Source organism: Bradyrhizobium sp. LTSP849 (genome assembly GCF_000938255.1).
Taxonomy (GTDB): domain Bacteria; phylum Pseudomonadota; class Alphaproteobacteria; order Rhizobiales; family Xanthobacteraceae; genus Bradyrhizobium.
Genome location: NZ_JYMR01000017.1, coordinates 112,527 through 201,267, shown reverse-complemented (window position 1 = coordinate 201,267; position 88,741 = coordinate 112,527). Strand labels below are relative to the sequence as shown.

General features: G+C 63.8%; 90 protein-coding genes (1 of these 90 running past the window's edge). 42 read left to right on the top strand and 48 right to left on the bottom strand.

Annotation, left to right across the window (positions count from 1 at the left end; genetic code table 11):
- Window positions 1-93: 93 nt before the first annotated feature.
- Window positions 94-1,422, bottom strand: a complete 1,329-nt coding sequence (locus UB31_RS13440; protein WP_045010194.1) for an IS1182-like element ISBrsp9 family transposase — start codon at window positions 1,420-1,422, stop codon at window positions 94-96.
- A 347-nt stretch (window positions 1,423-1,769) separates the two neighbouring features.
- Between UB31_RS13440 and minC the strand changes: the two genes are divergently transcribed.
- From minC to UB31_RS13420, 4 genes are all read left to right on the top strand, one after another.
- On the top strand, window positions 1,770-2,468 hold the full coding sequence (gene minC / locus UB31_RS13435; RefSeq protein ID WP_045000155.1) for a septum site-determining protein MinC: 699 nt from the start codon (window positions 1,770-1,772) through the stop codon (window positions 2,466-2,468).
- 22 nt (window positions 2,469-2,490) lie between these two features.
- Entirely contained in the window at window positions 2,491-3,306 is an 816-nt protein-coding gene (minD, locus tag UB31_RS13430; protein ID WP_045000154.1) for a septum site-determining protein MinD, read from the top strand.
- Window positions 3,303-3,584 carry a cell division topological specificity factor MinE gene (gene minE, locus UB31_RS13425; RefSeq protein ID WP_045000152.1) on the top strand — a complete coding sequence of 94 codons (282 nt, stop codon included), beginning with the start codon at window positions 3,303-3,305 and terminating at the stop codon, window positions 3,582-3,584. The genes minD and minE overlap by 4 nt, the downstream gene beginning before the upstream one ends.
- Before the next feature lie 176 nt (window positions 3,585-3,760).
- A complete protein-coding gene (locus tag UB31_RS13420; protein WP_045000150.1) occupies window positions 3,761-3,946 on the top strand; it encodes a hypothetical protein in 186 nt (61 codons plus the stop codon).
- A 19-nt stretch (window positions 3,947-3,965) separates the two neighbouring features.
- Here UB31_RS13420 and UB31_RS13415 read toward each other — a convergent pair whose 3' ends face one another.
- The 4 genes from UB31_RS13415 to UB31_RS13400 all read right to left on the bottom strand — a co-directional run bounded on the left by UB31_RS13415 (window position 3,966) and on the right by UB31_RS13400 (window position 6,340).
- Complete coding sequence (locus UB31_RS13415; protein WP_045011167.1) at window positions 3,966-4,214, bottom strand: hypothetical protein; 249 nt, start codon at window positions 4,212-4,214, stop codon at window positions 3,966-3,968.
- 99 nt (window positions 4,215-4,313) lie between these two features.
- The gene (locus tag UB31_RS13410) at window positions 4,314-4,700 is read right to left on the bottom strand and encodes a hypothetical protein (RefSeq protein ID WP_045011166.1); all 387 of its coding nucleotides are present in this window, start codon (window positions 4,698-4,700) and stop codon (window positions 4,314-4,316) included.
- Between the two features lie 72 nt (window positions 4,701-4,772).
- Window positions 4,773-5,009 (bottom strand): DUF6894 family protein, encoded by a 237-nt coding sequence (locus UB31_RS13405; protein ID WP_045000145.1) that lies wholly within the window; start codon window positions 5,007-5,009, stop codon window positions 4,773-4,775.
- Between the two features lie 380 nt (window positions 5,010-5,389).
- A complete protein-coding gene (locus tag UB31_RS13400; RefSeq protein WP_045011165.1) occupies window positions 5,390-6,340 on the bottom strand; it encodes a hypothetical protein in 951 nt (316 codons plus the stop codon).
- A gap of 326 nt (window positions 6,341-6,666) precedes the next feature.
- Between UB31_RS13400 and UB31_RS13395 the strand changes: the two genes are divergently transcribed.
- Together UB31_RS13395 and UB31_RS13390 are read left to right on the top strand one after the other, a co-directional pair.
- Entirely contained in the window at window positions 6,667-7,263 is a 597-nt protein-coding gene (locus UB31_RS13395) for a L,D-transpeptidase (RefSeq protein ID WP_197090813.1), read from the top strand.
- A gap of 118 nt (window positions 7,264-7,381) precedes the next feature.
- Window positions 7,382-7,594, top strand: coding sequence for a hypothetical protein (locus UB31_RS13390; RefSeq protein WP_156162720.1), 213 nt, complete (start codon window positions 7,382-7,384; stop codon window positions 7,592-7,594).
- On the opposite strand, the gene UB31_RS13385 is transcribed toward UB31_RS13390, so the two are convergent.
- Both UB31_RS13385 and UB31_RS13380 read right to left on the bottom strand, forming a co-directional pair.
- Window positions 7,591-8,025 (bottom strand): COG4315 family predicted lipoprotein, encoded by a 435-nt coding sequence (locus UB31_RS13385; RefSeq protein ID WP_045000137.1) that lies wholly within the window; start codon window positions 8,023-8,025, stop codon window positions 7,591-7,593. The two genes, UB31_RS13390 and UB31_RS13385, sit on opposite strands and share 4 nt — an antisense overlap.
- A 119-nt stretch (window positions 8,026-8,144) precedes the next feature.
- Window positions 8,145-8,609, bottom strand: a complete 465-nt coding sequence (locus tag UB31_RS13380) for a MarR family winged helix-turn-helix transcriptional regulator (RefSeq protein WP_045011163.1) — start codon at window positions 8,607-8,609, stop codon at window positions 8,145-8,147.
- 104 nt (window positions 8,610-8,713) lie between these two features.
- On the opposite strand from UB31_RS13380, the gene UB31_RS13375 reads away from it, so the two are divergent.
- From UB31_RS13375 to UB31_RS13365, 3 genes are all read left to right on the top strand, one after another.
- Complete coding sequence (locus UB31_RS13375; RefSeq protein WP_045011162.1) at window positions 8,714-10,636, top strand: FAD-binding monooxygenase; 1,923 nt, start codon at window positions 8,714-8,716, stop codon at window positions 10,634-10,636.
- A 140-nt stretch (window positions 10,637-10,776) separates the two neighbouring features.
- A complete protein-coding gene (locus tag UB31_RS13370) occupies window positions 10,777-11,748 on the top strand; it encodes an SH3 domain-containing protein (protein WP_045011184.1) in 972 nt (323 codons plus the stop codon).
- Between the two features lie 163 nt (window positions 11,749-11,911).
- Complete coding sequence (locus UB31_RS13365; RefSeq protein ID WP_045011183.1) at window positions 11,912-12,190, top strand: hypothetical protein; 279 nt, start codon at window positions 11,912-11,914, stop codon at window positions 12,188-12,190.
- 15 nt (window positions 12,191-12,205) lie between these two features.
- Here the strand turns inward: UB31_RS13365 and UB31_RS13360 are convergent, their stop codons facing one another.
- Complete coding sequence (locus UB31_RS13360; RefSeq protein ID WP_045011182.1) at window positions 12,206-12,469, bottom strand: DUF3551 domain-containing protein; 264 nt, start codon at window positions 12,467-12,469, stop codon at window positions 12,206-12,208.
- Window positions 12,470-12,585: 116 nt separating this feature from the next.
- On the opposite strand from UB31_RS13360, the gene UB31_RS13355 reads away from it, so the two are divergent.
- Complete coding sequence (locus tag UB31_RS13355) at window positions 12,586-12,792, top strand: hypothetical protein (RefSeq protein WP_045001076.1); 207 nt, start codon at window positions 12,586-12,588, stop codon at window positions 12,790-12,792.
- Between the two features lie 74 nt (window positions 12,793-12,866).
- Complete coding sequence (locus UB31_RS13350) at window positions 12,867-13,184, top strand: hypothetical protein (RefSeq protein ID WP_156175329.1); 318 nt, start codon at window positions 12,867-12,869, stop codon at window positions 13,182-13,184.
- A gap of 18 nt (window positions 13,185-13,202) precedes the next feature.
- On the opposite strand, the gene UB31_RS13345 is transcribed toward UB31_RS13350, so the two are convergent.
- Both UB31_RS13345 and UB31_RS13340 read right to left on the bottom strand, forming a co-directional pair.
- A complete protein-coding gene (locus tag UB31_RS13345) occupies window positions 13,203-13,772 on the bottom strand; it encodes a TetR/AcrR family transcriptional regulator (RefSeq protein ID WP_045011161.1) in 570 nt (189 codons plus the stop codon).
- Window positions 13,772-14,116, bottom strand: a complete 345-nt coding sequence (locus UB31_RS13340) for a DMT family transporter (RefSeq protein ID WP_045011160.1) — start codon at window positions 14,114-14,116, stop codon at window positions 13,772-13,774. The genes UB31_RS13345 and UB31_RS13340 overlap by 1 nt, the downstream gene beginning before the upstream one ends.
- A 176-nt stretch (window positions 14,117-14,292) precedes the next feature.
- Here UB31_RS13340 and UB31_RS13335 point away from each other — a divergent pair, with 176 nt between their 5' ends.
- Both UB31_RS13335 and pdxY read left to right on the top strand, forming a co-directional pair.
- Window positions 14,293-14,934, top strand: coding sequence for an FMN-binding negative transcriptional regulator (locus tag UB31_RS13335; protein ID WP_045011159.1), 642 nt, complete (start codon window positions 14,293-14,295; stop codon window positions 14,932-14,934).
- Window positions 14,935-15,068: 134 nt separating this feature from the next.
- Window positions 15,069-15,881 carry a pyridoxal kinase gene (gene pdxY / locus UB31_RS13330; protein WP_045011158.1) on the top strand — a complete coding sequence of 271 codons (813 nt, stop codon included), beginning with the start codon at window positions 15,069-15,071 and terminating at the stop codon, window positions 15,879-15,881.
- A gap of 8 nt (window positions 15,882-15,889) precedes the next feature.
- Here the strand turns inward: pdxY and UB31_RS13325 are convergent, their stop codons facing one another.
- Entirely contained in the window at window positions 15,890-17,188 is a 1,299-nt protein-coding gene (locus UB31_RS13325) for a M15 family metallopeptidase domain-containing protein (RefSeq protein WP_045011157.1), read from the bottom strand.
- A gap of 312 nt (window positions 17,189-17,500) precedes the next feature.
- Between UB31_RS13325 and UB31_RS13320 the strand changes: the two genes are divergently transcribed.
- Both UB31_RS13320 and UB31_RS13315 read left to right on the top strand, forming a co-directional pair.
- Window positions 17,501-17,665, top strand: coding sequence for a Flp family type IVb pilin (locus UB31_RS13320; RefSeq protein WP_045001074.1), 165 nt, complete (start codon window positions 17,501-17,503; stop codon window positions 17,663-17,665).
- Between the two features lie 182 nt (window positions 17,666-17,847).
- Window positions 17,848-18,102, top strand: a complete 255-nt coding sequence (locus UB31_RS13315; RefSeq protein ID WP_045011180.1) for a hypothetical protein — start codon at window positions 17,848-17,850, stop codon at window positions 18,100-18,102.
- Between the two features lie 474 nt (window positions 18,103-18,576).
- Here the strand turns inward: UB31_RS13315 and UB31_RS13305 are convergent, their stop codons facing one another.
- On the bottom strand, window positions 18,577-19,164 hold the full coding sequence (locus UB31_RS13305) for a bifunctional transcriptional activator/DNA repair enzyme AdaA (RefSeq protein ID WP_197090812.1): 588 nt from the start codon (window positions 19,162-19,164) through the stop codon (window positions 18,577-18,579).
- 111 nt (window positions 19,165-19,275) lie between these two features.
- Here UB31_RS13305 and UB31_RS13300 point away from each other — a divergent pair, with 111 nt between their 5' ends.
- Window positions 19,276-19,692, top strand: coding sequence for a nuclear transport factor 2 family protein (locus UB31_RS13300; protein ID WP_045011155.1), 417 nt, complete (start codon window positions 19,276-19,278; stop codon window positions 19,690-19,692).
- Between the two features lie 88 nt (window positions 19,693-19,780).
- The gene (locus UB31_RS13295) at window positions 19,781-20,701 is read left to right on the top strand and encodes a DMT family transporter (RefSeq protein ID WP_045011154.1); all 921 of its coding nucleotides are present in this window, start codon (window positions 19,781-19,783) and stop codon (window positions 20,699-20,701) included.
- Between the two features lie 15 nt (window positions 20,702-20,716).
- Here the strand turns inward: UB31_RS13295 and UB31_RS13290 are convergent, their stop codons facing one another.
- From UB31_RS13290 to UB31_RS13280, 3 genes are all read right to left on the bottom strand, one after another.
- On the bottom strand, window positions 20,717-20,959 hold the full coding sequence (locus UB31_RS13290) for a hypothetical protein (RefSeq protein ID WP_045011153.1): 243 nt from the start codon (window positions 20,957-20,959) through the stop codon (window positions 20,717-20,719).
- Window positions 20,960-21,239: 280 nt separating this feature from the next.
- Window positions 21,240-21,590 (bottom strand): zinc ribbon domain-containing protein YjdM, encoded by a 351-nt coding sequence (locus UB31_RS13285; RefSeq protein WP_045001069.1) that lies wholly within the window; start codon window positions 21,588-21,590, stop codon window positions 21,240-21,242.
- Between the two features lie 109 nt (window positions 21,591-21,699).
- Window positions 21,700-22,539: a PhzF family phenazine biosynthesis protein gene (locus tag UB31_RS13280; protein WP_045011152.1), complete on the bottom strand. Its 840-nt coding sequence runs from the start codon at window positions 22,537-22,539 to the stop codon at window positions 21,700-21,702.
- Between the two features lie 118 nt (window positions 22,540-22,657).
- Between UB31_RS13280 and UB31_RS13275 the strand changes: the two genes are divergently transcribed.
- Both UB31_RS13275 and UB31_RS40430 read left to right on the top strand, forming a co-directional pair.
- Window positions 22,658-23,503: an FkbM family methyltransferase gene (locus UB31_RS13275; RefSeq protein WP_045011151.1), complete on the top strand. Its 846-nt coding sequence runs from the start codon at window positions 22,658-22,660 to the stop codon at window positions 23,501-23,503.
- 211 nt (window positions 23,504-23,714) lie between these two features.
- On the top strand, window positions 23,715-23,996 hold the full coding sequence (locus UB31_RS40430) for a hypothetical protein (protein ID WP_082078516.1): 282 nt from the start codon (window positions 23,715-23,717) through the stop codon (window positions 23,994-23,996).
- A gap of 80 nt (window positions 23,997-24,076) precedes the next feature.
- Here UB31_RS40430 and UB31_RS13270 read toward each other — a convergent pair whose 3' ends face one another.
- Both UB31_RS13270 and UB31_RS13265 read right to left on the bottom strand, forming a co-directional pair.
- A complete protein-coding gene (locus tag UB31_RS13270) occupies window positions 24,077-25,645 on the bottom strand; it encodes an IS1182 family transposase (protein ID WP_045011150.1) in 1,569 nt (522 codons plus the stop codon).
- A gap of 125 nt (window positions 25,646-25,770) precedes the next feature.
- Entirely contained in the window at window positions 25,771-26,568 is a 798-nt protein-coding gene (locus tag UB31_RS13265; protein ID WP_045011149.1) for a transglycosylase SLT domain-containing protein, read from the bottom strand.
- A 281-nt stretch (window positions 26,569-26,849) separates the two neighbouring features.
- On the opposite strand from UB31_RS13265, the gene UB31_RS13260 reads away from it, so the two are divergent.
- From UB31_RS13260 to UB31_RS13245, 3 genes are all read left to right on the top strand, one after another.
- On the top strand, window positions 26,850-27,908 hold the full coding sequence (locus UB31_RS13260; RefSeq protein ID WP_082078514.1) for an acyl-CoA desaturase: 1,059 nt from the start codon (window positions 26,850-26,852) through the stop codon (window positions 27,906-27,908).
- Window positions 27,909-28,174: 266 nt separating this feature from the next.
- Window positions 28,175-28,729, top strand: a complete 555-nt coding sequence (locus tag UB31_RS13250; RefSeq protein WP_045011147.1) for a hypothetical protein — start codon at window positions 28,175-28,177, stop codon at window positions 28,727-28,729.
- A gap of 21 nt (window positions 28,730-28,750) precedes the next feature.
- Complete coding sequence (locus UB31_RS13245) at window positions 28,751-28,945, top strand: hypothetical protein (protein WP_045011146.1); 195 nt, start codon at window positions 28,751-28,753, stop codon at window positions 28,943-28,945.
- 104 nt (window positions 28,946-29,049) lie between these two features.
- Here the strand turns inward: UB31_RS13245 and UB31_RS13240 are convergent, their stop codons facing one another.
- The 7 genes from UB31_RS13240 to UB31_RS13205 all read right to left on the bottom strand — a co-directional run bounded on the left by UB31_RS13240 (window position 29,050) and on the right by UB31_RS13205 (window position 37,571).
- Complete coding sequence (locus tag UB31_RS13240; RefSeq protein ID WP_245305984.1) at window positions 29,050-30,069, bottom strand: hypothetical protein; 1,020 nt, start codon at window positions 30,067-30,069, stop codon at window positions 29,050-29,052.
- 262 nt (window positions 30,070-30,331) lie between these two features.
- On the bottom strand, window positions 30,332-30,841 hold the full coding sequence (locus tag UB31_RS13235; RefSeq protein ID WP_045011145.1) for a ParB N-terminal domain-containing protein: 510 nt from the start codon (window positions 30,839-30,841) through the stop codon (window positions 30,332-30,334).
- Between the two features lie 129 nt (window positions 30,842-30,970).
- Window positions 30,971-31,918 (bottom strand): DUF4238 domain-containing protein, encoded by a 948-nt coding sequence (locus UB31_RS13230; protein WP_045011144.1) that lies wholly within the window; start codon window positions 31,916-31,918, stop codon window positions 30,971-30,973.
- Window positions 31,919-32,031: 113 nt separating this feature from the next.
- Window positions 32,032-32,403: a hypothetical protein gene (locus UB31_RS13225; RefSeq protein ID WP_045011143.1), complete on the bottom strand. Its 372-nt coding sequence runs from the start codon at window positions 32,401-32,403 to the stop codon at window positions 32,032-32,034.
- A gap of 21 nt (window positions 32,404-32,424) precedes the next feature.
- Entirely contained in the window at window positions 32,425-32,703 is a 279-nt protein-coding gene (locus tag UB31_RS13220) for a hypothetical protein (protein ID WP_050044774.1), read from the bottom strand.
- Window positions 32,704-33,040: 337 nt separating this feature from the next.
- Window positions 33,041-33,649 (bottom strand): DUF6338 family protein, encoded by a 609-nt coding sequence (locus UB31_RS39885; protein WP_050044773.1) that lies wholly within the window; start codon window positions 33,647-33,649, stop codon window positions 33,041-33,043.
- A 157-nt stretch (window positions 33,650-33,806) separates the two neighbouring features.
- Window positions 33,807-37,571 (bottom strand): vitamin B12-dependent ribonucleotide reductase, encoded by a 3,765-nt coding sequence (locus tag UB31_RS13205; RefSeq protein WP_045011140.1) that lies wholly within the window; start codon window positions 37,569-37,571, stop codon window positions 33,807-33,809.
- Between the two features lie 760 nt (window positions 37,572-38,331).
- On the opposite strand from UB31_RS13205, the gene UB31_RS13200 reads away from it, so the two are divergent.
- Window positions 38,332-39,228, top strand: a complete 897-nt coding sequence (locus UB31_RS13200; RefSeq protein ID WP_045011139.1) for a DMT family transporter — start codon at window positions 38,332-38,334, stop codon at window positions 39,226-39,228.
- Here UB31_RS13200 and UB31_RS13195 read toward each other — a convergent pair.
- Window positions 39,225-41,480 carry a CHASE3 domain-containing protein gene (locus UB31_RS13195; protein ID WP_045011138.1) on the bottom strand — a complete coding sequence of 752 codons (2,256 nt, stop codon included), beginning with the start codon at window positions 41,478-41,480 and terminating at the stop codon, window positions 39,225-39,227. The two genes, UB31_RS13200 and UB31_RS13195, sit on opposite strands and share 4 nt — an antisense overlap.
- Entirely contained in the window at window positions 41,477-41,899 is a 423-nt protein-coding gene (locus UB31_RS13190; RefSeq protein WP_045000092.1) for a response regulator, read from the bottom strand. The genes UB31_RS13195 and UB31_RS13190 overlap by 4 nt, the downstream gene beginning before the upstream one ends.
- A gap of 348 nt (window positions 41,900-42,247) precedes the next feature.
- On the opposite strand from UB31_RS13190, the gene UB31_RS13185 reads away from it, so the two are divergent.
- Together UB31_RS13185 and UB31_RS13180 are read left to right on the top strand one after the other, a co-directional pair.
- Entirely contained in the window at window positions 42,248-42,499 is a 252-nt protein-coding gene (locus tag UB31_RS13185; protein WP_045011137.1) for a hypothetical protein, read from the top strand.
- A 99-nt stretch (window positions 42,500-42,598) separates the two neighbouring features.
- Entirely contained in the window at window positions 42,599-43,738 is a 1,140-nt protein-coding gene (locus tag UB31_RS13180; protein ID WP_156175323.1) for a helix-turn-helix transcriptional regulator, read from the top strand.
- A gap of 297 nt (window positions 43,739-44,035) precedes the next feature.
- On the opposite strand, the gene UB31_RS13175 is transcribed toward UB31_RS13180, so the two are convergent.
- Entirely contained in the window at window positions 44,036-44,614 is a 579-nt protein-coding gene (locus UB31_RS13175; RefSeq protein WP_045011135.1) for a BA14K family protein, read from the bottom strand.
- 251 nt (window positions 44,615-44,865) lie between these two features.
- On the opposite strand from UB31_RS13175, the gene UB31_RS13170 reads away from it, so the two are divergent.
- A complete protein-coding gene (locus tag UB31_RS13170) occupies window positions 44,866-45,276 on the top strand; it encodes an NADH:ubiquinone oxidoreductase subunit NDUFA12 (RefSeq protein ID WP_045011134.1) in 411 nt (136 codons plus the stop codon).
- Between the two features lie 166 nt (window positions 45,277-45,442).
- On the opposite strand, the gene UB31_RS13165 is transcribed toward UB31_RS13170, so the two are convergent.
- Entirely contained in the window at window positions 45,443-45,865 is a 423-nt protein-coding gene (locus UB31_RS13165) for a MarR family winged helix-turn-helix transcriptional regulator (RefSeq protein ID WP_045011133.1), read from the bottom strand.
- Between the two features lie 97 nt (window positions 45,866-45,962).
- On the opposite strand from UB31_RS13165, the gene UB31_RS13160 reads away from it, so the two are divergent.
- Window positions 45,963-46,364, top strand: a complete 402-nt coding sequence (locus UB31_RS13160) for a VOC family protein (RefSeq protein ID WP_045000083.1) — start codon at window positions 45,963-45,965, stop codon at window positions 46,362-46,364.
- Between the two features lie 442 nt (window positions 46,365-46,806).
- Here the strand turns inward: UB31_RS13160 and UB31_RS13155 are convergent, their stop codons facing one another.
- Window positions 46,807-47,493, bottom strand: coding sequence for a DJ-1/PfpI family protein (locus UB31_RS13155; RefSeq protein WP_045000082.1), 687 nt, complete (start codon window positions 47,491-47,493; stop codon window positions 46,807-46,809).
- A gap of 91 nt (window positions 47,494-47,584) precedes the next feature.
- On the opposite strand from UB31_RS13155, the gene UB31_RS13150 reads away from it, so the two are divergent.
- Window positions 47,585-48,526 (top strand): GlxA family transcriptional regulator, encoded by a 942-nt coding sequence (locus UB31_RS13150; RefSeq protein ID WP_045011175.1) that lies wholly within the window; start codon window positions 47,585-47,587, stop codon window positions 48,524-48,526.
- A 114-nt stretch (window positions 48,527-48,640) separates the two neighbouring features.
- Window positions 48,641-49,414, top strand: coding sequence for a hypothetical protein (locus tag UB31_RS40425; RefSeq protein WP_245305983.1), 774 nt, complete (start codon window positions 48,641-48,643; stop codon window positions 49,412-49,414).
- A 98-nt stretch (window positions 49,415-49,512) separates the two neighbouring features.
- On the opposite strand, the gene UB31_RS13145 is transcribed toward UB31_RS40425, so the two are convergent.
- Window positions 49,513-50,529: a hypothetical protein gene (locus UB31_RS13145; protein ID WP_045011132.1), complete on the bottom strand. Its 1,017-nt coding sequence runs from the start codon at window positions 50,527-50,529 to the stop codon at window positions 49,513-49,515.
- A gap of 119 nt (window positions 50,530-50,648) precedes the next feature.
- Window positions 50,649-51,596 carry a LipP1 family hormone-sensitive lipase gene (gene lipP1, locus UB31_RS13140; protein WP_045011131.1) on the bottom strand — a complete coding sequence of 316 codons (948 nt, stop codon included), beginning with the start codon at window positions 51,594-51,596 and terminating at the stop codon, window positions 50,649-50,651.
- Window positions 51,597-51,805: 209 nt separating this feature from the next.
- Here lipP1 and UB31_RS13135 point away from each other — a divergent pair, with 209 nt between their 5' ends.
- Complete coding sequence (locus tag UB31_RS13135; protein ID WP_045011130.1) at window positions 51,806-52,873, top strand: DUF2155 domain-containing protein; 1,068 nt, start codon at window positions 51,806-51,808, stop codon at window positions 52,871-52,873.
- A gap of 9 nt (window positions 52,874-52,882) precedes the next feature.
- Here UB31_RS13135 and aat read toward each other — a convergent pair whose 3' ends face one another.
- From aat to UB31_RS13085, 10 genes are all read right to left on the bottom strand, one after another.
- Window positions 52,883-53,563, bottom strand: coding sequence for a leucyl/phenylalanyl-tRNA--protein transferase (gene aat, locus UB31_RS13130; RefSeq protein WP_045001061.1), 681 nt, complete (start codon window positions 53,561-53,563; stop codon window positions 52,883-52,885).
- A 60-nt stretch (window positions 53,564-53,623) separates the two neighbouring features.
- Window positions 53,624-54,727, bottom strand: coding sequence for a sensor histidine kinase (locus UB31_RS13125; protein ID WP_045011129.1), 1,104 nt, complete (start codon window positions 54,725-54,727; stop codon window positions 53,624-53,626).
- On the bottom strand, window positions 54,724-55,164 hold the full coding sequence (locus UB31_RS13120; RefSeq protein ID WP_045000073.1) for a response regulator: 441 nt from the start codon (window positions 55,162-55,164) through the stop codon (window positions 54,724-54,726). Before UB31_RS13120 ends, UB31_RS13125 begins: the two co-directional genes overlap by 4 nt.
- Window positions 55,161-56,678 (bottom strand): sensor histidine kinase, encoded by a 1,518-nt coding sequence (locus UB31_RS13115; protein WP_045011128.1) that lies wholly within the window; start codon window positions 56,676-56,678, stop codon window positions 55,161-55,163. The genes UB31_RS13120 and UB31_RS13115 overlap by 4 nt, the downstream gene beginning before the upstream one ends.
- A 110-nt stretch (window positions 56,679-56,788) precedes the next feature.
- A complete protein-coding gene (accC, locus tag UB31_RS13110) occupies window positions 56,789-58,147 on the bottom strand; it encodes an acetyl-CoA carboxylase biotin carboxylase subunit (RefSeq protein WP_045000069.1) in 1,359 nt (452 codons plus the stop codon).
- A 76-nt stretch (window positions 58,148-58,223) separates the two neighbouring features.
- On the bottom strand, window positions 58,224-58,715 hold the full coding sequence (gene accB / locus UB31_RS13105) for an acetyl-CoA carboxylase biotin carboxyl carrier protein (RefSeq protein WP_045000067.1): 492 nt from the start codon (window positions 58,713-58,715) through the stop codon (window positions 58,224-58,226).
- A gap of 38 nt (window positions 58,716-58,753) precedes the next feature.
- A complete protein-coding gene (gene aroQ / locus UB31_RS13100; protein ID WP_045011127.1) occupies window positions 58,754-59,221 on the bottom strand; it encodes a type II 3-dehydroquinate dehydratase in 468 nt (155 codons plus the stop codon).
- A gap of 249 nt (window positions 59,222-59,470) precedes the next feature.
- Entirely contained in the window at window positions 59,471-60,235 is a 765-nt protein-coding gene (locus tag UB31_RS13095) for a DUF1236 domain-containing protein (RefSeq protein ID WP_045011126.1), read from the bottom strand.
- 239 nt (window positions 60,236-60,474) lie between these two features.
- Window positions 60,475-61,242: a DsbA family protein gene (locus UB31_RS13090; protein WP_045000063.1), complete on the bottom strand. Its 768-nt coding sequence runs from the start codon at window positions 61,240-61,242 to the stop codon at window positions 60,475-60,477.
- Between the two features lie 102 nt (window positions 61,243-61,344).
- Window positions 61,345-62,751 carry a M48 family metalloprotease gene (locus UB31_RS13085; RefSeq protein ID WP_045011125.1) on the bottom strand — a complete coding sequence of 469 codons (1,407 nt, stop codon included), beginning with the start codon at window positions 62,749-62,751 and terminating at the stop codon, window positions 61,345-61,347.
- 168 nt (window positions 62,752-62,919) lie between these two features.
- On the opposite strand from UB31_RS13085, the gene UB31_RS13080 reads away from it, so the two are divergent.
- The 3 genes from UB31_RS13080 to UB31_RS13070 all read left to right on the top strand — a co-directional run bounded on the left by UB31_RS13080 (window position 62,920) and on the right by UB31_RS13070 (window position 66,168).
- Complete coding sequence (locus UB31_RS13080) at window positions 62,920-64,107, top strand: pyridoxal phosphate-dependent aminotransferase (protein WP_045011124.1); 1,188 nt, start codon at window positions 62,920-62,922, stop codon at window positions 64,105-64,107.
- A 90-nt stretch (window positions 64,108-64,197) separates the two neighbouring features.
- A complete protein-coding gene (locus UB31_RS13075) occupies window positions 64,198-64,749 on the top strand; it encodes a biotin transporter BioY (RefSeq protein ID WP_045011123.1) in 552 nt (183 codons plus the stop codon).
- An 84-nt stretch (window positions 64,750-64,833) separates the two neighbouring features.
- Entirely contained in the window at window positions 64,834-66,168 is a 1,335-nt protein-coding gene (locus UB31_RS13070; protein ID WP_045011122.1) for a dicarboxylate/amino acid:cation symporter, read from the top strand.
- A gap of 14 nt (window positions 66,169-66,182) precedes the next feature.
- On the opposite strand, the gene UB31_RS13065 is transcribed toward UB31_RS13070, so the two are convergent.
- Complete coding sequence (locus UB31_RS13065; RefSeq protein ID WP_045011121.1) at window positions 66,183-67,061, bottom strand: SDR family oxidoreductase; 879 nt, start codon at window positions 67,059-67,061, stop codon at window positions 66,183-66,185.
- Window positions 67,062-67,163: 102 nt separating this feature from the next.
- Between UB31_RS13065 and UB31_RS13060 the strand changes: the two genes are divergently transcribed.
- Together UB31_RS13060 and UB31_RS13055 are read left to right on the top strand one after the other, a co-directional pair.
- Complete coding sequence (locus tag UB31_RS13060) at window positions 67,164-67,997, top strand: helix-turn-helix transcriptional regulator (RefSeq protein WP_045011120.1); 834 nt, start codon at window positions 67,164-67,166, stop codon at window positions 67,995-67,997.
- A 76-nt stretch (window positions 67,998-68,073) separates the two neighbouring features.
- Window positions 68,074-70,143: a tetratricopeptide repeat protein gene (locus UB31_RS13055; protein WP_245305982.1), complete on the top strand. Its 2,070-nt coding sequence runs from the start codon at window positions 68,074-68,076 to the stop codon at window positions 70,141-70,143.
- On the opposite strand, the gene UB31_RS13050 is transcribed toward UB31_RS13055, so the two are convergent.
- From UB31_RS13050 to UB31_RS13040, 3 genes are read right to left on the bottom strand one after another with little or no spacing between them, the layout of a single operon-like run.
- Window positions 70,140-71,372, bottom strand: coding sequence for an NAD(P)/FAD-dependent oxidoreductase (locus tag UB31_RS13050; RefSeq protein WP_045000051.1), 1,233 nt, complete (start codon window positions 71,370-71,372; stop codon window positions 70,140-70,142). The genes UB31_RS13055 and UB31_RS13050 overlap by 4 nt on opposite strands.
- A gap of 14 nt (window positions 71,373-71,386) precedes the next feature.
- A complete protein-coding gene (locus tag UB31_RS13045; protein ID WP_045011118.1) occupies window positions 71,387-72,613 on the bottom strand; it encodes an MFS transporter in 1,227 nt (408 codons plus the stop codon).
- 50 nt (window positions 72,614-72,663) lie between these two features.
- Complete coding sequence (locus UB31_RS13040; protein ID WP_045011117.1) at window positions 72,664-74,160, bottom strand: amidase; 1,497 nt, start codon at window positions 74,158-74,160, stop codon at window positions 72,664-72,666.
- 209 nt (window positions 74,161-74,369) lie between these two features.
- On the opposite strand from UB31_RS13040, the gene UB31_RS13035 reads away from it, so the two are divergent.
- Window positions 74,370-75,050: a helix-turn-helix domain-containing protein gene (locus UB31_RS13035; RefSeq protein ID WP_045011116.1), complete on the top strand. Its 681-nt coding sequence runs from the start codon at window positions 74,370-74,372 to the stop codon at window positions 75,048-75,050.
- A gap of 168 nt (window positions 75,051-75,218) precedes the next feature.
- On the opposite strand, the gene UB31_RS13030 is transcribed toward UB31_RS13035, so the two are convergent.
- The gene (locus UB31_RS13030; protein WP_045011115.1) at window positions 75,219-78,257 is read right to left on the bottom strand and encodes an Rne/Rng family ribonuclease; all 3,039 of its coding nucleotides are present in this window, start codon (window positions 78,255-78,257) and stop codon (window positions 75,219-75,221) included.
- Window positions 78,258-78,963: 706 nt separating this feature from the next.
- On the opposite strand from UB31_RS13030, the gene UB31_RS13025 reads away from it, so the two are divergent.
- The 6 genes from UB31_RS13025 (at window position 78,964) to UB31_RS13000 (ending at window position 87,016) form a co-directional block, all read left to right on the top strand.
- Entirely contained in the window at window positions 78,964-80,265 is a 1,302-nt protein-coding gene (locus UB31_RS13025) for an N-acetylmuramoyl-L-alanine amidase (RefSeq protein WP_045011114.1), read from the top strand.
- A gap of 245 nt (window positions 80,266-80,510) precedes the next feature.
- Window positions 80,511-83,018, top strand: a complete 2,508-nt coding sequence (locus UB31_RS13020) for a penicillin-binding protein 1A (protein WP_045000044.1) — start codon at window positions 80,511-80,513, stop codon at window positions 83,016-83,018.
- Between the two features lie 109 nt (window positions 83,019-83,127).
- Window positions 83,128-84,259, top strand: a protein-coding gene (gene prfB / locus UB31_RS13015; protein ID WP_156175321.1) for a peptide chain release factor 2 whose coding sequence is annotated in 2 segments (ribosomal slippage) — window positions 83,128-83,196 and window positions 83,198-84,259 — 1,131 coding nt in all. Because the reading frame shifts where the segments join, the coding sequence is not laid out codon by codon here.
- Window positions 84,259-85,140 carry an NAD(P)-dependent oxidoreductase gene (locus tag UB31_RS13010; protein ID WP_045011112.1) on the top strand — a complete coding sequence of 294 codons (882 nt, stop codon included), beginning with the start codon at window positions 84,259-84,261 and terminating at the stop codon, window positions 85,138-85,140. The genes prfB and UB31_RS13010 overlap by 1 nt, the downstream gene beginning before the upstream one ends.
- Before the next feature lie 15 nt (window positions 85,141-85,155).
- Entirely contained in the window at window positions 85,156-86,031 is an 876-nt protein-coding gene (locus UB31_RS13005; RefSeq protein WP_045011111.1) for a DMT family transporter, read from the top strand.
- Window positions 86,032-86,110: 79 nt separating this feature from the next.
- Window positions 86,111-87,016, top strand: coding sequence for a DMT family transporter (locus UB31_RS13000; protein ID WP_045011110.1), 906 nt, complete (start codon window positions 86,111-86,113; stop codon window positions 87,014-87,016).
- Window positions 87,017-87,036: 20 nt separating this feature from the next.
- Here UB31_RS13000 and UB31_RS41410 read toward each other — a convergent pair whose 3' ends face one another.
- Both UB31_RS41410 and UB31_RS12995 read right to left on the bottom strand, forming a co-directional pair.
- A complete protein-coding gene (locus tag UB31_RS41410; RefSeq protein WP_156162713.1) occupies window positions 87,037-87,561 on the bottom strand; it encodes a hypothetical protein in 525 nt (174 codons plus the stop codon).
- Between the two features lie 65 nt (window positions 87,562-87,626).
- Window positions 87,627-88,741, bottom strand: the 3' portion of a protein-coding gene (locus UB31_RS12995; RefSeq protein WP_045011109.1) for an O-antigen ligase family protein. It continues 145 nt past the right edge of the window; only the last 1,115 of its 1,260 coding nucleotides appear in the window; the start codon falls outside the window, past its right edge; the stop codon is at window positions 87,627-87,629.

Here is an 88,741-nt window from a genome sequence, read left to right as displayed (position 1 = left end):
CCTGAGAGCTTGTGACGCTTTTACTTGTTCGGAACGGAGTGGAGTTTCTTGTCGCGGTAAATGGCGGGTCTGAGTTCGTCGATGAGCTCTCGTTTATGCGCTGCGGAGGCGGTTGCCTTGCAGGATGTTGTTGGTGAGGGCGTACCAGAGCACGACGGCGCGGACCTTTTCGATCCCGCGCACGGTCAATTGCCGTAGGTTCCAGTTGCGCCAGCGGGCATGGATGCACTCGCATATCGAACGGGGCTTGTACCGGGCCTTGCCCTCTTTGCTCGCCATCCGCGCACGCCAAGCCAGTACCCCCGCGCCGTCGCCGCGTCGCGGCAGGTAGGGGTCGGTGCCGTGCTTGGATTGAGTGGGCGGGCAAAAAACCTCTATGCCCTCGGCATGCGCCCACTCGATGTCTTCCGCACTGCCAAAGCCGCCATCGACGAGATGGTCTTTGGGCAGGCCGCCAGGGCGCGTGCGCTGCCGCTCCAGCATGGGCCGCATCAGCCCGCGGTCGGACCCCGTGTTGCATACCTTAACGTCAGTGACGAACTGCTCGCCGGCCGCACTCGTCACCTGCACGTTGTAGGCTGGGCGGAAGCCGCCATCCGCCATCTTCATGACCCGTGCATCGGCGTCCGTCGTCGACGCGCGCGGCTCCTTCGGCGTCTTGCCATTGCCTTGCTTGCTCTCGCGTTCCTTGCGCTGCTGCTTGATCTCGGCAAGCGCCGCCTGCGCCGCTTTCACGCGCGCGCTGCGTTCCTCCGCGGCTCGCTCCTTGGCTGCCCGGGCGCGCTGATTGCTGGCGTCAGAGCGCACGTCGACTTCGCGCTTGAGGTCTTCCACCACCGTCTCAGCCAGGGCCAGATGCCGCTCGAGTGTCGCCTCGCGCCGGAACGAGGCGGCTCCCGCGCTGGCCCGGACCCGCACCCCGTCCTGCGCCAGTGTCGCCAGATTGACGAGACCAGCCTTCGCCAGCGCCGCCAGATGCTCGCTGAGCAGCCGGTCCAGCAGGTCGGCGCAACCGACCCGGAAGTCCGCCAGCATGTGATAGTTCACCGACACCCCGCCGCACAGCCAACGATAGGCATCGTGGCTCTCGCACAGTCGCTCCAATGCTCGCGCGCTGCCGACGCCCTCGCTGGTGGCTGAGAGCCACAGCGCCAGCAAAAGCCGCGGCGAGGTCGCGGGGTGACCGGGGCGGTCGCCCCTGGCCTTGATCCGGTTCTCCAGCTCACTCAGATCAAGCTCTTCGACATAAGACCAGATCAGGCGCACCGGATGGTCTTCCCCGATCAGGCTCTCGATATCCACCGCTCGCAACGCGATCTGGTCGCGCTGTGGCTCACGCAGCCGTGGCGCGCCGAGCGGCGCCGCGTCGGCTTCAGGCTTCGATTGCGCCGGCAGATCACCGAACAATTCATCGGCAGCCATCTTCGCCTCCCGCCAATCCATCATCGCCAGAGAATCACATGCCACCGGCATTCGGACAGATTTACCTGGCACGCTGCCAAAAAATCACACGCTCTGAGGTGGCCGCCCCTTCGGCGGCCCTCGAAGGGCGACGGCCCGACTCTCGCAGCGTGGCCGTTTCATCCTTCGAGGCTCCCCCTGGGGCGCTTTGCGCGCCCAACGGCTCGCGCCTCAGGATGACGGAGTAGGGGCGTCCCAGCCCCCAGCCGAGCCGCCCAACCCACGTAACCCAACGGAGAAATTAACCGTCCATTAACCATGTCGGTCGCATCGTTAACCATTCAATAACAGGGAACGAGTCGGCCGCCATGGAGGCCCTAGCAAAACCTCAACGCCAAATGGTGCGCCTGCGCGGGCGCTCCTACGTGGCCTTTGTGTTCGTGCCGACGGTTCCGATCCAGGACTGGCTCCAGGAGATCGACGCCACCATCGCGCGCTCGCCGGGCTTCTTCGCCGGCCGTCCCGTGGTGGTCGACCTCGCCTCGGTCGATCTCAGCCAGTCCGGTATCAATCATCTGCTTATCAGCCTTCAGGACCGCAACATCCGCGTGCTCGGTATCGAGGGCGTGGAGGAGGCGCGACTGACGCCGTCGATGCCGCCGCTGCTCTCGGGCGGGCGGAGTTGCGTGATCGAGCCGAGCGCACCGAAGAAGGTTGAGACGAAAGTCGAGACCAAGCCGACCTCATTGCTGCTCGAAAGCCCGGTTCGCTCAGGCCAGACCATCATCTTCCCGGAAGGCGACGTCACCATTCTCGGCTCGGTCGGCTCCGGCGCCGAGGTCGTCGCCGGTGGCTCGATTCACATCTACGGCGCGCTGCGCGGCCGCGCCATGGCGGGCGTGAACGGTCACGCGAGCGCACGTATCTATTGTCAGAAGATCGAGGCCGAACTGCTTGCAATCGATGGGTTTTATCAGACCGCCGACGATATCGACGACGCCTTGCGCGGCCGGCCTGCCCAGGCCTGGCTCGAAGGCAGCACCATGCGAATTACAGCGCTGAACTGACCAGTTAAGGAGGATATTTTCAATGGCCAAGGTTCTGGTCGTCACATCAGGCAAGGGCGGCGTCGGCAAGACCACGACGACCGCCGCGCTGGGAGCAGCACTCGCGCAACGCGGCGACAAGGTCGTCGTCGTCGATTTCGACGTAGGCTTGCGCAACCTCGACCTCGTGATGGGTGCCGAGCGCCGCGTCGTGTTCGACCTCATCAACGTGGTGCAGGGCGTCGCAAAGCTGCCGCAGGCGCTGATCCGCGACAAGCGGCTGGAGAACCTGTGGCTGTTGCCGGCCTCGCAAACCCGCGACAAGGACGCACTGACCGAGGAGGGCGTGGGCAAGGTCATCGACGACCTGCGCAGCCGCTTCGACTGGGTGATCTGCGACAGTCCGGCCGGCATCGAGCGCGGCGCGTCGATGGCGATGCGTTTTGCCGATGAAGCCGTGATCGTCACCAATCCGGAAGTCTCATCGGTGCGCGATTCCGACCGCATCATCGGCATGCTCGATTCCAAGACGGTGCGGGCCGAGAAGGGCGAGCGCGTCGAGAAGCACATTCTCATCACCCGCTACGATCCCTCGCGTGCCGCGCGCGGCGAGATGCTGACCATCGAGGACATCCTCGAAATCCTCGCGACACCCTTGCTCGGCATCATCCCCGAAAGCCAGGACGTGCTGCGCGCCTCGAACGTCGGCACGCCGGTGACGCTGTCGAACGCGGATGGCGCGCCCGCACGGGCCTATATCGACGCGGCGCGGCGGCTGTGCGGCGAGACCGTCGCCATGCAGGTGCCGACTGAGCGCAAGGGATTCATGGATCGTCTGCTGCGACGGAGGGCTGCATGAGCATGGGTCTGCTCCGGCTTCTCCGCGGCAACAAGGCCTCTGCTCCGGTCGCTCGCGAACGGCTGCAGATCCTGCTTGCCCATGAACGCGGACTGCGCGGCCAGCCCGATCTGCTCGGTGTGCTGCGTGAGGAAATTCTCGCCGTCGTGTCCAGGCACGTCACGCTGGACCCGACCAAGGTCATCGTGCGGCTCGAGCGCGGTGACGAGGTGTCGACCCTCGAGGTCGACATCGAAGTTCCCAACGATTTCGAGCGCAAACGCGCGGCGGTCGGGTAGGGGTCCCGGCCGAAGACTCCCATTTGGGGTGGGTGAAAAAAGGCGGTCCGCTGGGCATAGCGGGCCGCCTTTGTCGTATGCGCATGTGATCGGAACGAGACGCGCGCCTCAATCGTTGTCGGAAACCCGCGGGACGCGAGCGCTGCACCGCGGCTTGGTCAAACGGGAGAGCGCCTATGATGTCCGAGGTCCAGGTTCACACCGTCGCGCGGCAGATGCTCGAGAAGCACGGCTTTGCTGCGATCGCGAAGGCCGCCGAACAGGCCCAGGCCTGCGAAAGCCGCGGCGAGGCGGAGGACGCGAATGAGTGGCGCCACATCGCCGACGCCATGAAGATCATCCGCGGCCCGCACCAGAGCTGATTGCAGGAAACGGAGGCGCTCAGCGCTCCTCGTGATCGGTTCCCTGAGCGGGCGTGCGATGCTGCGTCTGCGGCTGTTCGCGCTCGCCGGTTTCCTTGCAAGGGAGTTGCTCCCACGATCCGTCCGGCGTCTGCTGGTAGGCGCTACAGGATGACGCCGTCGATTTGTCCTCGCCCTTCTGGGCGTCGGAATTTTTTGCGAGCGCCGGCAGAGCCAGCATCGTGCCGGCTGCGAGCGCGGCGGCGAAAACGGCATGAACTATCCGCATGGGGTTCTCCGGTTTGAAGACACCCGCATGCTGGCGAGAAATGTGACAATTATTGGCCGGAGCGGAAGTTCTGTTGCGGCGTGCCTAATGCCGCACCGGCTAGCCCTTGTTCCGGATCAGGCCGGCAAGCTTCGACTTCTGCGCTTCGCACCAGCCGGGCATACCGAGACGGCGCTGATCGAGATCGGTCGCTTGCGTCGCCACCGCGACCTCGGCCATCAGGTCGTCGTCCTGCTTCTCGCCCATCTTGCCGCCGGTATGCATATAGGCGATCGCCTTGCGGACCTTCTCGGTGGTGTCGTCGGGCAACTGCATCTGCTGCGCCTTCTGCACCAGATCCTGATAGGCCACGTCCGTGTTCGGGCATTCGACCTTGGCGGCAAAAGCCTGCAAGACCAATGTCACATAGGTCGACCTTGGATGGTCGGCGGCTTGAGTTGGCGCGGCGATCAGCAACAATCCGGCAATCACGAAACCGTAGCGCATTCCTTGGACCTCCCAAATTTTCGGGAAGGCTAGCGCCCGGAGCGTGACTGCGCAATGGGGACGACCGACGGCCTAGCCGGATCGTTGCCAGGCCGGCACGGGATCGAGCGGCGTGCGATAGAGCTCGTTGTGATCGCGATCGGTGACGCGTACCGCGCAACCCTTCTGATGAAGCTCCGGCTTCACCTGCGACAGCTCGTTCGCCAATTGATCGGCGCGATCGGAGGCGACCTCGATGTCCTCGAGGATAATGCCGCCCTGGTTCTTGAACTCTTCACCAACCACAAGATCGAAATAGTAGTAAGGCATCCGAATTCCCCGGTGTGACGACCCAAGTCTTCAGCGCAAGTCTCGAATAGAAGTCTTCAGCACATGTCGGATGATATCACTGAGTCGATTATTACTGAATGAAGTGGCCGCGCAAACTCTGTGCTTAAGGCGCAAAAATCGTGTGCAGCACAAGAGTGCATTAAGATTTTATTAAATATGTAAGCGTGATCATTAGGCATGGAATTGCAACAGAACCGGGCTCCGGGAACCGGCAGTTGCAAGAGAAGGCCGGCGGCATAGATCCCGACGGCCTTTGTCTCTTTGCGCGCAGCAACGCATCACCGTAGTCGCACGGACTCAACGCATCACACCGACTCAGGACAGCCTGCGCCGCGAGTGCGATGGTGCTGTTGCGATCGCTAGTGCACCGGCATCGGCGGACGCACGACAGGTCCGTCATCATCGGCAACGGTTTGTGTGGCGGCTGCCGGCGACGGCGGGACAGCGACAGCCTGTGACGGCAGTGGCGGTGGTGCGATCTGTGTGGGCGCATATGTCTGCGTATACGCCGGCGTGGTGATCGGCTTCGGCTTGCGCACAGGCGCAACCGGTGGCCGCGGCGGTAGCGCGGCGACTCGCGCGCGTGGATCGATCGGCTTCGCATCAGCCACCGGTTTCGGCGTGGGTGTCTTCACCATCTCGCGCGCCATCTGCTCCTGCGCGGTCTTCAATTCGGCGATGTTGGCCTTGAGCTGGGCGATCTGCTGCGCCATCGCAGCGACATCGCGCGTCATCGATTGCAGCGATGGCGTTGCATCGGATTGTGTTGCAGCGGGCGCGGCTGCGGCATCCTGCACCACGGCCGGTGTTGCGGGTTGGTCGGTGGTCTGATCTGTCGTCGCTTCCGGCGCGGCTTGCGCGGTGGCGACGGGCGCTGTCGGCGACATCGATGGCACCAGCGACATCAACGATGGTGTCCATTCGGCGAGCATTTGCCTTGCCGTATCGCCGTGGCTCTCCCAGGCGATGGTTGCCGCGGCACTTCCTCCGGCAAACAGCATTGTGATGAACGCGCCACGAAACCATTTGCCGACCGCAGATCGTTTTTCCCGGCCGGGCATATCGTTGGCGGCGACGCGGATCGCCGTGTCAACGGACGGCGCCGTCGTCGCCGGAGCTTCGGGAGCGCGATCGATCCTCGGCTCCGGGCGGTTCATGATCTCCGGCGCCAAGGTCGGCGCATCGTTGTGGGTGCGCGAGACCCGCACCACGTCGGGCGAAATCTGGACGGCATCGTGCGGATCGTTGTCTTTCATCGTGTCCTTCACGATCTCATCGACGATTTGCCTGCTGTTCAGCGTCGCGAGCATCGCAGCTCCTTGTAAGGCCATGATCGTCCGCATTGGCGCGAGCCGATTGGTTGAGGAGAGCCCATCCCGAGCCCCAGGGCTCACGAGTCCAGCCGGGTTTGACCAAAGCAAGGCAAGGGGGTGAAGACATCGCGACGCTCTTTCGCCGTTTGTGGTGACGGAACCCGGGCAGCCGAACACGGCCACGTGTTCCGGGCTGCCATGTTTTCAGCACGATTTGGGCAGCATCTGGCGGAGCTGGGGGCGCTATCCGCTATCGGGGGCCGGCGGTGCCAAAACTCTCAATCGCTATTTTCGCTATTGCCTTGCTTCCGCTCGGCGGATGCATGCAGGCGACGCTTTCGCCGTCGACCGACGCGAGCATGACGCCGCGCGACCGGCAATTGCTGGCGCATACGCCTTACGCCCAGGCGAACGTGCCCGAGCAATATCTCCGCCACGTCGTCGACTATCCGCGCAAGGAGCAGCCGGGCACGATCCTGGTCGATACCGATGCGCGCTATCTCTATTACGTGCTGCCGGAGGGCAAGGCGATCCGCTACGGCGTCGCAGTCGGCGAGGAAGCCATGGCGTTTTCCGGCGTGGCGCGCGTCGGCCGTTTGGCGGAATGGCCCGACTGGGTTCCGACAGCAGAAATCCAGGCGCGGCTCGGACCGTATCCAGCGCGCGTCGCCGGTGGCCCTGCCAATCCGCTGGGCGCGCGCGGCATCTATCTCTACACCGGCAACAAGGACACGCTCTATCGCATCCACGGCACCAACCAGCCGGAATATATCGGGCAGGCGATCTCGTCGGGCTGCATCCGGATGCGCAACGAGGACGTGATCGATCTGTTTGATCGGGTGAAGCTCAACGCGACGGTCGTGGTGCTTCCGCCCGGGCAGAGCGCGCAGGTCGAGACGGGGACGGGCTGGCGCGGGTAGGGGGAGAGCGCCGGCGGAATCGGCCAGCCGATTTTGGAACCGCGAAAGGTGAAGTGCTTCACACGCGTTTTGCTGCAGATGCGCTATGCCTCAATGGCTCGTTGCCATTGGAGGCACCATGCAGAAATTTCTTTATCAATTGAACGAGACGGACCGCCGGATTGTACGGAAATGGCGGTTGGTGACCCTCGGCTTCTATGGGTCGATTCTGGCCGGAATGGTCGTGTACATGGCGCTGAACTGGAACGCGGAGGTGAATTACGCCTCGGTCGATTCCACGGCCCACGCGAAGCTCGTAGGCACTGACGGACGCGCGCCGTTCCGGCCTTAATCTTCAGGCCGAGCGACGCGCCATTGCAGTGTGGTGGCGATGCCGTTGGCTTCGCCCGGCGCCTTGTCGGCCACTGACGTGTAGAGCGGGCGATAGCGGAAGGCCCACATCTTGCTGCCGTCCTTGCGCGTAATCGGCGTGAAATCGCCGATCGCCTGGGCATCCGCGGGAGCAGCCAGCGGAATCCAGGCCTCCGCGCATTTGCCGTCACAGCTCGATGTCTTGCCGCTGGTGTCGCGCTCGTAGAAATAGAGCGTCATGCCCTTGAGGTCGACCAGCTTGGAACCCTGTTTGGTCAGAACGGCACGTGCCGGCGAAGTCATGGCGTCGGGCTTCGGCGCAGGAGCGGCTTCGCCGCCGCCGTGCCCGTTCGCAAGCGCAGGAACGGTCGAGAGCGCAACCGCTGCGGCAACAATAACGAACCTGAACATCCGAAACTCCAAACCGGCAAAGTTAATCGCGCGTTAAGCGCCGAATTGGGTCGAAGGTAGCAGCCGAAGGTTAGCTCCAGGTTTCATCGCACTGCGACAATTGCGGACCCGAATACCACCTAAGCCTGCATATCGCGCAACGGCGCGCGGCTGAGCTCATTGCCGGCGGCGATAGTCTTGTGCAGCAGCCGCATCAGCTCCTCGCCTTCCTTCGCGCTGAGCCCACGCAGCATGATGCGTTGCGCGGAGTCGACAGCTGGCGTGATCTTGCGCAACGTGCGTTTGCCTTCGTCGGTGATCTCGAGCTCGCGAGCGCGGCGGTCGCGGCTGGAGGCGCGGCGCTCCGCAAGGCCCTTCTGCACCAGGCGATCGATTACGCCGGTGATGGTGGTGCGGTCATAGGCAATCAGTCCGGCCAGCGTCACCTGGTCGAGTCCAGGATTGGCTTTGATGGTCGCAAGCGCCGCATATTGTACCGGCGTGAGGTCGAAGCCGGCATCGCCGACCTCGGCCAGAAACACCGCGACCGCGATCTGCTGGAACCGGCGCGCCAGGTGCCCGGGCATGTCGTTGTTGTCTCTCACCAGATTCTCCTCAGCCAGCGGGGCCGCGTCCGATCATTGACAAGTATACTGATAGTCAGCATACTGAGCAATATCCAAATAGAACATCGGCGGGAGAGGTGCTCATGCAATTCCATCTGAATGGATTCCTGCCGGGCGACCCTGAAATCGCCGATCCCGCCGAGCGCATTCTGGCCTCGGGTGCGTCAGGACCAGTGCCTGACGAGGTCGATGTTCTCATCGTCGGCTGCGGGCCCGCGGGCCTGACGCTCGCCGCCCAGCTGGCGCAATTCCCTGACATCAAGACCTGCATCGTGGAGCAGAAGCCGGGCCGGCTCTCGGTCGGCCAGGCCGACGGCGTCGCCTGCCGCACCATGGAGATGTTCCACGCCTACGGCTTTAGCGAGCGCGTGCTGAAGGAAGCCTATTGGGTCAACGAGACGACGTTCTGGAAGCCGGACGAGCGGTCACCGGAGAAGATCGTCCGTAGCGGAAGGGTGCAGGACGTCGAGGACGGACTGTCGGAATTCCCGCACGTCATCCTCAACCAGGCGCGTATCCATGACGGCTTTCTCGATGTCATGCGGAAGTCGCCCGCCAAGCTCGAGCCCCATTACAGCCGGCGTCTGCTCGACCTCGAGGTCGATCGAATGGCTGGTCCCGCCGATCACGCAGTGACCGTGCGTCTCGAACGCGTCGATGCCGCAAACGAGGGCAAGGTCGAGACCATCAAGGCGCGCTATGTCGTCGGTTGCGACGGCGCGCGCAGCACGGTGCGCAAATCGATCGGTCGCGAGCTGCACGGCGATTCCGCCAACCATGCCTGGGGCGTGATGGACGTGCTGGCGGTGACCGATTTTCCGGACATCCGCTTCAAGGCGCTGATCCAGTCGGCGAAGGACGGCAGCCTGCTCATCATCCCGCGCGAGGGCGGCTACATGGTCCGCCTCTATGTCGAGCTCGCTAAGCTCGATGTCGGCGAACGCGTCGCCAATCGCAACATCACCGCCGATGACGTGATCGCGAAGGCGCAGCGGATCCTTGCTCCCCACAAGCTCGAGGTGAAGGAGATCGCCTGGTGGTCGGTCTATGAGATCGGCCAGCGCCTGACCGACAAGTTCGACGACGTGCCGGACGCCGAGATAGATGCGCGCCTGCCGCGCATCTTCATCGCCGGTGATGCCTGCCATACCCACAGCCCGAAGGCGGGGCAGGGCATGAACGTCTCGATGCAGGACGCGTTCAATCTCGGCTGGAAGCTCGCCAAGGTCATCCGCAAGCAATGCGCACCTCACCTGCTGCATTCCTATTCGGCAGAGCGCCAGGCGGTCGCGAGTGAGCTGATCGACTTCGATCGCGAATGGGCCGGAATTCTGGCCTCCGCGGCCAAGGCGGGCGGTGCCGATGCGGCGAGGACGCAGGATTATTTTGTGAGGCACGGCCGCTACACCGCGGGCACGGCGACGCATTACCGCCCATCGATGCTGACTGGTGCGACATCCCATCAGCATCTCGCGCAAGGTCTCACCATCGGTACGCGCTTTCACTCTGCGCCGGTGATCCGGCTTGCGGACGCAAAGCCCGTCCACCTCGGCCACGCCGCGCAGGCGGACGGCCGTTTCCGCATCTACGCGTTTTCTCCCGCTGAGAATCCCGCAGCGTCGAACTCGGCCATTCGTGCTTTGTGCAATTTCCTCACCGAAGCGCGGGAATCCCCGGTGCGGAGATATACGCCTGTTGGAGCCGACATCGACAGCGTAATCGATCTGCGCGCGGTGTTCCAGCAGGATCATCGCGAGCTTGCGCTCGAGGCGATGCCCGCGCTGCTGCTGCCGCGCAAGGGGCGTTACGGCCTGATCGATTACGAGAAGATCTACTGCCCTGATCTCAAGAGCGGCCGCGACGTCTTCGCCATGCGCGGCATCGATCGGAAGGCCGGCTGCATGGTCGTGGTGCGGCCGGATCAGTATGTCGCGCAGGTGCTGCCGCTTAATGATTTCGCTGCGCTCGCAGCGTATTTCGACGCCTTCATGTTGCAGGTGAACTGAGGCGTGCTCCTCTGATGAATGGCGGATGAATATCGAACTCCGCGCGCGGCGTGCCTCTCAATCTTTTGGCTGATGCGACATTTGCGCGCGGAACGCTTTATTCCGTTCGCGCGTTCCGCCTCTCAGAGGAGGACTTCGCCATGAGACTCAGAACCGCTTTGGTTGCCGCATTGCTGCTCGCTCCGACGGCCGCGCTGGCCGCGCCGGGCATCGTCACCGTCTCGACCGGCCTGCGCGCCGGTCCGGGATCGGGCTTTCCCCTGGTCGATCGCGTCCCCGAAGGGGCCCGCGTCAACATCCATGGTTGCCTGCGCGGCAATGCCTGGTGCGACGTGAGCTTCTCCGACGATCGCGGCTGGGTGTCGTCGCAATATCTCGAATATCTCTACCGCAATCACTACGTCTATCTCCCAGACTATGTCGACGAGGTCGACGTGCCCGTCGTTCCTTTCGTGCTGAGTTCATACTGGTCGAGCTACTACGAGGCGCGGCCCTGGTATCGCCGTCACGCCTACTGGAACAACTACTGGAGCTCGCATGAGCGTATCGCGACGCGAATGACGCTCGATCCGCACGCCGCCCGCATCGGCCGCGCGGCGACACGTGACGCGACCGTCGCGTTGGGCCGCAACGATGCCAAGAGCGATGCCAAGCGCAACACCGCGATCTCCGGACGTGACGCTGCGACGGCACGGCATGACGCCACCATCGCCAAGGGCGACGCCGCGATTGCGGCCGACCGCACGCGTGGCGGACGAAGCGACCGCTTCGTGAATGAGCGGTCCAATGTGCAGACCCGTAGCCCGCACGATGCGCAGGCGCGGATGATGCATGATCATGCGGCGAGCCACGCAGCGGTGCGTGCCCAGCCGATGGTGCGGCCGCATGAAGCGCCGCGCGTATCGGCCGCGCCAGCGGCTCGGCCCGCGATGCCGCATATGGCTCAGCCGAACGTCAGCCATGGATCACCGATGAACGCCCATGCGCAGATGCCGGCGCCGCGCGCCGCTGCACCTGTCATGCCGCATGCTGGCGGCGGTGCGCCACACGTGAATGCGGCCCCGCATGGCGGCGCGCCCGCTGGCGGCCCCGGTGGCCACCAGAAGCACTAGCGATCCCGAAAAGCCCGGCCTTTGTGCCGGGCTTTTTGTTGAGCCGGGCGCAAGGCGCCGACAATTTGAACCAGTTTTTCGCGGGCAGATTTCATCGATCGTAATATGTCTATCGAAAGCTGTAAGCATCCACTCGGGGCAGGCGGGGCACGGGAGGATAATGATGAGACAAGGTCAGGCGGAGACGCGCCGCCAAAATGTCGCGAAGAAGTCGATGACCAAAGAGGCCAAGCAACTGTCCGGCTTGATCGCCGGCCTGCGCAAATCGCTCGATAGCATCCACAAGGAGCGGGCGAGTACCAAGCTCTCAGGCGCCGAGATGGGCCTGCTCGACGAGCGCCGCAACAATCTGTTGCTGACCATTGCCGCCCTGGACGACCGTCTGTCGGCCGTGCAGGGGCTGATCGATCTCGGCCGTCCACACGTCATCCGCGTCCACTGAGCGGATCGCAGGGCGCTATCGGTTCCGTCGCGGCGGCGATGGGCCCAAGCCCGGCTGGCGGTTCTGCACCACATAGGGATTGGCATAGCACTGGGCGGCTTGCCCGGAGGCGGTTGCCGTGCACTGAGCCATCGACGTGAAGCTGCAATCGATCGTGTTGCCGTCGATGGTGTAGACCTCGATGCAGACCGGATAGCGCGGATCGTAGGTCTGCGCGGCCGCAGGCACAGCGGAGAACAAGCCCGCCGCAAGCAAAATCGCGTTCATGTTGGTGCGCATGATCAACCTCCGCCGCTCGGCTGGAACCGGTGTCGGCACAATGCTGCCGCGGACGGCACCAAATTGCCACGCTCCCGGCGAATTGCCGCCAAAGCCCGCTGCCACGACGAGAGCCGGTGCAGGGTAACGCATGGGGATGCGCATTGGCCTATAAAATGGTCGCAGAACGCGACAATGAGAAATACAGTTTTGCCCGTGAGAGCCGGTTGCTCATCGTGGCGAAAGCAAAGGTTTGGGCGAGCGAGGGGTGGCGGGTCGTCATCACCGATCAGGACGGCAAGGCCTACGCGCCGCCCGAATTCGATCAGTTGCTGGCGGCGTGATCGCAAGACGGGGCTAGGGGACGACTTTGATATCGCTATTTCGACCGGGGCGCGAAGTCATCGCGCCTCTGACGATTCTTGTGGCCGCCGCCGCGCTGACGGCGACGGTCGCCTCCGCGCAAAATCTCGACGCCGGCAAATCAGCCGAAAAGCTGTTCGCCGACGGTTGCACGACCTGCCATCGCAGTCCGCGCGGACTTGCGAAGGGGCGTTTCAGCCTCACGCTCTCCTGGTTCCTGCAGGACCATTACGCGTCCGGTTCCGACACCGCGAAGGCGCTTGCCGCCTATCTGGAAACGGTTGATGTGCCGCCCCCACGGGCCGCCGCGAAGCCGGGGGCAAAGCCATCCCGATCCGCGCCGCGTCCGCCCAAGCCGGCGCAGGCACAGTAACTGCCATTCCGGGTTGGGCTACCCGCGCCGATGGGTCTGCGCGATCAGCCGGTCGTGCACGGCGCGGAGGTCGGCGCTCATGCGGGTCTGTCCTGTCGTGATGTAGGACAGCCATGCGCCATCGGCGGCGAGGCGCACGATCTGGAGCTCTGGCGCCCCATCGGTCGTGCGATGGCGCTTCAGGCGCGCTTTCATCCAGTCGTTCCAGAGTTGGCGCAGCGACGGGTCGGTGACGACGACCATGCTCAGCGCCGCCCAAGGCGTGGCGAAGCCAAAGGCCTTGCCCGTGAACACGGCGTTCACATAGGCGCGCGTAAAACTGCCGCGCGGCTTCTGATCCGCCTCGATGGCGGCGTCTATCTCGGCATCGACGCGGGCGAGCAGATCGGCGAACAGGCCCTCGATCAATGCCTGCTTGCTTCCAAAATGATGAAACAGCCCGCCCTTGGTGACGCCGGCGGCAGCCGCCACCGCCTGCACCGTGACGCCGGACACGCCATGGTCCATGGCGATCGCCGCGGCGCGGTCGAGCAGGGCGCGGCGGACCTGTTCGGGCTGCTTGGTGCGGGTGTAGGCGTTTGCCGGCATCAGTGCACCGTGGTCCCCGAGAACAGGTTGATGACCACGACCCCCGATACGATCAGCGCGATGCCGACGAAGGCTGCGGCGTCCAGCATCTGGCGGAACAGCACGAAGGAGACGGTCGCGGTCAGGATGATGCCGACCCCGCCCCAGATCGCGTACGCAATGCTCAACGGGATGACCCGGATCGCCACCGACAGCGCGTAGAACGAGGCGACGTAGAACAGCACCATCGCCAGCGTCGGCCAGGGCCGCGTGAACTGCGCGGACTGCTGAAGAAAGGCGGACGCCGTGACCTCTAGGACGATGGCAAGGGCGAGCGCTGCATAGGCATTGAATGCGGTGGTCATGGCAAACTCGAATGTAGGCGCGGGAAAGATACCGCGCGGTAGGTATGTTTAACAGGCAGATCGTGGCTTTTCGGTGGGCTGGCCATGCCTAGGGAGCATACTACTCAGACGTGACGAACCCGCGACGAATCGTTAGCCTCTCCGCGTCCTCTCTTCCAGAGATCGAGTGCCACGCCATGCATGTCCTTCGGCCCCAGTTTCGCATCGAGGAGCAGCGCGCGCTGGAGTTTGCGGGCCGGCGCGGCTTCGGCATGATCGTCGCGGCGGATGCGACGGGCCCGCGCGCCTCGCATGTGCCGTTCGTATTGGCCGAGCGCGACGGACGAACGATCGTGCAGATCCATTTCACCGCCAGGAACCCGCTGGTCGAGCTTGCCGACGGCACGCGCCGATTCCTGCTGATCGTCGCCGGCGACGATGCCTACATCTCCAACGACTGGTATTCCTCGCCCGACAACGTCTCGACCTGGCTCTACGAGGCCGTGAACCTGTCGGGCGTGGCGCATCTGCGGGGGCAGGCCGAGAACCGCGGCCATGGTGATGCGCTGCTTGCGGTCGCGGAGGCGCGGCTGCCGAAGCAACCCTGGGATCTCCAGCAGATGGAGGCAGCCAAGCGCGAGAGCATGCTGGCGGCCATACGTGTGATCGATCTCGTGGTCGATCAGGTCGAGGGGCAGGCCAAGCTCAACCAGCACAAGAGCGATGCGGACCATGTCGCGATCGCCGACCGACTGGCGCGGTCGGAGGAGACCGGGCACCGGCGGCTGGCGCGGACGATGCGGGCTCTGCGGCCGGGGCTTGATTATGATTTGCCATAGGCCCGTAGCCCGGATGGAGCGAAGCGTAATCCGGGAATCATGCCGTGGGCGCGAGTCCCGGATTACGCTGCGCTCCATCCGGGCTACGATTGCGATGCTTGCGTCGCGCTACGATTGACCTTACGGACCTCTGCATGCTCGTCATCTCCATTCAAAGCCAGGTGGTCCACGGCCATGTCGGCAACAGCGCGGCCGTCCATGCCATGCAGGCGGAGGGCGTGAACGTTGCGGCGGTGCCGACGACGCTGCTGTCGAACCATCCGCGCTATCCGACCTTGCGCGGGCGCGTGCTCGAGGCCGAGCTGGTCGCCGATCTCCTTAAAGGCGTCGAGGAGCGCGATCTCGTCGATGACGCCGCCGTGCTCGTCACCGGCTATCTCGGCTCGCCCGATAACGCGGCCGTCGTCGCCGATTTCGTTGAGAGGGCGCTGACGCGGAATTCGAAGCTGATTTATCTTTGTGATCCCGTGATCGGCGACGACGGCCGCGTCTATGTCGCCGACGGCATTTTGGACGTGGTGCGGCACCGGCTGTTGCCGGCCGCAAATCTGATCACGCCGAACCAGTTCGAGTTGGAGCTGCTCTCCGGCGTCACGATCGCGGATACCGAGGCTCTGCGCGCCGCAGCCGCTGCGATTGCAGGCCAGCGGCGTATCGACATCGTCGCCACGGGCTGCGTGCTCACAGATACGCCCGAGGGGCAGGTGGAGACGATTTTGTGCGCGGACGGGCAATTGTCGCGCTTTGCGACGCCGCTTCTGCCGATCCGTCCCTATGGCACCGGGGATCTCCTGACCGGGTTGGTCGCGGCGCATCTGGCCAAGGGCACAGCGATCGAGGCAGCCGTGCGGCTTGCGGTCGAGACCGTCTTTGCCGTGCTGGTTCGCACGCAGGAGGCAGGATCGGTCGAGATGCGTCTCGTGCCACTGCCGGCGTCAGGCACATAAGACCTGGATTAGGTCGCCCGCTTCGCGGTGGTTTGCGCCGACTTCTGCGGCCTTGCTGGGCTCTTCTGCTCGCGTGCCGCCTGTGCCTTTGGCGGCTTTACGCTTGCCACAGCGCGCACCTTCTTCGGCTTCGCGTTGGTAGCTTCCTTGCGGTCGGTCGCAACGCCACGCTTCGAAATATATTCCAGTCCGTCGATCGGTCCGACATGCGGCGGATCGCGGCCGAGATAGGGCCTGCCAATGCCGAGCCCCTTGCCGTTGGCGTCGACCCATTTCCACAGCACTTCCGTCGAGACCCAGCGCTGCGCGCGATTGTCGCCCTTGGTGCTGACGATATCGGCCGCCATGCCGTGACCGTAGCCGCCGCGAAGACTGCCGCCATGATAGGAGCGGTTGGAGGCCGCCTTCAGGCCGCTCGCAATCTCCTGGCGATAGTCATCACGGAACGCGCTGGTGATTCCCGGCGAGAGGCCGGCGGCTTCGGCAGCGAGCAGCGTGCGAAACAGCTTCTGTTTGAAGCTCTTGTCCATGCCGCCGATGACATAGTCCATCAACGCCATTTTGGTGTGCTCGGCCGCCTTCGGATCCTTCCAGCCAAAATCCTCGTCGACGAGCTTTGTGAAGCTGCGCATCACCGTGACCATCTTGCCCTTACGCTTGATGGTAACGGCGCGGCGGTCCTCGACCTTGATCGAGTCTTCCTTGGGCGTGCGCTGATAGAGCGCCCAGAGATAGCGGTCGATGCAGGCATCCATGACAAAGCATTCGTCGAGCACGGCGACGGTGTCGGCGGACGGCGAGGCCTTGCTCTCGGCCACAGGCCCGCTCGCGATCGCCGCAGGCGACAGCGTCTCTTGTGGCACGACATCGCCTGGATCGGCGGATGCGAGCTTGATGGCGGGCTCCTGGTCCGGCGCGGCTTCGTTGGCGACGGGAGCGGGTTCGGGTGGCATCTGAGGCGCCGGCGAGACCACCGGCAGCATGTCGGTCGGATCGGCCGAGGCGAGCTTGATGACAGGGGCGGGCGTCTCAGTCGTCGCCACCTCGGCGGGCGCGACACTCGGTGTCGCCGCCGCGGCGGCTGCAATATCGGCAGTCAGCGCGATGCCATCGTCGATGGTCGCAGCGCGCGGGATATCGGCGAGCTCGAGGCGGGTGAGATCTTTCGCGCGCGAGACGGCGGCTGCATTGGCGCCGCTGTTCTCGATCAGGGCCGGGGCATAGGCGGAGAGGGACAGTGCCAGCCAGCCGATCATCACGGCCGAGGGGCACGATACTGCTACGATAAGAGACCGCCGATCATTCATGATCCCGCCTCCAAAAGGTTCTGACCCGAACCAGTTTGCACAGCCAAGTACGCGGCGCGTCAAGTGTTCGGGGGAGGATGTGGCGGTGCAATGGCGCAAATCGGCGAAAAAGGGCTTTTCAAGCAAGTGTTGCCCCGGCGCAACGCTGGTTCCCACACGGTTCCCGCGATCGCGAGAGGGAAAAACAGTCAAAAACGGTTCCAGATTACCATCAAATTGAGCGATCAGGATTTACTCAATCTTGGATTGTGGTGGTGCATTGCTGGCCCGCCGGCAACGTCCGGTAGATTTGGGAAGGACGCGATAGTGAAATTGAAATGCATGTTGGCCGCCTTCGTGGCCGATGAATCCGGCGCCACCGCCATCGAATACGGCCTGATCGCAGCGGGCATCGCGCTCGCGATTATCGAAGTGATTTATGCGCTGGGCACCAATCTCGTCGCGAAACTGCAAGCGCTGGCGACTGCGTTGAAATAGAGCGGCGCCGCTGCCACACACTCCTCGCAATGAGGACGGTGATAGCGGTGCACAGCGCAAGCCCTTGTGCACATTAAACATATCGCCATGCGCGCGACGCGATGTCGCAATGCAGCAGCGCATGTCGCAATGCAGCAAATCACGCTTAGATGTGCTCCGAATCCTCACCCAGGAGCATCACCGTGAAGAAATTGACGTTTTCGATCGCAGCCGCCGCCCTCGCCATCGCAGGCTCGACTGCAACCTTCGCCGCCGAGCTGCCGGCCTATGAAGCCAACGGCTTTCCGGTCTCGCCCTTGCAGGTCCGCGTGCTCGGTGCCGCGCACGTCCAGCAAGACGTGACGCCGCCCGCTACGACCGCCACGGTCCACCAGGCAAGCGTTCTGACGCCGCGCAAGCTGAAGACCGCGACGGTGACCACGGGCAGCGCCCGCTAAATTGATATCGGCGTGAGTGCAGTGGGCTCGCGAGACGAGACCCACTGCCTCATCCGACAGGCATGCGCGCGAGGCGTTGCATGCTCATCACGCGAGGGTGATTGATAGCATTCTCTCGCTAGATGCACTGGCTGAGAAGCTTGCGGCCCAAAAAGAGCGCCGTAACGCTCCGATCATGTACAGCCGTTCAAACCGAGTGTGATCTCTTTAATAGTTGCTTTGCAGATCGCGGTGCTTGATGCGCCTGCCGCATTTTGAGCGGCCAATAATTGATTTCATAACGGAGGCCGTCGTGCCTGTTGCCCAGAAAGCCGTCATTGCGACCACGTCTTCGCGCGCATTCATTCTCAGGCATGTCGCGCTGTTTGCAGCGGCTGCGTTGTTCGTGTTCGTGCTGAGTCTTACGTATGGGTTGGATCTGAGCCCAGGGTTTTTCTGATAGCCACAATTTCTAGTCCGGATGAGCGAAGCGACTTACGTTCTCCGCTCACGCACTGCGCGCAGGCGAGACGGCGAACGGCCGTAGAGTTCGGTGAACGCGGCATTGAAACGGCGCAGGCTGCCGAAGCCGGCCTGGAACGCGATATCCGTCATGGTGTGATCGCCGCTGTCGAGCAGGCGCTTGGCGCGCTGGACGCGAAGCGTCTTGGCAAGCTGCTGTGGCGTCGCGCCGACATGCCGCTCGAACAGCCGCGCCAGATGGCGCGATGAGATGCCGAGCCGCTCGGCAAGTGTCACCACTGAGTCCTCGTCCAGCGCGCCCTCATTGATGAGCTTCACTGCGCGTGCGACCGTCGAGCGCGTGCCGTTCCACGCCGGGCAGAATGGGGCGGTCTCGGGACGGCAGCGCAGGCAGGGCCGAAATCCGGCGGCCTCGGCCGCGGCCGCCGTCGGATAATAGGCGACGTTGCGGGTCAGCGGGTGCTTGGCCGGGCAGACCGGGCGGCAATAGATGCCCGTGGTCTTCACCGCCGTGAAGAAGCGGCCGTCATAGCGGGGATCGCGGCGCAGGCGCGCGGCATTGCAGTCTTCGAAGCTCAGCATGGCCTGATGATAGCGCATGCGCGTGCGCGGGGAAGGGCCGCGGGATGACCGAGTCCGATTGTGGCGAGCCGCGCTGAGCATGCCGGCCTAGAAGGCAAGCCTCATGTGAATGCAAACCGGGGAGCCGTCGTGACCAGCCCGAAGGACATCGTACTGAACGCCTGGAAAACCTTTTCATCGCGCGACGCCGACCGTATCGCGGCGCTGTTCACCGAGGATGCCGAATGGATCGCGCCGAAAGGCAACGCAACCGCGGTCGCGCTCGATCACACCGACCATATGGTCGGAGCACAGCAGATTGCGCACTTCATCGCGCAGGAGATGCACCGGATGTTCTCGGGTGTCGACATCGCCTTTCGCGGTGTCTATGCCGATGGCGATGTGGTGATCGTGGAGGAGCGGATGCGCGCCACGCTTGCCGGCGGCAAACCCTACGACAACGACTATTGCTTCGTGTTTACAGTGGCCGGGAAGCGGATCCGCGAGGTGCGGGAATACATGGATACACGCAAGGGATGGCGGATGGTGTTCGGTGAGGAAGCGTGATGTGCAGGCCTGTCGCGTCGACCTTCGCGTGCCAGCCCTGCAACCGCGTGGGTTGAGCCTCCCAGCCCACTGACATAACGGTTACGCCATGGATCAGCGGACGAGCGGCGCTGACGCTCTCATTCAAAAGAACGATGCGGCGCCGGCACTCATCGGCGTCCTCTCGGGCCTGTCGGCTGCGCTGTTCTGGGCGCTGGGCTTTGCCGGAACACGCCACGGGCTGAAGGTCGGATTCACGCCGGTCGATCTTCTGGTGCATCGCTATATCTGGTCCGGCATCGCGTTCCTGCCGCTGGTGCTGCGTGCGGGTGTCTCGGATCTCTGCGGCATCGGCTGGGGCAGGGGCCTTGCGCTGATGGTGCTCGGCGGCCCCGTGATGTCGCTGATCTCCTACACCGGCTTCCTGTTCGTGCCGCTCGGCCATGGCAGCGTGATCCAGCCGTCTTGCGCGACGCTCGGAGGGCTGCTGCTTGCCGCCGTTTTTCTGAAGGAGCGAATCTCTGCCTCGCGCTTCATCGGCGCGCTCGTCATCGTCGGCGGCCTCGGCGTGATCGGTGCGGAATCGATCGGCCACATCGGCGTTGACGGTGTGCAGGGCGATCTGATCTTCGTCCTCACTGGATTGATGTTCGCCGGCTTTGGCGCGCTGCTGCGTCACTGGCGCGTCTCCGCCGTGTCCGCGGCGCTCGTCATCAACGTGCTGTCGCTCTTGCTGCTACCGATCTACTTCACAACCGGCGGGCTCGCGCGCATTGCGGCGATTGGCGTGAGCGAGAATGCGATTCAGGCGCTGGCGCAGGGCGTGCTCGCAGGCCCCGCCGCGCTCTATCTGTTCGCCGTCTCGGTTCAGCGCCTCGGCGTCGCGCGTGCCGCGGTGTTCCCCGCCTGCGTGCCGGCGCTGACGCTGCTCACCGGCTGGCTGCTGCTCGGCGAGCCGCCAACGGCATTGCAGGCCGCAGGCCTCGTGACGGTGCTGTGCGGATTTTACCTGGCGCAAAGGCAAAGGTGATCGCGGTGCGATCACTCAGTCTCCGACTTCGGCCAACCTGGCTCCTCTGCCCGGAGATTTCGGCAGCTTGCCGAGTTTGGCCTTTGCCTTTTTGACGGTGGCTTTCGCGAGCGCCGGACTTTTTTCGAGCCTGCGAAGGATGTGCTTCACGAGGTCCTCCCGGTCGGATTTCTTCTCCAGGGCATAATGCTTGATGGTGATCTCGAGGCGATCCTTCTTCGCGTGATAGTCGTGATCGACTGACGGCTTTTTCGACATGGATGGCCCCTGATGGTGCGGCTGCCTGCGTGACCTTGCGGCATCATAGCCGGGCGTCCGACAAAAATATCGAAAACAACCCCATGCAAAGTAGAAATCGTTGGCGAATTTCGATTTCGGCGATGCCGAATAAAGTTTGCCCCGTCGGACAAAACAGGGGCATTATGCCACGGTGGGACGCATGCGACGGCCAGGCGCCTGACGCATCGTACCTCGCCGCCATCGGGGCCGATTGCTAGGCGTGTAGGCGGATGAGCGCAAGGTCATCCACCCGACGCATCTACGCCTTCTTCACGAACTCCGACTTCAAATTCATCGCGCCGATGCCGTCGATCTTGCAGGCGATGTTGTGGCCGTCGGTGGCGTCCTGGAGGCGGATGTTGCGCACCTTGGTGCCGCCCTTGACGACCGATGAGGAGCCCTTGACCTTGAGGTCCTTCATCACGATGACGCTGTCGCCATCGGTGAGCACATTGCCATGGGCATCGCGTACACCAGCTTCCACCGGCGTATCCGCGGCTGCGGTGGCCGTGGCGCTCCATTCATGGCCGCATTCCGGGCACATCCAGAGATCGCGATCCTGATAGGCATGCTCCGACTGGCAGTTCGGGCATTTGGTGGCGTCGGTCATGATGAGTCTCGTCTCCGGCTGGCGTGCGCGGCGCACCGTAGGGTCGAAGCAGGCGAATGCAAGGGAAACAAGGGATAAGGAGGGCGCTTCCTCGCGCGCGTCCACGGGATCACGCATCGTCCATGAAGCGCGCCGTCCCCGAGACCCGGATCGAGCCGCCCGCGATCTCACCAATCTCCGCGCGGATCAGCGACCGCGCTCCCATGTCTTCGCCCTGCACGATGTCGATGGCGCCGCCGTGCGGCCAGCCGATGTCGCGCAAATAGCCTGCGAACGCGGCGGCGGCCGCACCGGTCGCGGGATCCTCGACGACGCCGCCGGCGGCAAACGCATTGCGCACATGGAACAGCCGCGCCGTCTCCACCGTCACGAGCGCGATGGTGACCAGACCCGCTTTGTCCATCAGCGCGCGGCCCCGTTCGAACTGATACGTCATGCGCGCGAGTGCGTCGCGCGATCGCAAAGCAAGGACAGCATGATCGGCCCCGCCGTGAATTTTCGCAGGGAGAAGTTTTGGGTCGAGATCGGAGGCCGTGTAGCCGAACAAATCCAGCAACTCATCCCGCAGCGACGCATCGAGCGGCGCGCTGCGCGTCGGCGGCGATTGCAGCGCCGCTGCAATGGTGCTGCCGTCGCGCTGCCCCGACACGGAAATGACGGCATCGTTCAGATGCAGCCCAAAACTTCGATCGCCGTAGCGGTGCGCGAGCGCCGCGCCGAGCGCGATGGTGGCGTGTCCGCAGAACGGCACCTCCATCAACGGCGAAAAGTAGCGGACGCGCCAGGCCTCACCCTCGGGCGCGGCAAAGGCGGTTTCCGAGAAGCCGACCTCGGCCGCGATCGCCTGCATCGTCGATGCATCAGGCAGGACGTCGCCGATCCAGACACCGGCGGGATTGCCCCCTCGGCTGCCGTCCGAGAAGGCCGCGATACGCAAGACTGTGGTCATGAGGTGATCCTGTTCATGATGGCGCCGGTGTGAGGGCTGCAAGCGGATGTCGGGGCAAGCTTCGCATAAGCGCGCGGTGGGATAGTGGAATCTACTCTGGGTCTGAGGAGATTCTACCATGCCGATCGCGGGGCAAAAGCTGGCCTTTGTCTTGGCTGCGTCCAACCACGGAACGATGATCGTCAATCGCTTCGACTATCGCATGGTCGGGCCTGACCGCGGCTACGGCGTGGGGTTTCAGATCCTCGAAACGGCCGCTTTCGATCCCACGGAAGTCAAGGTCGCTCTCGAATTGCTGGCACTGCGACGGAAGCACCACGGTGACGGCGTGATCGCCATCGACTGCGGCGCCAATATCGGCGTGCACACGGTCGAATGGGCCTCGTCGATGACGGGCTGGGGTTCGGTGATTGCGATCGAAGCCCAGGAACGGATCTACTATGCGCTGGCGGGCAACATTGCCATCAACAATTGCTTCAATGCGTTGGCGGTGCATGCGGCCGTGTCCTCCGAATCCGGCACGATGGAAATTCCAAATCCGAACTATTTTGCGCCGTCCAGCTTCGGCAGCCTGGAATTGCGGCAGCGCCCGAACAACGAATTCATCGGTCAGCCGATCGACTACAAGGACAACACCGTCTTCATCCGGAAAATGACGTTGGACGATCTCGATCTGCCGCGAACGGATTTCATCAAGATCGATATCGAGGGCATGGAGATGGAGGCCCTTGAGGGGGCTCGGGAGACCATCAAGAGGTATCGCCCGATCCTGTTGATCGAAAAGATCAAGACCGATATCCGGCAACTCGAGCAATGGCTGAAGGACAACGGCTACCAGTTGATGGCTCTCGGCATCAACATTCTCGCAGTCCATCAAAGCGATGAGAGCCTGAAGGATATCAACCCGCCTCAAAGCGCCGTCCCGCCTGCGCAAACACGCGGCCTTGCGACAATGAATGCCTAGATGAGCTGGTAGGATGGGTGGCTGCGTAGGGTGGGCAAAGCGAAGCGTGCCCACCATGAGTGGCGCAGTTGTTGAGAGATGGTGGGCACGGCGCAAGTGCGCCTTTGCCCACCCTACGGGCTTCGCGCCAGGAGTCCGCCATGAGCCGAGAGCGAATTTCGCTTGCCTTGCTTTGAGTCCTTTTGCACTCTGTTCGCAAGGAGGCCAACGCATGAAAATCATGACTGTCGCGTGCGCGCTCGGAACTGCCGTGGTGCTGTGCAATCTCGGGACGTCTGGTGCTGAAGCCCGGACGCGGAAAGCTCACATCGTTCGTGAGCCGCAGGAGAGGCTTATCGTCACGGCGCCTGTGATCAGGCCAACGCCGTGGGATTACAATGTGGTTCCACGCTATCGTTATCGCCCTGAAGACGATCGCGTCGATCCCTACGGCCCGCCGCTGGAATCGTCGTGGGTCCGCTATGAGGGTTGGCGGTGGCCGTATTGGTGGTGAAGGCCACTCGGACGCGGAATTGAACAGTGCCCGTAGCCCGGATGGAGCGAAGAGACTGGGCAAGAATTTATTTTGTCTGATTACCTAGCGTAGTCGAATGCCGGGCGGATTTGTAGCCTAGTGACGATGGCTGTGACGACGTTAAGCAAAAGCGCCCAGTTTGGATGGCGGTTGGCCAAATAGGCCATAAGGCTGTCGAGGCCGAGGATGCTGAGCACCCGGGAGAAGTTGTAGCAGAGCGCCATCAGGCTCCATTCGCCGCGCACCTTGTCGAAGCCGCGGACGAGGAAGTGGCGGTAACCTGCCCGACATTTGAGGGTGCCGAAAGGGTGTTCGGCGAGCTCGGCCCGGCGGCGCATCTGGGCGTCGGCGTCCTGCATCCGTGCACGATGCCGGTCCAGCACCGCCTCATGCTCCCAGCGGTAAACGGTGCGCGTCGGCGTCTTGGCAGAGAGGCAGCGTGAGCGTAGCGCGCAGGCGTCGCAGTCGGACTTGCGGCTGACATACCTGATCTCGATCCGGTTGCCGTTGGTCTTGCGGCCGTCCGTCGGGCTCAGGAGCCTGCCGGCGGGACAGCGATAGACATTGGCTTCGGTGTCGTAGGCGAACTCTTCATGGCTGATGCGATCTTGCGCTTCGAGCCGCGCGGTCCGCTTGGCTTGCGGAACGTAGGCCACGATCCCATTCTCCTCGCAGTCCTTCAGCGTGTGGCCGTTGTAATAGCCGGTATCGGCGAGCGCCGTGAGCGTCTCGACGCCAAGCTCCTCCTTCGCGGCTTTGGCCATATCGTAAAGCTGACCGGTGTCGTTGCCGTCGTTGACGACCTCGCTCGCCGTGATCAGCTTGTGTTTGTCGTCGACAGCGATCTGAACGTTGTAGCCCGCCACCACCTGGCCGTTCTTCGTCAACAAGCGGGCATCCGCATCGGTTCGCGACAACTGCGTCTGGCCACTCTCTTCCAGCTGCGCCAGATCCGCCTTCAGGGCTGTGCGCTTGGCCATCAAGGTCGCCACCTTTTGCGCGACGTCCCCGCCGCCTTCGCGTCCGCCACCGTCTGGCCCCGCCGGCGGACGTTCCGCCTCCGCGCTATCGTTGGCCTCCAGCGCGGCACCATAGGCTTCAATCTCCTGTTCGATCTCCGCCAGCCGCTTGGCAAGTCGGCGCTGCGTCTTGATGCTCGCCTTGCTGGCGTTGCCATCAAAAAACGCCCCGTCGATCGCCACCACCTCACCACCCAAAAGGTCGAGTTCACGCATCAGCAGCACGAACTCCCGGTTCGCCGCCTTGAGCGCCTTCCAGTTGTCCCGGCGGAAATTGGCAATGGTGCGATAGCCGGGCACCAATTGCTTCATCAGCCAGATCAGTTCGAGGTTGCGCCCGGCCTCGCGCTCAAGAGCGCGCGAGGAGCGGATCCGGTTGATGTAGCCATAAAGATAGAGCTTCAGCAGATCGGCAGGATCGTAAGGCGGTTGTCCCGCCCCGCCGCCTGACCCGGCATGGCCGAAGCCAAGCCGCCCAATATCCAGCACCGCGACAAATGCCTCGATCGCGCGAACGGGATTGTTGCCATCCACGTAATCTTCAACACGCGGCGGAAGAAAGCTCGCCTGATCCCGGCTTACCCCGGTCTTGAAGGTACGATTCGTCATACCGAATCGTACACTCCTTTGCCCAATCGGATAGAATTCTTGCCCAGTCTCGAAGCGCCATCCGGGGTGTTGCCACAAGGAACGCTGGTCCCGGATTACGCTTCGCTCCATCCGGGCTACGCTCCTCAATTGCTGTCATCCGCCGATAGCCGCAAAAACTGCCGCTTCATCGCATTGACCCTCGCGACATAGCTCGCAACCAGGTGATCGCCGCAGCGCTCGTCGGCGATCATCTGAAACTTGCGGCGCGCGTAGGCTGTGGCGGGGCCGGCGCCGCAGAGATGGATGAAGGCGGCCAGATCCTGCCTCTGCTCGCGGCTCGCCTTCACATCGCCGGCGCGGGCGAGAACGTCAGCCACCTGGCGGTCGAGATACACCGATGCGAGCTCGATGGCGTGGCTCGGGATCGCGCGGATATACAGGCTGGTGAACCCGCAGCCGGTCTCCGTGACCGCGTTGCCACGGATACAGAACCGTGCGGCGTCGGCGAAAGTCGGGTCGGTCATCTGGAAGAGGCCGACGGCGCTGGAAGCGGGCCGGTAGATCGCAAGCGGATTGAGGCTCAATCGCCAGCGCCAGTAGGTGCGCGCCACCGGATTGCCTGAACTCTCGATCTGCGCAAGTGCTGCCAGCAATTCGGGCGTGATCGTCGCGGTGGAATGCTTGCGAAACAGCGGCCCGTATTGCCGCCAGTTCTCGGCCGGCTCCTTGTCGAGCGCATTGCCGACAAGGACGAACAGCTCGGTCGGCTTGCGGATGATTTGATAGACGATGTTCACCAGCACCACGGCCGCAAGCAGCATCGCCACGCCGCCCGCGATCCGAACCATCCGCGGTGCACGCGCGAAATTCTTTCGCGCCCACCGCGCGCCCCGCCGGATGTTGCGAAGGCGAGGGAGGAGGCTCGTGCTTTTCCTTGGCATGGGTTTTGTGGGTGCGGGTAAGGCGAGGTGAGCCCTTGCGGAACTCGGACCTGACGGAGTTTGGGGGGACCGGTTCCGCCTTCGCTCCTCGAGCTACGGCGGACAGGTCGCTCCAGCCAGCTTAAGGCCGTGTGGGGATATCACAGCGACGGCTGGTTCCAGAGTTAACCCTCACCGTAATTTTCCGCACTCCCAGGGACGTTCGAGTCCTTGCTGAAGACAACCCGTGGCTGTAGGTTGCGCTGCAGAATAGTTAATTTTGCGTAAATGGAATGACTGAAATGACCGCAGTGCAGGGCGTGGTGTCGGACGACGGTGCTGACCAGACGACGCTACCAAAAATGCCACCCGGCGTGCTTGTTGAAGGCCCGGTGGTCGACGCCAAGTTTTTCGATTCCTATATCGCGTTCGGCCTTATGGTCGGAGGTTCGTTCGCGGCGCTGATCTGGGCATTCTGGCAAGGCATCGGCTGGGTGGAGATTTCGGTCTTCGTCGGCATGTTTCTGCTGACCACGGTCGGGATCGGCTTCATGCATCGCTACTTCGTGCACCGCAGTTTCCGCTGCGGTCCGGTCATGCGGACGATCTTGGCCGCGATCGCCACGCTGGCGGTGCAGGGCTCGATCCTGAAGTGGGTGAGCAACCATCGCCGGCACCACCTTCACTCCGACAAGCCCGGCGATGTCCACAGCCCTTACTATGACGGCGCCGGCAACCGCTTTGCCAGCTTCGCCAAGGGGATGGCGCATGCGCAAGGCGGCTGGGTGTGGGACCGGGAGACCTCTGATGGCGAATACTACGCCAAGGATATTCTGGCCGACCCGATCGCCATGTTCTTCACCAGGACGCGCTGGTATTGGTACGCGCTGTCGGCGGTGATCATTCCGGGCGCCATCGGCTACGCGTTCGGCGGCGTGCACACGATGATCGGCTGCGTGCTGTTCTCGGGCCTGTTCCGCAGCTACATCATGACCATGGCCACCTCGCTGGTGAACTCGGTCTGCCATAGCGACGGTAACTACGGTTATCGTCGCTTCGAGACCAATGACGGCACGACCAACGAGTTGGTGACCACGATCCTTACCTTCGGCGAAGGACTGCACAACAACCATCATCGGTTTCCGCGCGACGCCTACCTGTCGCACGCCTGGTACGAGATCGACGTCAACGGCCTGATCATTCTCGGACTCGGGAAACTCGGGCTCGTGCACGACATCTTCGCAGCCGGCAAGCGCCAGGGGTCCCGAGCGGCAGATTCGCAGCAGGGCAGCCTTGGGGCCGTCGTCACCCAGAACCCGTTCGACAGCGTCGCCGAAGACCTTCGCTCGTCCGGAAGGTAGACTTGCCCGCCATCCCGGAAGCCGCGCCGTCGGCTGACTCGCCGCTGCGGGCTCACCAGCACGATGGGTTGGGCCCTGGCGAAACCATCATCTCGGTCCGAGCGATCGAGGGTATCGCTTCCGCCTTCGCTCTTCGAGCTACGGCGGACAAGTCGATCCACCCATCCGAGTTGTCCTCTTGATGCAATTTATGATTGAACTGCATCGACGTGTGCGCCAAAGATCGGGATCTTCAATGAGAGGTCGCCGGAGAGAAGCGTATCGTCATGTCCCTGCCGCCTGTCCGCGCACTACTGGGAAGCATCGACGACCTACCGAATGACCTCGACTTCGAAGAGGAGGATGGCTGCATCTATCTTCGGGCCCCGATCGGCCTGAGCGAAGATGATCGGTGGCTCACCCTGATCGACGTCGGCTTCACGCCGCGACGCGATTTGACGCCGCTACCGGATCTGAGATCATTCGACTACCACGAATTCGGGTATGAAATTACCATCCTGGATCAGCTGGGGAAGGTCCCGATCCGATCAACGATGAACAGGGACATTGCAAAGGTCTGGTTGCCGCCGAACTGCTCCGGGCTCGTCCTTGATGTCGTAAGTCATTGTTGTCGCCGGCTTTTGCAGGAGCTTACGCCGGGCTATATCTACCGTGTGACCTCTGCGAGGCAGGTTGGGGGACCTGCGCTGCACAAGCACACTTTGGTGACGAATGTGATGCAGAATGAGGGTTACTCGATCCTTATGGACGGAACGGACGATTGGAAGCGGACGTTCTGGCTGATGGGCCGGGAAGGGTTTGACCTGTCCTACCTGAGGTAGGGAGTTCGCGAAGGTTCTGTGATGAACTGGCAAACGTTGATCTCCATCGCACTTAAAGCAATCGGTCTCCGCAAGGAGAGCGAGCAGCGGTCGCATGTCTACGAAGGCATCCGCGAGCGTCGGGGAGAGGAAGCGCAGCGCTATGTCGAACAGGCAAACCGTTCGCTGGCCAAGGTTCGGAAGAAGCGGGACGAGCGGGCCCACGAGTGCGCGTAGCGCACTGGACAGATTGGGTCAGTTGAGCCTGAGAGTTTAGTGCACTGGCACCGCAATTCCAGCGAGCGGCACTCCGCGTCGTCGGCTGATCCGCCGCTGCGGGTTCACCAATCCGGATAGCCGTAAGGGTCGTCCATATAGGGCGGGGGCATCATCCAGGGGCCTCGCGGCGGCGGCCTGGGCCGCCGAGGTGGTGCCGCTTGCAGGCGCGGCCGTGCAGGCGCAGCCGTCTCGTTGTTCATCACGCTCCGCACGACGGGTTTCGCGGGTGCAGGTGCGGATGAAGCCGCCGGTTGCGTTTGCAGCGCCTGGACCTGTGCGGCGAGGCGCGCATTGTCCGCCGCATCCTTCTCCTGCGCCGCCTTGAGCTGTTGAATGGTGTCGGCCTGCTCGCGCAGCGTCTGCTCATTGCGGCTTTTCAGTTGCTCGAGCTTTCCGTTGATGCTCGCAAGCTCGTTGGTGATGGTCTTGAGCGATTGCGCGAGATCAGACGATGATGGGTCGGGCGCTGTGGCGCCAGGTCTTGCAGCGTCGGTTCTTGGAGCGTTTTCCGTTTCCTTGCCGACCGGCGGCGCGGGCACCGGACTGGGCCCATCCGCAGCAGCCAGTTGCATCGCCCGCGGCTGCGCCGGACTTTCAACCGCGGACGCTTGCGGGGGCTCGCTCGCGCCCGGCGGAGCCCATCGCGCCAGGATCGACTTGGTGATTGTCTTGGCTTCATCACGATAGTGCGAAGCGAAGGCGGCACCGAGAATGCCGATCGCCAACACGAGGCCGACCAAAACGCGCAGCATGGGCCGATCTCCCTTCAGGCCTTGATCGTGAACCTTGCTAGCCGGTGCCGGCGCCTTGTCCTCGGGAGTCTTGTTTTCGGAAGTCTTCTTCTCAGGAGTCTTGGCTGCCTCCGCACCGGCGCCTGCTTGCGAGGCCCGCGGGCCTTCGCTGCCGCGTTCCATTCCGGAAACCAGCCGATCCAGCCGCGCAAGATCTTCCTCTGCGCTCTTGATCTGGCCGTAGGCCCGCGCCAGCCCGCCATCGGTGCGCACCTCGTCCTGCTTGGGCGCATCAGGCTTTTGGGTCTCAGGCTTCTGATCACCAGGTTTGGGGTCGTTCGCTTCAGGCACCGATGCGCTCTCCACCCAGTCGGGCGTCAATGGGAGTGCGGCAGTCCGATCGTTGGAAGGACAGGTTTCGCCGCCGTCCAACACAACGCGCGTGCGAAGGAGAAATTATGGCGGGTTCGGGGGCGGGGCGGATCGAGGTGCCACACCGAACGGTCGTTCGTAGCCCGGATGAGCGTAGCGACATCCGGGACTTCGAGCGGTTGGATCCCGGATATCGCTACGCTCATCCGGGCTACGCTTGCTCAAGACCTGCAGCCGGCCATCAATAGCGGCCGCCGCTGCCCTTTTGCTGCGTGATCCAGTCCGACAATGTTCTCCGTGTCGATCCCGCATTGCCCGGTGCCTTCGGATTGTCGCGAACGCCTTTCGTCGGACGGGTGCGCGGCGCTTCCGTTCCGTTGACGCCCTTCAAGGCAGAAGTCGATGCCTCTGCGGCCTCCTTCTCGAGGCGCAGCTGTTTCAATCGCGCCATCTTGATGCGTTCTGCCTCGACTGCGGGTCCTTCGGACAACAGCGGCTTGTGTTGAGCAAGCTCCGCCGGGACGATGACACCGAGAATGGTCGTCTCGCCGAGCGCCTTGCAGGCTTCGAGCCGATGCAGTCCCTCGACCAGAACGAGGCGGTCTCCGTCGAGCCGAACGGAAATGGGGGCCTGTTGCCCGATGTCCAGGATGCTTTCCGCGATCTCCGCGACGCTCTCGGGCTTGACGGCTTTCTTCTGCTTTGTGGGAACGAAGATCTTCTCGATCGGGAAGCTTTCCGGTTGGGGCATGATCTGACTCCGCTTCTACCAGGCCCGTCGGAACCCATGCCGGTGGGGTTGGGAGTTTAGGAGGGAAGGGCTCGACCGCAAAGGCAATTTCGGCGGAAGGGATCGATGAAGCGAAGGCACAACGATGCATTACCGCTCGATCTGTGCGACGCGCTGAGTCGACAGGTGAAAATAGCCGTTTCCGGTGCTTATGCGTTCAGTTTTTCCTTCAACCCTGTAGTTGCGATTGTCCTTTATGAATTTGTAGACCCACGGAAGTTCGTCGCGGAAGAAGACGGTATTTTCCGCGCAACGGACTAGTAGTCTATTTAGCGCCACAACCTCTGAGCGGGCCGGACGACATGTCCTAGTGCGCAGCTTTGCGAAGGAAAAATCGCGCGGCGCACCGGAGAGAGAAGCGTCCGGAAGGATTCGCACCGCCACTGCCGGAGTGAGAGGTACCACCTTGTTGACTGTGCGAGGGTCCTGTCCCTGTTCGAATCCAATCGGAAAATCGCTTGTAAAAAATGGTGCATCAGCATGCTCGTTGAGCAAGATATCCCAACGCGAGTTACCGAAGATCGAGAGCCAGCTTAAGATGGATTGAACGGCGAGCGCCTGTGGAAACATCGGATCAATATCGATCGTCACGGCGCCTTTTGCCATCATCTCCGAAAAGCTTTTGTATCCAAGAGACGATGGTGGAGTATCGATCTCACCTTGTGATTCTAAGATGTCCGCGGTGGTCTGAACGGATGCCCTGAGTGGATCGGACGAGAATCGCATTGAGGCGGGCGAGCAGGCCAAGACGTAAGCGGCGAATCCTGCGATCGCGACTATCGCCATCTGATCGCAAGCGTTTTTGCGCACCAACTCAACCGCCCGATTGTAGTTCGGCTCGACGCTTTTCAAGAAAAGTTCGATTGCCCGACTCTCACTCAAGTATGGGTTAGTGTTTCCCTCGTCGATCCGGCAGACATCTTGCGATCTTGGCTCGAACGTCTTCAGATCCGACTTGCGCATAGCGTAGAGCCGGTCAATTTTCGGAGAATAGAAGTTTCTTAGATGAACTTGCGAGATGTAGTGATCGAGGGCCATCCTAATCGATCCTCTAGCGCCTCAAACAGACCACAGAAGGTTAGTAGCGCAGCAAGTGGGGTGCTGAAGTCCCCGGCGACGTTCTCAGACGAGAATCGAGTTCAGCATGCCTCTCAGACCTTTGTTTTGGGTGATCTCATTTGCCGCAAACGATGAAGAATAAAGATCATCGCGAGAGAAATTGCGACAACCGCCACAACGATTTGACCGATAAAATATAAACGCTCTCTCTGGCGAGCTTTTCGCTGTGCCTCCTCGATCACAGAGAGGAACATGTCCGGCGTCGGTTGGAGACGATCGGTGACGGCTGGCAAGATCTTCCTGACTACATCGACCGTCCCAATAGTATCATCTTGATCACCATAGCGAAGGCGAACGGTGAAGCGCAATTCGAGACCGGGCGTCAAGCTATCCGATTTGCCATCGGTCGCTCCGGCCAAGACTCCGCTAAGTTTCGCGGTGCCCTTCGGAACAACTGTGCCCATCGATTGGAGATCAAGCGTAGATTATAGTTTCTCCAGACTTTGTTGACTGCTGGAGAGATACAGTTTGCCTGCCTCAAGAGAGTGCTCGACCCTCATGCTCAGCGGCACGATGTTTGTTTCGGATCGGTTGATTATCGAAAGTGCGAACGTCGCAGCAGAAGCGTTGCGTGGGTTAATCTGCAGATCGACGGCAGGCTGTTTCTCTTGGATTTCGCGCATCTCTTTTGCGACACTGAAATCGTAGGAGAGCTTCGCGACATAGAGGCTTCCCAACGAAACGACAAATGCGACCGTCGACACTGCGGCACCGTAGGAGGCTAGCGAAATTCTTTTCAAGGGTGATCAACCCAATCTTTAGTTCCGCGGAAATTCATATCGAGCGCCATTCTTCACCTCGTCCACTCGCGCGGTATCTCCAGCGCGATCCTGCTGTCTTCAAGCGACGTCTTGGCTCCATCAGGGCTTCGACGGCGGCTTGACGCCGCTGCCGGTAGTCGGCACGGCTGGCGCCGATCCGCCAGCGGGCTGGTGACCGCTTTGAGGATTGAGAGGTTGATGGACGGAGGATGGTTGGTATCCCTTAGTCGCTACATTGGGGGTCGGTGCGGGCTTATAGCCGTCGTTCGTTTTAGACATTTCATGTTCCTTTAGGATTCCAGATTTGAACGTGCTTGATCTCTTTCGCCGGGATGAGGATGGCCTGCTGCTCGTTTCGCTTCTGCCAAGAGCCACCGTCCACGTCGTAAATTTCCTGGAGGAACAAGTCGCGCTCGGTCGGGTCTGACGATGCGAACGAGCGACCACCATAGATGCCGCCGACGGTGGACCCGTCTGAAAGGGTCACCATCACGAAATGGTCGCCTCGCAACCGAGCGAATGCGTAGTCCCAAGCTGCTGGCGTGGCGTGAACTGGATTGATCCGACAGAACTGGAGGAGCCGTCGGAATATGTCGTTCTGACCCAGAATGCCGAGTGCGAGGCCAACTGCGGCAGGTAGGAGGACGATCAGGCCGACCCAGGCAAAAACCTTTTGTCGGCCCGGGTCTCGGAACGAAAGTACGTATTCCACTACAGGGGCCGCCAGTCCGTAATAGAGAACAGTGACCGCCAAATATGCAACGATGCTTTCGGAAAGAGAGCGCATTCGGCCGGTGAAAAACTGGGCACGGACGAACGTGATGATCATCCCCGGAACCACAAAGGCCAGCACCAAATAGACCGATTCGACGCTCTTCAGGTCGGGCATTTGTCCATCCACCTTCGATGCGAGATGCACGGTTCGTTCGTCTTGGTACTTTCGCGGCGAAGCCAAAGCTCGCCGCGAAATCTCTCGTCTTTGTCGAATCCCAGAGGCTTTAGGGATATTTCTTCGGCGCCAATCCGGGCAGGGTACCTCCGAACTGTTAGCTACACCCCGTCGTGCTTCCACAAGTATCGCACTTCATGCACGTGCCATTCCGCACCAGCGTGAAGTTGCCGCACTCGCCGCACATCTCGCCTTCGTAGCCCTTGGCCTTGGCTTCCGCGCGGCGTTCGGCCTTGGAGGGCACCATGGTCTGCGCGGTGCCGGACTTGCTCCACTGGAGGGCTTCGAGCTTCTCCGTTGGCGAGAGGTCGTGGGCCACTTCCTGCTTCAGCGCGACTGCGCCTTCCAGGACGTCGCCGGCACGTCCTGCGCCGTGGGAGGCGAGTGACGTGACCTTGGAGCCGCCGCTCGGTGCGCTGTCATTTCCTTGCGCAACTGCAGCCGAGCCGCCGCGCATCACGACGAGGTTGTCGGTGCGGGAGCGGGTGAGGCCGCGCGACACCAGCTTGGACGCGCGGTGGCCGTGATCGTCCGGCTCCTTGCCTTCCTCGACGCCCTTGCCGAGCACGTCGAACCCGGTCTCGCTGGGATCGACGTGGGCGAGGTCGAAGCGGCTGAGATAGCTCACAGCCAGTTCGCGGAAGACGTAGTCGAGGATCGAGGTCGCGTACTTGATGCTGTCGTTGCCCTGCACGGGTCCCGCCGGCTCGAAGCGGGTGAAGGTGAAGGCGTCGACATATTCGTCGAGCGGCACGCCGTACTGGAGACCCAGCGAGACGGCGATGGCAAAATTGTTGATGAAGGAGCGCAGTGCCGCGCCTTCCTTGTGCATGTCGATGAAGATCTCGCCGATGCGGCCATCGTCATACTCGCCGGTGCGCAAGTAAACCTTGTGGCCGCCGACGACTGCCTTCTGGGTGTAGCCCTTGCGGCGATCCGGCATCTTCTCGCGCTCGCGCATCACGATGATGCGCTCGACCAGCTTTTCGACGATCTTTTCCGAGACCTGGGCGGTGCGCGCCGCCATCGGCTTCTCGTAGAGATTCTCGACCGCATCGTCCTCGTCCTCATCATCGCTGATGAGCTGCGAGTTGAGCGGCTGGGAGAGTTTTGAGCCGTCGCGATAGAGCGCGTTGGCCTTCAGCGCCAGTTTCCACGACAGCATGTAGGCGGACTTGCAGTCCTCCACCGTGGCGTCGTTCGGCATGTTGATGGTCTTGGAGATCGCGCCCGAGATGAACGGCTGCGCCGCCGCCATCATGCGGATGTGGCTCTCGACCGACAGATAGCGCTTGCCGATCTTGCCGCAGGGATTGGCGCAGTCGAACACCGGATAGTGCTCGGCCTTGAGGTGCGGAGCACCTTCCACCGTCATCGCGCCACAGATGTGGACGTTGGCCGCCTCGATCTCACGCTTGGTGAAGCCGACGGCCTGGAGCAGGTCGAAGCCGGGGGCCGCGATCGCCTCGGCACCGATGCCGAGCTGGTCGCGAATGAAATCCTCGCCAAAGGTCCATTTGTTGAAGGCGAACTTGATGTCGAAGGCGGTCGGCAGGGCCTTCTCGACCTTGGCGATGGCTTCATCCGTAAAGCCCTTGGCACGCAGCGTCGAGGCGTTGATGCCGGGGGCGTTGGAGAGCGAGCCGTGGCCGACGGCATAGGCCTCGATCTCCGCGATATCGCTCTCGCGATAGCCGAGCACGCGAAGCGCTGCCGGCACCGCCCGGTTGATGATCTTCCAGTAGCCGCCACCGGCCAGCTTCTTGAACTTCACCAGCGCAAAATCAGGCTCGATGCCGGTGGTGTCGCAATCCATCACCAGGCCGATCGTGCCCGTGGGCGCGATCACCGTGGTCTGGGCGTTGCGATAGCCGTGCTTCTCGCCGAGCTCGAGCGCCGCATCCCAGGCCGCCTGCGCATGCTTGACCATATCGGCCTGCGGGCAGGCGATCAGATCCATCGGCACCGGGTTGACCGAGAGCGCCTCGTAACCGTTGGACTGGCCGTGGGCGGCGCGGCGGTGGTTGCGGATCACGCGCAGCATGTGCGCGGCGTTCTTCTTGTAGCCGGGGAAGGTGCCGAGCTCGGAAGCCATCTCCGCCGAGGTCTTGTAGGTGATGCCGGTCATGATCGCGGTCAGCGCGCCGGCGATGGCACGGCCTTCCTTCGAGTCATAGGGCAGGCCCATGGTCATCAGCAGGCCGCCGATATTGGCATAGCCCAAGCCGAGCGTGCGGAACTCGTAGGAGAGCTCGGCGATCGCCTTCGACGGGAACTGCGCCATCATCACGGAGATTTCGAGCACGAGCGTCCAGAGCCGGCAGAGGTGCTCATAACCCTCGACGTCGAAACGCTTGGTCGGGATGTCGTAGAACGTCAGCAGGTTGGCGGAGGCGAGGTTGCACGCCGTGTCGTCCAGGAACATGTATTCCGAGCACGGATTGGAGGCGCGGATGTCGCCGGACGCCTTGCAGGTGTGCCAGTCGTTCATGGTGGTGTTGAAGTGCAGGCCGGGGTCGGCCGACGCCCAGGCGGCGTAGCCAATTTTTTCCCAGAGGTCGCGCGCCTTCAGCGTCTTGGTGATCTTCTTCGTCGTGCGTCCCACGAGATTCCAGTCGCCATCGGTTTCCACCGCGCGGAGGAAATCGTCCTTCAGCGAGACCGAGTTGTTGGAGTTCTGGCCGGACACCGTGAGATAGGCTTCCGAATCCCAGTCGGTATCATAGACGTCGAACTGGATGTCCTTGTAGCCCTGTTTTGCAAATTGGATGACCCGCTTGATGTAGTTGTCAGGCACGAGGCTGCGGCGCGCGAGCTTGATTTCCCGGCGCAGGGCAGGGTTCTTCTCCGGATCAAAACAATCGTCGCCCGAGCCTTCGCAGTTGACGCAGGCCTTCAGCACCGCCTTGAGGTGCTTCTGGTTGATCTTGGATCCGGTGACGAGAGCGGCAACCTTCTGCTCCTCCTTCACCTTCCAGTCGATATAGGTCTCGATATCAGGATGATCGGCGTCGACCACGACCATCTTGGCGGCGCGGCGGGTGGTGCCGCCCGACTTGATCGCGCCCGCAGCGCGGTCGCCGATCTTGAGGAAGCTCATCAGGCCCGACGAGCGGCCGCCGCCGGAGAGCTTTTCGCCTTCGCCGCGCAGGCGCGAGAAGTTGGAGCCGGTGCCGGAGCCATATTTGAACAGGCGCGCTTCGCGGACCCAGAGGTCCATGATGCCGCCCTCGTTGACGAGGTCGTCACCGACGCCCTGGATGAAGCAGGCGTGCGGCTGCGGATGCTCGTAGGCCGACTTCGACTTGGTCAGCTTGCCGGTGAAGGGGTCGACGTAATAATGGCCCTGGCCGGGACCGTCGATGCCATAGGCCCAGTGCAGACCGGTGTTGAACCATTGCGGCGAGTTCGGCGCGACCATCTGCTTGGTCAGCATGTAGCGGAGCTCGTCGTAGAAGGTCTGCGCGTCTTCGTCGGAGGTGAAATATTTGCCCTTCCAGCCCCAATAGGTCCAGCAGCCGGCCAGACGGTCGAACACCTGCTTTGACGAGAGCTCGCTGACATAGCGCTCCTTCTCGGGCAGGGCGGCCAAGGCTTCGGTGTCGGGCACGGAGCGCCACAGGAAAGAGGGGACGGATTCCTCCTCGACCTTCTTCAGGCGCGCGGCGACGCCGGCTTTGCGGAAGTATTTCTGGGCAAGAACGTCGGAGGCGACCTGCGACCATTCGGTCGGCACCTCGACGTTGTCCATTTTGAACACGACCGAGCCGTCGGGATTCCGGATCTCCGACGTGGTCAGCCGGAAATCGATCCCGGCGTAAGGTGACTGTCCCTGGGTGGTGTGGCGCCGCTCAATCCGCATGGTCTTGCCCCGTCCTTTATTTCGCCAGACCGCCTCCGCAAGGCGCCTGGGTCGCTATTTCGTTTCGCGAATCCTTCCGGGCCGTTTGGCCTTAAAGATTCGCAGTTCAAGCCGGTGGATCCGGCCCTGTTTCTCCCGGCGCGATGGCTTGGTGCGAGCACCTCACCTCTGCCGGCATGTCCACACCCATCCGCCCCAACGGGATGTGCGCGACATGCGTTCAACGCCTCAACGCTACATATTCAACCTTGCCGTCCGAGCCTGTTGCCGGCCCGTTCTGGCGCCCAGAAGATCCGCTGTTCGAGGGCAGACAAGCCCTCATCCCGCTGCCTTTGTCTGGCCTGGCGGAGTGATGTTTTGCGGACCCTTTGGGGGAGTGCCGGCGGGACGCAAACACACTCGCGCCGAACGGACCGAAAGCTAGGACTCTCCGTTGCGCCCGTCAAGAACTAGTGCGAGTTCCTGAATCAAATACTAAATATGGTGGATTGTGGGGGATAACAGGGGGCAAGCCCGCGCCTGTTGTGGGGGCAAGTATCGGTGAGTCCTGAAGGATTCGAAACCAAAAAAATTTGTCTCCCGTGACCATACGGAGGCTTCACCCCGCTGTTCACAGGGCAGGTATTTTTTTGGGCTACGGGGTTGCCTCGGCGGGACTCACGTAGGGGTACGGAAGGTGAGGGCAGGCATGCCCGCTCAGGTGGTGGTGCGGGGGGCGAATCCGCGCCAAGCTGACCGCGATTTTGCCGGACTACCCCACATGCTTGATTCGACTCAGCCGGTGCTGCGGCCGCGCATCGCACCGGCCGGCCTGATGTTCCTTGCCATCACCTCGGTGGGCTGGGGCTTCAACTGGCCGGTGACAAAGTTCCTGCTCGGCGAGCTGCCGCCGCTGACGCTGCGCGGGGTGACCGGCGTGCTCGGGGCGGTGCTGCTGGCGGCGCTCGCTCTGGTCCGCCGCGACAGCCTGAAGGTCCCGGCCGAGATCTGGCCGCGGCTCCTGGTCGCAGGCCTCCTCAACGTCACCGGCTGGATGGTGCTGATGGGGCTGGCGCTGCTCTGGCTGCCGGCGAGCGAGGCGGCGCTGATCGCCTACACCATGCCGGTCTGGGCCTCGCTGATCGCCTGGCCCGTGCTCGGCGAGCGGCCGACCGTGCTGCGGACCGTCGCGCTGGTGATGGCCTTTGCGGGATTGGCCTCGATCATGGGCGGCAACGGCTTTGCGGCCAGCCAAGCGAAGCTCCCCGGCATCATCATGGCGCTGGTCGGCGCGGCCGGCTTTGCGCTCGGCACGGTGCTCTTGAAGAAATACCCGATCCGCCTGCCGCCGATCACGGCGGCGGCCTGGCAGATCGGGCTCGGCTGCCTGCCGGTCGCGATCGTCGGCCTTGCCATCGAGACCTCGCATCTCGACCTGGTGACGCCGATCGGCTGGGGGCTGGTGGCCTATTCAACGGTGGTGCAGTTCTGCATCGCCTATGTCAGCTGGTTCGCCGCGCTATCGCGCCTGCCGGCCTCGGTGGCCGCGATCGGCACCATGGCGGTGCCGGTGATCGGCGTGGGGGCCTCGGCGATCGCCCTGCACGAGCCGCTGGGGCCGGGGCAGATCGCCGCGCTGATCTTCACGCTCGCTGGCGTGGTGCTGGCGACGCGTTAGCCCGTCATCCCGCCGCCGTTCAACGCCTTGCGGATCATCTCGGCGAGCTGGTTGCGACGGTAGGGTTTTGTCAAAAGCATCACGCCGTCGTCGAGCTTGCCGTGGTGGACGATGGCGTTGTCGGTGTAGCCGGAGGTGTAGAGCACCTTCACGCCTGGCCGGCGCTTCGCGATTTCCTCGGCGAGTTCGCGCCCGCTCATGCCGCCGGGGATGACGACGTCGGTGAAGAGGAGATCGAAGGCCTGGCCGGCCTCGATCAATTGCAGCGCAGCCTTGCTGTCGGCGGCGGCCACCGTCTGGTAGCCGAGGCTCTGGAGCTGCGCGGTGACGAAGTTGCGCACCAGCGTGTCGTCCTCGACGACGAAGATGGTCTCGACGCCGCCTGCGGCTTGCGGCGCGGCGGGGCTTGTGATCTCGGCCATGCCTTGGCCCGGCGGCAGATAGAGCTTGATCGTGGTGCCGTGGCCCTGCTCGCTGTAGATCTTGATGTGGCCGCCGGACTGCTTGACGAAGCCGTAGACCATGGAGAGGCCAAGGCCCGATCCCTTGCCGACCTCCTTGGTGGTGAAGAACGGCTCGAACGCCTTTTCCTGGACGTCCGGCGGCATGCCGGTGCCGGTGTCGCTGACGGCGAGCATCACGTAGGGGCCGGGCCGCACGTCAGGGTTCGCCTGCGCATACGCCTCGTCCAGCACGGCCCTGTGCGTCTCGAGCAGCAGCTTTCCGCCGTTCGGCATCGCGTCGCGGGCGTTGATCGCCATGTTGAGCACGGCGTTGGTCAGCCTGGACGGATCGATATGCGCCGTCATCGGCCCCTGTTCGAGGATGGTTTCGATCTGGATCTGCTCACCGAGAGTGGGACGCAGCAGTTTTGCGATGTCTGATATCGCGGCGTTGATCTCGACGTTGCGCGGCTGCAACGGTTGCCTGCGGGCAAAGGAGAGCAGGTGCTGGATCAGCTCGGCGCAGCGCTCGGCGGCATCGTCGATCAGGCGCGCCACGCGCTGGAGCTCGGGCTGCTGCTTCAGGCTCGCCACCAGCGTCTCGGTATTGCCGGAGATCACCGTCAGCATGTTGTTGAAGTCGTGCGCGACACCACCGGTCAGCTTGCCGATCGAGTCGAGCTTTTGCGACTGGTACAATTGCCGCTCGGTCTCGCGCGAGGCCGTCGCATCGTGATAGACCAGCACCGCGCCGGAGATCGCGCCTTGCGCGTCAAGCATCGGCCGGCCACTGATCATGAGATGTCGGGCCAGACCGCCGTCATGCGGGCGGACGATCATCTCGAGATCCTCGAACCTCTCGCCGCGCAGCACGCGCGCGGAAGGCAGTTCGGCCGGCTTGAGCGGCATGACGCCGTCGCCGTGAAAGACGTCGGATAGGGCGCGCAGATTGCGCAGGTTCATTCCTGCTCGATGCAGCAACATCCGTTCCGCAGCCGGATTGGACAACAGGACGTTGCCCTCGCTGTCGATCACCAGCACCGCCTCCGCCATGCTGCGGAACGTGCTCTGGAGCACGTTGACCGACAGGCGCAGCTCGTCATGCGCGGTGACGAGGTGTTCGGTGCGCTCGGCGACGGCCGCCTCGAGCACTTCCTTGGCGGCCTGCGTCTCGTGCAGCGAGCTCTGGAGCTGCACGGTGGTGCGCTGGCTCTCGCGCAAGAGCATGGCGACCAGCAGCAGGATCACCAGCGCGCCAATGACGTCGATGCCGAGCAGTACGATGCCGGTCCGGCGCGAGGCCGCTTCGCGGGCGGCGCGCAGCTTCTCTTCGCCCGCGGCCAGCCGATCCAGATTTCCCGTGAGCGTCTCCATCAGGCCGCGTCCCTCGCCGCGGTCTCTCAGCGCGTTGGAGCCCTCATTATCGCCATTCGTGCGCAGCCGAAGCGATTCGGCTGCGACCTCGATGCGCCGAAGGATGAGAGGCTCGGTCGCCTCCATCAGCGTCACCTGGTCGGGGTTGTCACGGATGGCAAGCCTGAGGTCGCCGAGCGCCGGTGCGATCTGGCCGCGGGCAGCCTGGAATTCGTCGATGAAGCCTGCCGTGCGGTAGATCTCGTAGCCGCGTAGCGCGCTCTCGGCGCGGCGGACCAGCAGGTGCACGTCCGAGATCTTCTTCAGCACCTCGACGGTGTGGTTGACCCAGGCCGCATCCGACCGCGACTTGACGTCGAGGCCGATCGAGGCGGCGGTGATGATCAGGAGGATGGCAAGTCCAGCACCGAGAATGACACGCTGCGAGGGGATCAAGGGGCTTCTTTCGTGTCCTTCGGCTGTGCACTCTCGCTGGGACCGGCGATGCATTCCCGGATCGTGGTCAATAGCGTTTCAGGCGTGAACGGCTTGCGCAGGCAGCGCGCCGCGCCGAGCTCCAGCGCCATGCGGAGAAAATCCGGGGAGGGCGAGGCGGACGAGGCGAAGGCGTAGCCGGACATGGCGATCAGCGGTATAGCCGGCGCGCGCTCGTGGAATATCCGGATGGATTCGAAGCCGCGCATATGCGGCATGAAGATGTCGACCAGCATCACGTCGAACGTCTGCGCTTCCAGCGCAGCCAGCCCCGTTTCGCCGCCATCGGTCAACGTGACGTCGAAGCCCTGACGTTGGAGGAGGACCTCGATGGTCGCGCCGACCATCGGATCGTCGTCTACCACGAGGATACGCGGCATGACATTTCCCAGCAAATCGAAGTCCCCACAGCCATCGGTGATATAGGTGAATCGTGCACCGGGTCAATTTTGGATTGGATCAAGGTGGATATGCACTGCGCAATGCATAGCCGGGTTGCGGGTTCCAAGCCTCACGGCCGGCGCCGGGGGCATCATAACCGCCTTGGCCGTCTGCGGGGGCATACGGCAGGGTGAATTTCGTCGGATTTCAATGACAAGTTGAGACAAATCCGCACGACCAGCGAAAGCAGCTCCGAGCATCGGAGTTACACGCGTGCCTCACCCAACGGGATGATGACGCGCAATCCGGGGCGACATATTGCAGAACCGTGTGTGGGAGGTTCCGCGATGACCAGACTCTCGCTTCATGGACTGCGCTCGTGGAAGGACGTGCAAGACCTGAACGAGGAAGATCGCTCGACATATCGGCGATGGGCGCGCCGTTCCTGCGCGGTCTATGCAATCGTTCTCGCCGTCTTGTTCGCCGGCTTCTGGATACATGACCGGAGCATGACGAGGGTTGCCGACCAAAACCACCCGGTCGGCATCAACGCGGCGCGCGATTTGCCGACGTCTCGAACGCTGGCCGTCACCCGATAGGGTGAGGCGTCCCATCGCCGGTCGCCATAAGATCACCTCACCTCCTTGGATCGCGCATGCAGCCGCGGGCTGGTGTCGAGTTCGGGCAGGGGGAGTGCGGTGACATTGTCCAGCGACCGGATCGAGAAGGTCCTCGACCTGATCTATGACGCGGCGGCCGAGAACGATCTATGGCCGCACGCGCTCACCGCGATCGCCGATCTGACACGCAGCGAGGGCGGCATCCTGTTCGGCCAGTCTTACACTGCCCAACGCATCTATTTCGATTTCAACGGACGCCTGAACGAAGAGTGCAACCGCGCCTACCAGGAGCGGCACATGCAGAATCCGTGGTCGCTGCACATGGAGCATCAGCCGACCGGGCGGCTGGTGATGTCCGATGAAGCGGTCTCGCTGGCGGAGCTTCAGGCATCCGCTTTCTACGACGAGGTGCTGCGGCCACAGGAGGTCGGGCACAACGGGATGATGGCGCTCGCGGCGCGCCAGGACTTTCGTGCCGCCTTCAACATGTGTCGCAGCGTGCGGCGGGGTCCGTTCGATCCCGACGAGCAGCGGCTTCTGGAATGGTTGTCTCCACATCTGTGCCGGTCGGTGACGCTCGGATTTCGGATCGACGGCTATCTGGCCATGCAGCAAGCAGCATTCAATATCCTCGACCGGCTGGCCGATGGTGTCATCGTGCTCGATCGCAAGGCGCACGTGCTGTTCGCCAATGTAACGTCACGCCGGATGGCGGAGGAGGGATCGTTGCGGCTGCATCAATCGATCGCGACCCATTCGCCAGCGCATTCGCAGCGGCTCAACGAATTGATCCGCGCGGCACTCCAGGGAGCCGCCGGTGGCACCATGAGCCTGCCGCGCAATCCCGATGGCCGGCTCCTGACAATTCTCGTCTCCTCGATCCGGAGCAAGGATCTCGGGCGGCTGTCGGACGCCGGCGTAAAGGATGCGGCGGTATTGTTGTTCGTCATCGATCCCGCCAACCGGCGATCGATCCCGCTCGAGCGGATCAGGGATGCGTATGGCCTTACGCACGCCGAGGCGCGGGTCGCGCTTGCAGCATCCTCCGGCAACACGATCCGCGAAACCGCGCAATCCCTCAGTCTCTCCCCGAACACCATCAAGACCCATCTGCGCCGCGTCTTCGCCAAGACTGCGACCGGGCGGCAAGCAGAGCTCGCCGGGCTGATCGCGGCGATCGGCAGCATGCGAGTCGGGGAAACGGATTCGGAGCGGTGATGTCGAGGCCATCGCGTGAGACCAATCGTCTCACATGCGTAGACACAGGCCGTTGCTCGTCCGACGCCGGATGAGCTTGCCGAGTTTGAACGGCTTGGTGCCACGGCGCCGCTCGACCAGGCGGGACAGCCGGCGTGGTCGTTCGAAGGAGAGCCGCTGACGGCCCGAGAGCGGCGGTGGCTCGAGTTGTACCGCAAGCTGGAGAACGGCAAGGACGCAGCCAAATCGAATGGGCGGCGCCGATAGTCACCGGCGCCGCCCAAGGATGACGTCATAGTTTACGTGCTTCGAGCCGGCTTACGGGCAGGGATGCCGCAGGCCGTCGTTGCCGAGATAGGTCCCGGATGCCGGGTCGTAAGACCGGAAGCGCTGGACGCAATATCCGGTGGCATCGCCACCGGAGTCGGGCACCACCGCCACTGACGGTTCGTCATAGTAGCTGTCGTCGGCGTAGTAGGAGGGATCGTTGTAATAACCGCCGCCGTAATAGGCGTAGGAGCCGAGCCCGCCGATCGCAGCACCCGCCGCGACGCCGGGCCAGAAGCCGCCACCGCCGTGGCGACGCCAGCCGCCGCCGCCATGCCAATTGTTGCCGGCTGCGAAGTTGCGGCCACCGCCGTTAAAGGCGGCTCCGCCACTCGGGCGCACTGCGGCGCCAGCTGCGAAATTACCGCCGCCACCACCCATCCGGGCACCACCGCCAAAGCCGCCGCCGCCCATCCGGGCGCCGCCACCTCCGAAGTGAGCTCCACCGCCACCGCCGAAGTGGCCGCCGCCACCGCCGTGACCGCCATGGCCCTGTGCGAAGCTCGGGGTCGCCATCGGCAGAACCAGCGCCAACGCTGCGGCGGCGCTCAATAATCTCAGACTGTTCATTTGCAACTCCTTTTCCTGGAAGCAAACCCTTTGAAAGGGCCAAATGTTCCTAGGATCACGCCGGTGTGCGTGTGAAAGGCAGATTTCCATGCGGCCGCTGTACCCGGCATGAACGGATCGCGTCGGTTTTGCAGCAGCCTCCGCGCCGGCGTCGCGGCGTTTGGCTTGTGTGGGGCGCGGCTGCGCCGGCCGAACTGGACATTTGACTGCCCGGGTGGCATCAGGACCCTACGAAGCAGGGCCCTTGGCGCATGAAACAGTTCTTCCTCAAAGTCTTCACCTGGTGGAATGGCCAGACCTTTGGCACCCAACTCTGGACCCGGCGGTACGGAGAGCTGGTCGGAGAGGACGAGCAGGGCAACCGCTACTACCGCACCCGCGGCGGCGCGATCGATCCGGCGCTCGGCTTCGAGCGGCGCTGGGTGATCTATAACGGCTATGCGGAAGCGAGCCGCATTCCGACAGGTTGGCACGGCTGGATGCATCACGTCGTCGATGTGCCGCCGACCGAGGAGAACTACCAGCCGCGCGAATGGCAGAAGCCGCATCAGCCGAACCCCACCGGGACGCCGAACGCCTATCGTCCCGAGGGCTCGACGCTCGCCAGCGGCAAGCGCCCCAAGGCGACCGGCGACTACCAGCCCTGGACGCCCGGAAGCTAGGGCGCGCACTCATAAACCCGCGCTGCACTTCGTATGAGGGCCGCTCTGCCTCTGATAGCGGCGCGTTGACGCACCTCACCCCAGGTCCTGGCGAGACGGGCAGCTTCTGGGCGAGCAGAAGGCGGAAGCTGAATGTCCGCTCTTTAAAGAAGCGATCGTTCGCTACTCAACGGAGCGCCTCGGCGTATCGTAGCAGCATCGCAGCGACGGCCTGGGGATCAAAAGGCGCCGAAGCGTTTCGTAGACGTTCTTCTGCATCGGCCACGATCCCGGTGGCCGCTTCCAATGCTCCACGACCTCTCGCCGTCAGCTCGGTCATTTGAACTCGTCCGTGTTCGGGATGGGGTGTCCGCGCGATGAGGCCTGCGCGTTCGAGTGCCACCAGGATTGCCTGCATCGTCTGCGGGGTCACAAAGGCACGGCGGGCGAGCGCGGCGTTCGAAGCACCCGCGTCGACCTCCAGAAAAGCGAGCACTGCATACTGGGGCGTGGTTAGCCCAATCTCCCGCAGTCCAGCGTCCAAGCGGGTGCGCAGTGCTTGTTGAGCCTGCTTCAATGCAAAGCCGATCGTTGCGTAGGGATCGCCCATCCGCGACCGACCCTCATGCCTTGACATATAAGGTTACCTTACATTATATCAGTCTACCTGATATTAAAGGCTTGCGAGGCACGAGGAAAGACCAGCCATGCCCCATCTGATCGGACCCGATTTTATCGGCATTCAAACTGAAGATCTCGACGCCGCCCGGACGTTCTATACCGAAGTCGTGGGGCTGAAGGTCGCCGCTGGCAGCCCACCAGGCGCCGTGGTGTTCGAAACCAAGCCGGTCCCGTTCGCCGTTCGCAAGCCCTTGGTCGACCTAAAGGAGACGGACAGGCTCGGCTTGGGCGTCGCTATCTGGTTCGGCTGCGATGACGCCGACGCGCTGCATGACCATCTTGTCGAGCACGGGACGCCAATCGTCTTCGCGCCGAAAGACGGGCCGTTTGGCCGTTACTTCGCGTTTCGCGACCCTTTTGGCTACACGATTACACCCCACACGGTCGCGCATCCTCAACATCCGGCGCACGTCAGCGGTGCGATATGAAACAAAGGCCCCTTCATCACTTTGATGGTGCCCTGTTCCCACTTTCTATGCATTCGCATCCGCATCCGCCGCTGTGGACAACGGGAACAGCGGGGATGGTGCATGCGCGGGCGTTGCGCTCGTGCGGGCAGTACGGCTCAATGATCCCATCTTACGGAGATGGGAGACCATCGCGTTCGGTTCGGGCCACAGTTCGCGACTGTCCCGAAATGCAGCGGCCGCCGACCAGGACTCGATCGGGAGATAGGCCCCCGGTCTGGAAGTTCCGAAATCGCCCGATGAGAATGTGCGCCGTCGTAAGACAGGAAAGGCCGCTTGGGAAACCGAGCGGCCTTTTTCTGTTCTAGGGCTGTGTGAATTACTCTCGTGTCCCGGCTCAGCGGCGCAGCGTTGCACGCTGCACCGCGTCCGGGACACGGACGTAGCGCTATGACCCGCGAAGCTACATCACCCGCGCTGCCGCGCGCTTGACCGCATCGAGACGGCGGACCTGGTTTGGCGCGATGCGCTCCTTCACCAGGGCCAGCACCTCGGCCGGTGCGGTGTCGGGCGAGCCTGCATTGAACGGCGGTGCGGGATTGTACTCGATACCGAGCTGGATCGCTTCCGCCGTGGTGCGGTCGACCAATATCGACACCAGCGTCAGCGCGAAATCAATCCCTGCGGTGACGCCGCCGCCGGTGACGCGGTTGCGGTCGATGCAGACGCGCGTCTTGGTCGGCGTCGCGCCGAACTGGCTCAGCATCTCCATCGCGCTCCAATGGGTGGCGGCGCGGTAGCCTTTCAACAGGCCGGCGGCACCGAGCGCCAGCGATCCCGTGCAGACCGAGGTGACGTATTTGGCGCCCTCGGCCTGCTTGCGCAGGAAACCGAGCACCTCCTCGTCATTGAGCAGGTCGTCGGTGCCGCGGCCGCCGGGCACGCAGATCACGTCGAGTTGCGGGCAATCCGCGAACGTCATGGTCGGTGTCAGCGTCAGCACGGAATCGCTCGGCACCGGCTCGATGCGTTTCCAGATCAGGTGCAGTTGCGCGCCGGGGAGGGACGAAAACACCTGCAAGGGGCCGGTGAAGTCGAGCTGGGTGACGCGCGGGAACATCAAAAGTCCGATCTGGAGCGGTTGCGACATGAGAGCCTCCAACTATGAGCTTGACGCCGGCAAACTGGCATGATGCCCTTGCGTCCAAAATGGCATAATTCCCTCATTTACGGACATGACCATGATTGGCGTCCTGATCTTCCCGGACTTCCAGCTGCTCGATGCGGCCGGCCCGATCTCGGTGTTCGAGATCGCGGCACGCGCCAGCGGCAGAACGACGCCCGGAATCCGGGTGCTGGCGCTGAAGGCGGGGCCGGTGCGCAGCTCGTCCGGCGTCGAGATGGTGGCGCGCGATTTCAAGTCGGCCAATGTGATCACGACGCTGGTCGTGGCGGGCGGTGCGGGCGTGACGGACGCGGCGCGCTGTCCGGCTACGCTCGCCTTCGTGCAGCGGCTGGCCAAGCGCGGCGTGCGGGTCGCCAGCGTCTGCTCGGGCGCCTACGTGCTGGCCGAAGCCGGTCTGCTCGACGGCCGCCGCGCCACCACGCATTGGGGCCGCACGCGCGATTTCGTCGCGCGCTATCCGAAGGTGAAGTTCGAGCCGGACCAGATTTTTACCCGCGACGGCAATGTGTGGACGTCGGCCGGCATTAGCGCCGGCATCGACCTCGCGCTCGCAATGGTCACCGAGGATCATGGCGAGGAGATCGCGCAACAGACCGCGCGCCAGCTCGTGCTCTACCATCGCCGCAGTGGAGGCCAGTCGCAATTCTCCTCGCTGCTGGAGTTGAAGACGCCGAATGGCCGCTTCGGTGCGCTGTTGTCCTGGGCGCGGGAAAATCTCGACGCGCCGCTGACGGTGGAGGATCTTGCCGATCGCGCCGGCATGAGCGCACGGCATTTCGCGCGCGCCTTTGCCGCCGAGACCGGCACGACGCCGTCGAAGGCGATCGAGCGCTTGCGGATCGAGGTCGCGCGCGAGCGCGTGCAGTCCTCGCGCGAGGCGATCGAGCTCGTGGCAGAGGCGACCGGCTTCCGCGATCCCGAGCGCATGCGCCGCGCCTTCATCCGCGCCTTCGGTCAGCCGCCGCAGGCGCTGCGGCGCGCAGCGCGGGCGGGGTAGGGTGGGCATCAAGCGGGGACGGCCCGCTCCCGGCGGGCAAAGCAGGCGCGCACATGTAGGCCCGGTGTTTCGCCTTTTGACCCGGAACGGACTTGTTCGATTTGTCCGATTCGAATGAAGCTCTTAATATTGCCGAAGGGCGCAGGCCATAGTGATGATGACAAGAGCATCGGAACCCAACGCAAGATTGCCATGATACGTGTCGCTCCAGCCGCGACGGCAGCACTTTTCTCGTGCGCGACAGCCTTAGCTGCTCCGCCGACATTTTCTTTGTCAGATAGTCCATCGCCAGACGGCCGATGCATCGGCGATAAGGGCGTTGGTGATCTGGATCGGTCCGAACAGGCGTGTCTGGAACAGGTCGGCGACCTGGCGCACCGCGTCGGACCCGGGCTGCAATTGAAATTCCGCAACGGGCTGACGCGGGTCTACGTCAACGAAGAGGCCAAATGTCAGAGTGACGCGGTCGAAGGTTGCATCACATACAAATTGACCGGATATTTCCCGAAGCACGATTTGACTCTGATCGAGGTCGGATATTGGGAAGGTGTGAGTTGGCTTCTAGTGCGCGCCGACACCGGGGCAGCATCGGAAATCGTTGCACCTCCGCACTATTCGCCGAGCACCGGCTGGCTGGTCTCCGTCGCTTCGAGCGTCGGACCATCGGGACCTCCTAATGGAGTCGATATTGTCTCATCCGCGTCCGATCCCTCTCTCAAAGAGTGGCACTACCGCGTTCCGGATGATGAATGGCTCTATGAATTTGCCGGCTGGGACGGCGACGATCGTGTGAAACTGTTTGCGACATCAACTGGGGCGCCCGCAAAACATCTAACCGCCTCTGTCGAGCGGCGGAGCGGCGAATGGCATCTTGTAGGACCAAAATAGAAGCCCCGCCACCTGTTGGTGCGTGGAGGAAGAATGAAGTCATGACCGATAGCGAACAAAAGCTCTTGGTGGCGCTTGTCCTGATGACGTGAGTGTGGTCACCCCGACGATGTCGTGCCGCCGGCCGCTGCGGTGCCCGAGGTTTGCACACGCGCCGTCAAGCGCCGTGCAATCGGAGTCAGAATGTACGGCGCAAGGTGGATCGGAAACTGCGTCAGCGCGAAGTAGAGCCACGTGGTCGGCGGCAGCGCGCCGGCGGTCGCGGCCAGCATCAAGCCCAAATTGCGCTGTGACACCATCAGCCCAAGCGCCAGCGCGCGCTCATGGCCGATGCGGCGGAAGAGCAGCGTCGTCACCGCAAGCAGTGTGAAATAGATCGCGAAGGCGAGAGCCGCGATGCCAATTGTGAACAGGGGATCGGCGACGAAGTCGTGCGCCACGTCGCCCATGATCGCGGACGCGAAGATCAAGAGGATGATGATGTTGAAGCCGTCGATCGGCCGCTTGTGGCGTTCGATCGCCTCAGCGCCGAAGATCCAGCGGATCATGGTCGCCGCGAACAGCGATATCGCGAGGATCCCGAGCAGTTTTGCGCCGAGCACAAGCGGTGAGATGCTGAGCATGCCGCCGAGAAACAGGCTCGCGAACAGCGACGCGGTGAACGGGACGACTGCTGTCCCGGTCACCAGCGTGACCAGGACGAGGGTGGCATCGAGCCCCATCAGCGCCGCGAGCGCTGGTGCTGCCATCATCGGCGAGGCCATGCTCTGGAGCATCAGTGCGAGGAAGAGCCCGGGGGCGCTTCTGTCGAGCCCGGTCGCGTGCGCAATCAGCCCGACGATCAGCGGCACGCCGATCGTGGTCCAGACCGTGGCGGTCGCAACCAGCGCCGGCCGGCGCAGATGGCCGTAGAGCGCCGCCAGATCGACCCGCATGAAGGAGATGCAGAGCAGGCCGAGGATCGCCTCGGTGACGTAGGGACGCAGCAGCGCGCCGAGCGGCGGCACTGCAACGGCGATGAACGCGACCGCCGCCACCGCGCGCGTGCCCTGGCCGCCGAGCCAGGTCAGGCCGCGGAGGGGAATGACGAAGAGATTTTCAAGAACGCGGAGCATCTCGGTCAGGGCATCGTCGGCGTGTAGCCCGGATGAGCGAAGCGATATCCGGGACAGGTATTTCGGAGGTGATGGTGGTCCCGCATGTCGCTTCGCTCATGCGGGCTACGGCATTAGCGTTAGTCTAATCCCTTCAGCCACGCGCCGATGTCGCTCACGGCGACGTTGGCCTCTCGCAACAGCTTGCCCATGGTGAAAAAGCCGTGGAACTGGCCGGGGAAGTGCTTGGTGGTGACGGGCACGCCAGCCTGCTTCAGGCGCGCGGCATACTCATCGCCCTCGTCGCGCAGCGGATCGGCGCCGGCGGTCAGCACATAGGCGGGCGGCAGGCCGACCAGCGTTGTCGCGCGCGCCGGCGAAGCGCGCCAGTCGTGGATGTCGGCGGTGCCGTTGAGATAGTGGTCGCGGAACCAGAGGATCACCGAATGCGTGAGCAGCACGCTGGTCTCGGGCTCACTGTGGGAGCCGTGTGTCATGGCGAAATCGACGGCGGGATAGATCAGCACCTGGCCCGCAATCTTGGGGCCGTTGCCGTCGCGTGCGGCAAGCGCTGTGACCGCGGCCAGATTGCCGCCGGCGCTGTCGCCGCCGATCGAGAGACGCGATGCGTCGATGCCGAGCTCGCGCGCATTCGCGGCGACCCATTTGGTCGCGGCGATCGCATCGTCGGTTGCCGCGGGAAATTTGTGCTCGGGTGCGAGCCGATAATCGACGGAGATGACGATCAATGCGCCGGCATCGGCAAGCTGGCGGCATACGACGTCATGGGAGTCGAGATCGCCGATCACCCAGCCGCCGCCGTGGAAGAACACCAGCGCGGGCGCCAAGCCGTTCTTGAGGCGCGGCTCCTTCGGCACATAAATCCGCGCGGGAATCACCCCGTGCGATGCCGGGATCGACAGCGGTGCGACGCGCGCAAGTTCCAGCGGCTCGGGGTTGGTGGCAAAGCGCGCCTGCGAATAATAGTCGCGCGCTTCCGGTGCGGTCAGGGTCTCGTAGGCGGGCCGACCGGCCTCCTGGAACGCCTTGTAAACGGCGGCGGCATCGGGATCGAGCACGACGGGCATGGCGGAGAGGTCCCTGCGGTTTCTGGTTCTGGTTGGACGTCGTTTCCGGACGGCGATGCCCGCCTCGGCCCCGGGGAGGAGCCTTCGGACTATCCCATCCGGCCGCTGGCCTGTCACGCCGGCGGCGGGCAGGGCTTGGATGCCGCCCTTTCCCCGCCGTATTCGCCGTGTTAACCGGAGGGCCTGCGAGCGGCGGTATCCCCTGTAGAATGTCCAACGAACCCGATTCGCTGTTGAAGCCGCGCGAGATTATGTTTCGAACCATTACCCTGACAGGTCTTGCGGCGCTTTTGGCCGCCACCGCGCTGACGGCTGCGACGCCTGTGCAGGCGCAGATCGGCACGATTTTCTCCGATCCGCCGCCGCTGCGGCCGCCGGGGAGCATCCCTCGTGGCGGGCAGCCGCAACCGCAGCCAACTCCCGACGACGACGAAGAGGTGCCGGAACTGCCGCCGCAGGGCCGCGTGCTGCCGTCGCGTCCCATCCCGCCGCCGAGCCGGCAGGGCAATGTGATGCCGGGTCCGGTCGAGACCCAGCCGCTGGCCCCGCCGCCGGGCTCAACCGTCGCCCCGCCGAACCAGCCGCCGTCGGTGGCGGTTGCGCCGCCCAATCCGCAAAACGCGCCGCAGCCGGGAGCCGCTCCCGGAGCCCCTGGCCAGCGCCAGCCCCAGCAGAAGGGCGGGACGCAGCAGGGCGCCATACCGCAGGCGCCGGCCAGCCTCCAGCCCGGCGACGAGGTCGTCACCGAGCCGCCGGCCCAGAAGATCGTGAACAAGAAGGCGACCTTCTCGGGCCTGGACAAGATCACCGGGCGCATCATCAATTTCGACGAGGAAATCGGCGAGACCGTGCAGTTCGGCGCGCTGCGCGTGAAGACCGATGCCTGCTACACGCGGCCGGCCACGGAAGCCACCAACACCGATGCCTTTGTCGAGGTCGACGAGATCACCTTGCAGGGCGAGGTGAAGCGGATCTTCTCAGGCTGGATGTATGCCGCGAGCCCCGGCCTGCACGGCGTCGAGCACCCGATCTACGACATCTGGCTGACCGACTGCAAAGAGCCGCAGCAGACCATTGCGACCGCCGCCCCCGATCCCGCGACCAAGCCCGCGCCGCCACCGCCGCCTCCGGCGCAGAAGAAGGCCGCGCCCAAGCAAGCCGTGCAGCAGCAGCGTCCGCCGCAGCCGTTGCCGCCGCCGCAGCAGCAACCGGACCCGCCGCCTCCGCCACCACGGCAGCAGCCGGGCCTGTTCGGCTTCCCGGGGTTCGGCCGATAATCCCTCTGATTATTGCCGCGAGGCGATGATTTCGAGCGCGCGTGCGCCGGGGATCGCATCGCCGGCGGACAGTCTGAGGAAATCGCCGGGCTCGCCGGCGAGCGCCTTGTCGAGCAGGCCGGTGTAGCGCCGCCGCGAAATCTCCGCCGCACCAAAGCTCTTCAGATGCTCGGTGACATATTGCGTGTCGAGCAGCTCGAAACCGCCATGGATGAGCCGTGCGACAAGATGCACCAGCGCGACCTTGGACGCGTCGCGCGCGGTGTGGAACATGCTCTCGCCGAAGAAGGCACGCCCCAGGCTGACGCCATAGAGGCCGCCGACGAGATCGTCACCCTGCCAAGCCTCGACGCTGTGGCAATGGCCGAGCTCGTGCAGGCCGCCATAGAGGTCGCGGATGCGCTTGTTGATCCAGGTGTCTTCGCGTCCGGCCTGCGGCGCGGCGCAGCCGGCGATGGTCGCCTTGAACGCGGTGTTGACGGTGACGCGAAGCGCATCCGAACGCACGGTGCGGGCAAGCCGCGAGGCCACGCGAAAACCTTCCAGCGGGATCACGCCGCGCATTTCCGGCTCGACCCAGAACAGGGTCGGATCATCGGCGCTCTCGGCCATCGGAAAGATGCCGCAGGCATAGGCGCGCAGCAGCACGGCCGGCGTGATTTCAGACGAGGCAGAGTCGCGTGAAGTCATGGTGAACGACAATAGCAGGATCGCGATGCGCGTGCGATGGGGGCGATTGCTGGGCGAGGATCAACCCGCCGCGGCGCTGTTCGCCTTGCCGGGCGCAGCGGGCACGCCGCGGAACCTCAGAGTGATGCGTGTTCCGGAATGTGCGGGATCGCGCTCGACGGAGGCATCGAGCTTGGAGGCCATGGCCGCGACGATGCGCTGGCCCATGCCGGTCGAGCGCGGATCGGCCTTGACGTTGTCACCGACCCCGTCGTCCGTGATCGACAGCAGGAGATCATCGCCCTGCGAGGTCAACTCGACATGGATCGGGCCGGCACCGTCTGGATAGGCGTATTTCACCGCATTCATCACCAGTTCGTTGACGATGATGCCGACGGCGACCGCACGGTCCGGGTCAATCTCGACCGCTTCGGCCTTCACCGTCAGGCGCGACATTCGGTTGCCTTCGGCCGAGCGGCGCAGATCCTCCAGCAACGCGTCCAGATACTGGTTGAGCATCACGCTCTTCAGATCCTGCGAGGTATAGAGGCGGCGGTGCACCTGGGCGACCGCGGCGACGCGGCCCATCGCATTGGTCAGCGCGGCCTTGACCTCTTCCTGCCCGGCCGAGCTTGCCTGCAAGTGCAGGAGCGAGGCGATGATCTGGAGCGAGTTGCCGACGCGGTGGTTGACCTCGCGCAGCAGGAGTTCGCGCTCGGCGGCCAGCGCCGCGTAGCGGTCGCGCGAGGCGTGAACCTCGGCTTCGGCTTCGTCGCGCGCCTTCTGCAATGCGGCCTGGCGCAGCGCGCCTTCGGCCGCGACGTGCAGCAGCGGAATGAAGTCGCCCTTGACGTCCTTGACCAGATAGTCGGCCGCACCCGCCTTCAGCGCGGTGACGGCGATGCTGGAATCCTGCGACGCCGTGACGAAGACCACCGGCGGGGCATCCGGGATCGCCATGATCTGTTCGAGCGTCTCGAGCCCGTCGAGGCCGGGCATGTACTGATCGAGCGCTACGACATCGATGCAGCCGTCCGTCTCCGCGCGGCGGATACGATCGAGGCCTTCCTCGCCGCTCGCGGCATGGATGACCTTGTAGCCGCGCCGCGTCAGGCCGCGGTCGACCAGGCGCGCAAGCGCGCCGTCGTCGTCGATATAGAGCAATGTCGGTGTGCGCTGGTTCATGTGGCGGCGGGCGGGACCTGAATGACCGAGAAGAACAGGCCAAGCTGCCGGATGGCGTTGGCGAAATTCTCGTAGTTGACGGGTTTTGTGATGTAGACGTTGCAGCCTAGCTCGTAGCAGCGCTTGATCTCCTGGGAGTCGTCGGTCGTGGTCAGCACCACCACGGGCGACGCCTTGAGATATTTGTTTTCCTTGATCTGCTTCAGGATATCGATCCCGCTCATATCGGGCAGGTTGAGGTCGAGCAGGATCAGGAGGGCATTGCCCTTTTGAACAAGCCCGCTGCCGTCGGCGCCGAACAGGTGCTTCATCGCATCGGTGCCGTTGGTGAACGAGATGATCTCGTTGTTCACGCCAGAACGACGGATGTTGCGCTCGATCAGCCGGGCGTGTCCCTCGTCGTCCTCGATCATGATGATGCTGACAGGCTGGGTCATCGATCTGCGTTCCGGTTGCTGGTGTTCCAGGTGATCGGCAGCGTGATCGTGAAGGTGCTGCCTGTATTCAGTTCCGACGATACCGACATGGTGCCGCCGAGACGACGCACAAGTGCACGGACATGTGCAAGACCTATCCCCTGGCCGGGCTTGTCCTGGGTTCCCGCACGGCGAAACAGGTCGAAAATCCGCTGATGATCCTTCGGATCGATGCCGCGGCCGTTATCGCTGATTTCGAAGATAGCGTAGCCGAGCTTGGTGCGCCCGCGAATTCTGACGTCGCCGGGCACTCCGATCTTGAGATACTTAATCGCATTGTCGATCAGATTGGAGAATACCTGCTCGAGCGCAAGGCGGTCGCTGATGATATTCGGCAGGGGGGCGATGTGGATCTCGGCCTGGGCTTCGGCCGCCTGGTGCGCCAGCGTTGACACGATGGTCTCGATCAACTCGCGCGTGTCGATCTTGACGGGTTCGAATTCGCGCCGGCCCTCGCGCGTGAGGTTGAGGATCGCCGAGATCAGTCGGTCCATCTTGGCGATCGACGACTTGATGAAACCGAGAGCTTCGGAAAAATCACCCGAAAGCTGCCTGTCGGGGTCTTCGAGCCTGACCTCACCAGAGGGCAGCGGCGGCCCATCAGCCGGGACATGGGTGAGGCCGCCGATGCGACGGAAAATGTCGCCGCCGAGCTCTTCGAGCTCGCTGGTGAAGCCCATGATGTTGATCAGTGGCGAGCGCAGGTCATGGCTGACGATATAGGCGAAGCGCTGGATCTCGTCGTTGGCCTCGCGCAGGTCTGCGGTGCGCTCGTCGACGGTCGCCTCCAGATTGAGATTGGCATCCCGCAAGCGTAGCTCGGCGTCGTCGCGGGCGCGTGCGGAGCGCCGCACCAGCCAGATCGAGATCAACGTCAGCAGCACGACAAGGCCGGAGCCGATGCCGGTCATCGACGCGGCGAGCGTCTGGCTGCGGTCGGCGTTCGTCGAGCGCAGCCGAAACAGTCCCTCTTCTTCCTGGATCATTGCGCCTGCGACACTGCCAATTGCGGAGGTGGTATTGGCAGCGGCGGCCTCGCGGACCATCGCGATGGCCTTGTCCGGCTGGCTCTGCCGGACGAAGTCCATTTCCTGGGCGAATTGGCCAAGCCGGGTCTCGATCGCCGCGCTCAGTTTCTCGATGTTGTCGCGTTGCGCCGGATTGTCGCCGGTCAGACGCGTGATCCTGTCGAGGACGGGTATGATGGCCGCCACGGCCTTGTCATGGTCAGTCTTGAAATCCGCACTGTGCGTCAGGAGAAACCCGCGCGCGCCGCTTTCGGCGCGCCGGATTTCGAGCAGCAGCGCATTGATCTGGTTCTCCACCTCGAGGGTGTGAACCACCCATTTGCTGTCGTCGCGGGCCTTGTTGACGAGATAGACGGAGCCGGCGCTGATCACGGTCAGCACCAGAAGTCCTGCCGCGAACAGTAGGATCTGCCAAAATGTGCGCCGCCGCTGTTCCCCAGCCGTCACGACGGTCTCGCCTTGTTAGGTGTCGCGGAGTTCAAAACGTCCCCTTGGAACAGTCCCCAAACGTCCATAATGCGATTGGAGACAAAGGGTTCCATAGGGTGAGGTGAGAATTATTTGGCGGTCGGTTCCGTCTGGCCGGCCAGATACTGTTCGAGCCAATGGATATGGTAGTCGCCGTCGATGATGGCGGGCTGGCGCACCAGGTCGCGGAACAGCGGCAGTGTGGTCTCGATGCCCTCCACCACCATCTCGTCCAGCGCCCGGCGCAGCCGCATCAGGCACTCGGCGCGGGTCTTGCCGTGGACGATCAGCTTGCCAACCAGCGAGTCGTAATAGGGCGGGATGGTGTAGCCCTGATAGACCGCGGAATCGATGCGCACACCGAGCCCGCCCGGCGGGTGATATTGCGTGATCCGACCCGGTGAGGGACGGAAGGTCTGCGGGTTCTCGGCATTGATGCGGCATTCGATCGCATGGCCGATGATCTGGATCTCGCTCTGCTTGGCCGGCAGCTCGCCGCCGGCGGCGATGCGGATCTGCTCCAGCACGAGATCGATGTCGGTGATGCTCTCGGTGACGGGATGCTCGACCTGGATGCGGGTGTTCATCTCGATGAAGTAGAACTCGCCGTCCTCGAACAGGAATTCAATGGTGCCGACGCCGAGATATTTCATCTCGCGCATCGCTTTCGCGCAGGTCTCGCCGATCTTGGCCCGCGCGGCTGCTGCGAGCACCGGCGAGGGGCCTTCCTCCCAGACCTTCTGGTGACGGCGCTGGAGCGAACAGTCGCGCTCGCCGAGATGGATCGCGCCGCCACGGCCGTCGCCGAGAATCTGGATTTCGATATGGCGTGGCTTCTGGAGGTATTTTTCCAGATAGACCGAGGCGTCGCCGAAGGCGGATTTCGCCTCATTGGCCGCCGTCGACAGCGCCACCTGAAGGTCCGCCTCGCTCTGCGCGACCTTCATGCCGCGGCCGCCGCCGCCGGCTGCAGCCTTCACCAGCACGGGAAAACCGATCTTCCTGGCGATCGCCATCGCGTCGTCACTGGGGCCGACCCCGCCGTCGGAGCCGGGCACCACGGGGATGCCGAGCTTCTTGGCGGTCTTCTTGGCCTCGATCTTGTCGCCCATCAGGCGGATATGCTCGGCCTTGGGACCGATGAAATGCAGATTGTGCTCGCCAAGGATTTCGGCGAAGCGGGCGTTCTCCGAAAGAAAGCCGTAGCCGGGATGCACCGCGTCCGCGCCGGTGATCTCGCAGGCCGCGAGAAGCGCGGGCACGTTGAGATAGCTGTCCTTCGACGGCGGCGGCCCGATGCACACGCTCTCATCCGACAGACGCACATGCATGGCGTCGGCGTCGGCGGTGGAGTGCACGGCGACGGTCGCGATCCCGAGCTCCTTGCAGGCCCGCAGGATGCGAAGGGCGATCTCGCCGCGATTGGCTATGAGGATCTTGTCGAACATGGTGTCCTTAAGGGACGAATGGCGCGCGGAAAGCGGCGAGGGCGGCTGCGCCGCCCCAAGCCTTTACTGAATGCCGTTACTCAATGATCACCAAGGGCTCGCCATACTCGACGGGCTGGCCGTCCTCGACCAGGATCTGGGTCACCGTGCCGGCGCGCGGCGAGGGGATCTGGTTCATGGTCTTCATGGCTTCGATGATGAGCAGGTTCTGGCCGACCGAGACCTTCGAGCCGACCTCGATGAACGGTTTTGCACCCGGCTCCGGCGCCCAATAGGCGGTGCCCACCATCGGCGAGGTCACTGCGCCCGGATGCTTTGACATGTCTGCCGCAGCAGCCGCAGGTGCGGCGGCCGTCGCAGTGACCGGCACGGGGGCCGCATACGCCATCGGCGCGGGCATGGTCGCGGCAACGCTGATGTTGCGGGCGACGCGCAGGCGCAGGCCCGCACGTTCGATCTCGATCTCGGTGAGGCTGGTTTCATCGAGCAGAAGTGCGAGTTCGCGGACGAGCGCGGAATCCTCGCTGGAAAACTTTGCGGCTGCTTTGTCGTCTGGCTGGCGCGCCATGTTCTTTGATCCGAATGTTCTGTGTGATTGAGGGAGCGTCAGGCTTTGGGCTTGATGCCGAGCTTGGCGGCAAGGCCCTGGATGGCGAGGCGATAGCCCTCGATGCCGAAGCCGCAGAGCGAGGCGAAGGCCGCGCGCGCGGTGTAGGAGTGGTGACGGAAGCTCTCGCGGGCGTGGATGTTGGTCACGTGCACCTCGACGGTCGGAATCTGCACCGCGAGCAGCGCGTCGTGCAGCGCGATCGAGGTGTGGGAATAGCCGCCGGCATTGACGATGATGCCCTTCATCTTGCGGGCATGCGCCTCGTGGATGAAGTCGATCAGCTCGCCCTCGCGGTTGGACTGCCGGCAGTCGGCCTTGAGACCGAATTGCGCCGTCGTCGCCCGGCACAGCGCCTCGACGTCGGCCAGCGTGGCATGGCCGTACTTCTCCGGCTCGCGCGTCCCCAACATGTTGAGGTTCGGCCCGTTCAGGACGAGGATCGTGTCGGTTGCTGGTTCAGCCATTCCTAACCCGGCAGGTGCTTCGGCGTGGCGGGGGTTATAGGTAACAAAATGTCCTAGGGGAAGCCTTGAAGGGCCTCCCAGGTGGCTTCAGGCAGCTCATCCGGGGTGCAAAAATCTGTGCGGAAGCTACGGAAATTGCTTGTTAACCAGTCTGAAGCGTGGCTGTCGGAAAGGGAGGGCGGAGTGCCGAAAGCCCCCGCCGATCTCCCGGCAGGGGCCTCGTTTGGCAAACAGCTCAAGTTGAGCGGCTTAACCCTCGATGATGTAGACGATCTCGTGCGTCTGAGGACGGACGATAATGTACTGGCCGCGCACGAAGATCACGTCATAGCCGCGCCACTCCGGATAGATTTCGACGATCTGGGGCGGAAGCGGGTGGAAACGGACGGTCGACGGGACAGCCGAGCCGACCGAGATGTTGAAGTTGACGTTCGTGGTCTCTTCGATCTTGGTCGACTTGATCGCCGTTGAGATTTGGCTCCGCTTCTCGGCAGGCGGTGCAGCAGCGGTCGCGGAGGCGTTGCCGGTCGTGGTCTGCGACTTGCTGTCCGCGCCCTTGGTTTCCGCGCCCTTGGTCTGAGCGTTCATGTTGCCGCTCTTGGTGTCAGTCTCCGTGCTCTTGGACTTGTCCATCTGGGACTTGTCCATCTGACCCTGCGCGCGTTCGTCGGTGCGCTGGCCCTTGGGGGCGCCGGCCTTGTCCTCAGCCGCGTTCTTGTTCATCGCGCCGCCGGAGTGCTCGTCCTTCATCGCGCCGGGGGACTTTTCCTCCGCAGCCGCACCGGGCTTCATGGTGCTGGCGCCGCCAGTCTGACCCACGGTGCCCTTCTCGGGAGCGGCTTCCTTGCCCATCGCGCCACCGCGCTCGGCGGCACCGCCGGCTGGTTGCGAATGCTGCGTCGGCTGCGCGCCGGCGCCGCCGTTGTCGTTCTTCATCGTACCTTGTGCGTTCGCCAGACCGGTGCCGGCGAACAGTGCAAGCGCGGCGACCGAGATCATAAAGCGGTTCGACATTGAATTTCTCCTCACGTGTTTATTTTGCGTCATTGCCCGCGCCAACAACGAAAGGAGGTATCAGGAGTTCCGGAACATCTGCGGTTCCGGGGGATTTGTTTGTTGAACGCCAGATGAATGCGCGCGCCGGGTTTGCGACACGATCGCGGACAGCAACACCACAAACGAAAAGGCCGGCTTTTCAGCCGGCCTCGTCGCATGAATGATGTTGTGAAAAGCGCGGTCAGCAAGTCGCCTTGTTAGCAGGTCGCTTTGCCGCAGCGGGCGACGCCGATCTTTTCCTTGAGGCCGTCGAGGCCGACGGCGCCGACGACGATCTGCTTGCCGATCACGTAGCTCGGCGTGCCGTTCATGCCCATCGCTTCGGCGAGCTTGAAGTTCTCCTCGATGGTGGTGCGCACCTCGGGACTGGCGATGTCCTTCTCGATCTTCGCGGTGTCGAGGCCGGCTTCCTTGGCCGCTTGAAGCGCGCGCGCCTTGTCGGCCGGGCCGCGGCCGCCGAGCAGCTTCTGGTGGAAGTCGAGATATTTCTTGCCGGAGGGATCCTGCATGCGGACGGCGACGGCGACCTGTGCTGCTTCGACCGAGCCCTGGCTCAGGACCGGAAATTCCTTCAGCACGACCTTGAGCTTGGGATCGGCCTTCATGAGGTCGAGCATGTCGCTCATCGCGCGTTTGCAGTAGCCGCAATTGTAGTCGAAGAACTCGACGAAGGTGACGTCGCCGTCCTTGTTGCCGAGCACGACCTGGCGCGGTGAATTGAAGATCGCGTCGGAATTCTGCGCGATGCTGGCTTCGTGCTTCTCGGATTCCGCGGTGGCCTGGCGCTTGCTGAGCTCTGCCATCGCCTCCTCGAGCACCTCGGGATGGGTGACGAGGTAGTTTTTGACGATCGCCTCGATGTCGGTGCGCTGGGCGCCGGAGAAGCTGTCGGCCGAAGCCGGTCCCGTTGCGCCGAAGATGGCGAGCGCAAACAGCGCGGAAGCAAGCAGGCGCAGCGAAGGCATTGGCAAATCCTCTTATCCAGAGCAGGTCTCGAAAAAACGTCCCGGCGGACTTAAGCGTAGCGTCGTGACGTCATGGTGGCAGATGTGGCGATCAGGCATCGTCTAGTTGCGCGGCGGTTTCGACGCCACGATATCGTCGGCCTTGACCCATCCGGGCGTGCCGACGGCGAAACGGGTTTTCGCGCGCGTGGCAAGCTCGCGGGCGGTCTTGTTGTCGCCGCGCAAGAAGGCGGCTTGGGCCGACGCGAGATCCGCCTCGGCATAGTCTCCCTTCCGGCCATAGGCCATCGCGAGCTGCATGTAGCCGAGCGGGGCTTCGGGCTCGCGCACCACAGCGGCACGGAGAATCCGGATGGCGTCGTCCGTGTACGTCTTATTATCGGTTCCAACCAGAGCCTGCCCAAGTAACATCTCGATGAGCGGCGCATTGTTTGATAATGCGACAGCCTTTCGCAGGGGAGCGATGGCATCGGCCGGTTTGCCGCTCTCCAGAAGCGCCTGGCCGCGGACCTCGTAGAAATACGGGTTGTTCGGCTGGGCCTGGATCAGCAGATCGATCTGGGCGAGCGCGCTGCGTAAATCGCCGTGCAGATAGGTGCTGATGGCGCGGGCATAGCGCGCCGGCATGCCGTCGTTGGTCAGGGGATAGCGGCGGTACACCAGCTCTGGCCGCTCCATGAAGGCTGAGATCTTGGCGCGCACCATGTCATGGCGGAGTTGGAGCGCGGGATCGTCCTTTTTGTCCCAATAAGGGCTGGTGCTGGCGAATTCCTGGAGCGCCGCGACGCGCTCGGCGGGCATCGGGTGCGACTGGAGATAGGGATCGGCGCCGCGGGCCGCGAACAGGCTCTCGCTGGTGAAGCGCTTGAAGGTCTCGTACATGCCCTTCGGCGATTGCTGGGTCGCGGTCAGGAATTTCACGCCGGCGCGGTCGGCGTTCTCTTCCTGCTGGCGCTGGTAGGACAGCAGCGAGCGGCGGATCATCTCCTGCGGTCCGGCGATCGCGGCCGCGCCCGCATTGGCGAGCCCGTTGTTGCCCGCGCTGCTCGAGCCGCGGCTGGCGCCTGCGACCAGGGCGCCTGCGCCGAGCAGCATGGCGATGATCATCTGCGTCTGGGCGTTGGAGAGCTGCTCGCGCAGCTTGGACAGATGGCCGCCCGCCAGATGCCCGGTCTCGTGCGCGAGCACGCCGATGATCTGGTTCGGCGTCTCCGACTGGAGTATCGCGCCGTAATTGACGAAGATGCGGTGGCCATCGGCGACGAACGCGTTGAACGAGTTGTCGTTGATGATCACCATCTGGATGTTCTGCTTCTCCAGACCGGCAACCCGCAGGATCGGACGCGTGTATTCACGCAGCAACTGCTCGGTCTCGGTGTCGCGCAGGACCGGCGGTCCGCGGCCTTCCTGCGCCTGCGTCGCCGGGACCGGCAGCAGCGCGATCGCAGCCGCCGTGACGAGGGCGGTGAGGGCGGAGGCCTTCTTGCGCAATGCGATCTGGAGCAACATCAAACGGTCTGGGTCAAACGGCTTCAAAAGCAGCTGGTTTTTGGTGATTGGCGGCGGACCGGATACGCGATATGCCCTTATGAGCCGTACAATGCGGCCAGTCTGGGGCGCAAGAGCCCTGTTTCACGGACCGAACGGGCCGGTCCGCCAGCGAAATAGCAGAAATCGATGCACGATGCGACATTGAGGAACCGGGTGGGGCAGTGGCTCGAGCCGTCCCGCCGCAGTGATGTTCCCCCGTTCATGGTGATGGACGTGATGGCCGCGGCGGCCCGGATCGAGGCGGCCGGCGGACATGTCATCCACATGGAAGTCGGCCAGCCCGCGGCTGGTGCGCCGAAGACCGCGATTGCGGCTGCTCATGCAACGCTCGAAGCCGGACGGATCGACTATACCTCCGCGCTCGGCATCCCCAGTCTGCGCGAGCGCATCGCGCGGCATTATCGCGATGCCTATGGCTGCACCGTCAGCCCCGATCGGATCGTGGTCACCACGGGCTCTTCCGGCGGCTTCATCCTGGCCTTCCTGTCGATGTTCGAGCCCGGCGATCGCGTCGCGGTGACGGTGCCGGGCTATCCGCCGTACCGCCACATCCTCACCGCGCTCGGTTGCGAACCGGTGCTGATCGAGACCACGAACGAAACGCGCCACGCGCTGACCGGCGAGGCCTTGCTAGCCGCCCATCGCAAGGCGCCGCTCAAGGGCGTGCTGGTCGGCAGCCCCGCCAACCCGACCGGGACGATGATGTCCAAAGAAGCGCTCGCTGGCCTGATAGCGGCTGCCGAAGACGCCGGCATCCGTTTCATCTCGGACGAAATCTATCACGGGCTCGACTATGCGTTTCCGGCGGTGACGGCGGCAGAGCTGTCGGAGCACGCACTCGTGATCAATTCGTTCTCGAAGTATTTTTGCATGACGGGCTGGCGCGTCGGCTGGATGGTCGTGCCCGACGTCCTGGTGCGCCCCATCGAACGGCTTCAGCAGAACCTCTCGATCTCGGTGCCGTCGCTGTCGCAGATCGCGGCTGAAGCTGCCTTCGACGGCGCGGCCGAGATGGAGGAAATCAAGCACGGCTATCAGGAAAACCGCCGCATTTTGATCGAGGGATTGCCCAAGGCCGGCCTGACCCGGTTCCTGCCTGCTGACGGCGCATTCTATCTCTATGCCGACGTCTCGGACTTCACCTCCGACAGTTTCGACTTCGCCAAGACCATGCTGGAACAGGCCCACGTTGCGGCCACCCCGGGCGTCGATTTCGATCCCATCCATGGCCGCTCGTTCATACGATTCTCCTATGCACGCTCGGCTGCGGAGATGCGCGAGGCTGTTGACCGGATCGCTCACTGGCTTAAATAGCCGCCAGTTTCGAACAGCCTTCCGGAGTGCATCTTGTCTGACCGAACCGCCCAGTCCGCCGCCACGCCGCATTTTCCTCTCGCCGCCTTATTGTGGCCGACCCGCCCGGGCCAAACCGTCGGCAGCTTGCGCGCCGTCGTGCTGGTTGCACTCGGCACCGCGCTGATGGCGCTGTCGGCCAAGGTGAACCTGCCGCTGCCCTACGTGCCCATGACGTTGCAGAGCCTGGTCGTGCTGATGATCGGCGCGGCCTATGGCTGGCGCCTTGGCAGCGCAACCATGATCGCCTATCTCGCCGAGGGCGCGATGGGACTGCCGGTCTTCGCCGGCCCTGTCGGCGGACTTGCGCCGCTGGTTGGCCCGACGGCCGGCTATCTGTTCGGCTTTGTTGCCGCTGCCTTCGTCACCGGCTGGCTGGCCGAGAGGGGCTGGGATCGCAGCGTGGTCCTGCTGTTCGCGGCGATGGCCGTGGGCCACATCGTCATTTTCGCCGCAGGCTTCGGCTGGCTGGCCTTAGGCCTTGGTGCCGCCAAGGCCTGGCAGGTCGGCGTCGCGCCGTTCATCGCGGCCTCTCTGGTCAAGAACGCGCTGGGTGCGACATTGATGCCGGCGGCGCGCCGCATCATCGATCGTCGCGGGTAAAGCGTCCGAATCCGATCAGTTCCAATTGACAGGGCCGGCCAAGTTGATCTTGGCTGGCCGTGGAGTTTGAGGGGGAGTGAAACAATGACGACGACAACGATCGTTGGGGCGCCGGTCGCACCCAGCGCCGCCAAGCCGTGGTATAAAATTCTCTACGTCCAGGTGCTGATCGCCATCGTGCTCGGCGCCATCGTTGGCTGGCTCTGGCCGCAAATTGCCACCAACGACTGGATCAAGGCGCTTGGCGACGGCTTCATCAAGCTGATCAAGATGGTGATCGCGCCGATCATCTTCTGCACAGTGGTCTCGGGCATCGCCCATATCCAGGACGCCAAGAAGGTCGGCCGTATCGGCGTCAAGGCGCTCATCTATTTCGAGATCGTTTCGACCTTTGCGCTGGTGATCGGCCTCGTTATCGGCAACCTCGTCAAGCCGGGCGCAGGCTTCGGCAGTGCGGCGGCCAACGCGCAGGCCGTTGCCAACTACGCCAAGCAGGCCGAAGGTCAGAGGTCGGTCGACTTCATCCTGCACATCATTCCCGACACCGTGGTCGGCGCCTTCGCACAAGGCGAGATCCTGCAGGTGCTGCTGTTCTCGGTGTTGTTCGGCTTCGCCATCATGGGGCTCGGCGAGCGCGGCCATGTGATCCGCAGCTTCATCGACGATGCCGCGCATGCGGTGTTCGGCGTCATCTCGATCGTGATGCGCGCGGCGCCGCTCGGCGCCTTCGGCGCAATGGCCTACACCATCGGCAAGTTCGGCACCGGCGCGATCCTCAATTTGATGGGCCTGATCGCGACGTTCTATTTGACCGCCGCGCTGTTCGTGCTCGTGGTGCTCGGCACCATCGCGCGGATCGCAGGGTTCTCGATCTTCAAGTTCCTGGCCTACATCAAGGACGAGCTCCTGATCGTGCTCGGCACCTCGTCGTCGGAAAGCGCGCTGCCGTCCTTGATGGAGAAGCTGGAACGGCTCGGCTGCTCCAAATCGGTGGTCGGCCTCGTGGTGCCCACGGGCTATTCGTTCAATCTGGACGGCACCAACATCTACATGACGCTGGCGACGCTGTTCATCGCGCAGGCGCTGGGCTTCGATCTCACCTTCGGCCAGCAGCTTACGATCCTGGTCGTGGCGATGCTGACCTCGAAGGGGGCTTCCGGCATTACCGGTGCGGGCTTCATCACGCTGGCAGCAACGCTCGCCGTGGTCGATCCGCGGCTCGTGCCGGGCATGGCGATCGTGCTCGGCATCGACAAGTTCATGAGCGAATGCCGCGCGCTGACCAATCTCTGCGGCAACGGCGTGGCCTGCGTGATCGTCGCCTGGTGGGAAGGCGAGCTTGATCGCGACAAGCTCAACGCGCGGCTGAACCAGCAGATCGATCCGACCGACATGGAAACCGCTGTCACGACGGACTGATCTGCAAGCAGCCGTCAGACTTTGAAATAGTAGGGCTGGTCGAGATCCTCGATCAGCCCTATCTCTTTCGGCACCCAGCCGAGCAAGGCGCGGGTCTTCGCACTCGACGTCGGCACGTCGACGCCTGCGAATTGCGCGAACCATCCGAAATGCTCGGCCGCCTCGTCCTGCGATTTCGAGACCACGGGCACGCCAAGCCTTTTGCCGATCACCTCCGCGATCGCCTTGAACGGGATGCCTTCCTCGGCAATCGCGTGATAGCGCGGTGCAGGTGCGCCTTGCTCGAGCGCAAGCCGATAGACGCGCGCGGCATCGAAGCGGTGGCCGGCCGGCCAGCGGTTCATCCCGTCGCCGATATAGGCCGCCACGCCCTTTTGGCGAGCCAGGTTGATCAGGATCGGGACAAAACCATGGTCGCCTTCGCCATGGGTCGTCGGCGGAAGCCGGACCACAGCGGCGCGGACGCCGGAAAGCGACAGTGCCGTCGATTCCGATACGCGCGGAAAGCGGTGCGCGGACTCATCGTCCTCGGTCGCAAGACGGCCGGGAGCCAGGAGCGCAACGCCGGATGTGACGATGAGAGGGCGCTCGGAGCCCTTGAGCTCTTCACCGAGGGCGAGGATGGCACGGCGGTCGAGCTCGCAATTGTCTTGGAATTTCGAGAAGTCATGGTTGAAGCCAAGGTGGAGCACGCCGTCCGATGCGGCCGCGCCGCTGCGCAAGGAGGCATGATCCTCCAGCGAGCCGCGATGGACTTCGGCCCCCATCGCGATCAGCGCTGCGGCACTCGCATCAGAGCGGGCGAGGCCGAGCACGCGATGGCCGGCTGCGATCAGGTCCGAAACGACGGCCGAGCCGACAAAGCCGGTGGCGCCAGTGACAAATGCACGCATGGGCAATCTCCAAGGATCGATCGAGGGTTGGTGGAGACGACCATCTGCGCTAGAATTATCCGGGTAAAGTAGTGATATTATCAGGGTATAATAGCTAACAGGATGAGCGAGACCACCAGCGAGAACCTGCTCGGAGCCTATCTCAGGGATCGCCGCATCCGGCTGGATGCGGCGGCGTTCGGCTTTGGCGGCAGCCGAAGGCGCACCCCCGGGCTCCGGCGCGAGGAGGTGGCGCAGCGCGCCAATATCAGCCCGACCTGGTACACGTGGCTGGAGCAGGGCCGCGGCGGCGCGCCATCGGCGGACGTGCTCGACCGCATTGCCCGCGCGCTGATGCTGACCGATGTCGAGCGCGAGCATCTGTTTCTGATCGGGCTCGGCCGCCCGCCGGCGGTTCGTTACCAGGCATCCGAAAGCGTCTCGCCGCGGCTCCAGCGCGTGCTTGACGCACTGGAAACCAGCCCGGCGATCATCCGGACGACGATCTGGGACGTCGTCGCCTGGAATCGCGCGGCGACGGTTGTGCTGACCGATTACGCAAAGCTCGCGCCGGAACGGCGCAACATCCTGCGCTTGATCTTCTGCGAGCCGCGCGTTCGCGCCGCGCAATATGATTGGGAGAGCGTGGCCCGCTTCGTGGTCGCGGCCTTCCGGGCGGATGCGGCGCGCGCCGGCGCGGTCTCGCATGTCGCCGAGTTCGTCGACGAACTCTGCGGTCTCAGCCCGGACTTCGCGAGGCTTTGGCGCGACAACGATGTCCGCAGCTATGGCGAGGGCGTCAAGCATCTGCGCCATCCCGTGCTCGGCCCGATTGCGTTCGAATATTCGGCCTTTGCCGTCGACGGTCGGCCCGATCTCGGCATGGTCGTCTACAATCCGGCGACGCCTGCGGATGCCGAACGCATCAAGGCCGTGTTGGCTGAGCGCGCCGACTGACGGAATTTGCGACCTTGCCCGTTTAACCCGCATCTCTGACGTCGAAGGGGCGGGCGGTATCGTGGGCAATACGGCTGTGAATCGGATTGTGCTGGAGGCGGCGGAGCATTTTTCGGCGGGTCGGCCGGATCAGGCGGATGCGCTCTGCGCGGAGGTTTTGAAGGCAGAGCCGGATCATGTGCCGGCGCTGCATCTGGCCGCCGTGGCAGCCTTCGTCACCGACCGTGCCGCCGACGGCGCCGCGCTGCTCAATCGCGTCTTCGACATCGATCCCGACCACGCGCCGGCGCTGGTCACACTGGGGGACGCACTCGCCGTGAAAGGAGAACACGCGGGCGCGGTGGCGGCGTTCCAGCGCGCGCTTCGCCGGCAGGGGAACGATGCCGGTCTGCACAACAAGCTCGGCGTGGCGCTCGGCGAGCTGTCGCGCTTCGATGAGGCCGAGGCCGCCTATCGCCGCGCGATCGCGCTCGATGCCCATCTGACGCGGGCCTGCTTCAACCTCGCCGTCGCGCTTGCGGAGCAGGGGCGGCTGGCCGAGGCGGAGGACGCCTATCGCGCCGTGATCGCGCGGGAGCCGGCCTATCACGGCGTCTGGCTCAATCTCGGCAACGTCCTTGCTGACCAGAACAGGCTCGGCGAGGCCGTGGCCGCCTATCGTCGCGGCTTGGAAGTCGATCCGGATGATGTCGGACTGCTCTGCAATCTCGGCGCCGCGCTCTATCGGCATGGGTTGCTCGAGGACGCCATCGTCCAATACCGGCGCGCTATCTTGCTGGTGCCGGACAATATCGCGGCGCTGCGCCTGCTTGGCCTCGTCCTGCACGAAGCCCGTCATCTGCACGAGGCTGCCGAGATCTACCGGCAAACATTCGCGCTCGATCCTGCCGATCACATGATCGCCACCAATCTCGGTGCCTGCCTCTCCGACCTCGGCGCGCTCGACGATGCCGTTGCGGCCTGTGAGCAGGCATTGCTGCTCAAGCTCGATCACGCACCGGCCTATACCAATCTCGGCATCATCTTCGAGAAGCAGGAGCGCGTCGCTGACGCCGTTGCTGCACATCGCTGCGCTGTTGCAGCCGATCCCGCCTATGCAAAGGGCTACGCCAATCTTGCGGTCGCGCTGCGCAATGCCGGCGAGCTCGACGAGGCGCTCACGGTCTCGGCCCGCGCAGTTGCGCTCGCTCCGGAGCAGCCGCTCGCGCAATACAACCACGCGCATTTCCTGCTGATGAACGGTCATTTTGCCGAGGGGTTCGAAGCGTATCGGTGGCGCCGCAAATGCAAGACGCTGTCGGACGGCGATCCGACCTTCAACGAGCCGGAATGGCAGGGTGAGCCGCTCGAAGGTCGCACATTGCTGGTGTTGGCTGAATACGGCCTCGGCGATGCCCTGCATTTCGTGCGCTATCTGCCGATGGTGACGGGGAAGGGCGGCAAGATCATTTTGCAGGTGCAGCCCGCGCTCGCCTCGCTGCTGCGGCAGCTGCCCGATGTCACCGTGATCCCGCGCGGCGAAGTGCTGCCGCCGTTCGATCTGCAACTGCCGCTGATGAGTCTGCCGCGCATTTTTGGCACCACGCTCGATAATCTGCCCGCGGACATTCCGTATCTTCATCCGGATTGCGAAAAATTGTTGCGCTGGCGTGCCGCGCTTGGTCGCGTGGCAGGGCTCAAGGTCGGCGTGGCCTGGGCCGGCAATCCCAGGCACAAGGGCGACCGGCAGCGATCGCTGTCGGCCGAGGCCGTGCTGCCGCGCCTCGTCATGCCGGGCGTGCAGCTCTACAGCCTGCAAAAGGAGCCGCGCCCCGAGGATGGCGAGGTGCTGGCGGCGCTTCGTAACGACGTCATCGATCTCGCGCCCATGCTCGGCGATTTCGCCGATACGGCGGCAGCCGTCGCGGCGCTCGATCTCGTCATCGCCGTCGACACGTCAGTCGCGCACCTCGCCGGCGCGCTCGGCCGTCCGGTGTGGATGCTCACGCCTTACGCGCTCGACTGGCGCTGGCTGCGCGATCGCGAGGATAGCCCCTGGTATCCGACCATGCGGCTGTTCCGCCAGCGCAGGCCACGCGAATGGGACGATCCCCTGATGCGTCTGTCGGCTGCGCTCGCAGTCCTCGCCGCGACAGCCGAGGGCTAGAACCGCTCCGGCCGGTACGGCGTCGGATCGATCGACGGTGTCTCGCCGCTCATCATCTCCGCGAGCAGGCGTCCGGTCGCGGGCCCCAGCGTAAAGCCCTGGTGACCGTGGCCAAAATTCATCCAGAGGCCGCGGTGGCGTGGGGCGGGGCCGAGCACCGGCACCATGTCGGGCGTGCAGGGGCGGGTGCCGAACCACGGCTCCGGCTCGGCGCGCTTGCCGAGGTCGAGCAGCTCGCGCGCCGAGGCCTCGGCGCTTGCGAGTTGCACCGGCGTTGCCAGCGCATCCGGTCCCGTCAGCTCGGCACCGGTGGTGATGCGGATGCCCTTGGCCATCGGGCCCATGGCGTAGCCGCGGCCCTTGTCGACCAGAGGCAGATCGAGCGACGCGCCGCCGCTGTAGTGCATGTGATAGCCGCGCTTGCGCACCAGGGGGATGCGATAGCCGAATTTGTGCAACAGATCGGGCGACCACGGCCCGAGCGTCACGACGGCCGCCGCAGCATCGATGCGTCCCTGGTCCGTAGCGACAGACCAGCCGGTCGCAGTCTGTTGCAGCGACTGAGCATCGCCGAGCACGATTGTGCCGCCGAGGCGCAGGAAGAGGTCAGCGTAGGCCGTGACCAGCGCGCCGGGATCGGACACGGTCCAGGTGTCGAGCCAGTGGATGGCGCCGGGCAGATCGTCGCGCAGGATCGGCTCGGCCTTGTTGAGCTCGCTGCCTGACAGCACGCGAAAATTCACGCCGAATTCGCGGCGGTCTTGTTCGGCGTCCTTGATCGAGTGGTCCAACGCAGCCGGATCGCGAAAGAGCGCGCGATAACCGGCGCGGCGGATCAGATTGTCTGCATGGGCCTCGCGGATCAGGATGTCATGCTCGGGCGTCGCATAGGCGATCAGGCGCGCCCAGGCCTCGATAGCTTCGCGATGCCGCTTCGGCGCCGAATGCCACCAATACCGGAGCAGGGGCTCGACGTGGCGATGAAGCGACGAGAAGCTGTAGCGCACGTCGTTGGTGCGGCCGGTCGCGATCTTCAGGAGCGTGGCGAGGTCGCGCGGCATCGGATAGGGCCGCACCGCCTCCGCCTGGATCATCCCGGCATTGCCGTAGCTGGTCTCGCGGCCCGGCTCCCTGCGGTCGACGAGCGTGACCGACCAGCCGCGCTGCTTCAGATGCAACGCCGCACCCACGCCTACCATGCCACCGCCGAGAACGATTGCGCTTTGCATCGGCAAAACTCCTGTCAGGCCGGTTGCTGCGCAAGCCTGGGCTGCGCCGTGTTGATGGTTGTGGCGACGACGACGGACAGCGCCGTCATCGCCACCAGGAAGCCGAAGGCTGCATCGAACGATCCGGTTCCGGTTACGATGAAGCCTATCGCCGCCGGTGCGACGAAGCCGGCGCTCTGGCCGCCGAGATTGACCATGCCGACGCCCGATCCGATCTGGTCGTCGCGGAGCAGTTTTGTCGGAAGCGCAACCACAGCGGCCAGCACGAAGGATTTGAAGAAATAGACCAGTGACTGGTAGGCGATCAGCACCGTGATCGTCTCCGCCTTGTACATGGCGTAGAGGAAGATGCCGGTCAACGCGGAGCTGCCGATCAGGAGATATTTTTCGCGCTCGTCAAAGAACGTCGTCATCACCCAGCCGCCGATCGCGGTCGCGATCGTTGCCATCACGAACGGGATCGGCGCCACGATGCCGACGGTCTTGAGATCGAGCCCGCGCTGCTGGAGCAGATAGAGCGGCATCCAGGAATCCAGGCCCTTGTTGACGCAGCTGAGACCAAACCACACCACCATCAGCTGCCACAGCAGCGGATTCTTCATGAGCTCGCGCATCGGCGCGCGGCTTTCGGGCTTCGCCGCCGCGCCCGCTTTGGTCTGGCCCGAGCGGCCGAGATACGGGACGAAGACGAAATAGATCACCGCGAAGACGATGCCTGCAATGCCGATCGTGTTGAAGGCATGACGCCAGCCGAGCCAGAGGATCAGCGGCGCCATGATCAGCGGTGCGACCATGCTGCCGGCATAGTTCGACGACAACAGCAGCGCCGCCATTTTTGGCCGGCTGTCCTTCTTGAACACCTCCGCGATGGCGCGAATGCTCGCCGGCGGAAAGGCACCCTCGGCGATGCCGAAGATGAAGCGGATCGCGATCAGCGAGGTCAGGGACCAGGCGAGGCTGGTGAAGGCCGTAAACAGCGACCACATCACGATGGTGACGATCACCACATATTTCGAGCCGAAGCGGTCGGAGAGCCATCCGCCCGGCACCTGCATCGCGGCATAACCTAAGAAAAACGCGCTGATGACGATGCCGAGATCGGCGGCCTGGAGATTGAAGTCCTTGCCGATCTGCGCCAGCGCCAGCGAGATCGCCGCGCGGTCGATGTAGGAGATGCAATAGGCGATATAGAGCAGGACGAACGCGATGATGCTGGTCTTGCGGCTCGACAAGTCGGTCATGCTCAACTCCGATCTGCTGGCGCCCCGGCGGTCCTGGCCTGCTTATGGATCTATTCCCAGGTGAGGAAGCCCGGCGCGGCCGACAGCGGTGGCGCCACGGCGAGTTGCGCCAGGTCGGGCACCGGCCGGCACAATTGCGCATCGCCGGCGAGCGCAGCCTCGATGCTCGCGGCAACGGCAAGCACGATGGCGTCGCCACCGCGCGGGCCGACGATCTGGAGACCGAAGGGCAGGCCGGCTTCATCGCGGCCGAGCGGAATGCTGATCGCGGGGTGGCCGGGAAGCGTGACGGCATAGGCGAGCGCGAGCCAGTGGAAGTAGGATTTTGTCGGCACGCCGTCGATCTCGGCCGGATAGAGCTCCGACCAGGGCCGCGGGCTCAGCGTGATGGTCGGGCTGATCAGCACGTCGCAGCTTGCGAAGAAGGTCTGGTAGGCGCGATAGATTCGCGTCTGCGTCGTCGCGGCGCGCCCGTGGTCTTCGAGTGTGTAGCTCAGGCCTTCCTCGACATTGGCGCGGACATTCGGACCGAGCATCTCCGGCCGCTCTTTATAGTTCTTGCCGTGCATCGCCAGGAACAGGCCCGCGCGCAGCACGGCGAAGGCATCGTCGGCGCCTGAGCAGTCCGGCGTGGCCTCGCGGCATTCGGCGAACAACGGCGCAAGCTTTTTCACGCGATCGCGGAAGACGCGGCGGATGGCCTGCTCGGTCGGTGCGAAGCCGAAATCCTCAGTGAAGGCGAGACGTAGCTTGCCGAGGTCTGCGGGACGCGGCGCGGTCCAGCGCTCAGCGCGTCCGCGCAAGGGCTCGCCCGGCAGCGTGTAGGCGAGCGGATCGCGGACATCGTCGCTCGCCAACACCGACAGCATCAGCGCGGTGTCGGCGACATTGCGCGCCATCGGGCCGTCGGTCGACAAATTGGACCAGCCGAAGGCACGCTTTTCGCTGGCCACGAGGCCGTAGGAGGGGCGCATGCCGACGATGCCGGAGAAGCCTGCCGGATTGCGCAATGACCCGCCGGTGTCGGAGCCCGAGGCGAGCGGGGCCATGCCGCAGGCGAGTGCCACCGCCGAGCCGCCGGAGGAGCCGGCCGCCGAGCGCATGGGATCGAAGGGATTGCCGGTCGCGCCGAAAACAGGGTTGCGGGTGTTGCCGCCCGCCGCCCATTCCGGCGTGTTGGTCTTGCCGAAGATGATGGCACCGGCTGCGCGCAGCCGCGCGACCGAGCCCTGGTCGGCGGCGGGTATATTGTCGCGCAACAGCGGGCTGCCATAGGTGGAGCGCATCCCGGCGGTGTCCTGGGTATCCTTGATGAGGACAGGGAGCCCGTGCAGCGCGCCACCTTCCTCCCCGCGCTGGATGGCGGCTTCAGCCACCTTGGCCGCGGCACGCGCGCCCGGTTCGTCGAGCGTCACGACCGCATTGACGGCGGCATTGGTCGTGGCGATGCGCGACAGGCAGGCGTCGAGCAGCTCGACGGGCGAGATCGTCCGCGCGGCCAGCAGACGGCGCAGCTCAACGGCGCTCGTGTCGCAAAGTCCTGACAAACGCCAGCTCCTTTCAGATTGTGAAAATGATTTAGCATATCGGAAAGTGCGTTCCAGCACCAATTTTCGCCAAATCCGGCCATTTCATGCGCAAATCCTGGCTCGGATGCTCAGACTGTCGCCGCAGGAGGTATCTGGATGTGCGTTACGCCGAAAAGATTAGATGGATCGGCCAATAGTTTTTCCGAGCGACGTGATAGGATTGCTGCATGAGCGAGATCACGACGCCCGAAGGGGCCAATTCCCAGCTCGGCCAATGCCTCAAGGCCGCCCGCCAGGCGCGCGGCCTGACGCTCAAGCAGGTGGCGGAGCGGACGGGCATGGCGCTGTCGACCTTGTCCAAGGTCGAGAACGGCCTGATGTCGCTGACCTACGATAAGCTGCTTCAGCTCACCTCGGGCCTGAAGATGGAGATCGCGGAGCTGTTCAATCCTGCGGTTGCGGCCCCTGCACAGGGCCGGCCGGTCACCGCGCGGCGGAGCATCAGCCGCGGCGGGCAGGGGCAGATCATCACCACGAAATTCTACACCTACACCTATCAATGCACCGACCTGATCGGCAAACGCATGGTGCCGATTGTGGCCGAAGTCCGCGCGCGCTCGCTGGACGAGTTCGGGCCGCTGCTGCGGCATGGCGGCGAGGAGTATTTTCTGGTGACGAGCGGACGCGTGGCCGTCCACACCGAGTTCTACGCGCCGGAGATCCTCGACGAGGGCGACGGCATCTACATCGACAGCACCATGGGCCACGCCTACCTCAACGCCGGGGAGGCACCGTCCGCCAAGGGGGTTTGTCTGTGCACCAGCGAGGCGCCCGATCTCTACGACCAGCTCCGCCAGATCGCATCGCGCGACGTGGCGCCGCTTGGCGATGACGAACTGCCGTCCTAAAGCGCTATGCGATTAGGATGAATCGCCATCGCGCTTTAGATCATTGTTTGAGCATGATCTTTTCGGAAAACCGCTGCGCACTTTTCCGGATCATGTTTTAGCGTTTTGGCGAGCCGTGAAACGAAAAACGCCCGGCCAGGCCGGGCGTTTTTTTATTGCGTGTTCGTTCTATTCGCCGCCGCCGAAACGGCGTGACCACCAACCGGCGCGACGCGGCGCGGTCGATGTTTCGGCCGCAGCTTCCGGTGCAGGCTCAGGCGTTGGCGTAGCAGCCGGCTCCGGCGCTGATGCAACCGGTGCTGCGGGCTCGCGCTGGCTGCTCGACAGGAAGCTCACCTTCTCCCGGACCGTGGAGCGGCGCCGCGCGGCCTTGTCGTCGGCGGGTTCTTCCTCTGCAACCGCAGGCTCAGGCTGGGCCGCCGCTGTGGCTTGCGATTCGGTGCGTGGCTCAGGCTGAGCGACCAGCGGCTCGACGATGTTGATGTCTTCGGAATGCGCAATCGAGGGCGCAGTCTCGCCGCCCGACCCGTCGAAATCGGCGACCGCATCGGTCGCTTCCGGCGGCGCATTGGCGCTGAGCTCGTCGCCAATGGAGCCGGCGAGACCTTCCTCGCCACCACCGCGCCGACGGCGTCCGCCACGGCGACCACGCCGGCGGCGGCGATCACTCGCGCCTTCCTGCTCGCCACGGGCCTGACCCGCCTGATCCTCGCCCTCCGGCTCGGACTCGGCATCCTCGTCTGTCTCGCCGGTTGCAACGGCCCCTTCGGCCAATGCGGGCGCGCCATCCTCGCGAGGCTCGCCCTCGCGCGGGCCGCCGCGACCGCGACGACGCCGGCGCCGCTTGCGGCGCTGACCGTCCTGATCGGGCGCTGCTTCGCCGGCAGCTTGCTCCTCGGCAAGACCTTCGGTTTCCTCGGTCTCGACCTCGGATTCAAGCTCCGGATCGAACTCCTCGTCGTCATAGGCTTCTTCGACCAACGGCGGCGGGCTTGCGGCAGCCTGCGCCGCGAGCAGCGCCTTGGCAGCTTCGAGCGTATGCACCTGTTCGCCACGGTCGATGAGGTAAGCTTGCGGTCCGCTGACGCTTGGGTCGGCGATGACCGCCAGGGTGACCTTGAAGCCGTTTTCGAGGTCGCGCAGATGACCGCGCTTGTGGTTCAGCACATAGAGCGCGACGTCAGTGCGGGTGCGGACCACGAGATTGTGGGTCGCGCCCTTCATCAGGATTTCTTCGAGGCCGCGTAGGAGCTGGAGCGCAACCGAGGACACCGAGCGGACGTGGCCGGTGCCGCCGCAATGCGGGCAGGGATCGGTCGAGGATTCCAGCACGCTGGCGCGGATGCGCTGGCGCGACATCTCCAAGAGGCCGAAATGCGAGATACGGCCGACCTGGATGCGCGCGCGATCCTGCCTCAGGCAATCGGACAGCTTGCGCTCGACCGCGCGGTTGTTGCGCTTCTCGTCCATGTCGATGAAGTCGATGACGATCAGGCCGGCGAGGTCGCGCAGGCGAAGCTGGCGGGCGACCTCTTCGGACGCTTCCAGATTGGTCTTGAGCGCGGTGTCCTCGATATGGTGCTCGCGGGTCGAGCGGCCGGAGTTGACGTCGATCGAGACGAGTGCCTCGGTCTGGTTGATGACGATGTAGCCGCCGGAGCGCAGTTGCACGGTCGGCGAGAACATCGCATCCAGCTGGCTTTCGACGCCCATCCGCGAGAACAGCGGCTGGCCGTCGCGATACTGCTTCACTGCGCTGACATTGGCGGGCATCAGCATCTTCATGAAGTCGCGCGCTTCGCGGTAGCCGGAGTCACCGGCAACCGAGATTTCGTCGATTTCCTTGTTGTAGAGGTCGCGCAGCGAGCGCTTGATCAGCGAGCCTTCCTCATAGACCAGCGTCGGGGCCTGTGATTGCAGCGTCAGGTCGCGCACCGTCTCCCACATCCGGATCAGGTACTCGAAGTCACGCTTGATCTCGGGCTTGGTACGTGCGGCGCCGGCGGTGCGCAGGATGATGCCCATGCCCTCGGGCACGTCGAGATCCTGCACGACCTCCTTAAGACGAGAGCGATCCTGTGCGCTGGTGATCTTGCGGCTGATGCCGCCGCCGCGGGCGGTGTTCGGCATCAGGACGGCATAGCGGCCGGCGAGCGAGAGGTAGGTCGTCAGCGCGGCGCCCTTGTTGCCGCGCTCTTCCTTGACCACCTGCACCAGCATCACCTGGCGACGCTTGATGACCTCCTGGATCTTGTACTGGCGGCGCGGACGGAAGGTGCGCTCCGGCACCTCCTCGAGCACGTCGTCACCACCGACGGATTCGACGACTTCCTCTTCGGCGTCGTCTTCGTCATCCTCATCGTCGTCCTCGACCGTCGCTTCGGAGTCGTGATGCGGAGCCTCGACGCTCTCGCCGGCGGCGTACACGGCATCGGCCGGTTCAGCGGCGGAGGTCACGGCTTCGGACAGAGCCTCGGCGTGCGTATCGAAAGTGGCGGCCTCGTACGGCTCGGCAACGGCCGCGACAGGCGCGGGCGTCTCGTCGGCGTGATCATGGTCGTGATGATCATGGTCGCCGTCATGATGATGGTCATCATGATCGTGAGTGTGCTGGTGATCGTCATCATGGGCATGATGATGATCGTCGTGCCCATGATCGTCGTGATCGTGCTCGTGACGATGGGCTTCGTGCTCGCCGTGATGCTCCGCGTCGGCGTGCAGATGTTCGCCCTCGTGCGGAGCGCCGTCGGCGTGCTCCGGCCGCGCCTCGCCCTCGATCGGCTGGGCCGCGTTAGCGTCGGCGCCCTCGACGACGTCGCTGCGGACGCGCTCGCCCTGACCGCGGCGGCGGGCGTTGCGGTGGCGCGAGCGGCGGCGGCCGTGGGAGCGGTTCTCGGTCTCTTCCTCGGCTTCGCGATGGGCCTGCTCTTCGGCCTCGATCAGCGCCTGCCGGTCGGCGACCGGGATCTGGTAGTAGTCGGGATGGATTTCGCTGAAGGCGAGGAAGCCGTGGCGGTTGCCGCCATATTCGACGAACGCGGCTTGAAGCGAGGGTTCGACCCGGGTGACCTTGGCGAGGTAGATGTTCCCGCGTAATTGCTTGCGTTGCGCGGTCTCGAAATCAAACTCTTCGACGCGATTGCCGCGGACCACGACAACCCGGGTCTCTTCCGGGTGGGTGGCATCGATCAACATCTTGTTGGGCATGTCTTAACTCTTGGCGGCGGCGGGCGCGATTCACCGTGGGCGCGAGTTGCGCTGCCCGGTGACGCGACGGTCCACCTGATTCGGGGGTGAGGGGAAGGCCGAAACACCGTCTCTCGCGCCTCGCCGAATCGGAAGCCGGAGGACCAATGCGGCGCGCGGGAGTTTCGCTCCGCAGCGTCGCGAATGGTCCTTCAGAATTCGTCGGCACAGTCTGGCGCATCAAGCGTCGGCCCGTATGAAACATTGGGCGGCGGGGCCGCCCCTTAATCAGTTGCTGTTGGCCAGGCATGGCGCGAGTGCGCTCGCCCTGGGATCACGAACCGCTCCCTTGGGATTAAGGGATCGGGTAAAGAGCTACGTCGCTGTCAAAACTGTCCCGGATACGCGAGTGGTAACCAGAGACCGTCTGCCGCCGGGGCTTGCCCCGCTCCACCTCGCTGCCGCGCACCGCGCTGGACTTAGAGGAGAGCGGAAAAACGCTGGAATTCCCAAACCTTGAGAGTTCCGGCGCTGCACCGGGAGGCTGAATGCGACACAACCGGAAATTATTGGCCGTCAGCACTTGGTACATACGAGGAATGGGCCACCGGTGCAAGGGAGCGTCGCACGCCGGTCACAGTCAGCGAGTTTCGCGTCTCTGTCATTAAGGACTGATTAACCCTGTGGTTCTATTGCGTTAAAGAGGCTGCTCGGAGGCACGGAATCGGTGGCGAGCCGCACAAATCAACGGGTTTTGCTGGGATGCGCGCTTCTTTGCGCCGCAGCACTGCCATATGCCGATTCCTCGCGCCTGAGCGCGGCGGAAAGCCAGCCGCAACCCTCTGTTGCGGTAGCGAATTATCCGATCGCCTCGGCCGCCCGGCTGGCCGGTGACGGCAAGCAGACCCGCTTCATTCTCGACCTCGACCAGACCGTCAGCTTCCGCGCCACCACGCTCGCAGACCCGTACCGGGTGGTGGTCGACGTTCCCCAAGTCAATTTTCAACTCGCTCCGGGCACCGGGGCCGGGGGGCGGGGGCTGGTCAAGGCCTTCCGCTACGGGCTCGTGATGCCTGGCGGCTCCCGAATCGTGTTCGACCTGACGGGTCCTGCCAAGATCGCCAATTCCTACGTGCTGGAGGCGACCAACGGCCAGCCCGCCCGGCTTGTGCTCGAGCTCGAGGAGGTCGATCGGGCCGCCTTCCTGCAATCGCCGGCCCCGGAAAACCGTCCCGAACTGCGGCCGACGATCGCCGCCGCGCCGCCGGCAACTGTTCCCGCCGCAGCGCCGGAGCCGGCGCAGAAGCTGGGGGCGCCGGCTGACGGCCGCCCGGTCGTCGTGATCGATCCCGGTCATGGCGGCATCGACAACGGCACGCAGTCGAGCGGCGAGAGCGAAAAGAACCTGGTGCTGGCCTTTGGACTGGCGCTGCGCGAGCGGCTGGAAAAGACCGGCAAATACCGCGTGGTGATGACGCGGGATGACGACACCTTCATTCCGCTCAATGACCGGACCAAAATCGCCCGGAACCTCAAGGCCGCGCTGTTCGTCTCGATCCATGCCGATGCGCTGCCGCGCGCGGAAGGCGATGCGCAGGGCGCCACGATCTACACCTTGTCCGACAAGGCATCCGACGCCGAGGCCCAGCGTCTGGCGGACGCGGAAAACCGCGCGGACGCGATCGCCGGCTTCAATCTTGCGGAGGAGCCGACCGACGTCGCCGACATCCTGATCGACCTCACCCAACGGGAAACCCGCACATTTTCAAACCGTTTTGCGCATTTGCTGATGGGCGAAATGAAGTCGACCGTGCGGATGCACAAGCATCCGCTGAAATCGGCCGGGTTCCGGGTGCTGAAGGCGCCCGACGTGCCATCGGTCCTGGTGGAAATCGGCTATGTCTCCAACAAGGGCGACCTTGAGCACCTCGTTTCCGAGGGCTGGCGGTCGCGTGCGGTGGCCTCGATGGGCCAGGCGATCGATGCGTTCCTGGCCAAGCGGATGGCGACGGCGGGGCAAGGCAATTGAAAACGGCCAATTAAGAAGGGAATGTTGGGTCCTGCTGTTAAGCCCTAGTTTGGCCACAGCGGGCGCTTTATAAAAACGACGCAGGGGGTTCCGGAATCGACGAGAATCCCGTTCCGCAAGCGTCTTTCGGTCCGGCATTGATGTAATTGAGTAGGCCGGTGAATTCGCGACATGAGGATGGCGCTCATTTTCGGCGCCTTTGGATTATCTTGGGCTGGTCCAAGGTTTGAACGGATAAACAGATAATGCGCTTGCTGGTGCGGTTCATGGGTTTCCTGTTCGCCGCGGGAACGGTGCTGTTCCTTGTCGGTGTCGGTGCCGTAGCGGGCCTGATCTGGCATTTCTCCAAGGACTTGCCGGATTACTCTCAGCTTCAGGATTACGAGCCGCCGGTGATGACCCGCGTGCACGCGACTGACGGTTCACTGCTCGGCGAATACGCCAAGGAGCGGCGGCTGTATCTGCCGATCCAGGCGGTGCCGAAACTCGTGATCAATGCGTTCCTCGCCGCCGAGGACAAGAATTTCTACGAGCATGGCGGCATCGACTACACCGGCATGGCCCGCGCCGGCCTGGTCTATCTCCAGAACTACGGCTCCAACCGTCGTCCGCAGGGTGCTTCCACCATCACCCAGCAGGTCGCCAAGAACTTCCTGCTGACCAATGAGGTCTCGTTCGCCCGCAAGATCAAGGAAGCCTTGCTCGCGATGCGGATCGAGAAGACCTATTCGAAGGACAAGATCCTCGAGCTCTATCTCAACGAAATCTATCTCGGCCTCGGTGCCTACGGCATCGCAGCCGCTTCGCTCGTTTACTTCGACAAGTCGGTGAACGAGCTCACCGTGGCCGAAGCCGCTTATCTCGCGGCGCTACCGAAGATGCCGGCGACCCTGCATCCGGTGCGTAACCGCGACCGCGCCATCGAGCGCCGCAACTACGTGATCGATCGTCTCCAGGAGAACGGCTGGATCAAGCAGGCCGACGCCGAGAAGGCGCGCAAGGAGCCGCTCGCCGTCACCAGCCGTTCCAACGCTGCCCACACCTTCGCCGGCGAATATTTTGCCGAGGAAGTCCGTCGCGACATCTTCGAGCGTTATGGCGAGAAGAAACTCTATGAGGGCGGTCTCTCGGTCCGCACCACGCTCGATCCGAAGATCCAGGTCATGGCGCGCAAGACCATGGTCGCAGGCCTCGTCAATTATGACGAGCAGCAGGGCTATCGCGGTGCGATGAGCAAGCTCGATATTTCGGGCGACTGGGGCGTGAAGCTCGCCGAGATGAAGTCGCTCTCCGACATCTCGCCATGGCGCATGGCGGTAGTACTGGAGACCAGCGACCAGTCGGCGCGAATCGGCTTCCAGCCGAACCGCGAACTCGGCGGCGCCGTCAGCAAGCAGCGCGAGACCGGCCTGATCACGCTCGACGGCGTCAAATGGGCGAAGGCGGCTTCCGGAGCCGCGAAGGGCAGGGCTGCCACGGGTGTGGCGCAGGTGCTCCAGCCCGGCGACGTGATCTATGCCGATCCGCTCTACAAGGATGGCACTCCGGTCGAAGGCCAGTATCGTTTGCGGCAGATCCCCGAAGTGTCGGGCGCGATGGTGGTGATGGATCCCTGGACCGGCCGCGTGCTCGCCATGGTCGGCGGCTTCTCGTTCGACCAGAGCCAGTTCAACCGCGCAACGCAGGCCTATCGGCAGCCGGGTTCGTCGTTCAAGCCGATCGTCTATTCGGCGGCGCTCGACAACGGCTATACGCCCTCGACCGTCGTGCTCGATGCGCCGATCGAAATCGACCAGGGCCAGGGTGCTGGCGTGTGGCGACCGGAGAACTTCTCCACCAATAAGTATCAGGGACCGGTGACGCTGCGGAACGCGCTGCGGCAGTCGCTCAACACGGTGACGGTGCGCCTCGCACAGGACATCGGCATGCCCCTGATCGGCGAATATGCGCGCCGCTTCGGCGTCTATGACGAGCTGCCGAATTATCTCTCGTACGCACTCGGCGCCGGCGAAACCACGGCGATGCGCATGGTCACGGCTTACTCGATGCTCGCCAATGGCGGCCGTCGCGTGAAGCCGACCTTGATCGACCGCATCCAGGATCGCTACGGTCACACCATCTTCAAGCACGACCAGCGCGAATGCCGCGGCTGCGACGCGGCTGGTGGTTGGAAGAACCAGCCCGAGCCGCAGCTGATCGACCGCCGCGAGCAGGTGCTGGACTCCATGACCGCCTATCAGATCACCGAGCTGATGGAAGGCGTTGTCCAGGCCGGCACCGCAACCGTCGTGAGGGAAGTGGGCAAGCCGATCGCCGGCAAGACCGGCACCACCAACGAGGCCAAGGACGCCTGGTTCGTCGGGTTCTCGCCGGACGTCGCGGTCGCCATCTATATGGGCTACGACAAGCCGCGTCCGCTGGGTAAGGGCAACGCCGCGACTGGCGGCCATCTGGCTGCCCCCATCGCGCGCGATTTCCTCAAGCTCGCGCTCGCCGACAAGCCCGCGGTTCCCTTCAAGGTGCCGGCCGGCATCAAGCTGATCCGCGTCGTCGCCAAGACCGGCATGCGCGCAGGTCCCGGCGAGACCGGTGGCACCATTTTGGAGGCCTTCAAGCCGGGCACGGCGCCGCCGGATAATTACTCGGTTATTGGCGTTGCTGACGCTGACGGCCGCGGTGGCGTGCCGGCGTCGCAACAGCAGCAGCCGGATTCCGGCTTCTTCATGCGGCCGGGCACCGGCGGGCTGTACTGAGGCTTAGGACAAGACGGACGATCTTGCGCTCGGCGGTTGCGCTTTGCAGCCGCCGCCGCTACATCCCCATTTCAATTGCACGCGGGATTCCGCGAGACCAGAGAACGACATGCGCGCCGAAATCGAACGGTTGGTAGAAGAGATCAAGCAGTCTGTCGGGCTGCTGAGGAGGCATCTTTGACGTCGAGAAATCGACGGCGCGCCTCGCTGAGCTGAACAAGCTCGCAGAAGATCCCAACCTCTGGAACGATCCCCAGAAGGCCCAGAAGCTGATGCAGGAGCGTACCTCGCTGGAGGATTCGCTCTCAGGCATCGGCAAGGTCGAGCAGCAGCTCGAAGACGACATCGGCATGATCGAGCTCGGCGAGGCCGAGGGCGATACGGGTGTCGTGACTGAGGCCGAAGCTGCGCTGAAAGCGCTTAAGAAGGAAGTTGCGCGGCGCGAGCTCGAAGCGCTGTTGTCGGGCGAAGCCGACGGTTTCGATTCCTATCTCGAAGTCCATGCCGGCGCCGGTGGTACCGAGAGCCAGGACTGGGCCCAGATGCTGCTCCGCATGTACACGCGCTGGGCCGAGACTCACGACTTCAAGGTCGAAATTGTCGAAGAGTCCGAGGGCGAAGAGGCCGGCATCAAGTCCGCGACTATCCAGGTCTCCGGCCACAACGCTTACGGCTGGCTCAAGACCGAGGCCGGCGTGCACCGCCTGGTGCGCATCTCGCCGTACGATTCCAACGCGCGGCGGCACACCTCGTTCTCGTCGGTCGCGGTGTTTCCGGTGATCGACGACAGCATCAAGATCGACATCAAGGAATCCGACGTCCGCGTCGACACCATGCGTTCGGGCGGCGCCGGCGGGCAGCACGTCAACAAGACTGAATCCGCGGTGCGGCTGACGCACATTCCGAGCGGCGTTGCAGTGGTCTGCCAGGCCGGCCGCTCCCAGCACAAGAACAAGGCGCAGGCCTGGGACATGCTGCGTGCGCGGCTCTATCAGATCGAGCTGAAGAAGCGCGAAGAGAAAGCCGCCGCCGACCAGGCCGCCAAGACCGATATCGGCTGGGGCCACCAGATCCGCTCCTACGTGCTCCAGCCCTACCAGATGGTGAAGGATTTGCGCACGGGCGTGCAGACCTCCGATACCTCGGGCGTGCTCAACGGCGAGCTCGACGACTTCATGGCCGCGACGCTGGCGCAACGCGCCTTCGGCACCACCGGCGCTGACATCGAGGACGTCGACTGATGCCCCGCGTCGCCTTCATCGGGCTTGGACGGATGGGGCATGGCATGGCCGGCCGCTATCTCGACGCCGGCTTCACCGTGACGCTGTGGAATCGCAGCAAGGCCAAGGCTGAAGACCTGATCGCGCGCGGCGCGCATTGGGCGACCTCGCCTGAGGATGCCGCGATCGATGCCGACGCCGTCGTGACCATGGTCGCCGACGACGGAGCTTCGCGCACGGTCTGGCTGGGGCCTGAGGGCGCGGCCAAGACGGCGAAGGCCGGCACCATCGCGATCGAATGCTCCACCGTCTCCTATGACCACGCGCGCGAGATGGGCCGCGAGCTCAACGCGCGCGGGCTGATCTATATCGACTGCCCCGTGACGGGATTGCCGGATGCGGCAGCTAGCGGAAAGCTCACGCTGCTGGTCGGTGCTGACGCGGTCGACCTCGAACGTGCGCAGCCGTTCCTCGAACCGATCGGCTCGACCATCCGGCATTTCGGCGCGGTCGGCTCCGGCACGGTCTACAAGCTCATCAACAATCTCATGGGCGCGATCCAGATCGCTGGTCTTGCCGAGGGCCTTGCGATCGCCGAGCAGGCCGGGCTCGATATGAAGCTGGTGCTGGAATCGATCCAGGCCGGCGTCGCCGCCAGCCCGCAGGTGCAGCGCCACTCCAAGCGCATGGTCGCCCGCGACTTCAGCGGCGCGACGTTTACGTCGGCGCTGCGGCACAAGGATGCCGCCTATGCCGTGAGGCTCGCCGAGGGCCTGCTTGCCGACAAGCCGCTGGTCTCGCGCGCCGCGGTCGAGTCCTATGCGCGAGCGACGGCTGCGATGCCGGACGATGACGAAGGCAAGATGATCGAGCTCGTGTCGCGGCCGAAGCAGCCCTCCTAACCGAGGTGCATTGACATGGGCCAGCGTCGTTCGGACCGTGGTCTCGGCATTGCCCTTGTCATCGCCGCCGCGATTGCCTGGAGCACGGCGCCGTTCTTCACGCGGCTGCTGCCGTTCGATCCCTGGACCATCCTGTTCTGGCGCGGCCTGTTCGGCGGCAGCTTGATCACGGTATTTCTCGTTCTGATGCAGGGCCGCGGTGCGCTGCGGCAATTGGTGGTCCCAGGACGCGGCGGCTTGCTCGTCGCCTCATTGTCAACGCTCGGCATGGTCTCCTTCATCCCCGCACTTCAGATGACCAAGGTGATGAACGTGGCTGTGCTGATCGCCACGCAACCGTTTGTGGCGGCGGCCTTGGCGTGGCTGTGGCTCGGCGAGGCCGCGACGTGGCGCACACTCCTCGCGAGCCTCGTCGCCTTTGCCGGCGTGGGCATCACGGTCGGCGGCATCGAGGCCGGCGCCGACGTCACCGGCGTCGCGCTGAGCTGCCTGATGGTGCTCGCCATCTCGGCCATGACGGTTGTCATTCGGCGCCACAGGGATACGTCGATGGTGGCAGCAGCAGCTCTGTCGAATTTCCTCGGCAGCCTCGTCAGCCTACCATTTGCCCACGACATCGCTCAGGTCAGCGGCAACAGCCTTGCGATCCTCGCGATGTTTGGCTGCCTTCAGGTCGCGCTCGGGTTGACATTCTACATGCTCGGCTCGCGCCTGCTGCCGTCGAGCCAGGCATCCCTGATCGCGACGTTGGAGACGCCTCTGATGCCGTTCTGGATCTGGGTGGCCTTTCGGGAGATCCCTGCTGTTCATGCACTGATCGGCGGTGCTCTGGTGATCGGCGCGGTGGTCGCGGACATTGCGTGGGATACGCGGAAGCGAGAGCCGTCTTAAATTACGTCCTTCCCGGAAATCGGGTGGCAAAGTGCGTCGCGCTGTACTAGGCGGAGGCCAACCGCCGATGTGAGACGCCATGTCCCCGAATGACAACCGGATCGACGCGCGAGACTGGTCGCTGCTCGCTGTGCTCTCGATCCTCTGGGGTGGCTCGTTCTTCTTCAATGGCGCGGCGCTGCGGGAATTGCCGCCGCTCACCCTGGTGTTCCTGCGCGTGGCGCTGGGCGCCGCGATGCTGCTGCCGCTGCTCCGTATGCAGGGCATCAGTCTTCCCAGGGGCGTGACGGGCTGGAAACCGTTCGTCGCGATCGGGCTGCTCAACAACGTCATTCCGTTTTCGCTGATCGTGATCGGCCAGACTTTCATTCCAAGCGGGCTCGCGTCGATCCTGAATGCCACCACGCCGCTGTTCACGGTGCTGGTGATGGCTGCGGCGCGGGACGAGGCGTTGCAGATGCGGCGCATGGTCGGGGTCGCGCTGGGGCTCGCCGGTGTGATCATCCTGAGAGGGTGGGGCGTCGAGACGCGAGCCGGGCAGGGGTTCGGCATTCTGCTCTGCCTCGGTGGCGCATTCAGCTATGGCCTCGCGGCGCTGGCGGCGCGGCGGTTGTTGAAGGACTCGCCGCCGCTTGGGACCGCCACCTTTCAACTGATGGCGTCCACGGTGATGATGGCGATCGTCGCCGGCGCGTTGGAGCAACCGTGGCGTTTGCCGATGCCGGGTATCGCGACCTGGCTTGCCGTGCTTGGCTCGGCCAGCCTTTCGACGGCGCTCGCCTATATCGTCTTCTTTCAGATCCTGCGGCGTTCGGGCGCAACCAATGTCATGCTTGTGACGCTGCTCATACCCGTGACCGCTATCCTTCTGGGATGGCTGGTGCTGGGTGAGCCGATCACCGCGCGCGAGATCGCAGGCGCGATCGTCATCGGCAGCGCGTTGCTTGTGATCGACGGGCGGGCGCTGAGGATGTTCAAAGCGTAAGCAGAAGACCTAAGGCCGCATTATTGTTCGAACGTGCGAACGCCTGTGGTCCCGGAATCGGTGCGGATCATACGGCCCTTCTTGCCGTCGCTCGTTACATAGAGGTCCCAATGTGCCGTGCCGCCAGGTTGACCTTCGAGGGTCATTGTTCCCGTGCAATCGGCTTCCAGTACATACGTGCCGTTCAGGGATTCCCGCTGAACCGATGTTTTGTAACGCAGTGAGGTCTGCCGGCCATCGACTTTTCCGGCGCCGTCAAAGTCGAATGCGCCATAATGCAGGTTGGAGCCTTGGCCTGAAAAAACGTAGCGGCCTTGGAGCTTTTCGACCGAACATGACGGCTGTGCTCCGTGAGCGAGCGGAGCGATCAGTGACGACGTTCCGAGGATTAAGCCTGTACCAACGGCGCAGATTGCAAGCGAGCTATTCTGCTCAATTTCACGGATAGCCCTCCATCTGGTGCCGGCTCCGGAAAAGACGACAAGATTGCAGCAGGAAAAAGAGTGCGCGCAAATGATCGCGCCGGCGCAATTGGCCGCCGGCAACAACGCCGATCGCACTGTTTGGTGACGTCATCACCGGCGAAGTCGGCCACGAGCGCGGCCAGTAGTCAGGGCTGGCCGCCGGCTTTGGTCTTCAGTGCCATGCCGCCGGCAATTCCGACGCCGAGCACATAGATCCAGCCCTCGTGGAAATCGAACAGATGCGAGTTCAGAACTGAGCTCACAATGTTCTGTGCAACGACGACGAGTCCGATCCAGGCCGCAAGACCTTCGCCCGCGAAAAGGCGTAGATGAGCGATCCACATCGCGTAGAGCAAGACGATGCCCAGCAGGCCCCATTGCACGGCCACGTTGAGGGTCTGGTTGTGCGGGTTGCTGACGATCTCGGCGTCGAGGCCGCTTTCGCCTCTGGCGGCACGTTCGAATTGCCGCTTGATCGAGCCGGTGCCGTGGCCGAGCAGCGGCGCCTCCACAAAGGCTGAGAACGATTTGCGCCAATAGGTCAGGCGCTGCGCGGTCGAGGCACGGCTGATGTCTTCACGGCCGTGCTGATACTCGACGGCGATATCGGTGATGCGCTGGCGCAGATAGGGCGACGCCGTCCAGGCCAGCGCGCTTGCGGCCAGGGCGCCTGCAAGCAGGAGCAGCGCGGCGCACCGGCTGAGATGCTGCCAGGCGAACAGTGCCAGCAGCACCGCAATGCAGAGCAGCGCTGTGCGGGCCGAGGCAACGAACACCATGTTGGTGACGAACAGCAGGATCAGCGAGAGGCAAGCGGCTGTCGCGATCACGCTTCCGCCGCGCCAAAAGGTCAGCGCGGGTAGCGCGAGCGCGAAGGCGCACAGCGTGAACTCCTGGCTCTGGTCGATGTAGTTTTTGACGGGAACGCCGGCCGAGGCGGTCGCGGTCAGTTTCCAGGTGGGATCGAGCAGCACGATCCAGGAGTACACCGCGAGCAGCGCACAGGAGACGAGAAAGGCGAGACAGACCTGGAAGCCGCGCTCCGACCGGCTGAAATGATAGAGCAGCGGCGGAATTAGCACGAGTTTTACGACCGGCTTGATCGCATGCAGTCTGTCCGCCCACGCACCGTCCGACCACAGCGTGCCGACGAGCGCGAGCAGCAGGAGGACGAAGGGCAAGGCGAATGCGGACCGCGTAAGGCTGCGCGCATAATCGCGCCAGTCGATGGTCGGCGTCACCGCGAGCAGCCACAGCCCGA

Bases quoted from the DNA above. Each gene is read 5' to 3' on its own strand.
- UB31_RS13440 (WP_045010194.1), bottom strand. From the start codon at position 1,422: ATGGCTGCCGATGAATTGTTCGGTGATCTGCCGGCGCAATCGAAGCCT.
- minC (WP_045000155.1), top strand. From the start codon at position 1,770: ATGGAGGCCCTAGCAAAACCTCAACGCCAAATGGTGCGCCTGCGCGGG.
- minD (WP_045000154.1), top strand. From the start codon at position 2,491: ATGGCCAAGGTTCTGGTCGTCACATCAGGCAAGGGCGGCGTCGGCAAG.
- minE (WP_045000152.1), top strand. From the start codon at position 3,303: ATGAGCATGGGTCTGCTCCGGCTTCTCCGCGGCAACAAGGCCTCTGCT.
- UB31_RS13420 (WP_045000150.1), top strand. From the start codon at position 3,761: ATGATGTCCGAGGTCCAGGTTCACACCGTCGCGCGGCAGATGCTCGAG.
- UB31_RS13415 (WP_045011167.1), bottom strand. From the start codon at position 4,214: ATGCGGATAGTTCATGCCGTTTTCGCCGCCGCGCTCGCAGCCGGCACG.
- UB31_RS13410 (WP_045011166.1), bottom strand. From the start codon at position 4,700: ATGCGCTACGGTTTCGTGATTGCCGGATTGTTGCTGATCGCCGCGCCA.
- UB31_RS13405 (WP_045000145.1), bottom strand. From the start codon at position 5,009: ATGCCTTACTACTATTTCGATCTTGTGGTTGGTGAAGAGTTCAAGAAC.
- UB31_RS13400 (WP_045011165.1), bottom strand. From the start codon at position 6,340: ATGCTCGCGACGCTGAACAGCAGGCAAATCGTCGATGAGATCGTGAAG.
- UB31_RS13395 (WP_197090813.1), top strand. From the start codon at position 6,667: ATGCAGGCGACGCTTTCGCCGTCGACCGACGCGAGCATGACGCCGCGC.
- UB31_RS13390 (WP_156162720.1), top strand. From the start codon at position 7,382: ATGCAGAAATTTCTTTATCAATTGAACGAGACGGACCGCCGGATTGTA.
- UB31_RS13385 (WP_045000137.1), bottom strand. From the start codon at position 8,025: ATGTTCAGGTTCGTTATTGTTGCCGCAGCGGTTGCGCTCTCGACCGTT.
- UB31_RS13375 (WP_045011162.1), top strand. From the start codon at position 8,714: ATGCAATTCCATCTGAATGGATTCCTGCCGGGCGACCCTGAAATCGCC.
- UB31_RS13370 (WP_045011184.1), top strand. From the start codon at position 10,777: ATGAGACTCAGAACCGCTTTGGTTGCCGCATTGCTGCTCGCTCCGACG.
- UB31_RS13365 (WP_045011183.1), top strand. From the start codon at position 11,912: ATGAGACAAGGTCAGGCGGAGACGCGCCGCCAAAATGTCGCGAAGAAG.
- UB31_RS13360 (WP_045011182.1), bottom strand. From the start codon at position 12,469: ATGCGCACCAACATGAACGCGATTTTGCTTGCGGCGGGCTTGTTCTCC.
- UB31_RS13345 (WP_045011161.1), bottom strand. From the start codon at position 13,772: ATGCCGGCAAACGCCTACACCCGCACCAAGCAGCCCGAACAGGTCCGC.
- UB31_RS13340 (WP_045011160.1), bottom strand. From the start codon at position 14,116: ATGACCACCGCATTCAATGCCTATGCAGCGCTCGCCCTTGCCATCGTC.
- UB31_RS13335 (WP_045011159.1), top strand. From the start codon at position 14,293: ATGCATGTCCTTCGGCCCCAGTTTCGCATCGAGGAGCAGCGCGCGCTG.
- pdxY (WP_045011158.1), top strand. From the start codon at position 15,069: ATGCTCGTCATCTCCATTCAAAGCCAGGTGGTCCACGGCCATGTCGGC.
- UB31_RS13325 (WP_045011157.1), bottom strand. From the start codon at position 17,188: ATGAATGATCGGCGGTCTCTTATCGTAGCAGTATCGTGCCCCTCGGCC.
- UB31_RS13305 (WP_197090812.1), bottom strand. From the start codon at position 19,164: ATGCGCTATCATCAGGCCATGCTGAGCTTCGAAGACTGCAATGCCGCG.
- UB31_RS13295 (WP_045011154.1), top strand. From the start codon at position 19,781: ATGGATCAGCGGACGAGCGGCGCTGACGCTCTCATTCAAAAGAACGAT.
- UB31_RS13290 (WP_045011153.1), bottom strand. From the start codon at position 20,959: ATGTCGAAAAAGCCGTCAGTCGATCACGACTATCACGCGAAGAAGGAT.
- UB31_RS13285 (WP_045001069.1), bottom strand. From the start codon at position 21,590: ATGACCGACGCCACCAAATGCCCGAACTGCCAGTCGGAGCATGCCTAT.
- UB31_RS13280 (WP_045011152.1), bottom strand. From the start codon at position 22,539: ATGACCACAGTCTTGCGTATCGCGGCCTTCTCGGACGGCAGCCGAGGG.
- UB31_RS13275 (WP_045011151.1), top strand. From the start codon at position 22,658: ATGCCGATCGCGGGGCAAAAGCTGGCCTTTGTCTTGGCTGCGTCCAAC.
- UB31_RS40430 (WP_082078516.1), top strand. From the start codon at position 23,715: ATGAAAATCATGACTGTCGCGTGCGCGCTCGGAACTGCCGTGGTGCTG.
- UB31_RS13270 (WP_045011150.1), bottom strand. From the start codon at position 25,645: ATGACGAATCGTACCTTCAAGACCGGGGTAAGCCGGGATCAGGCGAGC.
- UB31_RS13265 (WP_045011149.1), bottom strand. From the start codon at position 26,568: ATGCCAAGGAAAAGCACGAGCCTCCTCCCTCGCCTTCGCAACATCCGG.
- UB31_RS13260 (WP_082078514.1), top strand. From the start codon at position 26,850: ATGACCGCAGTGCAGGGCGTGGTGTCGGACGACGGTGCTGACCAGACG.
- UB31_RS13250 (WP_045011147.1), top strand. From the start codon at position 28,175: ATGTCCCTGCCGCCTGTCCGCGCACTACTGGGAAGCATCGACGACCTA.
- UB31_RS13245 (WP_045011146.1), top strand. From the start codon at position 28,751: ATGAACTGGCAAACGTTGATCTCCATCGCACTTAAAGCAATCGGTCTC.
- UB31_RS13235 (WP_045011145.1), bottom strand. From the start codon at position 30,841: ATGCCCCAACCGGAAAGCTTCCCGATCGAGAAGATCTTCGTTCCCACA.
- UB31_RS13230 (WP_045011144.1), bottom strand. From the start codon at position 31,918: ATGGCCCTCGATCACTACATCTCGCAAGTTCATCTAAGAAACTTCTAT.
- UB31_RS13225 (WP_045011143.1), bottom strand. From the start codon at position 32,403: ATGGGCACAGTTGTTCCGAAGGGCACCGCGAAACTTAGCGGAGTCTTG.
- UB31_RS39885 (WP_050044773.1), bottom strand. From the start codon at position 33,649: ATGCCCGACCTGAAGAGCGTCGAATCGGTCTATTTGGTGCTGGCCTTT.
- UB31_RS13205 (WP_045011140.1), bottom strand. From the start codon at position 37,571: ATGCGGATTGAGCGGCGCCACACCACCCAGGGACAGTCACCTTACGCC.
- UB31_RS13200 (WP_045011139.1), top strand. From the start codon at position 38,332: ATGCTTGATTCGACTCAGCCGGTGCTGCGGCCGCGCATCGCACCGGCC.
- UB31_RS13190 (WP_045000092.1), bottom strand. From the start codon at position 41,899: ATGCCGCGTATCCTCGTGGTAGACGACGATCCGATGGTCGGCGCGACC.
- UB31_RS13185 (WP_045011137.1), top strand. From the start codon at position 42,248: ATGACCAGACTCTCGCTTCATGGACTGCGCTCGTGGAAGGACGTGCAA.
- UB31_RS13175 (WP_045011135.1), bottom strand. From the start codon at position 44,614: ATGAACAGTCTGAGATTATTGAGCGCCGCCGCAGCGTTGGCGCTGGTT.
- UB31_RS13170 (WP_045011134.1), top strand. From the start codon at position 44,866: ATGAAACAGTTCTTCCTCAAAGTCTTCACCTGGTGGAATGGCCAGACC.
- UB31_RS13165 (WP_045011133.1), bottom strand. From the start codon at position 45,865: ATGGGCGATCCCTACGCAACGATCGGCTTTGCATTGAAGCAGGCTCAA.
- UB31_RS13160 (WP_045000083.1), top strand. From the start codon at position 45,963: ATGCCCCATCTGATCGGACCCGATTTTATCGGCATTCAAACTGAAGAT.
- UB31_RS13155 (WP_045000082.1), bottom strand. From the start codon at position 47,493: ATGTCGCAACCGCTCCAGATCGGACTTTTGATGTTCCCGCGCGTCACC.
- UB31_RS13150 (WP_045011175.1), top strand. From the start codon at position 47,585: ATGATTGGCGTCCTGATCTTCCCGGACTTCCAGCTGCTCGATGCGGCC.
- UB31_RS40425 (WP_245305983.1), top strand. From the start codon at position 48,641: ATGAAGCTCTTAATATTGCCGAAGGGCGCAGGCCATAGTGATGATGAC.
- UB31_RS13145 (WP_045011132.1), bottom strand. From the start codon at position 50,529: ATGCTCCGCGTTCTTGAAAATCTCTTCGTCATTCCCCTCCGCGGCCTG.
- lipP1 (WP_045011131.1), bottom strand. From the start codon at position 51,596: ATGCCCGTCGTGCTCGATCCCGATGCCGCCGCCGTTTACAAGGCGTTC.
- UB31_RS13135 (WP_045011130.1), top strand. From the start codon at position 51,806: ATGTCCAACGAACCCGATTCGCTGTTGAAGCCGCGCGAGATTATGTTT.
- aat (WP_045001061.1), bottom strand. From the start codon at position 53,563: ATGACTTCACGCGACTCTGCCTCGTCTGAAATCACGCCGGCCGTGCTG.
- UB31_RS13125 (WP_045011129.1), bottom strand. From the start codon at position 54,727: ATGAACCAGCGCACACCGACATTGCTCTATATCGACGACGACGGCGCG.
- UB31_RS13120 (WP_045000073.1), bottom strand. From the start codon at position 55,164: ATGACCCAGCCTGTCAGCATCATCATGATCGAGGACGACGAGGGACAC.
- accC (WP_045000069.1), bottom strand. From the start codon at position 58,147: ATGTTCGACAAGATCCTCATAGCCAATCGCGGCGAGATCGCCCTTCGC.
- accB (WP_045000067.1), bottom strand. From the start codon at position 58,715: ATGGCGCGCCAGCCAGACGACAAAGCAGCCGCAAAGTTTTCCAGCGAG.
- aroQ (WP_045011127.1), bottom strand. From the start codon at position 59,221: ATGGCTGAACCAGCAACCGACACGATCCTCGTCCTGAACGGGCCGAAC.
- UB31_RS13095 (WP_045011126.1), bottom strand. From the start codon at position 60,235: ATGTCGAACCGCTTTATGATCTCGGTCGCCGCGCTTGCACTGTTCGCC.
- UB31_RS13090 (WP_045000063.1), bottom strand. From the start codon at position 61,242: ATGCCTTCGCTGCGCCTGCTTGCTTCCGCGCTGTTTGCGCTCGCCATC.
- UB31_RS13085 (WP_045011125.1), bottom strand. From the start codon at position 62,751: ATGTTGCTCCAGATCGCATTGCGCAAGAAGGCCTCCGCCCTCACCGCC.
- UB31_RS13080 (WP_045011124.1), top strand. From the start codon at position 62,920: ATGCACGATGCGACATTGAGGAACCGGGTGGGGCAGTGGCTCGAGCCG.
- UB31_RS13070 (WP_045011122.1), top strand. From the start codon at position 64,834: ATGACGACGACAACGATCGTTGGGGCGCCGGTCGCACCCAGCGCCGCC.
- UB31_RS13065 (WP_045011121.1), bottom strand. From the start codon at position 67,061: ATGCGTGCATTTGTCACTGGCGCCACCGGCTTTGTCGGCTCGGCCGTC.
- UB31_RS13060 (WP_045011120.1), top strand. From the start codon at position 67,164: ATGAGCGAGACCACCAGCGAGAACCTGCTCGGAGCCTATCTCAGGGAT.
- UB31_RS13050 (WP_045000051.1), bottom strand. From the start codon at position 71,372: ATGCAAAGCGCAATCGTTCTCGGCGGTGGCATGGTAGGCGTGGGTGCG.
- UB31_RS13045 (WP_045011118.1), bottom strand. From the start codon at position 72,613: ATGACCGACTTGTCGAGCCGCAAGACCAGCATCATCGCGTTCGTCCTG.
- UB31_RS13035 (WP_045011116.1), top strand. From the start codon at position 74,370: ATGAGCGAGATCACGACGCCCGAAGGGGCCAATTCCCAGCTCGGCCAA.
- UB31_RS13030 (WP_045011115.1), bottom strand. From the start codon at position 78,257: ATGCCCAACAAGATGTTGATCGATGCCACCCACCCGGAAGAGACCCGG.
- UB31_RS13020 (WP_045000044.1), top strand. From the start codon at position 80,511: ATGCGCTTGCTGGTGCGGTTCATGGGTTTCCTGTTCGCCGCGGGAACG.
- UB31_RS13010 (WP_045011112.1), top strand. From the start codon at position 84,259: ATGCCCCGCGTCGCCTTCATCGGGCTTGGACGGATGGGGCATGGCATG.
- UB31_RS13005 (WP_045011111.1), top strand. From the start codon at position 85,156: ATGGGCCAGCGTCGTTCGGACCGTGGTCTCGGCATTGCCCTTGTCATC.
- UB31_RS13000 (WP_045011110.1), top strand. From the start codon at position 86,111: ATGTCCCCGAATGACAACCGGATCGACGCGCGAGACTGGTCGCTGCTC.